This is a genomic window from Novosphingobium panipatense, assembly GCF_900182875.1.
GTDB lineage: Bacteria > Pseudomonadota > Alphaproteobacteria > Sphingomonadales > Sphingomonadaceae > Novosphingobium > Novosphingobium panipatense.
Genome location: NZ_FXUI01000011.1, coordinates 1 through 101,796, shown reverse-complemented (window position 1 = coordinate 101,796; position 101,796 = coordinate 1). Strand labels below are relative to the sequence as shown.

The 101,796-nt window shown below is 63.7% G+C and carries 83 protein-coding genes, 1 pseudogene and 1 riboswitch; of the genes and pseudogenes, 48 read left to right on the top strand and 36 right to left on the bottom strand.

The genetic code is table 11. The features are described 5' to 3' along the window. The first annotated feature begins 205 nt into the window (after window positions 1-205). From QOL62_RS15015 to QOL62_RS14985, 7 genes are all read left to right on the top strand, one after another. On the top strand, window positions 206-640 hold the full coding sequence (locus tag QOL62_RS15015) for a DUF983 domain-containing protein (RefSeq protein WP_103728818.1): 435 nt from the start codon (window positions 206-208) through the stop codon (window positions 638-640). 30 nt (window positions 641-670) lie between these two features. After that, window positions 671-796, top strand: a complete 126-nt coding sequence (locus tag QOL62_RS15010; protein WP_283406860.1) for a hypothetical protein — start codon at window positions 671-673, stop codon at window positions 794-796. A gap of 31 nt (window positions 797-827) precedes the next feature. Further along, entirely contained in the window at window positions 828-1,661 is an 834-nt protein-coding gene (locus QOL62_RS15005) for a ferredoxin--NADP reductase (protein ID WP_103728810.1), read from the top strand. Between the two features lie 179 nt (window positions 1,662-1,840). Continuing rightward, complete coding sequence (glgX, locus tag QOL62_RS15000; protein WP_283406859.1) at window positions 1,841-3,943, top strand: glycogen debranching protein GlgX; 2,103 nt, start codon at window positions 1,841-1,843, stop codon at window positions 3,941-3,943. Beyond that, entirely contained in the window at window positions 3,943-5,667 is a 1,725-nt protein-coding gene (treZ, locus tag QOL62_RS14995) for a malto-oligosyltrehalose trehalohydrolase (protein WP_283406858.1), read from the top strand. Before glgX (QOL62_RS15000) ends, treZ begins: the two co-directional genes overlap by 1 nt. 5 nt (window positions 5,668-5,672) lie before the next feature. After that, window positions 5,673-7,883: a malto-oligosyltrehalose synthase gene (treY, locus tag QOL62_RS14990; RefSeq protein WP_283406857.1), complete on the top strand. Its 2,211-nt coding sequence runs from the start codon at window positions 5,673-5,675 to the stop codon at window positions 7,881-7,883. A 64-nt stretch (window positions 7,884-7,947) separates the two neighbouring features. Further along, complete coding sequence (locus QOL62_RS14985; protein ID WP_283406856.1) at window positions 7,948-9,810, top strand: sensor domain-containing diguanylate cyclase; 1,863 nt, start codon at window positions 7,948-7,950, stop codon at window positions 9,808-9,810. A gap of 30 nt (window positions 9,811-9,840) precedes the next feature. On the opposite strand, the gene fghA is transcribed toward QOL62_RS14985, so the two are convergent. From fghA to QOL62_RS14965, 4 genes are all read right to left on the bottom strand, one after another. Beyond that, entirely contained in the window at window positions 9,841-10,680 is an 840-nt protein-coding gene (fghA, locus tag QOL62_RS14980; protein WP_283406855.1) for an S-formylglutathione hydrolase, read from the bottom strand. A 2-nt stretch (window positions 10,681-10,682) separates the two neighbouring features. Next, window positions 10,683-11,063, bottom strand: coding sequence for a VOC family protein (locus tag QOL62_RS14975; protein WP_103728805.1), 381 nt, complete (start codon window positions 11,061-11,063; stop codon window positions 10,683-10,685). Between the two features lie 11 nt (window positions 11,064-11,074). Beyond that, window positions 11,075-12,187 carry an S-(hydroxymethyl)glutathione dehydrogenase/class III alcohol dehydrogenase gene (locus tag QOL62_RS14970; protein WP_283406854.1) on the bottom strand — a complete coding sequence of 371 codons (1,113 nt, stop codon included), beginning with the start codon at window positions 12,185-12,187 and terminating at the stop codon, window positions 11,075-11,077. 176 nt (window positions 12,188-12,363) lie between these two features. After that, complete coding sequence (locus QOL62_RS14965; RefSeq protein WP_283406853.1) at window positions 12,364-14,739, bottom strand: TonB-dependent receptor; 2,376 nt, start codon at window positions 14,737-14,739, stop codon at window positions 12,364-12,366. A 551-nt stretch (window positions 14,740-15,290) separates the two neighbouring features. Between QOL62_RS14965 and QOL62_RS14960 the strand changes: the two genes are divergently transcribed. Then, window positions 15,291-15,884 (top strand): hypothetical protein, encoded by a 594-nt coding sequence (locus QOL62_RS14960; protein WP_369825700.1) that lies wholly within the window; start codon window positions 15,291-15,293, stop codon window positions 15,882-15,884. A 72-nt stretch (window positions 15,885-15,956) separates the two neighbouring features. On the opposite strand, the gene QOL62_RS14955 is transcribed toward QOL62_RS14960, so the two are convergent. After that, entirely contained in the window at window positions 15,957-17,255 is a 1,299-nt protein-coding gene (locus tag QOL62_RS14955; protein WP_103728802.1) for a replication protein RepA, read from the bottom strand. 556 nt (window positions 17,256-17,811) lie between these two features. On the opposite strand from QOL62_RS14955, the gene QOL62_RS14950 reads away from it, so the two are divergent. Both QOL62_RS14950 and QOL62_RS14945 read left to right on the top strand, forming a co-directional pair. Next, window positions 17,812-19,029, top strand: coding sequence for an AAA family ATPase (locus QOL62_RS14950; protein ID WP_103728801.1), 1,218 nt, complete (start codon window positions 17,812-17,814; stop codon window positions 19,027-19,029). A gap of 134 nt (window positions 19,030-19,163) precedes the next feature. Beyond that, entirely contained in the window at window positions 19,164-20,141 is a 978-nt protein-coding gene (locus QOL62_RS14945) for a ParB/RepB/Spo0J family partition protein (protein WP_283406852.1), read from the top strand. Between the two features lie 206 nt (window positions 20,142-20,347). On the opposite strand, the gene QOL62_RS14940 is transcribed toward QOL62_RS14945, so the two are convergent. Further along, window positions 20,348-21,478, bottom strand: a complete 1,131-nt coding sequence (locus tag QOL62_RS14940; protein ID WP_283406851.1) for a hypothetical protein — start codon at window positions 21,476-21,478, stop codon at window positions 20,348-20,350. A gap of 341 nt (window positions 21,479-21,819) precedes the next feature. Here QOL62_RS14940 and QOL62_RS14935 point away from each other — a divergent pair, with 341 nt between their 5' ends. Next, complete coding sequence (locus QOL62_RS14935) at window positions 21,820-22,998, top strand: mechanosensitive ion channel family protein (RefSeq protein ID WP_283406850.1); 1,179 nt, start codon at window positions 21,820-21,822, stop codon at window positions 22,996-22,998. Between the two features lie 90 nt (window positions 22,999-23,088). Beyond that, the gene (locus QOL62_RS14930) at window positions 23,089-25,143 is read left to right on the top strand and encodes a transglycosylase domain-containing protein (RefSeq protein WP_283406849.1); all 2,055 of its coding nucleotides are present in this window, start codon (window positions 23,089-23,091) and stop codon (window positions 25,141-25,143) included. 34 nt (window positions 25,144-25,177) lie between these two features. Here the strand turns inward: QOL62_RS14930 and treF are convergent, their stop codons facing one another. From treF to QOL62_RS14910, 4 genes are all read right to left on the bottom strand, one after another. Then, window positions 25,178-26,770, bottom strand: a complete 1,593-nt coding sequence (gene treF, locus QOL62_RS14925) for an alpha,alpha-trehalase TreF (RefSeq protein WP_283406861.1) — start codon at window positions 26,768-26,770, stop codon at window positions 25,178-25,180. A gap of 207 nt (window positions 26,771-26,977) precedes the next feature. After that, window positions 26,978-28,078, bottom strand: coding sequence for a calcium:cation antiporter (locus QOL62_RS14920; protein ID WP_283406848.1), 1,101 nt, complete (start codon window positions 28,076-28,078; stop codon window positions 26,978-26,980). A gap of 129 nt (window positions 28,079-28,207) precedes the next feature. Then, entirely contained in the window at window positions 28,208-29,422 is a 1,215-nt protein-coding gene (metC, locus tag QOL62_RS14915) for a cystathionine beta-lyase (protein ID WP_283406847.1), read from the bottom strand. 69 nt (window positions 29,423-29,491) lie between these two features. Continuing rightward, window positions 29,492-30,712, bottom strand: coding sequence for a hypothetical protein (locus QOL62_RS14910; RefSeq protein ID WP_283406846.1), 1,221 nt, complete (start codon window positions 30,710-30,712; stop codon window positions 29,492-29,494). Window positions 30,713-30,881: 169 nt separating this feature from the next. On the opposite strand from QOL62_RS14910, the gene queF reads away from it, so the two are divergent. Continuing rightward, complete coding sequence (gene queF / locus QOL62_RS14905) at window positions 30,882-31,349, top strand: preQ(1) synthase (RefSeq protein WP_283406845.1); 468 nt, start codon at window positions 30,882-30,884, stop codon at window positions 31,347-31,349. 2 nt (window positions 31,350-31,351) lie between these two features. Here the strand turns inward: queF and QOL62_RS14900 are convergent, their stop codons facing one another. Then, on the bottom strand, window positions 31,352-31,624 hold the full coding sequence (locus QOL62_RS14900; RefSeq protein ID WP_103728794.1) for a hypothetical protein: 273 nt from the start codon (window positions 31,622-31,624) through the stop codon (window positions 31,352-31,354). Window positions 31,625-31,764: 140 nt separating this feature from the next. Here QOL62_RS14900 and QOL62_RS14895 point away from each other — a divergent pair, with 140 nt between their 5' ends. From QOL62_RS14895 to QOL62_RS14885, 3 genes are all read left to right on the top strand, one after another. Next, the gene (locus QOL62_RS14895; RefSeq protein WP_103728812.1) at window positions 31,765-33,324 is read left to right on the top strand and encodes a carbon-nitrogen hydrolase family protein; all 1,560 of its coding nucleotides are present in this window, start codon (window positions 31,765-31,767) and stop codon (window positions 33,322-33,324) included. Window positions 33,325-33,391: 67 nt separating this feature from the next. Continuing rightward, window positions 33,392-34,099: a GntR family transcriptional regulator gene (locus QOL62_RS14890; protein ID WP_283406844.1), complete on the top strand. Its 708-nt coding sequence runs from the start codon at window positions 33,392-33,394 to the stop codon at window positions 34,097-34,099. An 85-nt stretch (window positions 34,100-34,184) separates the two neighbouring features. Continuing rightward, window positions 34,185-34,604, top strand: coding sequence for a GlcG/HbpS family heme-binding protein (locus QOL62_RS14885; RefSeq protein WP_283406843.1), 420 nt, complete (start codon window positions 34,185-34,187; stop codon window positions 34,602-34,604). 28 nt (window positions 34,605-34,632) lie between these two features. On the opposite strand, the gene QOL62_RS14880 is transcribed toward QOL62_RS14885, so the two are convergent. Both QOL62_RS14880 and QOL62_RS14875 read right to left on the bottom strand, forming a co-directional pair. Next, window positions 34,633-35,751, bottom strand: a complete 1,119-nt coding sequence (locus QOL62_RS14880) for a hypothetical protein (protein WP_283406842.1) — start codon at window positions 35,749-35,751, stop codon at window positions 34,633-34,635. Window positions 35,752-35,885: 134 nt separating this feature from the next. Further along, window positions 35,886-36,809, bottom strand: coding sequence for an SMP-30/gluconolactonase/LRE family protein (locus tag QOL62_RS14875; RefSeq protein ID WP_283406841.1), 924 nt, complete (start codon window positions 36,807-36,809; stop codon window positions 35,886-35,888). Between the two features lie 176 nt (window positions 36,810-36,985). Between QOL62_RS14875 and QOL62_RS14870 the strand changes: the two genes are divergently transcribed. From QOL62_RS14870 to glgX (QOL62_RS14840), 7 genes are all read left to right on the top strand, one after another. After that, the gene (locus QOL62_RS14870; RefSeq protein ID WP_283406840.1) at window positions 36,986-37,912 is read left to right on the top strand and encodes a hydroxyacid dehydrogenase; all 927 of its coding nucleotides are present in this window, start codon (window positions 36,986-36,988) and stop codon (window positions 37,910-37,912) included. Next, window positions 37,909-38,637, top strand: coding sequence for an RraA family protein (locus tag QOL62_RS14865; protein WP_283406839.1), 729 nt, complete (start codon window positions 37,909-37,911; stop codon window positions 38,635-38,637). Before QOL62_RS14870 ends, QOL62_RS14865 begins: the two co-directional genes overlap by 4 nt. 194 nt (window positions 38,638-38,831) lie before the next feature. Next, window positions 38,832-41,261: a glycogen/starch/alpha-glucan phosphorylase gene (locus tag QOL62_RS14860; RefSeq protein ID WP_283406838.1), complete on the top strand. Its 2,430-nt coding sequence runs from the start codon at window positions 38,832-38,834 to the stop codon at window positions 41,259-41,261. Then, entirely contained in the window at window positions 41,258-43,432 is a 2,175-nt protein-coding gene (gene glgB, locus QOL62_RS14855; RefSeq protein WP_283406837.1) for a 1,4-alpha-glucan branching protein GlgB, read from the top strand. The genes QOL62_RS14860 and glgB overlap by 4 nt, the downstream gene beginning before the upstream one ends. Before the next feature lie 105 nt (window positions 43,433-43,537). Then, window positions 43,538-44,800, top strand: coding sequence for a glucose-1-phosphate adenylyltransferase (gene glgC, locus QOL62_RS14850; protein ID WP_283406836.1), 1,263 nt, complete (start codon window positions 43,538-43,540; stop codon window positions 44,798-44,800). Between the two features lie 7 nt (window positions 44,801-44,807). Next, window positions 44,808-46,271 carry a glycogen synthase GlgA gene (gene glgA / locus QOL62_RS14845; RefSeq protein WP_283406835.1) on the top strand — a complete coding sequence of 488 codons (1,464 nt, stop codon included), beginning with the start codon at window positions 44,808-44,810 and terminating at the stop codon, window positions 46,269-46,271. Further along, window positions 46,271-48,067 carry a glycogen debranching protein GlgX gene (gene glgX, locus QOL62_RS14840; protein WP_283406834.1) on the top strand — a complete coding sequence of 599 codons (1,797 nt, stop codon included), beginning with the start codon at window positions 46,271-46,273 and terminating at the stop codon, window positions 48,065-48,067. The genes glgA and glgX (QOL62_RS14840) overlap by 1 nt, the downstream gene beginning before the upstream one ends. Window positions 48,068-48,100: 33 nt before the next feature. Here the strand turns inward: glgX (QOL62_RS14840) and QOL62_RS14835 are convergent, their stop codons facing one another. The 8 genes from QOL62_RS14835 to QOL62_RS14800 form a co-directional block, all read right to left on the bottom strand. After that, window positions 48,101-48,703, bottom strand: coding sequence for a sugar transferase (locus QOL62_RS14835; protein WP_283406833.1), 603 nt, complete (start codon window positions 48,701-48,703; stop codon window positions 48,101-48,103). Between the two features lie 539 nt (window positions 48,704-49,242). Next, window positions 49,243-50,595, bottom strand: coding sequence for an HlyD family type I secretion periplasmic adaptor subunit (locus QOL62_RS14830; protein WP_283406832.1), 1,353 nt, complete (start codon window positions 50,593-50,595; stop codon window positions 49,243-49,245). Window positions 50,596-50,600: 5 nt separating this feature from the next. Further along, entirely contained in the window at window positions 50,601-52,331 is a 1,731-nt protein-coding gene (locus tag QOL62_RS14825) for a type I secretion system permease/ATPase (protein ID WP_283406831.1), read from the bottom strand. A gap of 77 nt (window positions 52,332-52,408) precedes the next feature. Continuing rightward, complete coding sequence (locus QOL62_RS14820) at window positions 52,409-53,836, bottom strand: TolC family outer membrane protein (RefSeq protein ID WP_283406830.1); 1,428 nt, start codon at window positions 53,834-53,836, stop codon at window positions 52,409-52,411. Window positions 53,837-54,006: 170 nt separating this feature from the next. Next, window positions 54,007-55,266, bottom strand: coding sequence for a cell wall hydrolase (locus QOL62_RS14815; RefSeq protein WP_283406829.1), 1,260 nt, complete (start codon window positions 55,264-55,266; stop codon window positions 54,007-54,009). After that, a complete protein-coding gene (locus QOL62_RS14810) occupies window positions 55,263-56,438 on the bottom strand; it encodes an outer membrane beta-barrel protein (RefSeq protein WP_283406828.1) in 1,176 nt (391 codons plus the stop codon). Before QOL62_RS14810 ends, QOL62_RS14815 begins: the two co-directional genes overlap by 4 nt. Before the next feature lie 147 nt (window positions 56,439-56,585). Then, complete coding sequence (locus QOL62_RS14805; RefSeq protein ID WP_283406827.1) at window positions 56,586-57,167, bottom strand: polysaccharide biosynthesis/export family protein; 582 nt, start codon at window positions 57,165-57,167, stop codon at window positions 56,586-56,588. Between the two features lie 235 nt (window positions 57,168-57,402). Continuing rightward, window positions 57,403-57,843, bottom strand: coding sequence for a hypothetical protein (locus QOL62_RS14800; RefSeq protein ID WP_103730179.1), 441 nt, complete (start codon window positions 57,841-57,843; stop codon window positions 57,403-57,405). A 15-nt stretch (window positions 57,844-57,858) separates the two neighbouring features. On the opposite strand from QOL62_RS14800, the gene QOL62_RS14795 reads away from it, so the two are divergent. The 3 genes from QOL62_RS14795 (at window position 57,859) to QOL62_RS14785 (ending at window position 60,746) form a co-directional block, all read left to right on the top strand. Then, on the top strand, window positions 57,859-58,320 hold the full coding sequence (locus QOL62_RS14795) for a hypothetical protein (RefSeq protein ID WP_283406826.1): 462 nt from the start codon (window positions 57,859-57,861) through the stop codon (window positions 58,318-58,320). A 209-nt stretch (window positions 58,321-58,529) separates the two neighbouring features. After that, complete coding sequence (locus QOL62_RS14790; protein WP_283406825.1) at window positions 58,530-59,324, top strand: glycosyltransferase family protein; 795 nt, start codon at window positions 58,530-58,532, stop codon at window positions 59,322-59,324. Window positions 59,325-59,657: 333 nt separating this feature from the next. Then, window positions 59,658-60,746, top strand: a complete 1,089-nt coding sequence (locus QOL62_RS14785; protein ID WP_283406824.1) for an acyltransferase family protein — start codon at window positions 59,658-59,660, stop codon at window positions 60,744-60,746. 18 nt (window positions 60,747-60,764) lie between these two features. Here QOL62_RS14785 and QOL62_RS14780 read toward each other — a convergent pair whose 3' ends face one another. After that, entirely contained in the window at window positions 60,765-62,051 is a 1,287-nt protein-coding gene (locus QOL62_RS14780) for an alginate export family protein (RefSeq protein WP_283406823.1), read from the bottom strand. Between the two features lie 259 nt (window positions 62,052-62,310). Continuing rightward, window positions 62,311-62,646, bottom strand: a complete 336-nt coding sequence (locus tag QOL62_RS14775; protein ID WP_283406822.1) for a hypothetical protein — start codon at window positions 62,644-62,646, stop codon at window positions 62,311-62,313. A 147-nt stretch (window positions 62,647-62,793) separates the two neighbouring features. Here QOL62_RS14775 and QOL62_RS14770 point away from each other — a divergent pair, with 147 nt between their 5' ends. Next, window positions 62,794-64,272, top strand: a complete 1,479-nt coding sequence (locus QOL62_RS14770) for a protein adenylyltransferase SelO (protein ID WP_283406821.1) — start codon at window positions 62,794-62,796, stop codon at window positions 64,270-64,272. Further along, window positions 64,273-64,944, top strand: coding sequence for an alpha/beta hydrolase (locus QOL62_RS14765; RefSeq protein WP_283406820.1), 672 nt, complete (start codon window positions 64,273-64,275; stop codon window positions 64,942-64,944). It begins immediately after the preceding gene. 12 nt (window positions 64,945-64,956) lie between these two features. On the opposite strand, the gene QOL62_RS14760 is transcribed toward QOL62_RS14765, so the two are convergent. Both QOL62_RS14760 and QOL62_RS14755 read right to left on the bottom strand, forming a co-directional pair. Then, the gene (locus QOL62_RS14760; RefSeq protein ID WP_283406819.1) at window positions 64,957-65,487 is read right to left on the bottom strand and encodes a YceD family protein; all 531 of its coding nucleotides are present in this window, start codon (window positions 65,485-65,487) and stop codon (window positions 64,957-64,959) included. Then, the gene (locus tag QOL62_RS14755; protein WP_283406818.1) at window positions 65,484-66,011 is read right to left on the bottom strand and encodes a ubiquinol-cytochrome C chaperone family protein; all 528 of its coding nucleotides are present in this window, start codon (window positions 66,009-66,011) and stop codon (window positions 65,484-65,486) included. Before QOL62_RS14755 ends, QOL62_RS14760 begins: the two co-directional genes overlap by 4 nt. Before the next feature lie 157 nt (window positions 66,012-66,168). Here QOL62_RS14755 and QOL62_RS14750 point away from each other — a divergent pair, with 157 nt between their 5' ends. The 5 genes from QOL62_RS14750 (at window position 66,169) to QOL62_RS14730 (ending at window position 69,379) form a co-directional block, all read left to right on the top strand. Continuing rightward, window positions 66,169-66,657 (top strand): outer membrane protein assembly factor BamE, encoded by a 489-nt coding sequence (locus QOL62_RS14750; RefSeq protein ID WP_103729364.1) that lies wholly within the window; start codon window positions 66,169-66,171, stop codon window positions 66,655-66,657. Between the two features lie 68 nt (window positions 66,658-66,725). Then, complete coding sequence (gene hslV / locus QOL62_RS14745; RefSeq protein ID WP_103729363.1) at window positions 66,726-67,298, top strand: ATP-dependent protease subunit HslV; 573 nt, start codon at window positions 66,726-66,728, stop codon at window positions 67,296-67,298. A gap of 11 nt (window positions 67,299-67,309) precedes the next feature. After that, window positions 67,310-68,608 carry an ATP-dependent protease ATPase subunit HslU gene (gene hslU / locus QOL62_RS14740; protein WP_283406817.1) on the top strand — a complete coding sequence of 433 codons (1,299 nt, stop codon included), beginning with the start codon at window positions 67,310-67,312 and terminating at the stop codon, window positions 68,606-68,608. 112 nt (window positions 68,609-68,720) lie between these two features. Further along, on the top strand, window positions 68,721-69,119 hold the full coding sequence (locus tag QOL62_RS14735; protein WP_103729361.1) for a GFA family protein: 399 nt from the start codon (window positions 68,721-68,723) through the stop codon (window positions 69,117-69,119). Window positions 69,120-69,178: 59 nt separating this feature from the next. Continuing rightward, window positions 69,179-69,379: a DUF1737 domain-containing protein gene (locus QOL62_RS14730; protein WP_283406816.1), complete on the top strand. Its 201-nt coding sequence runs from the start codon at window positions 69,179-69,181 to the stop codon at window positions 69,377-69,379. Here the strand turns inward: QOL62_RS14730 and QOL62_RS14725 are convergent. Continuing rightward, window positions 69,372-69,566, bottom strand: a complete 195-nt coding sequence (locus QOL62_RS14725; RefSeq protein WP_283406815.1) for a hypothetical protein — start codon at window positions 69,564-69,566, stop codon at window positions 69,372-69,374. The genes QOL62_RS14730 and QOL62_RS14725 overlap by 8 nt on opposite strands. A gap of 248 nt (window positions 69,567-69,814) precedes the next feature. On the opposite strand from QOL62_RS14725, the gene QOL62_RS14720 reads away from it, so the two are divergent. Continuing rightward, window positions 69,815-70,123 carry a hypothetical protein gene (locus QOL62_RS14720; protein ID WP_103729358.1) on the top strand — a complete coding sequence of 103 codons (309 nt, stop codon included), beginning with the start codon at window positions 69,815-69,817 and terminating at the stop codon, window positions 70,121-70,123. A gap of 140 nt (window positions 70,124-70,263) precedes the next feature. Here the strand turns inward: QOL62_RS14720 and cobU are convergent, their stop codons facing one another. The 10 genes from cobU to corA form a co-directional block, all read right to left on the bottom strand. Then, the gene (cobU, locus tag QOL62_RS14715; protein ID WP_283406814.1) at window positions 70,264-70,773 is read right to left on the bottom strand and encodes a bifunctional adenosylcobinamide kinase/adenosylcobinamide-phosphate guanylyltransferase; all 510 of its coding nucleotides are present in this window, start codon (window positions 70,771-70,773) and stop codon (window positions 70,264-70,266) included. Further along, window positions 70,770-72,227, bottom strand: coding sequence for a cobyric acid synthase (locus tag QOL62_RS14710; RefSeq protein ID WP_283406813.1), 1,458 nt, complete (start codon window positions 72,225-72,227; stop codon window positions 70,770-70,772). Before QOL62_RS14710 ends, cobU begins: the two co-directional genes overlap by 4 nt. Beyond that, on the bottom strand, window positions 72,215-73,150 hold the full coding sequence (gene cbiB / locus QOL62_RS14705; RefSeq protein WP_283406812.1) for an adenosylcobinamide-phosphate synthase CbiB: 936 nt from the start codon (window positions 73,148-73,150) through the stop codon (window positions 72,215-72,217). Before cbiB ends, QOL62_RS14710 begins: the two co-directional genes overlap by 13 nt. Next, the gene (locus tag QOL62_RS14700; RefSeq protein WP_283406811.1) at window positions 73,143-74,087 is read right to left on the bottom strand and encodes an aminotransferase class I/II-fold pyridoxal phosphate-dependent enzyme; all 945 of its coding nucleotides are present in this window, start codon (window positions 74,085-74,087) and stop codon (window positions 73,143-73,145) included. The genes cbiB and QOL62_RS14700 overlap by 8 nt, the downstream gene beginning before the upstream one ends. A 29-nt stretch (window positions 74,088-74,116) precedes the next feature. Next, window positions 74,117-74,827, bottom strand: coding sequence for an adenosylcobinamide-GDP ribazoletransferase (locus QOL62_RS14695; protein ID WP_283406810.1), 711 nt, complete (start codon window positions 74,825-74,827; stop codon window positions 74,117-74,119). Then, window positions 74,824-75,393, bottom strand: a complete 570-nt coding sequence (locus QOL62_RS14690; RefSeq protein WP_283406809.1) for a histidine phosphatase family protein — start codon at window positions 75,391-75,393, stop codon at window positions 74,824-74,826. Before QOL62_RS14690 ends, QOL62_RS14695 begins: the two co-directional genes overlap by 4 nt. Beyond that, a complete protein-coding gene (gene cobT, locus QOL62_RS14685) occupies window positions 75,393-76,406 on the bottom strand; it encodes a nicotinate-nucleotide--dimethylbenzimidazole phosphoribosyltransferase (protein ID WP_283406808.1) in 1,014 nt (337 codons plus the stop codon). The genes QOL62_RS14690 and cobT overlap by 1 nt, the downstream gene beginning before the upstream one ends. Then, a complete protein-coding gene (locus QOL62_RS14680) occupies window positions 76,403-76,810 on the bottom strand; it encodes a DUF1636 domain-containing protein (RefSeq protein WP_283406807.1) in 408 nt (135 codons plus the stop codon). Before QOL62_RS14680 ends, cobT begins: the two co-directional genes overlap by 4 nt. Next, window positions 76,810-78,735: a TonB-dependent receptor plug domain-containing protein gene (locus QOL62_RS14675; protein WP_283406806.1), complete on the bottom strand. Its 1,926-nt coding sequence runs from the start codon at window positions 78,733-78,735 to the stop codon at window positions 76,810-76,812. The genes QOL62_RS14680 and QOL62_RS14675 overlap by 1 nt, the downstream gene beginning before the upstream one ends. Window positions 78,736-78,935: 200 nt before the next feature. Further along, window positions 78,936-79,126: riboswitch (cobalamin riboswitch) on the bottom strand. A 113-nt stretch (window positions 79,127-79,239) separates the two neighbouring features. Next, the gene (gene corA, locus QOL62_RS14670) at window positions 79,240-80,208 is read right to left on the bottom strand and encodes a magnesium/cobalt transporter CorA (RefSeq protein WP_103729350.1); all 969 of its coding nucleotides are present in this window, start codon (window positions 80,206-80,208) and stop codon (window positions 79,240-79,242) included. Between the two features lie 420 nt (window positions 80,209-80,628). On the opposite strand from corA, the gene QOL62_RS14665 reads away from it, so the two are divergent. The 14 genes and pseudogenes from QOL62_RS14665 to QOL62_RS14605 all read left to right on the top strand — a co-directional run bounded on the left by QOL62_RS14665 (window position 80,629) and on the right by QOL62_RS14605 (window position 101,623). Next, window positions 80,629-80,718 carry a potassium-transporting ATPase subunit F gene (locus QOL62_RS14665; protein WP_008829858.1) on the top strand — a complete coding sequence of 30 codons (90 nt, stop codon included), beginning with the start codon at window positions 80,629-80,631 and terminating at the stop codon, window positions 80,716-80,718. Between the two features lie 11 nt (window positions 80,719-80,729). Beyond that, complete coding sequence (kdpA, locus tag QOL62_RS14660) at window positions 80,730-82,433, top strand: potassium-transporting ATPase subunit KdpA (protein WP_283406805.1); 1,704 nt, start codon at window positions 80,730-80,732, stop codon at window positions 82,431-82,433. 10 nt (window positions 82,434-82,443) lie between these two features. Further along, window positions 82,444-84,480 (top strand): potassium-transporting ATPase subunit KdpB, encoded by a 2,037-nt coding sequence (gene kdpB / locus QOL62_RS14655; RefSeq protein ID WP_283406804.1) that lies wholly within the window; start codon window positions 82,444-82,446, stop codon window positions 84,478-84,480. Window positions 84,481-84,494: 14 nt separating this feature from the next. Next, window positions 84,495-85,085, top strand: coding sequence for a potassium-transporting ATPase subunit KdpC (gene kdpC, locus QOL62_RS14650; protein ID WP_283406803.1), 591 nt, complete (start codon window positions 84,495-84,497; stop codon window positions 85,083-85,085). Window positions 85,086-85,116: 31 nt separating this feature from the next. After that, window positions 85,117-87,795, top strand: a complete 2,679-nt coding sequence (locus QOL62_RS14645; protein WP_283406802.1) for a sensor histidine kinase — start codon at window positions 85,117-85,119, stop codon at window positions 87,793-87,795. Beyond that, a complete protein-coding gene (locus QOL62_RS14640; protein WP_103729345.1) occupies window positions 87,792-88,505 on the top strand; it encodes a response regulator in 714 nt (237 codons plus the stop codon). Before QOL62_RS14645 ends, QOL62_RS14640 begins: the two co-directional genes overlap by 4 nt. A 108-nt stretch (window positions 88,506-88,613) precedes the next feature. Next, window positions 88,614-90,464: a DUF885 domain-containing protein gene (locus tag QOL62_RS14635; RefSeq protein WP_283406801.1), complete on the top strand. Its 1,851-nt coding sequence runs from the start codon at window positions 88,614-88,616 to the stop codon at window positions 90,462-90,464. Between the two features lie 355 nt (window positions 90,465-90,819). Next, a complete protein-coding gene (locus QOL62_RS14630) occupies window positions 90,820-91,701 on the top strand; it encodes an OmpA family protein (protein ID WP_103729343.1) in 882 nt (293 codons plus the stop codon). Between the two features lie 189 nt (window positions 91,702-91,890). Continuing rightward, a complete protein-coding gene (locus tag QOL62_RS14625; protein ID WP_283406800.1) occupies window positions 91,891-92,745 on the top strand; it encodes a glucose 1-dehydrogenase in 855 nt (284 codons plus the stop codon). Window positions 92,746-92,809: 64 nt separating this feature from the next. Further along, entirely contained in the window at window positions 92,810-93,892 is a 1,083-nt protein-coding gene (locus QOL62_RS14620) for a patatin-like phospholipase family protein (protein WP_283406799.1), read from the top strand. A 363-nt stretch (window positions 93,893-94,255) separates the two neighbouring features. Next, window positions 94,256-94,564, top strand: a pseudogene (locus tag QOL62_RS19910) (BapA/Bap/LapF family prefix-like domain-containing protein); the annotation flags it as partial. Between the two features lie 115 nt (window positions 94,565-94,679). After that, the gene (locus tag QOL62_RS14615; RefSeq protein WP_283406798.1) at window positions 94,680-95,096 is read left to right on the top strand and encodes a hypothetical protein; all 417 of its coding nucleotides are present in this window, start codon (window positions 94,680-94,682) and stop codon (window positions 95,094-95,096) included. Window positions 95,097-95,245: 149 nt separating this feature from the next. Next, the gene (locus QOL62_RS14610; RefSeq protein ID WP_283406797.1) at window positions 95,246-100,201 is read left to right on the top strand and encodes a beta strand repeat-containing protein; all 4,956 of its coding nucleotides are present in this window, start codon (window positions 95,246-95,248) and stop codon (window positions 100,199-100,201) included. A 231-nt stretch (window positions 100,202-100,432) separates the two neighbouring features. After that, window positions 100,433-101,623: a TolC family protein gene (locus QOL62_RS14605; RefSeq protein ID WP_283406796.1), complete on the top strand. Its 1,191-nt coding sequence runs from the start codon at window positions 100,433-100,435 to the stop codon at window positions 101,621-101,623. Window positions 101,624-101,796: the final 173 nt, after the last annotated feature.

Genomic DNA, 101,796 nt, shown 5'->3' with positions numbered 1-101,796 from the left:
CTTGGCGACCGCTGCAAAACCGTGTGGTCCGCTGCGGTGAAGCGCCCTCTAAGGTGACCCCGCGATTCGGTCAAACACTAATTTCAAAAATGTTTTCAACAGAACCCGGTGGATGTTCCATCGTCCTCAAACCATCGAAGCGGTGGCACTGCCGGTTCTGCTCCCCATATACGAAATGCAGCCGACAATCGCCTCTGGAGAATGCATGGCCGACATAGACCCCAAACAGGCATCGAAGGGCCGCTGGATTTTTCAGTGTGGCCTCAAGGGCCTCTGCCCCCGCTGCGGCAAGGGGCCGATGTTCCGCAGATGGCTCAAACTGCAGGATCACTGCCCCAGTTGTGGGCTGGACTACGGGTTCGCCGCGCCTGATGATGGCCCGGCTTTCTTTTCTCTGTGCATAGTGGCGTTCCCGCTCACCTTCTTCGCAGTCTGGCTGCAGGTTCGGTTCGAGCCGCCGCTATGGGTCCACCTTGTGACGTCCTTCCCCTTGCTGGGTCTGGGGTGCGTTCTTCCCCTTCACTACATAAAGGGATGGCTGGTCGCTTCCCAATATGTGAACAAGGCGCAGGAAGCAGGGACCGAAAAGCTCTGGGCGGACCTGAACTCCAGACATTCAGGAGACGCGGAAAAGCCCTGAAGGCCGCCTTGCGGCGCGAACCCGCAGGGCTTGCGCCTTGCACTTTTGAGCGATGCGCGTATAGGGCGTCGCGAAAACGTGCGCGCGATTCCCGCGCATGTCGTGGTCTGCGCCAGCGACACGATGGCAAACGCCGGTTTCGGCACCGCCCTTTGATGTACCAGTGTTTTATCGAGGATAGAAGTTGATGAGCGATCGCAAGGCAGAGGCCGCCACCTTGGCTCCTTCGGCCGTTCTGGAGCCCACCGGAGCGTTGACGGTGGAAGAAGTGCTGTCCGTACGCCATTGGAACGAGCATCTCTTCAGCTTCAAGATCACGCGACCGGCTTCGTTTCGCTTCCGCTCGGGCGAGTTCGTCATGATCGGCCTGCCTGGCGACAACGGGAAGCCGATCCTTCGCGCCTATTCCATCGCTAGCCCCTCCTGGGCCGAGGAGCTCGAGTTCCTTTCCATCAAGGTTCCGGATGGCCCGCTGACATCCAAGCTTCAGCTGATCCAGCCCGGCGACCACATCTACCTCGGCCGCAAGCCCACCGGGACGCTGGTGACCGATGCGCTCCTGCCCGGCAAGCGGTTGTTCCTGTTCGGATCGGGCACCGGCCTTGCGCCGTTCCTCTCCCTCATCCGTGACCCTGACGTTTACGAGTACTTCGAGCAGGTCGTGGTGGTCCACTCAGTGCGCACTGTGGCGGATCTTGCCTTCCGCGAAGAACTGGAAAGCCAACTGGCGGGTGATCCGCTGGTGGAGGATCAGGCCCTGCTGCAGCTTACCTACGTGCCTACGGTGACGCGCGAGCCGTTCCACACGACGGGGCGCATTAACACGCTGATCGAGAACGGCCGCCTGTTTCAGGGCCTCAAGGGCGAAGCGCGGCTTGATCCCGCGACCGATCGCGTGATGCTATGCGGCTCGATGGCGATGAACAAGGACATCGCCGCAATGCTGGAAGGCATGGGCTTTACCGAAGGCTCGAACAACAAGCCCGCCGATTTCGTCATTGAGCGCGCTTTCGTCGGTTAAGACGAACACAAGCCGCCTGAAGACGGCCTGCCCCTGCCGGGCGGGCCGTTTTTTTGTGCAAGCTGCCGGACGGCTAGGGATCGAAAAGCGGCCAGCACCATCTACCTTCATCTGTCGAGTGATGCGGGAACGCCGTGCGGATCCGCGTGTTAGCGGATGCAGCAACAGGAGGTTCGCACGTGTCGCACGGTTCCGCCGACTTTTCCTTTTCCCGTCCTGATCGGATGATCAACGAGCTTGGCGCGGAGTACACCGGAGAAGGCACGCATTTCGGCGTGTTTTCTGAAAACGCCGAAGCCATTGAACTATGTCTATTCTCCGAGGATGGGGAGGAGGAGACGGCGCGCCTCGAACTGCCCTCCCGCGAAGGGTCGATCTTCTCAGGCTACCTGCCCGGAGTGAGGCCGGGCCAGCTTTACGGTTTCCGGGCGCACGGGCCCTATGATCCGGCGAACGGACACCGCTTCAACCCGAACAAGCTGCTGCTCGACCCCTATGCGCGCGAGGTGTCCGGTTCACTCCACTGGGATGATGCGCTGTGGGGCTATGACCTGCTGACCGGTGACGACACCACGTTCGACACTCGCGATTCAGCCGCGTTCATGGTGAAGGGGGTCGTCCAGGACCCGGACTTCGACTGGGAGGGTGACAAGGCGCTGGCCCGCCCGTGGACAGAGACGATCATCTACGAGGCTCATGTGCGCGGCCTCACGATGCTGCACCCGGACGTTCCCGAAGCTCTGCGCGGAACGTACGAAGGGATGGCCAGCGAACCCATTCTCGATCACCTCAAGAAGCTGGGCGTCAGCGCGATAGAGCTGCTGCCTTCCCAGTTCTTCCTTGATGACAGGATGCTGCTCGACAAGGGACTGTCGAACTACTGGGGCTATCAGACGCTCGGCTTCTTCGCGCCGGAACCGCGCTTCCTGCGCAACGGCGATCTGGCGCCCCGCGCCATCCGTCAGTTCAAGGATATGGTGAAGCGGTTCCACAAGGCCGGGATCGAAGTCATCATGGACGTGGTCTACAACCACACCGCCGAAGGATCCGAAAAAGGCCCGACCCTCAGCTTCCGAGGGCTGGACAATGCCAGCTACTACATGCTCAGCCCGGAAAACCCGCGGTTCAGCTTCGACAACACGGGCACGGGCAACACCCTTTCGGTCGCGCACCCGATGGTCATGCGGATGGTGCTCGACAGCCTGCGCTACTGGGTGCAGGTCATGCACGTGGATGGCTTCCGCTTCGATCTGGCATCGACACTGGGACGTGAAGGCCACGGTTTCGACCGCGAGGGCGGCTTCTTCGATGCCATTCGCCAAGACCCTATCCTTTCCGGCGTAAAGCTGATCGCGGAACCATGGGACATCGGCATGGGCGGTTACCAGGTCGGCGGCTTTCCACACCCGTTTCGGGAGTGGAACGACAAGTTCAGGGACGATGTCCGGGCCTTCTGGCGCGGTGACGAGGGGCTGGTGGGAGACATCGCCCAGCGAGTCATCGGGTCGCCCGTCCAGTTCAACCATTCCGATAGAGCTGCCACCAGCTCGATCAACTTCCTGGCGGCGCACGACGGCTTCACGCTGATGGACACAGTGTCCTTCAACGATCGCCACAATGAGGCGAATGGCGAGGACGGCGCGGATGGTCACGACAACAACATTTCGGACAACATGGGCTGCGAAGGGCCGTCCGAGGACGAAGGCCTCAATGCGGCTCGCGCGCGGCGCCGGCGGGCCATGGTCGCAACGCTGATGATCAGCCAGGGCGTTCCCATGCTGTTGTCGGGCGACGAGATCGGCAACAGCCAGCAGGGCAACAACAACGTCTACTGCCAGGACAACGCCACGGCGTGGATCGACTGGGAAGCGGCGGACGGGGCGTTCCTGGATTTCTGCAGCCGCATGATCGAATTGCGCCACCAGTTCCCCGTGCTGGCGCAGGAGAACTTCCTTCTCGGCAAGACCGGCGATAACGAGCGTGTGGAAGTGGCATGGTTCCAGCCGGACGGGCGCGAAATGGACGAGGAGCTTTGGAGCCAGGCCGGCCTGCGTGTGCTGGGCGTGCTGGTCGACTATTCCACGCGCGAAGTGTTCCTGGACGGCGGCCGTCCGCTCTTTGCAGTGCTCAACGCGGGTGACGGGCTGAACTTTGCCCTGCCGGAAGGCAGCTGGGTCCGAATGCTCGACACCGCGAGAGACGATCCTTTCGCGGAAGAGCCGATCGGCGACGGGATGGCCGCCATCTCTCCGGCAAGCGTCTGCCTGTTTCGCCCTTCCTGATGGCCCGGCAGACCTGGGGCGCTCGCCCGCTCGACGACACGCGCTGGTCCTTCGCTCTGTGGGCGCCGGATGCCAGCAGCGTTGAACTGGAACTTGCTGGCAAAGCCCTGTCCGCGGCACCGGACGGCGACGGAGGGTGGCGCGTGGAGGCCGCCGCCGCGGCGGACCTGCCGTACCGCTGGATGATCGACGGCACGGCCTATCCCGACCCCGCAGCGCGCGCGCAGATGAGCGACGTCCACGGCCCGTCCCGTCTGGTCGATCCGCGAGCCTTCACATGGAGCCGCGAATGGCCGGGGCGCCCCTGGCACGAGGCGGTGATCTACGAATTGCATGTGGGCACGTTTACGCCGGAAGGCACGTTCCGGGCCATGATCGACCATCTGCCTCGCCTTGCCGAGCTCGGCGTTACCGTCATCGAGCTGATGCCCGTCGCCCAGTTCGAAGGCGCGCGGGGCTGGGGTTATGACGGCGTACTGCCTTACGCTCCGCACCCGGCCTATGGCACGCCCGATGATCTGCGTGCGCTTGTCGATGCCGCCCACGGCCTCGGCCTCAGCGTACTGCTCGACGTGGTCTATAATCACTTCGGGCCTTCCGGGAATTACCTCGGCGCGTGGTGCCCGTCCTTCTTCCACCCCGAGCGGGCCTCACCCTGGGGGCAGGGCATTGCGTTCGAGACGCCGGCCGTGCGTGAGTTCTTCATCGACAACGCCCTGCACTGGCTGGACGAGTATCGCTTTGACGGCCTTCGCCTTGATGCCGTTCACGCGATCGAGGATCACTCAAGCCTTCATTTTCTGGACGAACTGGGTCAGCGGATACGCGCGCGGGGTTACGAGCGGCCGATTCATCTGGTGACAGAGGACGAGCGCAATCTTGCCCGTTACTTCGCGCCGGATGCGCCTTATGACGGCACCTGGAACGATGACTGGCATCACGCGGCGCACTGCCTGCTCACCGGCGAGGACGAGAGCTACTATGCTCCGTTTGCAGTGGATCCCGTCGGCGATCTTGCGACGGCACTTGCCGATGGGTACGTCGAGCAGGGGCAGGTTCGCAAGAACGGCGATGCTGAAGGCCGTGGTGAGCCTTCGAGTACCCTGCCGCGCACCGCTTTCGTGAACTTCCTCAGCAATCACGACCAGGTCGGGAACCGCGCGCGGGGCGAACGGCTGCACCACTTGACGGATGATGCGCACGCGTATCGCGTCGTAACCGCCCTCACCCTCCTTGCCCCCTTCCCGCCCATGCTGTTCATGGGAGAGGAGTTCCTCACCGAAGCTCCCTTCCAGTTCTTCGTCGATTTCGAAGGCGATCTGGCCGAGGCCGTCCGCAAGGGCCGCGCACAAGAGTTCGCAAGATTCAGCAGCTTCGGGGGAGAGGTTCCGGATCCTGTTTCCCGATCCACCTTCGAGACCTCGAAGATCGGGAGTCCCAGCCGCTCGGAGCAGCAGGAACACCAAAACTTCATCCGTAAGCTTCTGGAGTTGCGGCGAAAGCATGTCATTCCGCTGCTGGGCAAAGACCCGCATCCGGTCTCCAAGGTGCGGCGAAGTGAGTCTGACATATCCGCCCGCTGGAATTTCGGCGGCGGCGCGCTGCAGATCGACGTTCGCCTGGGAAGTAGCGCTAATCCCTTCCAGCCGGGTTCCGAACCCTTCCTGCTCCTCACCGATGAGGCATCTCCCTTCGCCTTCTCGGCGAGCGTCACCGCGGAATGATAGCAATGCCGTTTTCCACTCCCGTCGCCACCTACCGTCTCCAGCTGCGCAACGGCGTCGATCTCGATCGCGCGATCGGCCTTCTCCCGTGGCTCCGCCATCTGGGTGTGAGCCACCTGTACCTTTCTCCGCCCTTTCAAGCGGCCCAGGGATCGACTCACGGCTACGATGTGATCGATCCGACCCGGATCGACCCTGTCCTGGGAGGTGATGACGCCTTCCTCCGCCTGGCCAACGCGGCCAGGGACGTGGATCTTGGCATCATCGTCGATATCGTACCGAACCACATGGCCTTCGTCCCGGACAACCCCTGGCTTGCCGACGTCCTGCGGAACGGCCGAGACAGCGAACATGCCAGGATTTTCGACATAGACTGGGACCGCGGGCGCCTGCATTTTCCCGTGCTCGACGGAACCCCCGCAGACCTGCTCGCGAACGGCGATATCGGCATGGAAGGCCCGTCCGACGATCCCCGCCTGAGGATCTACGACCGTTTTTATCCCCTCCGCCTGAGCCCTCTATCCGAAAAGCTAGCCGGGGACCCTGCCTTGCTGGACGACGCGACGATGGCCCGCCTGCTGGACGAACAGCACTGGTCGGTCGGCCACTGGCGCGCGAGTGCTGCGGACATCATCCACCGGCGGTTCTTCAACATCACCGAATTGATCGGTGTGCGCCAGGAGGACCCCGACGTCTTCGCGTTGACGCACCGCTGGATTATAGACCAGGTCGGCGCGGGCCGCATTCAGGGTCTGCGCGTGGATCACATCGACGGCCTGGCTCGCCCCGGAGCCTATCTGCACCACCTGCGTCAGGCGGTGGGCGACACCCCGATCTGGATCGAGAAGATCGTAAAGGCAGGCGAGGATCTTCCGGCCTGGCCGATCGAAGGCATGAGCGGCTACGAGTTCATGACTCCCGTCACCCGGCTTCTCACCCATGGCGAGGGCCTCGATACCATTCGCGAAGCATCCGACGGTGCCGTTCCGGCCGACTATGCGCAGGAAGTGCGCAAGGTCCGCCGGGAGTTGCTGGACGATGTCTTTCTTCCCGAGCGGCGCCGCGTCGTTACAGCAGCCATGGCCGCCCTGGCCGCTGCGGACGATCTTCGGGCTGACCTCGACGAGGCGATAGCTACGCTAGCCTCACTGTGGCCGGTCTATCGCTCATACGCGGCCGATCTCGTGCCATTGTCCAAACTGATCACCGATGCCGTGGCCACACCGGAGGCGGCGCGCTGCAAGGCGCTGCTCGACCTGTTGCGGGCACCGGACGATCCCCTCGCCCGCGCCTTCGCCGCCCGCTTCGAGCAGCTGACGGGCGCGCTCACTGCGAAATCGGAGGAGGACACCGTCTTTTTCCGCAGCGTAGCCTATCTGCCGCTGTGCGAAGTCGGATCGGAACCGGACCTTGGCAGCCTCGACACTGAGGCGTTCGCCACGCAGATGAGGGAACGCGCGGACCGAACTCCCCTCGCCCTGAACGCCCTCTCGACTCACGACACCAAACGTTCCGCTGATGCGCGGGCCGTGCTCGTGGCGCTCAGTCACTTTCCTGCCCTCGCGCGCCGCCTCTACGACAAAGCGCGGCGGCAGGCCCGCGAGGCGAACCTTCCCGAGGGCTGGGGTCTCTACGCCCTGCAAACAGCGCTCATGCTGGCCGGCGAACCCGAAGCGCACGAGCGCATCGCCGACCATATCGCCAAAGCCATGCGAGAGGCCAAGGATCTCTCCCGTCATGAACTGCCCGATGAGGCTGCGGAGGATGCGGTGATCCAGCTCTGCCGCAACCTCCATCACGAATACGCTGCAGGTGGCCTCCTTCACCCAGCGGAGCGGGACGCGCTGAGGGCGGCGATAGAAACGCTCGTGCTCGCCCAGGCTGCGCTGCAGCTTACCGCCCCCGGCATTCCGGATATTTATCAGGGAACGGAAGGGGTCGCGATCGGACTGACGGATCCTGACAACCGGCGCGCGGTCGACTGGGCTGCTCTGGAAACTGGCAACGCCACGACCCTTGCGTCTCGCAAAACAGAACTGACCCGCGCGTTGCTGGCGCGGCGGCGCTCGCAGCCGGATCTGTTCGCCCGAGGCTCCTACACCCTACGGACGGAAGACGACGCATGGGTCGTGGAGCGCCGCCTGGAGGAGGAAAGCTTCACCCTGCGGATCCCCTGCCCCTCGTCACAGCACGGCTCCTCAACCCGCAAGTCGTAAATTTCATTGCGATAACGCAGTATTTGCTCAAGGCTTCTGGCGGCCCTTTTTACTGGAGAATGCCTTGACCGGCTCCTTGTCGCGCCGCATCGTTGTGCTCTGCGCGACGATATGCCTCTTCCTCGCCATCCTAGCGGGACTGCTTCTTGAAGGTGCCGCCCAAACGCGGAGCAGCCTTGCGTGGGTGACGCATTCCACGCAGGTGATGCGCACTGCCAACCAGGCGCTCCTGCATCTCCAGCAGGCCGAATCCGGGGAGCGCGGATTCCTCCTGACCCGCCAGCCTGACTTCGGTGAGACCGTCCAGGACGAGGTGGCCGCCTCCCGCAAGGCGGCCGCCGACCTTGTGACACTGACCAGCGACAATCCGGCCCAAAGCCTGCGCGCCAAGCAGATCCGCCTCCTGATCCATCAACGCGCCACCTTGCTTGAAGAGATAGCCCAGCAGGCGTCAAACGGCGATTTCACGACAGCGCTGAACGCGGTCGCCTCGAGGCGTGGTCGAAATCTCATGCAGCACGTCAACGCGCGGGTGGGTGATCTCCTTGCAGCCGAGCGGCACCTGTCTACATCACGTACGGCAGCCGTGAAACGCCGACTCGACTTCATTACGTGGGTCGTGCTGATCGGTGTGCCGCTCGGCATTGCGGCGGTGACGTTGCTTGCCGCCCTGCTCGTGCGCCGCATACGCCGTCCCATGGAAGCCATGATGACGGTCATGAGCCAGCTCGCCGCCGGGGATCGATCGGCACGCATCCAGACGGCCATGGAGTCCAGCGAGTTCGAACGCCTCGCGCGCGAGTACAACGCCATGGCCGATCAGCTGCAGGCGGCCGTTGCGCATCAGGAGGAGAGCCAGGACCGCCTTCACGCCGCCAACGCGGAACTGAGCCGCAACACTGAAATCCTGCAGGAACGCGGCGAAGTCATCGAGCTGCTGGGCGGCATGGCACACCGTATGCAGGCGGCGCGCACGGATGAGGAACTCGCCGCCATCATCCGCGTCTTCGCGCCTCGGGTGCTGCCGGATCTTCCGGGGGCGCTCTACACCCACAACAATTCGCGCAACCTGCTGGCGCCTCTGGCGTGCTGGGGCGGTCTGGAGGTTCCCGCGTCCGGCTTTGCGCCGGAGCAGTGCTGGGCTCTACGGCGCGGGCGCAGCCATCACGTGGCCGGTCCGCAGTCGGACGTCGTCTGCGCCCATGTCGACCGGCAGGTCGATTGCTACCATTGCGAACCCCTGCTCGCCGGCGGCGAAGTCATCGGCGTCCTGTATCTCGCCGGGGAGGTGGAAGCCGAGACGCGCTTCCGACTGACGGTTCTTGCGGAGAACATCGCATCCGCGCTCGTCAATCACCGCCTGCAGCGGGGCCTTCGCGAACAGACGATCCGCGATCCGCTCACCGGCCTTTTCAATCGCCGCTACATGGAAGAAGCGCTGCCGCTGGAGATCGCCCGCGCTTCCCGTTCGCGCGATCCGGTGAGCCTCGTGATGTGCGACGTGGATCACTTCAAGCGCTTCAATGACGAGTTCGGCCACGACGCTGGGGATGCGGTGCTGCAAGCGGCGGCGGCGGAGATGCGCAAGCGTTTTCGCGAAGGGGATGTCGTATGCCGTTTCGGCGGCGAGGAGTTTACGATCATCGCGCCGGGAACCTCGGCCACAGCGCTGTCAGGTCGCGTCGATGTGGTGCGCGAGGCGATCAGCCAACAGGTGGTGCAGGAGGGCGGCCGCACCCTCGGCTCGATGACCATGTCCTTCGGCATCGCGACCTGGGAAGAAGGCATGGAGCGCGATGGATCAACGCTCATAAAGGCCGCGGATGCGGCGCTTTACCGCGCGAAGCGGGAAGGCCGCAACCGCGTGGTCGTGGACGAGCGCTCGGCCGCCATCATCGACGGCGGAGGAGGTGCGAAGGCCGGGTAGGCCGACCTTCCGCAACGGCCGCATGGAGTCCTACGCCCGCAGTCTCGCGGCGTGCCATCCCACGTGCTCGGCCATGAAGGTGGAGATGAAGTAGTAGGAATGGTCGTAGCCTTCCTGCATCCGCACGGTTGCCGGCTGGCCCGCCTTCTCACACGCATCGACCAGAAGGTGCGTCTTCAGCTGTTCCTCAAGGAACCCGTCAGCCGTCCCCTGGTCCACGAGGATATCGGCCACGCGGCAGCCGTCCTCGATGAGGGCACATGCGTCGTACTGGCGCCACCCAGCGCGATCCTCACCGAGGTAACGGGTCAGCGCCTTGACACCCCATGCGCATTCCAGCGGGGAGACGATAGGAGAGAACGCGCTGACCGACCGGAAGCGGTCGGCGTTGCGCAGCGCCAGCGTGAGAGCGCCGTGACCGCCCATCGAATGCCCGGTTATGCCTTGCCGCGCCATGTCGGCCGGGAAGTGGTGCGCCACCACTTCCGGCAGTTCGCGTTCGATATAGGAGCGCATGCGGTAATGCCGCGCCCAGGGCTCCTGCGTTGCGTCGACGTAAAAGCCGGCGCCTTTTCCGAAGTCGTAGGCCTCATCATCAGGAACATCGTCCCCGCGCGGCGAGGTGTCCGGGGCAACGAAGATGATGCCATGTCGTGCGCAAGCTTCCCGAAACTCCCCCTTCTCGGTCACATTCGCATGGGTGCAGGTAAGGCCTGAAAGATACCACAGGACCGGCAGCCGCACGCCTTCCTTATGATCGGGCACGAAGACGGAAAACGTCATGGGCGTTCCGGTCTCCAGGCTGGCATGGCGGTATACGCCCTGTTTGCCGCCATGGCTCCGGTTGGTTGAGACAGTCTCCAGTTCCATGATCACACCTGCGCTGTGTGCCACAGGCAGATCTTGTTGCCCGTGGCATCGCGCAGGTAAGCGCCATAGGCACCCGGGAACATCTCCCTCGGTCCCGGCTCACCCTCGCATGTGCCGCCGTTGGCAAGCCCTGCGGAATGTGCGGCAGTCACCGCCTCGGGAGTGGCGGCCGCAAAGCCGATAGTGCCGCCGTTGGCGAAGCTGGCGGCATTCCCGTCCCGGGGGATCACTGCCGCGAAGAAACCCGTGCCGTTGCTGTAGCCGACGCCGCGCCCTTCGTTGAGCAGGGTGCCCTCCCCGTATCCGAGAGCACCCAGGACCGCGTCATAGAAGCCCTTGGCAGCCTGAACGTCGTCTGTGCCGATCATGATGTGCGTGAACATCCCTTTGCCCCTCAGTAGACCACGACGGAGCGGATGGATTCACCCGAATGCATGAGGTCGAAGCCCTTGTTGATCTCTTCAAGCGTCAGGACATGAGTGATCATGGGATCGATCTCGATCTTGCCGTTCATGTACCAGTCGACGATCTTGGGCACGTCGGTCCGGCCCTTGGCTCCGCCAAACGCCGTGCCGCGCCAATTCCGCCCGGTGACGAGCTGGAAGGGACGGGTCGAGATTTCCTTGCCCGCCTCGGCCACGCCGATGACGATCGAGGTACCCCAGCCGCGATGGCAGGCTTCGAGCGCAGTGCGCATGACTTCCGTGTTGCCGGTGCAGTCGAAAGTGTAGTCCGCCCCCCCGTCGGTCAGCGCCAGGACCTCGGCTATGATCTGGTCACGGCTTTTGCCCTTCGCATCGATGAAGGCATTCATGCCGAAACGGCGCCCCCATTCCTCCCGATCCGGATTGAGGTCAACGCCCACGATCAGACCGGCGCCTGCAAGCCTGGCGCCCTGGATCACGTTAAGGCCAATGCCGCCCAGGCCGAAGACGACCACGTTGTCACCGACCTCGACCTTGGCGGTATTCACCACGGCACCCACCCCGGTTGTCACGCCGCACCCGACATAACAGCTGGTCTTGAACGGAGCATCCGTCCGGATCTTGGCGACGGCGATCTCCGGGAGCACGGTGAAGTTCGAGAATGTCGAGCACCCCATGTAATGGAAGATCGGCTGCCCTTTGTAGCTGAAGCGCGTGGTGCCGTCCGGCATCAGGCCCTGTCCCTGCGTGGCGCGAATGGCGGTGCAAAGGTTCGTCTTGCCGGAGAGGCAGGATTTGCACTGCCGGCATTCCGGCGTGTAAAGCGGTATCACGTGATCGTCGGGCTGCACGCTCGTCACACCCGGTCCGACCTCCCGCACAATGCCGGCGCCCTCATGGCCCAGAATGGAAGGGAAGATTCCCTCGCTGTCGAAACCATCAAGCGTGTAGGCATCGGTATGGCAGATGCCCGTCGCCATGATTTCCACCAGCACTTCGCCTTGCTTCGGCCCCTCGAGATCGACTTCCACGATTTCAAGCGGCTTTTTCGCTTCGAAGGCTACGGCGGCGCGGGTCTTCATACGGTATCTCCTTGTCTGGAGCCGTTCTAGCGACCTGCCATCGCATCGTTAATAGGGTTCCTCGAAAAAGGGCGGCCTTGTGCAGAGCGCGAATTCAGGCGGCGGGCATCGGCCTGGCCGACACCCCCTCCCCGACTCCTTTCGGCGCGGACAATCGCACCATGCGCCGCCAGGCGTCAGCGGCTGCCGAAGGCGTAGCGCACGTTGATGCCAAACTCGCGAGGAGCGGTCGTCGTCACGCCTGTGTAAGTGCTGTTGAACGTCGTGGCTGCACCGCCCGCCTGAATGTTGCGATAAGACGTGAACAGCGGATCGGTCCGGGTCAGCGTCTTGGTGGTGTTCAGGATGTTTTTGGCGAACAGCGACACCTCCCAGGCACCCTTCGGGTCGCGGATGCCGGTGTAGAGGTTGAGCAGTCCGTAGGAGCCGACGTCATCGAACACGTTGACCGGATCGGATTGCGATCGGCCAAAGACGTTCAACAGGCCGCGTAGATACCCGTCCATGTTGTCGTTCAGGGCGAAGGTATATTCGCTCGTCAGGGTCGCGCTGAACGGTGCCTGGAAGCCGGAACGCTGATTCACGCGGCACGCGGAAAGATTGTCATCGCCGACTACCGCTCGCAGGTCGTCCAGTGAAGGTGCCGCAGTCACCGCATCCGGCACGCCATCCCCGTTCAGGTCGTTGCACGGCACCAAGCCACCCTTGATCTTGCCGACCGAGTAGCTGGCGATCAGGCCGACATTCCAGCCGTCCATCACGTCGAACCCGATATCGCCTTCGATGCCGTTCACCTCCACGGGGACGGCGCCGACGAAGTTGAACTGCGTCACGACCGGGTTCGCCACATTGGTATAGTCGATGTAGTAAACTCCACGTCCGCCGGTACGGTAGGGATAGTTCTTGAACGTCTGGTGATAGGCGGTTGCATTGAGCCGCAAGCGACCACCCATCAGCGTACTTTTGAAACCCAGTTCGTACGACTTGGACGTTTCGGCGGGTAGGTTGACGAAGCTCTCTTCAAGTTCAGACTGTCGCTGGCTGAAGTCACCGACCACGTTGATCCCGGGGCGCCAGGAACTTCCCGTGCTTGCATAGACCATGAAGTCGGGCGAAAAATTGTGCTTGATCGACGCGGAGTAGATCCACTTCTTCGCGTCCTGGCCGACGGTCTTCACCAGTGCGTGGTTGATGATCAGCCCGTTCTCCGATTTATAGGAAATGTGCCGGAGACCACCGGAGATCTCGGTGCCCTGTCCGAGATGAGCCGTGATGTTTCCAAAGAACGACTGCTCGTGGCTTTCGGAGGTGCGCTCAATGGCGGTGTCGATCGTGGCGTAGACGATGCCCGTGGATGCTCCCGGTGCAGTGGGGAAGCCTAGAATGGTGGGTCGGGTCAGAACGGTCGGATTGTCGTTCCTGTAGTCGAAGTAGCCGACGACATAATCGAAAATGTCGGCAATCCGTGCATCGTTCTGCAGGCGGATCTCGTGCGAAGTCGCTTTCGGTGTCGAATAGGTGTCCTGATTGATCGCGCCGGGAAAGAAATTCGCCTCGTCCTGCACTTCCACACCCCGGATCTTCTGAGTGTAGTGCTGTCCTTGATAAATTAGGACCTGCCCCATCCCGGACGCTTCCGCACGCCAGTTGTAGATGTCGTACACCTGGTGAATCGGACGCGGCGCTTCCATGATCGACCGTCGATCGGAGCTGTCGATATAGATCGGGCTCGCGGGGGCGTCCGGATTGACTTCGCTGAAGGAGGCAACCTGGTCATACAGATACGCCCGGCGGTCGAGCTTCTGGTACATGCCCTCCAGCCTCAGCCATTCCAGAGGCTGGACAAGCGCGGAGATGCGGCCACTCTTGGTGCGGGAGAACGGATCGCGCGACGGCGTGATCGGACGGACGCGGTCCGCTTCGTTTTCATCCCAGACGCCGGCGACGCGGATCGCAGCGATGCCTTCGATCACGGGTACGTTGACGCCGCCCTTGAAGTTCAACGTGCCGATATCGTTCGCCGTCATGTCGGCAAAGCCACCGAAGGTATACAGGTCAGGCTTCTTCGCGCCGATCGTGATCGAGCCGGACGGCGCCGCGCGGCCGCGCAAGGTGCCCTGGGGGCCGCGCTGCACCTCGATCTGCCCGATGTCGTAGATCTGCTGGAGGACGACGCCGGCCGTGATCGGAGCGTCGTTGAAGTAGAATTCCACGGTGGGGTTCGTGCCGCTGGCCGACACGTCGAAGTTCACGCCGCGAAGGCGGCCGCCCCCGCCGACGCCGTTCGCCTCGGTGGTGAGTTGAAGGCCGGGCACAACCGTCGAGACTTCCCTGAAGTCACGCAGGTTCAGCTTGGCGAGATCGTCAGCCGTAACCGTGTCGATGACGGCAGGAACATCCTGCACGGCCTCGTCGCGGCGTCGTGCCTGGACAATGATGACGTTACCCGGCGCGGCTTCATCGACGGCCGCGTCCGTGCTCTGCGCAAAGGCCGGAGTGGAAAGGCCCGCCAGGCTGGCGGAGCACAGGAGCACAGACGAAAGCAGCCTCATCACATCATCCTCGTTATTGGTCTTATCCCTCTGGCTGTTCGCCGCGATCCCTTGAGATCTCCGGAGGCAACCAGCAGCCACCCCGGCCGAGCCCGGGCAACTGTGTGATCAATCCTGCGAGAGGATCGGTCGGTCCAATCAGGCTTTCTGCAGTCCCTGGCTGGTCCTGCCAGCATACGTAGAGGTCTGCAGCGAATGAAGCGGCTGGAATGAACATCTTCCCTGCGATCATAGGATGTTCGATCTTCGCCCACGCGATGTATGGCGCACATCGACGAAGCTCCGACTTCTTCGTAATGTCGTGGAAGTCATCGATATTTCAGAGGCTTACGTGTGGGGCTCCTGGGCGGGGAAAGCGCGAAGAAATTGGTAATGCCAGTCCTTCTTCGAGGGCACAGCGGTGGACAGGTCGGCTACTGGTCTGATGAGCGATCTGCGATTCGAGCATCCCGATCATCGCGCAGGGTGGAGTGTCATGAATGACAAAGCGCAGGCCCGGTCCTGATAGGGGATTCTCGGGATTCCATTTCTGTGCTCTATTTCGACCTGCTATGTTCCATCATGCCCTCACCCAGCCGAATGGCGGCCAGATCAGCGAGATGGCGGCCCTGCTTGATCATGTGGCGCAGGCCAGCACCCGGCCGCGCTATGCATTCATGGTCCTGAACCTGATCGCCGAAGTTGCACGCCCCGATGGCAGTGCCGGCCCCTTCGTGTTTCGCGAGGGATCTTCCACTCTCCTGCGAGATTGGCTGTGCGATGCCTTGGCCCCCATGGGCGCGCGCGATCCGAAACGGTTGATGCTGGTCGAAAAGGTCCGGACCGAACTGCAGGCCACCGGATCGGCGCCTGAAGATCCTGCCGTAGAAGAAGCGGCGCTGGCGGCTGCAATGCATGAACGGATTCGAAAGTCCGGCAAGACCAACCTCAGCCGGGCCGTCTCCGAACTCGTCCGGGCCGGACTGATCCGTCGCCACTATCAGGGTTTTCGGGTGGATCACCACAACCGCGGCGCAGGTCGGCACGCCGTCTACACTCTCCTTGGACGTGCCCGTTGTCTGATGGGCCGGTCAGGCCCCTGCCCTCCCCCTTCCGAAACCAGGATCGACCCGAAGCCCCGCCAGGGCGAGTTGCGCTTCAACTGAGGCGGGAACATTGTTCAGGGGCTTCCTGAGAACTTCGCTGCCCTCCGGGGCGAACGGCACCGAGATCATCGGTCACTCCTCGTCGGAATTGCTCCGCCGTTTGGCGTAGCTGATCACGAAGGACTCCCAGACACGCAGCCATTCGGTTTCCGTGCGTCGCTTGGCGATACCCGGAAAGCCTGCGCGGAAGGCATCCGCCATCTGATCGACCGACCACGGATGCCCCTTCTCCAGCCCGACGCGCCTGAACGCCCCTTCCCGCTCGCCGAAGCTCAGACTTCCGCTTGGAAACGCCAGCAAGACCGGCTTCGTATCAGGGGCCGCAACGGTCGCCGTGTCGGGCACCGATGATCTCGGTGCCTTTTCCGCAGCCGACGCCCCCAGTAGTCGCAGGTGAGCGCCTACGAGCTTGCGTTCGAGCGGCGCGGGCGAAGGATGCAATACGACCTTTCGACCAGATAGATCGACATTGGCGTTGGGGTAGACCGCCGAAACCAATTGCATGGTCTCCCGTACGGTCTGACGAAACCGTTTGCTGTCCGCATCGTTGCCGAGGTGGCGGGCAAGCTGGTCCCACGAGATCGTCTGCCCCTTGTCACTTGCAATGCGCGGCAGACGATAGGCAAGGTAGGTATAGAGATCGAGCGCCGTCGGCGTGCCCTTAAGTTCACGGATGGCGACTTCATTGAGCGGCACGGCATGATCGATAAGGTGAGCGTAGAATCCTTCCGACATCCGGATCTCGCGGGCGAAGGCACCGTTCTTCTCAAGCGACCCGGCATATTCGTTGGAGATCTTGACGTCGCGTACGGCAAAGGCGTTGTCCTCTGCTTCGGTGCCGTCCCACCGGATCTGCCACTCACAGGCAAGCAGGCGATCGACCTGCTCCCGCATGCGATTGGCCGTCCCGCGTGGCCCATAGGAGACGGTCTGATATCCAAGGCGCCGCATCCACTCCGTGAAGTTGCGGCCGAGATAGACGTCGCGCGAACGCTTGGTGACGGCTTGGGACAGGAGGTAGATCAATGCCACGCGAGGATAGGCACCGTAAGGCACGCCCAGGCTCTTGAGGACGGGCTTGCCGTCTACATTCTGAAGAACCGGCCGCGGGTTGATCGCCAGGGCATACTTCCCGTCCTCCCGAAGGATGGGCTGCGTTTCATCTTTGGGTCGTTTAGTCGGCAGCGACATGGCACAGAGGGCGGAGTGAAGAAACGCCGGTACGGGTTCTTCATCCCGAACGCGAAGAAACGCGTCCATGGTGATCTGCGTGCCAGCAGCGCGGGCGACCGAACGCACCTGCTCCTCTCCACCGTCGAGCATGGCGAGAGCGTACTGGTGTCCAATCGGTTTGGTACTGTCCCCGTTCATGCACGCCCTGCCTTGCTCCGACTCAGGAGCGTTTCCACTGCCGTTTAGACAACAGGTTTCACGCAGGATAGCAAGTGTCTTGGCAGTTCCGGCTCGATCGGGCGGTTGAAACTTACAAATTGACCGATGATCTCGGTGCGTCCTGCAACGAAGGCAGATTCTACTCCTCAAAAGCCGATTTCCGGAATCGGAATTGATTAGGGATTCTTATAATAGGTTAGGGCTCCGAGATCATCGGTCTCAGACGCTCTGAGATCATCGGCGTTTCGCACCGCAATCATCGCTGCGCACCGAGATCATCGGTCACTCGAGGATCTGAGGTTTTGGCGGTTGCTTTCGCTCCCTCCCCGGCCCCTGCGGTCCTCAACACAGCTCAAAAGCGCACGGAGATCATCGGTCTGATCGGCGGCCCAGCATCGATCGGCGACTCGCAAGAGGGTTATAGAGCGGCAAAAGGCTCGGAGATCATCGGCATTGTTGTAAGGTCGATGGACGATCGTTGCTCGAAACTTACAACGCGGGTAGGGTGTGGTTTCAAACCTTCAAAATGGTAGATATGGCCACTCATCCCGCTAACGAAGCTCCCGCAGACGTTCACGGTGACGAACTGCTCGACGACACGCTCGGTTTGCTCCACCGCAAGGCGTTGACCATCCTCAAGCGCATTCGTGACGGGGCGCTGGACCCGGAGACGGGCCACAAGGTCGGCCCCTCCTACCCTATATCCAAAGCGGCGTCGCTGGTCGGCCGAACGGCTTCGGCCATTCGCGAAGCCGAACGGGACGGGCGGCTCCCTCCTCGCGATCGAACCGCTTCGGGGCATCGCGTGCAGTACACGCTGGAAGAACTCGATCATATGCGGGCTGTCTTTGGAACACGGCCGTGGCGAGCGCCCGGCGATGTTCCGGCCATTATTTCGGTCTCCAACTTCAAGGGCGGCGTGGGCAAGTCCACCCTGGCGCTTCACCTGGCGCAGCACTTCGCAGTCCGCGGCTACCGCGTCCTCTTTATCGACTGCGACAGCCAGGCGAGTTCGACGATGATGTTCGGTTACCGGCCGGACGTCGATCTGGGGGAGGACGACACGCTCTATGGACACTTCCATAACCCCGAGCTTCTGGGTGTCCGGTCCATCATTCGCAAGACGCACTTCTATGGTCTCGATCTCATCCCGGCCAATCTGAAGCTGTACAACCTTGAATACGAGATCGCCGGTTACCTTGCGCAGAACCAGAGCTTTGACATCATCGACCTGATCGCGCAGGCCATCGACACCGTAGTGGACGATTACGACGTCGTAGTGATGGACCCGCCACCTGCGTTGGGGATGGTGTCGATGGCGGTCTTGCAGGCGGCGAACGCCATGGTGATCCCTGCCCCGCCGAGCGTGATCGACTTCGCCTCGACGGTATCCTTCATCGACATGGCGCGCACGACCATGCGTCAGCTGGAGCAGCTGGGCGGGCGTGTGAAGCCGGCTTACAACTTCATCCGGCTCGTTGGCAGCCGCGTGGATGAGAGCAAGTCGATGCATCGCGAGATCCTGTCGATGATGCGACAGGTCTTCGGAGGCTCCATGATCAGCTCCGTTCTGAAAGTTAGTGCCGAGATCGACAACGCGAGTTCCCGCATGAAGACGGTGTATGAGCTCGAGCGGCCGGTCACGTCCCATGAGGTCCACAACCGCTGCGTCCGCTTCCTGAACGACGTTTGCCATGACATTGAAATGGATGTTCTGCGCACGTGGGAAAGCCGTGCGCACAAGATCGACTGAGCCGTTGCCACGTGGCAACTTCCGGCCGGAGCAGTCCGCGCCGGGCGTTGCGGCAAAGCCGATCGCCGAAATGACAGCCGTTGCCACGTGGCAACAAAAGTGGGGCGCGGAAAAGCCCGAAGGAAGATGAGTGTATGAGCAAGGGTAATCGCGGCTTTGGCAGCAACCTCATGGCCGGCCTGGATGATGCGGAACTCGACTCGGCAGCGCCGTCCGAAAGCATCATGGCGAGCCGAAGCCAGACACTTGCCCGGCTCGCCTCAGGCAAGGTGGTGACGGATCGCACGGAGTGGGTCGACCCCGCTCGGTGCCGACCGTGGCGTTTGCACAACCGTGACCTCGACCACCTCAGCGAGGAGAGCTGCCGCGATCTCATCGATGCGTTCCTGTCAGCCAAGAAGCAGCGCATCCCCGCCATCGTTCGCCGCTTGCACAATGACCCGGATCATGACTACGAGATCATCGCCGGTGTGCGCCGCTGGTGGACCGTCAAATGGCTCCGCGCTCATCACCACCCGGATTTCGAGTACCTCGTCACTATTCAGCATGTGTCCGATGAGGAAGCCTTCCGGGTTTCCGACATCGAGAACCGGTCGCGCAAGGACATCTCGGACTGGGAGCGTGCGAACGAGTACATGCGGGCGCTGGACGAGTTCTACGACGGTTCGCAAAGCGAGATGGCGGAGCACCTCAAGATCTCTCGCTCATGGCTGAGCCGTCTGCTCGACGTAGCGCGCCTCCCGGCGGAGCTCGTGGAGGTCTTCGCCGACACGCATGACATCACGGTGCGAGTGGCGCGCGACATCAAACCTCTCTCCAACGATCCAAGAGCCCTCGCACTCATGCTTGAGGAAGGAAAATCCATTCGGACGGAGCGTGACGACCTTGGTGTCCGCCTCAGCGGACCCGAAGTCGCAAAGCGGCTTCTGCGGGCCACTATCGCCAAGACGCGAAGCGGGTCAGGCGAAGTGACGATCGCTGCTTCGAGCGGTGCACCTATGCTTCGCTATTCGCGCTCCCCACGAAATGGCCTCAACTTGCGCATTCTGCCCAAGTCGGGCGCCCCGGTTGACGAGGTGCTGTCAGCCATCCGGCAGTTGATTGAGGGATGAGGGGACGAGCTCAAAAGACCGGTAATTCCCGCCGCCGGGCAGGCATTTGGCGATTTCTGGCCTGGAAGGCCGCGTGAGAGGCTATGCGTAGAAAATGACCCGCAGGCCGACTGCTCCGCCTCTTGGGCCTCTAAGCCCCGTTTCCGGGAAGATCTTTTTCGCAGAAGCCGTGCTTTTCGAGGCCTGAACATTTCGTCAAAGGGGTGTCAGTCTTTCTCGTCCGGAAGAAGCCGGTCGAGGGCAGCGAGAGATGCTTCGAATTCATCCAGCGCGGCGGGTGAAAAGGCCGCTTCGGAGATGACCGCGACTGATGAACTTCGCTCCAGATGCGACCGCGCCTCGAACAGGTGAGAGCCTGCGATGCGGCGCCGGTCGATCAGATGTGCTTCTTCAAGAGCGCTCGTCATGCTGCGGATGCCGAGCCGAGAGGCCGAGAGCATCGTTTCCAGCTGGCTTGAGCGAAGCGGCCCAAAGCCGGCGATCAATGCGAAGAGATCGGGTGCGCGGGACGAACTCCTGAATTGGGGAGGGCGGGGCTCTATAAATTGTGCCTGCTTGCTGGCCTCTGCAAGGAGGTCAAGCAGGGTGCTGATGGCCTCAAGAAGGTTAGTCGCCTCCGGGATCGAAGGCCGGGCATCCCAGCCATCCGGCCGTGCGCGAACAAGGCCGGGGCAGGGGAGGGCGGGAAGCCATCCTCCCGAGGAGCCAAGCCATTGTCCGACGAACAGATCCAACGCCCAAAGTGGCGGTGACAGTCCACACTCGGCGTTCAGGTCAAGTGGCCGCTTCAGATCCGGTTCCGGCTTGCGCGGAGCGAACTGGAGACTTTCCTTCATTTCCTTTTGGAGGCGCCGCAGCACGACGACCGGAGAAGGGTTTCCGAGGGAGAGTTGCGATACGAGCCGCGCGGTGAGCGCGCCCGCTTCGCGGACAACCTGGAAAGCTTCCTGATGCGCTTCGGGGCTGGCGAAATCCTGGGGTGCCAGAAACGCTTCCCTCAAGGAAAGAGCCAGCCCGGAGAGGGGCTCCCACGGGCTATGGCCAAGTTCCGTGAGGATCGCGAGGCACACGGCGCGAGGAGGGCGGCCGTTTCGCGGCGCCGCGTCGGACAAGGTGGCGAGACCGGCGAACCAGGCATGAAAGCGCGTGTGGGTGAACGCATGACCTTCCTGCCGCAAAGCGATCATCAGGCAGGCTTTCAAAAGTTTACCGGCGAAAATGCGCCTTGCCGCTGACGACAGGTGCCGAAGCGATCCCTCCAACTGGCCAAGCGCGTACATGGCTCTTCCGGACCATTCAACGGCTTCCATGCCCAAGGATTCATCGATGTAAGACATTAGAACTGCTTGATGAAATTCATCATGTAAAGCTATAGCCAATTAGCTATACACCATGGCAGATGCCCCTGGAAGTGGTCTTGTCTTCCCACCTCTAAGGCCGGACTCCAACCGAATTGTCGGCTCGCAACATGCCCGTCCGGCCATTCCGCGAGGTTGCATAATCAGGCCTGATTGGGGCCGAGCGACCTTGACCCGCCGGTAGGCGCCGGGAACAAGACGGTCGGCAAGCCATTGACGGCATTGCCGACGACTTTGCACATTCGGACGTGGCCCCGCCAGAGGGAGCCTCGGTAGCCTTGCTGCCCGCCAGCACCTAGACGCAGGATCATGAGCACGCGATGAGCGTAAGCAAAAGCCCCCTCACTTCACCGGCTCCTCAGAAGTCTCCACTCCCCGACGTGACCGCCCAGCTACCGGATCTGTGGCATTCGACGGTGGCCTGGTTCCAGACCTATTGGCTACAGATCATCATCTCGATCGGGATCGCACTGCTCATTGTCACGGCTCTCTATGCGCTCCGGCGGCTCGGTGCGCGATTGTGCCGCGAGGAGCGTGGGCGCGGGGACTGGCTGACGATCCTGGGGCGGGTGGTCAATAAGACGATGAACTTCTTCATCATAATGGTCGCCGTCCGGGCGGTCGATGGATACGCCAAGACGCCGCCGGCGCTGGACAGGGCGGTGGCGTTCTTCTTCACACTCGCAGCCGTCATCCAGGCTGCGATCTGGGCGCGCGAATTCATACTGGGCGCCATCGAGCACAAGACCTCCGCCGAACACTTCAAGGGCGAGGCGATCATCAATGCGATGGGCCTGATCCGCCTGCTGGTAAGCGTAGCGGTCTTCGCGGTGGCGGCGATCGTCCTGCTCGACAACATCGGCGTCAACGTAACCGGCCTCGTGGCCGGCCTCGGCGTGGGCGGCATCGCGATCGGCCTTGCGGCACAGGGCATTTTCGCCGACCTGTTTGCCGCGCTCGCCATCATCTTCGACCGGCCCTTCTCCAAGGGAGACCAGATCAGCTTCGACACCAGTTCGGGAACGATCGAGGCGATCGGGCTCAAGTCCACAAGGATCCGCGCGTATACGGGTGAACTGCGGATCATCGCCAACAAGGTCCTGCTCGACAAGGAAATCCTGAATGTGAGCGGGCGCGACCACATCCGCCTGCCGTTCACGATCGGCGTGGCCTACGAGACCCCGCCCGAGACGCTGGCTCGCATCCCGGACATGCTCAAGGAGATCGTCGAGGCCGAAGGGGGCAAGCCTTCGCGCGCGGGCTTCGAAAGCTTCGGTGCAAGTTCGCTGGACTTCACGCTGCTGGTCGATGTTCCAGGCAACGACTGGGCCGTCGCGCATCCCTTGCGCGACCGCCTTGTGGTGGCGATCATGACGCGGTTTGCGAAGGAGGGTATCTCGATACCCTACCCGACGCAGACGACTTATACAGCGGCTCCCGATGGAACGCTGATCATGCCCTATCCGGACAAGCTCCTGTCAGAGGCGCTGAAAGGCTGACGATCACAGGACGTTCCCCGACGATCAGGGAACGCGTTCGTCGAAACCGCTGATGCGCCGCGCACGAGAATCGGCTACTCGTGCGCGGCAATGGAGCTGTCACGCCATATCTCTGCCGATGCGGGCAGACCGGAACTTGATAACGTTCTGATCGAGACGTTGGAACCGCCCAGGCCGCCGCGGCGCAAGAGGTCCTGGCGCAAGCGAATTGTGCGCGGGCTGGCGGTGCTTCTGCTCGTGCTGATAGTCCTCATCGGCTATCTGGCGGTCACCGCTCCCCTTTCTAAGTCGCTGCAGCCGGTCGCGCCGCCAGAGATCACCTTGCTGGCGGCAGACGGCACTCCGATCGCGCGCAATGGTGCCGTCATCGCTGAGCCGGTCAAGATCGCGCAGTTGCCACCACACGTCGTTCATGCCTTTCTCGCGATCGAGGATCGGCGCTTCTACACGCATTGGGGTCTCGATCCGCGCGGCATCGCGCGTGCGGCGCTAAGTAACCTGACCGGGGGCAGCACCCAGGGAGGGTCGACGATTACCCAGCAGCTTGCGAAATTCACTTTCCTCACCGCCGAGCGGAGCCTGACCCGCAAGGCGCGGGAGATGTTGATCGCCTTCTGGCTGGAGGCCTGGCTCACCAAGGACGAGATCCTGGAGCGATACCTGTCGAACGCGTACTTCGGTGACAACACCTACGGCATCCGGGCGGCGTCCCTGCATTACTTCCACCGGCGGCCGGAACGGCTGACCATCGGGCAGGCGGCACTCCTCGCAGGTCTGATGAAGGCACCCTCGCGTCTGGCACCCACCAACAACCTGGACCTGTCCCGGAAGCGCATGCGGGTGGTGCTGAAGTCCATGGCAGACGCCGGCTACCTGACGCCTGCGGAGGCGCGGTCCGTTTCCGCGCCCAGGCTCGATGTACGCAGCCGCGCGGAACTGCCGACCGGCACGTACTTCGCGGATTGGGCCCTGCCGCAGGCGCGACAGATAGAAGCGGCCGGCTATGCTGGCCCGACGTACCGCACCACGCTCGATTCCCGCCTTCAGGCTGCGGCGCATCGGGCCATCCGGCAGGCGGGTGCAGGCACACAGGTCGCGCTTGTCGCTATGCGCAGGAACGGCGAGGTCGTCGCGATGGTCGGCGGCCGGGACTATTCCAAAAGCGCTTTCAACCGCGTGACACAGGCGCGGCGGCAGCCAGGCTCCACCTTCAAGCTGTTCGTCTATCTCGCTGCGCTGAAAGCCGGTATGGAGCCGCAGGATACCATTTCCAACGCCCCTATCGAGAGCGGTTCCTACAAACCACAGAATGCCGGAGGGGCATACTCCACCACCATCACTCTTGAGGACGCCTTCGCACGGTCCAGCAATGTCGCGGCGGTGCGACTGTTCAACCGGGTTGGCGACGAAGCCGTCATCGATATCGCGCGGCGGCTGGGTGTCACATCGCCGTTGCCCAAGGGTGATCCCAGTCTGGCGCTCGGCACGGCCACGATGACGCTGCTGGAGCTGACGGCCGCCTATGCGGGCGTTGCCGCCAACAGCTTCCCGGTCGTGCCCCGGGCCTTTCCGCTACCGGAAGCAGGGTGGTTCGACTGGCTGCTCGACGGGAAGCGCTCGCTGTCCTCGCATGATCACAAGGCTATCGAAAGCATGCTGCGAGCGGCGGTCAACCGGGGCACGGGACGTGCGGCGATGCTGCAGGCGCCCAATTTCGGCAAGACCGGCACCAGCCAGGAAAATCGTGACGCGCTTTTCGTCGGCTACTCCGGCGACTTCGTCGTCGGTGTATGGGTGGGCCGCGATGACAACACGCCCCTTGCCGGAGTTTCCGGTGGCACCGTACCCGCGCGGATATGGCGTGATTTCATGCGGGTTGCTCTAGGTGAGCGGTCCGCCCCACCTCCGCGGCCTGCGGCCGATCCGCAGGGGCCAGTCCAACCCCTCGACGTGCCGGACCTCGAAGACATTCCCGTGGGAGGCGAAAGCCGCATTCGGATAGAGGATGGGCAGGCCGTGCTCAGTACCGCCATCGATGGAGTGCCGCTCGACGTTCGGCTGGACAGCGAGGGGCTGCGGGTGGAACCCGCGCCCGCCCCTCCAACGGCACCGAGATCATCGGTCCCGTCGCCACCCGGCCCCTGAACGCGCTCTGCCCCGCGGCAAGCGACCCTGACCCTCACGGGCGTGGTGTCGTTCCCGAACGATCGGCCGGTGAGCAGCCCTGAAAGGTCGCAGCCGGCCCGAGCGTGGGGTAGCGATCGAGCAGCGCGGCCGTGACGCCGTTGGTCCAGCCGAAGCCGTCTTGCAGCGGATATTCTCCGCCTCCTCCCGGGAGGCGTTCTTCGACATCGTACTTCTCGAGCATCTTGCCCGTTTCCAGGTACGTGCAGTTGACGGTGCCGATCCAGCGGGCGGCGATGTCCTGAGCGAGGGCATTGTGCCCATAGCGCCGCAGCCCTTCGACCGCGACCCACTGCAAGGGTGCCCAGCCATTGGGTGCATCCCATTGCTGTCCCGTGCGAACAGTGGTGGTGCGCAGCCCTCCATCGGCCACAAGAGTGCTGCGCGTGGCCTTTGCCATCGCGCCGGCCTGGGCCGGGGTTGCCATGCCGACGAAGAGGGGGAACAGGCTCGCGCTCGAAACAACCTTGCTCGGTCGGGAGGACGGCGCGATCCAGTCGGCGAAGCGGTTCTGCTTCGCGTGCCAGAGAAAGCGCTGCACGGCGGCCTTACGGGCGGTGGCACGCTGGCCGAACTCACGGGTGCAGGGCTGGTCTCCTGCCTGACGGCACCCTTTTTCGATGCGCTTCTCCATCGCCCAAATGAGGGCGTTGAGATCAACGGGTACGACGTCAGTGGCGTGAATGGTCGAAAGATCGTGAGGATCGGACAGCCAGCGGGAGCTGAAATCCCAGCCGCTCTCCGCACCGGCCCGCAGGTTGCGGAACACCTCGCCAGTTGGACGAGTAGAGGCTTTTGCCGCCGTCGCCTGATCCTCGGCAAAGGATTCGTCGCGAGGGGTATCCCTGTCGTCCCAGTAGCGATTGAGGACGCTGCCATCCGGCATTCGCACGACGCGCTTGCAGGCTTCGGCGGTCGTTGCGCAGACTTCGCCCGCCATCCAGTAGTTGTGCTCCTTGCGCAGCGCGGCCAGGCGGCGGGCACGGATGGTTCCGTCCGTCGCCCTCGACAAATCGAGCATCAACGCGAAGAAGGGCGGCTGCGAGCGGCTGAGGTAATAGGTGCGGGTGCCGTTCGGAATGTGGCCGAAGCGTTCGATCAAGCTGGAGAAGTCTTCGAGCATTCCTTCCACCAGATCGTCCCGTCCGTCTGCGACGAGCCCAAGCATGGTGAAGTACGAATCCCAATAGTAGATCTCCCGAAAACGACCGCCGGGCACGACATAGGGAGCGGGCAGAGTGATCGCCGAGCTTCCGGGCGGCACGTTCGGCGTCCTGCGCTCCAGCTGCGGCCACAGGGCCCTGATGTGCTCGCGCAGCGGCGGCAACGGCCGATCGTTGACGCCGGGCACCACGAAGTTGTCCAGCACGAAGGCCCGCAGCGCGGCGCTACTTCCCGGAGCCGCCCGTTCGTAATCTGCCATGATGGCGTCGGGCGCCCGCTTTGGTACCGCGTCGGCGAACGTCTTTCCGTCCGCGAAAACATGCTCCTTCTGGACCGCGGCGAACAGGTCGCCGAACTGGTCGGCGGGAGAGGGCGGGGCATTGGCGCACAGCAACGCCGCGAGGACGGGTGCGCAGAGGAACATGGGAAGCTTGAGACGCTTGCGGGCCGAAGCCTCTATGTTCCCCAGATCAGGCTTCCGAACCACGCTTGCCTCCTCGCCGTTTCGCACGAGGCAGCAACGAGTTGGACTGCGCGGGGTTTCCGCCTTCACGTTCAAGGCCCGGCAAGGGACAGATGATCTCCGAGCCGTTTTCCGCGAGGACGGGCTATTCGCCGCCCCCGAAAGTCATCAGGGGCTGAATACGAGCACCAGGAACACCGCGAAAAGCGAAAGGTGCACGGCCCCTTCGAGCATGGTGGTCCGGCCTCCCGAGAACGTGATGCTGTTGAGGACCAGCGTCGCCGTCAGGAGAACCATGTTGGCCGCCGACAGGCCCAAAACGACGGGCTGATCGCTGACGAGGCCGATCAGGAGCACGGCGGGAACGGTCAGCCCAAGGGTCGAGGTGGCCGCACCGAGGCACAGGTTTATCGCGCGTGTCAGCTGGTTTGCGGCAACGGCGCGAAGGGCGGATATACCCTCGGGCGTGAACACCATCATTGCGATGATTATGCCGCCAAGAGCCGTTGGCGCGCGAACGGCCTCGACGCCTGCATCCAGCAGCTTGGCAAGGCTCTTGGAAAGGATGACGATGGGCAGGATATTGGCGAGAAGCAGTATCACATGCCGCCCGATGCTCCTCCGTTGCCCGGCGTGGGGCAGGGGACTTGCATCCTCCACCTCGATCGCGGCCCCCAGCGGCTGGAAGAAGCCCCGGTGCCGCCCGGTCTGGAGCCAGAGGAAGAGAGTATAGAGCAGGATGGTCAGCAGCGAGAACAGGACCGACTGCGAAGGCGAGAGCGTCCCCCCGTTGCTCGAAACCGTGAAGTTCGGAAGCACCAGCGCGATCACGGCAAGAGGTATGATCACCGCAAGATAGGCGCTGGCGCCCTGAAGGTTGAAGCCTTGCTGATGGTGCCGCAGCCCTCCGATCAGAAGACCCAGGCCCACCACGCCGTTGAGCACGATCATAAGGACGGCGAACATGGTGTCACGTCCAAGTGTCGGCACCGCCTTTGCGCCCAGCATGACGGCGGAAATCAGCGTGACTTCGATGATGACGATGGAAAGGGTGAGGACGAGAGTGCCGAATGGCTCGCCCAGCATCTCGGCGAGTTCCTCTGCCTCGTGGACGACGCCGAACGCGGACCACAGGACCACTCCCAGCATCCAGGCGAAGAGCAGCCCGGCGAGGATCGGTGACATCGCGGCGGGCACTATCGGGGGCGCCACAAGGATGGCTCCGACCGTCAGCCACGCCAGGGGAAGCCGAAAAGTGGAAAGAGGCATGCCGTCAACCCTACACGAAGCGCTCGGACGTGTCGCGGGTGGAGGCGTCCTTCTCCTAGCGTGCCGTTCTGCCTGGCCGCAGGATGCCCGCAGACCCCATGGCGTGATCGGTGCGCCGGATGGGCGGGGTCATTCCCGCCGCCACTCCCCGAGCGCCTGTTCCAGGTCCGCGATGAGATCGACCGGATCTTCCAGCCCGATGGCGAGTCGCACGCCGTGTCGATCCTCCGGACGCAAGGCCGAAGGAGGCCAGGGCATGACGCTGCGATGGCGGGAGGGTTCGATTGGGATGGCCAGGCTTTCGAACCCACCCCACGAGTACCCGATACCGAACAGCTTTAGTGCATCGATGAAGCGATTGCGCGCAGCGGCGTCGCCGCCCCGGAAGACGAAGCTGAAGAGGCCGCAACCCCCGGTGAAATCGCGTTTCCAGATATCATGGCCGGGCGCGCCTGGCAGCATCGGGCACAGCACCTGCGCGACTTCGGGACGAGTGCTGAGCCAGCGGGCCACAGCAAGGGCGCTCTGCGTTTCCTGTGCCAGGCGAAGGTGAAGCGTGCGCAGGCCCCGCAGTGCCAGCGCGGCATCGTCCGGAGAGACGATGTTGCCGAGCTGCTGCGCCCGTTCCCGCAGCTTCGCGTGGAGTTCCGGTCCGGCGCTGGCGCTGCCCATCATGAGGTCCGAGTGCCCGCCGACATGCTTGGTGAGAGCCATCAGCACAATATCCACCCCGCGCTGCAGGCCGGCAAAGCCAAGCGGGCTCGCCCAGGTGTTGTCGAGGACCGAAATCGCTCCCTTTTCCCGCGCGATGCGGGCGAGAGCAGGAACGTCGGCCACTTCCATCGACAGGCTTCCGGGCGCCTCGATCAAGACGGCCCGGGTCCGCTCACAGAAAGCGGCTGCATAGCCATCGAGGTCGAGCGGGTCGAAGAAGCGTGTCTCGACCCCGAAGTCGGTCAGCAGGCCAGTGCCCATGCTGCGGCTGGGATCGTAGGCATTATCGGTGATGAGCAGGACATCACCCGGCCGCAGGAGCGTGAGCATGACCCCGGTTATGGCCGCAACTCCGGAAGGATAGAGGACTGTTCCTGCGGCGCCCGGCTCAAGCGTGGTCAGGGCATCGGCCAAAGCCCATTGCGTCGGGGCGCCGCGCCGGCCGTAAAAGAACCGCCCGTCTTCGTTGACACGCGGTCCTTGAGCGAGGGCGGCGGTGTTCTCGTACAGATGCGTACTCGCCCGCCACACCGGCGGGTTCACCACCGGGCCGGTCCACTCTGCCCGGCGGCCTGCGCCCACGATGACCGTCGCCTCCTGAAGAGGCGCGGAGGCGTTTTTCGTGCTCAAGGTCGTCTCCGTCAAAGGGAAAGACTGCTCCTTAAGCGATTTAGCGCTGGTAGGAAAACTTTGGCTCGTTCAAACTCCGGCCGGTTGGGGCTGGAGCCACGAGAGCGGATAGGCACGCGCGGCCTCGACTTCGCGAACGAGGAGACCGCGATGTTCCATCGGTCCCTTGTCCAGCCGGAGCGGTGCCAGCGCGTGGTCCCCCGGCAGACCTACGGTGAAGACCCGACGCACCGGCGCAACCTCGGCACTGTCGAAGACCAGACAGAGACGTAGCAGGGGCACGAACAGGGAGGCGTTGCCGCGCTGCAGGGGTCTGATCGCGCTGAGTGGCAACTGCACCTCGCCCTGGATCGTGGCGCTTTCCCCGGGCTGGAGGGTCTGGAACGCGCCAAGCTGCTGCTGTGCCTCGACCGGAGGCGCCAGTTGTTCCTCGGCGGTCATAGAGGCGTGCGCACCAATCATGTCACCAAGGAGAGCGCCCCCGGCCGTCGGAGCCGAAGCGGTCAGCGTCACGCGGTACTGCAGGGTCGCAAAGACGAGGGAGAGCCGCAGTCCGCGCACCTCGACCGCCACTTCCACGATCTCGCCGGTCGCTGTGTTCGCCGGAGGAGAAGCGGCCGGAGAGCTTCGCGGCGCAGGAGGCGTGCTGGCGGCAGGAGCGGGCACAGGCACAGGCGCAGACGCAGGGGGCGCGGCCGTTTGGGGCTCAGGCTGAGGGGCGGGGCGGGAACGCCTGCGAAGCATGAAAAACGCAAGTCCCACGATCGCCAGAGCCGCGAGGGAAACGATCCAGATCCAGGGCAGCTTACCATCCCCGGGATCGGCCGGCGCGGCTTCCACAGGTGAAACCTCCGGCGCCCCGGTCGGCGTGGCCGGCACAGGCGTCTGGACGGCCGGAGCAGGAGGTGAAATTGCTGCCGGAGAAGGGGGGGAAGCGGCCGGTGTCGGTTCGGGAGAGACTTCGGGTGCCTTTTCCTCTGCCGGGAGCGAGCCGGAAGGAGACGGCGCAGGTTGCGGGCGCCGGGTTGGCGTGGCGCTCGGCGCGGAGGTGGCGGCCGCTGTGGGACGCGGCGCGGTTGCCGAGGGGCGCGGCGCGGGCGGCGGTACGATCGTCGGGACGGGCGAGGGGACCGGCGTGCCGGTGGAACGGGGCCGGACGACGGGGTTCTGCGCATCGACCGGCCCCTGGGCACGGGGTGTGGGCGTGCCGGTCGGCTCGGGAAGGCTCCACGTTTCGCCGGATTGCGCCAATGCGCCCGCGCTCGGCACGGCAAGGAGCGCGCCAGCCATGGCCACGCAAACGGTTCTGGAAATGGTACCCCTCATGATCATCCTGGACTTCGCCGATTCCGGTGTGAATGGAGGGTTAATGCACTCTGCGGCTGCGGCAAGACGTGGGATGCATTCGTCCACCGCCGATGCTCTTGCGCTGCCTGCGCCTTGGCGGCATGGCAAAGGGATGACTGACGACTCCAAGACCACCCTTCCGCTTCACCTCGGGCATCAGAGCGGCCTTCCGGCCGCCCCCGAAGAGGCGGTGCTGGACTATGTTCCTAATCCTCGTGCGGGTACGCTTTACCTGGTGCGGTTTGCTGCACCCGAATTCACGTCACTGTGCCCGGTGACCGGACAGCCCGACTTTGCTCACTTGGTGATCGACTATGCTCCGGGCGAGACGATCGTCGAATCCAAGAGCCTGAAGCTCTTCCTAGGTTCGTTCCGCAACCATGGCGCGTTCCACGAGGACGTGACGGTCGGGATCGGGCAGCGTCTTTTCGACGAAATGAAGCCGCGCTGGCTGCGTATCGGCGGCTACTGGTATCCGCGTGGAGGAATCCCGATTGACGTGTTCTGGCAGTCGGGCCCGGTGCCTGAGGGCCTCTGGGCTCCGGATCAGGGAGTAGCGGGATATCGGGGCAGGGGCTGAGATCAGTATCCGGCGGAAGCGAACTGCACCCCGTTCAGCCGGGTAAGATCGATCGTTCCATCGCCGATTGATGCCAGTTGCCGGCTGGTCAGGCACTGCGCATAGACAGTCGGAGCCTCGGCTTTGCGTGCGGCCTCGCTATCCAGCGCCTGATCCAGTACGGCGTCGCAACGGCTCATGCTCTCATAGGTCTGGACCGGAGCGTCGAGGCGCTGACAGGCCGTCCCATCGTCTGAGCAGGCGAACAGGGCGAGTGCGAAAAGGCTGGCGCTCATGTGATGTCTCCTTCCGTATCAGGAACGGCCGGGGCGCCGGAAATATCCCGAAAAGATGAGAAAACCTGACTTCGGCCAAAGTCCGGATGGTGCCGCAAATGGCCGGAACTCGCGGCCCTCCGGTGCGTTTCACGCGCCTCATGGACCAGATTAAAGCCAAGCTCATCATCCGCCAGGCCACCGTGGGGGATGCGCCCGCCATCGCGCGTCTTTCCGCGAAAGTCTACGGCAAGCCAGACGCTTTCACCCGTGCCGAGATCCGGGGCCAGGTGATAAATTTCCCGGAAGGCCAGTTCGTCGCCGAGTACGAAGGCAAGATCGTCGGTCATTGCGCGACGATGGTCGTTACCGCGGACCTGGCGTTCAAGCCGCATACCTGGGAAGAGATCAGCAACGGCGGCTACGGCCGCCCTCCGGCGCCGGACGGCGATGTCCTCTACGGCTTTGAGGTCTGCGTGGACCCCGACTACCGCCGCCTGCGCATCGGCCAGCGCCTTTACCGCAAGCGGCGGGAGGTGTGCCAGAACCTGGAGCTCAAGGGCATTGCGTTCGCAGGTCGGATGCCGGGCTACGCTCGCCGCCGGCGCCAGTTCCCAAACCCGGCCGACTACGTGCAGGCCGTGGTCGAGAAGAAGGTGCGCGATCAGGTCATCAACTTCCAGATCAACGAAGGCTATGAGCCGCGCAGCATACTGCCGGACTACATACCGGCGGACCGTGAAAGCGGTGGCAATGCTGTTCTCATGTATTGGACGAACCCGCTGGCCCCCCAGGACACGGGCAAGGCCATCCAGGGGCTGAAGGAGCGGGTGCCCTCAAGCGTCCGTGTGGCCACGGTCCAGTTCATGATGCGCAAGATCGAGACGATTGACGAGTTCGAGGCGCAGGTGGAGTACTGGATCGACGTCGCGTCCGACTACGAGAGCGACTTCGTTGTCTTTCCCGAGTTGTTCACGCTCGAACTGCTGTCGATCGAGGAGCGCAAGCTCGAGCCCGTCGAGGCGATTGAGAAGATTGCGGAGTACACTGAGCGCTTCGTGACCTTCATGCAGCGCATGGCGGTGAGCTATAACATCAACATCGTCGGGGGTTCGCACCCGACCCGCATCGCGCTTGCATCCGGCGGCAGCGAGATCCGCAACGTAGCCTACACTTTCCTGCGCGACGGAGCGGTGCACGAAACGCAGAAGCTGCACCCGACACCTTCCGAACGGCGCTGGTGGAACATCAAGGGTGGCTATGGGGCGAACGTCATCCCGACCGACTGCGGGCCGATCGGCGTCATGATCTGCTACGACAGCGAATTCCCCGAACTTGCGCGCCACCTCGTCAACCAGGGCGCGCTGATGCTGTTCGTACCGTTCTGCACGGACGAGCGGCGCGGATACCTGCGCGTGCGGTACTGTTCACAGGCGCGGGCGGTCGAAAACCAGTGCTACGTCGTCACGTCGGGCGTGGTAGGCAACCTGCCGAACGTCGAAAACATGGACGTGCACTATGCCGAAAGCGCGATTCTGACGCCTTCCGACTTCCCCTTCGCGCGCGACGGGGTGGCGGCCGACACGGCCGCCAACACCGAGACGATCGCGATTTCAGATCTCAGCCTGGATGCCCTGCTGACCGCGCGGCAGGCCGGCGCGGTGCAGAACCTCAAGGACCGCCGGTTCGATCTGTACCGGGTGGAGTGGGCGCAGCACTGACCTCGGCTAGTGGCGCGACCGCGTCTTTGCCTCTATGCGCCGATCGTATCCAAAGGTACGTACAGGCATGATCAAAGACCCGCCCCCCGCCATTCCGCAAGGTGTCGCCAGCCAGCGCGTCGCCGACATTCTCGCCGAACGCATTCTCTCGGGCGATCTTGCCCCGGGCGCGCGCATCAAGCAGGACGAACTGGCCGAGGAACTCGCCACCAGCCGCATTCCCGTCCGTGATGCGCTGCGCATCCTGGAAGCGCGGGGGCTCGTCACGATGCGGGCCAATGCAGGCGCCCGCGTGACGAGCCTGACGCGGCGCGATCTCGAAGTCTCTTATGAAATCCGCGAAAGGATCGAGCCGCTGCTCCTGGCGGACAGCGTGCCGCACCTGACGGACGCGGATGTGGCGGATCTGCGCGATGTCATGGAGCGAAACGCACGCACGACCGACGTGGACGAAGCAATCGCCCTGGGACGCGAATTCCACTGGATCACCTACCGGCGACACTCGGTCCCCCTGCTGGCGCAGATCGTAGAGCGGGTCTGGGATACGACGCAGAGCTATCGGCGCGCGTACATGAAGCTGGCGATGGCGGCACCGCATTCCGAGGCCGGGCGGACGCACGACGTGGAGCACCAGCTCCTCTACGAAGCCGTCGCGAAGGGAGAGGTGGAGACGGCGCAGGCCGCGCTTGTCATGCATATTCGCCGTACGCGCTCTGGCTTGCTGCGGTATGGCCACCTTCTCAGCGACGGGGCGATGCCGATACCGCTCACGTGATTGGATACATGCGGAGTTGCGCGGGCCCTTGGGCCAAGGCTAGGAACGTCCCCTCTCCTGGCTGCGGGGTGGAGGCTCCTGTCGCATGATAACTCTCAACCAATCGCGTTCGATCGTCGCCGCTGCCCGCGCAGAGGGGCGTGAATTGCAGTTGAACCCGCTGACCGTGGCGGTGCTGGACGCCGGCGGCCATCTCGTCGCGCTGGAGCGGGAGGATGGAGCCGCCTTCGGCCGGCCGGAGATTGCCGCCGGGAAGGCGGCGGGGGCTCTTGCGATGGGGCTGCCCAGTCGCCGGTTGGGTGACATGGCGGCCGAGCGGCCCCAGTTTATGGCGGCGCTTTCGGCGGCATGGCAGGGCAGGCTGATCCCTGCGGCAGGCGGCGTGCTGATCCGTGACGCGGACGGCACCTTGCTGGGGGCCGTAGGCGTCAGCGGCGATCTTTCCGACAAGGATGAGGAGGTGGCCATGGCCGGCATCGCAGCGGCAGGTCTTGTGCCCGGCTGACGCCGTAACGTGCCTTGCTCCGGGGCGGTCAGAGGCGGTCGAGCACAGCCAGAAGGGCCGCCGCCCCGCGGCCTGTGGACCCCTCATAATTCCCGAAGGCGAAGGCCACCGCCTCGGCCTGGCGTGGGATGAGCGCGTCGTGGCTGGCAATGGCCTGATCGATGGTCGCCAAAACATCGTCGGCACCTGTGGCCACACCGCCGAGGTGCCATCCGGCATAGCGCGGGTCTGCGGCCCAGTGGACAGCATGCGCATTGAGGAAGACTGCGGGGCGAGGGCGGGACAGGAACTCGTACAACTGGCTCGACATGTCGCCAAGGTAGACGTCGGCCGTGTTCACGTAGGTCATGTCGAAGAGGCGCGGAGAGTCAATGTCGATGATGATGCGTCCCGGTATGGCCAGCGCGTTCCATGCTTCGCGGCCCGCCGCCCCGAGGTTCTCGAAGGCCCTTACATGCGGGGCAAAGACGAGGTTGTAGCGATCCTGTTCGCGGAACCGGGCAATGACATCGCGGGCGAGCGCAATGGAGGAGATCGAGGCGTCGAAGTGCGGGTTGTAGAACACGACCTTTCGATCGTTATCGAAAAGGCTGCCGTGCGCGGTGAGATGGCGGAGGTAGTCGAGCTTGATGTAACCCACCGCTGTCAACCGTTCCCGCTCCACACCCTGCCTGACGGCGCGCTCGATATCCTTCGCTCCCGGCACGAAGATGGCGTCGAACGCTTTCAGGCGGGATTCCGAAGCGGGGGTCCGGTCCCCGGCACCGTGGCGAAAATGGATTAGCGGACGCCGCCATCCGAACCAGCGCAGGTGCGCGGACGTCCGTTCGGGCGCGATGATCGCTCGGGCTTTTCTGGCGCGGCAGCGGATGGAGGCCAGCAGCGGCACTTTGGCCGCCGACCTGGCCCCCGCAAGCCGGGTAGCCAGGCGGCTGAGGCGGGTTGGACGCGTGATCTTTAGCCCTGGCGCGTCCAGCAACCTGCGCACTTCCTTGATCGCGGCAGTGGTGCTTTCGTCCGCGCAGATGCAGTGGACGGGGATTTGAGGGTAATGACGGCTTATTTCGGCGGCAACAGGTGCCAGGTGCAGGACCTGGTGTTCACCCCCGATGAACACAAAGACAAGTTCGTTTGCCGCCTGCGTCACCATGAACCGTTTGCGTCCGAGCGGATGCAGCGCTTACGCGCCAAGGTCGCTTGCAACCTGTCACGACCGCGCAGGCTTGGCAAGCGCGCGATCCGGAGCACGCCGGACGCGAGCAGACGGCATCTGCGTACCGGTCAGAGCGCTGCCATGTAGAGCTGGCGCCCGGGGACGGGCATCTCCGCCTTGTAGATCGTCCCCGAACTCGACTCCGTGAAGAACAGCCACCGGTTGTCGGGCCCGCCGTACGCCGCATTCGTGGTGTAGCGCCCTTCGGGCACGTCAATCCGCAGCATCGGCTCGCCGCGGTCCGAGAAGAGCCAGACGGCGCCGAAGCCGACATGGCAGACCACCAGGTTGTCGTCCACGTCGATTGCCAGCCCGTCCGGACCGGACCCTCCAGACATCTGGATATAGGTTCCAACTTTGGAGATAACCTCGCCTCCGTTCACGAGCGGGCAGCGCCAGATCGCGTTGGCTCGGGTCACTGCGAGATACAGGGCCGTTTCCGACGCATTCAGTACCAATCCGTTGGGGCTGGGAATGTTGTCCAGCATGAGCTCGAGGCGATCTGTTCCCGCGCGAACGCGAAACAGGCGGCCGTTGGGATTGTGCCAGCCGGACTGGCCCTGATCCGTGAACCAGATGTCCCCGTTGCTGGCGACTGTCACGTCGTTGCAGCCGAGGAAGGGTTCAAGCAGGTATCGCTCCATCCAGGGGTGGCTGGTTCCCGTGGCGGGATCGCAGACGACCATGCCCTTGTGATGGTCTGCGACGAGTAGTCGCCCGTCGGCCAGGAACTTCATCCCATTTGGCTGGCCGTCGTATTCGAAGCCGACCTCACAGACTCCATCGGGGCTGATCCTGAACAGCCGTCCCCAGGGAATGTCGGTGACCCAAAGGTTGCCTGCCGCATCGAAGACCGGTCCTTCGAGAAAGACCGGCGCGGCGGCCCCGTGAAGCTGCACCTGCGCCCACTGCGTGCTTTCTCCAAAGCGGCGGAACCTGTCGGGGATGCGGCAGAACACTTCGGCAGAGACAACTGGTGGGGCGGCGAACATCGTCCTCTCCTTTTATTGATCGCCCGGACGGCAAACCGCCGATCGGATACATGTTGTACGCCGAACCTGCTTATTACGCCTTGACCCGTGGGCATAGAGCTTTCACCAGAGGGACGGCGAAATCGCCTCTATGGTATACATGCGGGAAGGGGTGTGCGGTGGCCGTGCGGGAGCTTGTGTGTATCATCGATCCGATCCACCCGCATGGTGCGGAACGCATCGCCTCCATGCACGAGGTCATCGGTCCTGAGGATCCACAGGCTTCGGAGGCGAGTGTGATCGTCATCCGAACCAGCCCCCTGGGGCCGGAAAGGTTCGGGCGGATGACCCGTTTGAAAGCCATCGTCAAGCATGGTGCTGGTGTCGACAACATCGCCATTCCCGCCGCTACCGCGCAGGGCGTCATGGTCGCCAACACCCCGGGGGGCAACAACTCCACCGCAGTTGCTGAAGGTGCGGTGTCATTGATGCTCGGACTGCTGCGACGGACGCGCGACATGGACGCGCTCGTTCGCGAAAACCGATGGGATGAGCGCTGGGCCATCCGGCTGGGCGATCTCACGGGGGCGCGGGTAGGGCTGATCGGATACGGGCGCATCGCAAGAGCGGTCGCCACTATCTGCGGCAAGGGCTTCGGGTGTGACGTCACTGCATACGACCCGCTGGTCTCTCCCGCTGCCATGCGGGCGGAAGGTGTCGAGCCCGGGGGCCTCGCCGCGGTGCTCGCCTCGGACATCGTATCCATCCACGTGCCGCTGACAGAGACCACGCGCAATCTCATAGACACGGTCGAACTCGGTATGATGAAGCCTCACGCCGTGCTGGTGAACTGCTCGCGCGGGGGGATCGTGAATGAGGCTGCACTGGCGGAAGCGCTGCGGTCCGGCCAGATTGCGGCAGCCGGCATCGACGTCTTCGCGCAGGAACCGCCGGGACCGGACAACCCTCTCTACAGTCTGCCCAACTGCCTGCTCTCGCCGCACGTCGCAGGTGTGACGGAGGCTGGCATGAAAGGCATGGCGCTGCATGTGGCCGCCGTCATCGACACGATCAGTCGCGGGGAGATCCCCGACACTCTGCTCAATCCGGAGGTTCTGCCGTGACCCTGCCTGTCAAATCCGTGATCTACGCGAAGGTGAACCGCCCGGACCCGACACTTCTGGCGCGTGCAGCAAAGTTCGGCGTCGCGGATCTTCATGAGGGGCTGGGTGAGATCGCAGGCCGCATGTGTCTGATGAGCCCGGCTATGATGCCCATCGCACCGGGGCAGAAGATGTGCGGACCAGCGATCACCGCATGGAACTTCCCGGGCGACAATCTGGGCATCCATGCCGCGCTGTACACGGCGGAGGCTGGCGATGTGCTGGTGTTGACTAATGGCGGAGGGCATCAGGGGGCCTTATGGGGCGATGTGGCCTGCACCTTCGCGCAGAAAAGGGGGCTTTCCGGCACGGTCGTCCATGGTGCTACGCGCGACGTCGATGCCATCCGCGATCTGGGCTATCCCGTCTGGTCCACGGCAATCTCTCCCGAGCATCCCAAGAAGCGCGGTCCTGCCGCTGCGAACGTGCCGGTGGTGGTTGACGGCGTGCTGGTGGAGCCGGGCGACGTCATCGTAGGCGACTCCGATGGCGTTCTGGTCATCCCACAAGGGCTGCTGGACCTTGCCGTCACCCGGGCTGAGGTGCGAGCCGCCGCCGAAGTGGAATTCCGCCGCAGGATCGGGGACGGAGAGGTGCTTTTCGATATCCTCGGAATGCGCTCTCTCGTCGCCGACCTTGGCATCGAGATAAAGGACTGCACCTGGACGGACGACCGGCAAGTCTAGCCACACAGGTCATCCCTCAGACCCCGGGCGGTGCCGTGCGGAAATGCAATGTCGCGCTGCACAATCGCTATTGCTGCAGAGCAGTGCTGTGCTAGCCATGGCGTGAAGGGCGTTCCTGCAGACGGGAACGCTTCAACAACCGGCCCGCGCGTCGAGCCAGCGGCACTGCGGGGCCCGCGCGAAGGAGTGCTCCCGTGGCCAGCGATCCCGTGTCTCAAACCAGAAATGACGCTGCGGCACAACTGGGCAAGGACATACTCCGGGTCCTGCGTCGCCGGATCGGAAAGGACCAGAAGGCGGCCAAGCAGCACGACTGGTATGCGTCCGCCATCCTCGCCCTGCGCGACAAGATCATCGACGTGTGGATCGAATCCACCCAGCGGACGTACGAAAACGGCGGCAAGCGGGTCTACTATCTCTCGATGGAGTTCCTCATCGGGCGTCTGCTGCGCGATGCGCTGTCCAATCTCGGTGTGTCCGACGACATGGAGGCGGCGCTTGCGGCCTACGGCGTCGATCTTGCGGAACTGGAAGAGCTTGAGCCCGATGCCGCCCTCGGCAACGGGGGGCTGGGACGGCTTGCCGCGTGTTTCATGGAAAGCCTGGCGACGCTGGACATACCGGCTTACGGCTACGGCATCCGCTACGTGAATGGCATGTTCCGCCAGCGCATCGACGACGGCTGGCAGGTGGAGCTGCCGGAAACCTGGCTTGCGCACGGTAACCCTTGGGAGTTCGAACGCCTCGAAAGCACTTATCGCATCGGCTTCGGCGGCGAAGTCGTAATCGAGGGCGACGGCGTGATGTGGAATGCGGCCGAACAGGTGGACGCGACCGCGGTCGATACCCCGGTGGTGGGCTGGCGGGGCAAGCGCGTGAACACGCTTCGTCTCTGGACGGCAAATCCCATCGACCCGATCAGGCTGGACGCCTTCAACGCGGGCGATCACTTCGGGGCGTTGGCGGGCACCGTACGTGCGGAAAGTCTCGTTCGCGTGCTGTATCCCGCCGATTCCAGTCCGGCGGGGCAGGAACTGCGCCTGCGTCAGGAGTACTTCTTCACTGCCGCGTCCATACAGGACATCGTGCGCCGGCATGTCCAATATGAAGGGGATGTGCGGACTCTGCCGGAGAAGGCCGCAATCCAACTCAACGATACGCACCCGTCGGTTGCCGTGGCGGAACTGATGCGGGTTCTGGTCGATGTCGAGGGGCTCGAGTTCGATGAGGCGTGGGAGATCTGCAAGCAGACGATCTCCTACACCAACCACACGCTCCTGCCCGAAGCGCTGGAGACCTGGCCGCTGCCGCTGTTCGAACGCATGCTGCCGCGTCACATGCAGATCATCTACGCGATCAACAGCCGGGTCCTGCGCGAAGCACGGCGAGCCGGCTGCTCCGATGCCCAGATCGCCGCCATTTCTCTCATCGACGAAAGCGGCGAGCGGCGGGTGAGGATGGCGAACCTCGCCTTCGTGGGCGCGCACTCGGTGAACGGCGTGGCCGCGCTTCATACGGACCTCATGAAGGAGACGGTCTTTGCCGACCTCCACGCCCTGTACCCCCAGCGCATCAACAACAAGACCAATGGCGTCACCCCGCGGCGGTGGCTTCAGCAATGCAATCCGGGGCTGACCAAGGTCATAGTGGATGCGATCGGTCCAGCGTTCCTTGACGACGCGGAAGCTCTCTGCGCCCTGAACGCGTTGGCCGATGATCCCCTGCTCGGCGACCGCATCGCTGAGGTGAAGCGCTCCAACAAGGTGGCCCTGGCTGAACACATCCGCAAGACGATGGGCATACGGCTAAATCCCGATGCAATGTTCGACGTCCAGATCAAGCGTATTCACGAGTACAAGCGCCAGCTTTTGAACCTGATCGAAACCGTGGCCCTTTACGACCAGATCCGTAGCCATCCGGAACGGGACTGGGTCCCCCGGGTCAAGATTTTCGGAGGCAAGGCGGCCTCGAGTTACCACAACGCGAAACTCATCATCAAACTGGCGAACGACATCGCCCGCAGGGTCAACGCTGATCCGGCCGTCGGTGGGCTGCTCAAGGTGGTCTACGTGCCGAACTACAATGTGAGCCTGGCGGAGCGGATCATCCCGGCTGCAGACCTGTCCGAACAGATCTCCACCGCCGGGATGGAAGCGTCCGGCACGGGCAACATGAAGTTCGCTCTGAACGGAGCACTCACCATCGGCACCCTTGACGGTGCCAATGTCGAGATCAGGGACCGGGTGGGAGAGGACAACATCGTCATCTTCGGTCTCACGGCCGAGGAAGTGGCGGAGCGCCGGGCACAGGGCTACGATCCGCGCGCGGTCATCGAAGGCTCGCGCGAACTGGGCCAGGCGCTGTCCGCGATCGCCTCTGGCGTCTTCTCGCCGGACGATCCCCGTCGCTACGAAGGGCTGATCAGCGGCATCTACGACCACGACTGGTTCATGTGTGCCGCTGATTTCGACGCCTATGCCGCGGCCCAGCGCGATGTCGACGGCCGATGGGAAGATAAAGCAGGTTGGCGGGCCTCGGCGATACGGAACATTGCGAATGTCGGATGGTTTTCGTCCGACCGCACAATCTCCGAATACGCCAAGGAAATCTGGAAGGTCCTGTGAAGCCACCTGAAAGCGCACTCGAGTCCCTGCTTGAAGGTACCCATGCGGACCCTTTCTCGCTTCTTGGAACGCATCCGGGCCCTAAGGGTACTCTCGTCAGGGCGATCGTGCCGGGGGCGGAGGAGGTGGAGGCGTTCAGCCTCGATGGAGAGCGCCTGGGCGCGCTGACGAAGGTCGATGACCGCTTTCTGTTCGAAGCCTTCCTGCCAATCCCCTCGCAGCCCATCCGTTATCGGTGTACGGCGCGGGGCCACGACTGGCTGGTGACGGATCCCTACAGCTTCGGTCCGGTGCTTGGCCCGCTGGACGACTTGCTGATCGCCGAGGGCACGCACTACCGCCTTTACGACAAACTCGGGGCGCACCTGATCGAGCACGAAGGGGCGCAGGGCGTCCACTTCGCCGTCTGGGCTCCGAATGCCCGACTGGTGAGCGTCGTCGGCGATTTCAACGACTGGGACCCCCGGCGTCATGTGATGCGCCGGCGGGTGGACAACGGCATCTGGGAAATCTTCATCCCGGACATCGCCGACTATCGCGCCTACAAGTACCGGATCGTCGGTGATGACGGGTCCGTGCAGCCTCTGAAGGCAGACCCTTTCGCCTTCCGGGCGGAGATCCGGCCTGACACCGCCTCCGTCACTTCGGTCCCGGCCAAACTCGACTGGGGGGATGCGGCGCATCGGGAGCACTGGGCATCGGTTGATGCGCGCAAGGTTCCGGTCTCCATCTACGAAGTCCACGCGGGCTCCTGGAAACGGGATCGCTGGAACTGGTTTCTTGACTGGGATGCCCTTGCTGACGAACTGATCCCCTACGTCGTGGAGATGGGCTTCACGCACATAGAGTTCCTGCCGATCAGCGAGCACCCGTACGACCCGTCCTGGGGCTATCAGACGACCGGTCTCTATGCGCCCTCGGCACGGTTCGGTGAGCCGGCGGGCTTTGCACGCTTTGTGGACGGGGCTCACCGCGCGGGCATCGGCATCATCCTGGATTGGGTGCCTGCTCATTTCCCGACCGACCAGCATGGCCTTGTCCGCTTCGACGGCACCGCCCTTTACGAGCATGAGGACCCGCGGCTTGGCTTCCATCCCGACTGGAACACCCTGATCTACAATTTCGGGCGGCGGGAAGTGCAGAGTTTTCTCGTCAACAATGCGCTGTTCTGGGCCGAGCGGTACCACGTTGATGGGCTGCGCGTGGATGCCGTCGCATCGATGCTCTACCGGGATTACTCGCGCAAGGCGGGCGAGTGGATCCCCAACCAGGAGGGGGGGCGCGAGAACTGGGAAGCGGTGGAGTTCCTGCGGCAGACCAACCGCGCGCTCTACGGTCAGCACCCCGGTTTCATGACCATCGCCGAGGAATCGACCGCCTGGCCCGGCGTTACACAACCCGCTTACGAAGGCGACGGGAAGGGGCGTGAGACGGCGCTCGGCTTCGGCTTCAAGTGGAACATGGGTTTCATGCACGACACGCTGCGCTACATGGCGCGCGATTCCGTGCACCGGCGCTATCATCACGAAGACCTCACCTTCGGCCTGATGTATGCCTTCTCGGAAAACTACGTGCTGGCGCTCAGCCACGATGAGGTGGTCCACGGCAAGGGCTCGCTGATCAACAAGATGAGCGGGGACGAGTGGCAGAAATTCGCCAACCTGCGGGCCTACTATGCCTTCATGTGGGGCTATCCCGGCAAGAAGCTGCTGTTCATGGGGCAGGAGTTCGCACAGCTGCGGGAATGGAGCGAGGACCGGGCGCTCGACTGGGACCTGCTCTCGGTGCCGGCGCATGAAGGAATGCGCAATCTGGTGAAGGACCTGAACCGGGTCTACCGCACCCGGCCTGCGCTGCACGCTGGCGATTGCGACCCGCAGGGGTTCGAGTGGCTGGTGGTCGACGACAAATCCAACTCGGTTCTCGCATGGCTGCGCAAGGCGCCGGGCGAGAAGCCCGTGGCGGTGATCGCCAACATGACGCCCTCCATGCACGCCGGCTACGATGTTCCCCTGCCGCTCGATGGAAGGTGGAACGAGATACTGAACAGCGACTCAATCCATTATGGCGGCACAGGCAAGGGCAACCTTGGACGGGTAGAGGCGTTAGACGGCCGCGCGACCGTCACACTGCCGCCGCTTGCTACGATAATGCTGGAATACGCGGGATGACGCTAATCGTTGAAAGGCTTCCTCTTTCCCGTCGTTCCTGCTTTGATGAACAAGCGAGGGCACGCAGCGGCATCGAGCAGTTTAGAAACAACGGAGAGACATGAAATGAGACCAGCTTCCGGCTCGCCGCTCGCGCGCGATGCCATGGCCTATGTACTGGCCGGCGGTAGAGGCAGCCGCCTGAGGGAGCTGACCGACAATAGGGCCAAACCGGCGGTCTATTTCGGAGGCAAGGCCCGTATCATCGATTTCGCGCTTTCCAACGCGATCAACTCGGGCATTCGCCGCATCGGCGTGGCCACGCAGTACAAGGCCCATAGCCTGATCCGCCACATGCAGCGGGCCTGGAACTTCATGCGCCCCGAACGCAACGAGAGCTTCGATATCCTCCCGGCCAGCCAGCGCATTTCGGAATTGCTCTGGTACGAGGGCACGGCCGACGCGGTGTACCAGAACATCGACATCATCGAGGCTCACGCGCCCAAGTACATGGTCATCCTGGCCGGCGACCACGTCTACAAGATGGACTACGAGTTGATGCTCCAGCAGCACGTCAACTCGGGCGCCGACGTTACCGTCGGCTGCCTGGTCGTGCCGCGGATGGAAGCTGTGGCCTTCGGGGTCATGCATGTCGATGAGCAGGACCGCATCACCGCCTTCGTGGAGAAGCCGGCGGATCCTCCCGGCATTCCGGGGCAGGAGCACCTGGCACTGGCCTCCATGGGCATCTACGTGTTCAACACCGACTTCCTTTTCGAGCAGCTGCGCCGGGACGCCGCCGATCCCGACAGCAAGCGCGACTTCGGGGGGGACATCATCCCCTACATCGTGAAGCACGGGAAGGCGCAGGCGCACCGTTTCACCGACAGCTGCATCCGCGCGGCCGAGGAGATCGGCGAGTACTGGCGTGACGCAGGTACGCTGGATGCCTACTTCGAAGCCAACCTCGACCTGACCGACACCGTGCCGCAGCTCGACATGTACGATCGGGATTGGCCCATCTGGTCCGATGCCGTGGTGGCGGCCCCTGCCAAGTTTGTCCACGATGAGGAAGGACGTCGTGGTCATGCGATCTCCTCCCTCATCTCGAACGACTGCATCGTATCGGGAGCTCTGGCCCGCCGCTCATTGTTGATGACAGGCGTGAAGATGGGAAGCTTCTCCAGCGCGGAGGAGGCCGTCATACTGCCTTATTGCAACATTGGCCGGGGCGCACGTCTGAAGCGGGTCATCATCGACTCCGGCGTTCGCATTCCGGAGGGCCTCGTCGTCGGCGACGATCCGGAACTGGACGCCCGGCGCTTTCGTCGCACCGAAAATGGGGTGTGCCTGATCACCAAGCCCATGATCGACCGGCTGGAGCTGTGACGGTCGCATGCCGTTGAAGGTCCTGTCGGTGGCTTCCGAGGTGGTGCCGCTCGTGAAAACGGGCGGTCTGGCCGATGTGGTGGGGGCGCTCCCCGCCGCCCTCGCAGGCCATGGCGTGGAGACCACGACCCTGGTGCCTGGGTATCCTGCTGTGCTGGCGACTCTTGGCAGGCGGGCAAAGGCTGTTCACGCCTGGGATTCCCTCCTCGGCACGCCGGCGCGGTTGCTCACCGGCGAACTGGAAGGGGGGCATCCCCTGCTGGTGCTCGATGCTCCCGCCCTCTACGCGCGTGAAGGTGCGCCTTACACCGATGCGGCAGGGCGGGACTGGGGTGACAACTGGCAGCGCTTTGCCGCTCTCAGCCGTGCTGCGGCGGATCTGGCGGGAGGAGCCATGTCCAGGCGCGGCAAGCCTCTGGGCTATGACCTTTTGCACGCGCATGACTGGCAGGCTGCACTGGCTCCGGCGTATCTGCGCTATGCCCCTTTCAGCGGCCGGGCTGTCCCTTCCGTCATTACGGTCCACAACATCGCCTTTCAGGGCTGGTTCGGCGCTGAGGTGTTTCCGCAACTCGGCCTGCCGGGGGGGGCCTGGGCGCTGGACGGCGTGGAGTACCATGGCGGCGTCGGGATGTTGAAGGCGGGCCTTGCAAGCGCCGACGCGGTCACGACGGTAAGCCCGACCTACGCCCGGGAAATACGATCCGCCGCGTTCGGGATGGGACTTGAGGGGCTGGTGGTCTCGCGCGGGGCGGACGTCCATGGCATTCTGAATGGCATTGACGAGCAGGTTTGGAACCCGAGCACGGACAGGACGCTTGCCGCCCGCTACTCCCATCGCACCCTTGACAGGCGCCGCAGCAACAAGCGTGCACTGGAGGCGGAGTTCGGCCTTGAGGAAAGCGACGGGCCTCTCTTCATCGCGGTGACCCGACTCACCTGGCAGAAGGGGATGGACGTTCTGGAGGAGGTCCTGGATCACCTCGTCGGTATCGGCGGTCGCCTTGCCTTGCTCGGCTCCGGGGACATAGCGCTCGAGCGCAGCCTGATAGAGGCGGCGGGCCGGCACCCCGGCAGGATCGGCGTTCGGATCGGCTATGACGAGGCGCTGTCGCACAGGATGCAGGGCGGCGGAGACGCCATTCTCATTCCCTCGCGCTTTGAACCCTGCGGCCTGACGCAGCTTTACGGCCTGGCTTACGGTTGCCTTCCCATCGTCGCCCGCACCGGTGGGCTCGCGGATACGGTTATAGACGCCAATCCGGCGGCTCTCGCGGCAGGTTGCGCTACCGGGGTGCAGTTCGACAGCGTGACCTATGATGCCGTAGCGGCAGCCCTGACCCGCGCCGTTCAACTCTACGCCCAGCCGGCGCTTTGGCAAAAGCTTCAGCGCAACGCCATGAAGTGCGACTTCGCCTGGCGAGCGAGCGGGCAGGCCTACGCGGAACTGTACAAGGGGTTGCTCGCCTGATGGCCTTGGGCGCAAGGGTGGAGGGGGGAAATACTCACTTCGCCGTTCGCTCACCGCATGCGGATATGATCTGGTTGTGCCTGTTTGGCAGCAAGGGCGAGACGCGTCACCCGATGGTGCGGGATGGTGCCGAATGGAGCCTGACCTTGGCTGGCGATCTTTCCGGCGAGCGTTACGGCTATCGCGCAGCGGGAGAGTGGGCGCCGGAGCGCGGGCGCTGGTTTGATCCATCCAAGCTTCTTGTGGACCCGTATGCGGTGCAACTGGACCGGCGGTTTCAGCAAAATCCCGGCCTTTCCGGGTTCGGGCAGGACACCGCCCCGATAGTCCCCCGCGCGGTGGTGCAAGCGCCGATGCCCTGCTCTGCCGTTGCGCCGCCGCACTTCACTCACGGCGGCCTGATCTACGAGATCAATGTACGCAGCTTCACCATGCTGCATCCGGATGTTCCAGAACAGATGGGTGGGACCATTGGCGCGCTGGCTCACCCGTCCATATTGGCGCACCTGCGCAAGCTGAAGATCATGGCGGTTGAACTGATGCCGATCGTCGCCTGGATCGATGAGCGGCATCTCCCGGCGCTCGGGCTCGTGAATTCCTGGGGTTACAACCCCGTCGCGATGATGGCACTTGATCCGGGTCTCTGCCCTGGAGGTGTCGCGGAACTGCGCGACACGGTCGCCACCCTTCACGCCCACGGCATAGGCGTCCTGCTGGACTTGGTGTTCAACCATTCCGGCGAAAGCGACAGCCTTGGCGGTGTCCTGTCGCTGCGGGGGCTCGATGACGCGATGTACGCCCATGCAGCCGATGGAGGGCTCATCAACGACACGGGCTGCGGGAATACGCTTGATTTCGGTAATGGCGCGGTTCGGCGGCTGGTGCTCAATACACTTCGGCATTTCGTGAAGCACTGCGGCGTCGACGGGTTCCGGTTCGATCTGGCACCCGTGCTGGCCCGTGGGCCTGACTTCGACCCCGCCGCCCCGATCTTTGCGGAAATCGCGCAGGACAGTCTCCTTGCTGACCGCATCATGATCGCAGAGCCATGGGACGTCGGGCCGGGCGGGTATCAACTTGGCCGTTTTCCCCCCAACTGGCTGGAATGGAATGACCGTTTCAGGGACGACGTGCGGCGGTTCTGGAGAGGGGACGGGGGCGTGGGCACGCTCGCCACCCGCCTGGCCGGCTCCAGCGACATCTTTGGCTCACAGGCCGTGGGCAGCCCTTGCCGCTCCGTCAACTTCCTTGCTGCCCATGACGGGTTCACCCTTGCGGACACGGTGTCGTACCAGCAACGCCACAACTGGGCCAACGGCGAAGCCAACCGTGACGGTCACAGCGAAAATTTCAGCTGGAACAACGGTGCCGAGGGAGAAACCCAGGATCTCGCCGTGCTTCGCGCGCGCCGGGCTGATGTGAAGGCTTTGCTTGGCACGTTGTTCGCCTCGGTGGGAACCATCATGTTGACCGCCGGCGACGAATTTGGCCGAACGCAACACGGCAACAACAACGCCTATTGCCAGGACAACCCCCTCACTTGGCTGGACTGGCGTGATCGCGACCAGGAGCTGGAAGATTTTGTTGCGGCCTTATCGGCGCATCGCTCAGAGCGCCTGGGAAGCTACGCCCGCTTGCCGGAACCCGTCGTGTGGCTACGACAGGATGGGAACGAGATGTCCTACGAAGATTGGGAGCACCCTGGCGCAGGATGGCTTCACTGCAGGAGCCTCGCACAGGATGCCTGTTACGACGTCTCCATTGATCGTTTTACGCGGAAGGTCACATTCAGCTGACAGCAGTTTGCTCAAGCCGGAGCGAGCCATCGGTCAGTAGACGCCTCTGGAGCCGATGACGGCAGGAACGGTCCGCAGGCAGATGCCGAGATCGTACAGTGTCGATTTACGCCGGGCGTAGAACGCATCAAGCCGCACGCGTGCTTCGTAGGAAACTTCGTTGCGGCCGCTTACCTGCCACAGGCCGGTGAGGCCCGGCCGGACCGAGCAGTATGCACCGAAGCGGCTGCCGTAGCGCTCAATCTCCCCCTCGATGATAGGGCGAGGCCCCACGATGCTCATGTGGCCCATCACGATGTTGAAGAGCTGCGGCAGTTCATCCAGACTGCTTTTCCGCAGGATCGTGCCGATTTGTGTGATGCGCGGATCACGACGCAGCTTCTGGTCGCGGTCCCATTCCGCTTGGGCCTCTGGGCAGGTCGCCAGCAGCTCATGCAAGGCGTCCTGTGCGTTGACGACCATTGTCCGAAATTTCAGGCAGGGGAATAGCCGACCATCCCGGCCGACACGCTGCTGCACGAAAAGCACCGGGCCGGGTGCCGACACTTTGATGACCAGCGCCATTAGGATGAGCAAGGGTAGAAAGACAAGGATAGCGACCAGCGCCACCGTCACGTCGAAGGGACGTCCTAGCAAAGGCTGAACTCGCCTCGTGGCATCCAGCCCGGCTTGAAGGTTCGCTGCGCCGTCACGGTTCGCAATCACTGACAGATGATGCGGCTTACGCTTCAGGGGAGAGCGACGAGGAGTGACAGATGCCTTCGCCTCTGCGTTCTCGAAATGCCGCGACACAGCTTCCATTGATCCACCCGCAAGAACGATACCGGATATTCGTTGAGCCTCCGGTCTTGGTTGATGACATGGTAATGAGTGTTAAGAGGTCGTCAATAAGGGTATGTTTCGATGCGGTGTGACTATTTGATCCGATTGCAACCAGTTAATCGGAAATTGAGGTGGATGTTTGAAACGACAGAGGTTGATTGGCCGCGGTTTCGCTACATTCATTATTTCGTCCGGTCGACGGCTGCCAAAATTTAATCCTTCACGGTGGACCAAAAAGGCTTCCCCGCACCTCGCGATCGGAGCACCCTTCAGAGGTGCACAGTACAGGCGCAGTCCGAATCGCGATCTCAAGACGTCGTCTGCCGGAAGCGACAAGGCAAGGCGCAAGCCCATCAGCCTTCCCGGAACGAACGGGCAAGCTGATCAGTGAGCGGCTTGAGGATATAGTCAAGCATCGTGCGGCTATTCGTCTGAATGAAGGTCTCGACCGGCATGCCGGGCCGCAGCTTCAATTCGCCCAGCTTCTCCCGCTCACCCGCGTTCAGTTTCACCCGGACGCGATAGTAGGCGCTGCGCGTCGCTTCGTCCTCTACCCGATCGGCAGAAACATGTATCACAGTGCCGGCGAGTTCGGGCGTGGTCCGGGACGAAAAAGCACTGAAGCGGAGCCTCGCGTTGAGTCCTTCACGAACCTGATCGATGTCGGCGGGAGAAACGGTGGCTTCCACAACCATGGCGTCATTGTCCGGCACAAGCTCCAGGATTGTCTGTCCCGGAGGAACTATGCCGCCGACCGTCCGGACGGCGAGCTTGTCGATGGTGCCTGACTCAGGCGCACGAATAATGGATCGCTCATAGCTGTCGTCCGCCGCAACCTGCGCGCGGCGAAGTTCGCTGATGCGGGTCAGTACATCCATCAGTTCCGCAGCGGCGGAGCTTCGTGCATCGGCTTCCAACGAGGACATCTGCAAACGGAGCTCGCGAATGCGGGCTCGACCGGAAAGAACGGCTTCCTGCGCGCTGCGAACCTCGGACGTCAGGCCTGAAGCGGACCGTTCAAGGGCATTGAGGCGGTCCAGCGTGGTGTACCGCTTCTCGTAGAGCTTGCGCGTTGCCGCGAGTTCCTCATTGATGAAATTGGCTTGGCTGGCGTAGCTCGTCGCCTTGCTTCGCGCGCTGGCGACGTCCGCGTCCGTCTGGCCGATCCGCTGGGTGAGCTGTGCAGCCATGGAGCGCCGGGCATCGATTCGAAGATGGAAAACCCTGCGCTCCTGTTCCATGAGCGATGCAACGTTTCTATCGGCTTGCTGACGTAACAGGTCGGCTGGAAAGGTGATCGTTGTGGCCCCGTCCCGTTCGGCCGTGAGCCGTGCCGCGCGGGCGAGCAGCTGAAGCACATTTTCGCCTGTGTAATTGGCGTTCGCGCTGCTTACCTTGGAGTCCAGCCGGATCAGTGGTTGACCCTTGCGCACATGATCGCCGTCGCGAGCCATTATTTCCGCCACGACGCCGCCCGATGGATGACCAATTTGCTTCACGTAACTAGCGACGGTGACCTCGCCAGGCCCCATTACGGCGCCGGTAATCGGCAGAAGAGCAGCCAGGCCACCAAGACCAAGCACCAGGGCTCCACACAGCCAAAGGCCAAGGCGCACATCGCGCCGCAGACTGCGCTCCGGATCGTAGCGGACGGAGGCAGGCGAGAGCGCAGAAAAGGCGGGCTGCATGATGATCTCGTCAGGCACAGCGCCTACTCGCCAAGATGTTCCGGGGCGCGTTGCGGCGGAGGTGCGAAGTTGATGCGCTTCAGCATTTCCGCGCGCTCTCCCATCTGCAGCATGTGTCCGTCAGCCATGATCAGGATGTGATCGGCCTGCGCAAAGACGGCAGGGCGATGGCCCACGATCACCACGATCGCGCCCCGCTCCTTCGCGGCAGCAATTGCCGCAAGAAGGGCATTTTCCCCCGCAGCGTCCAAGTTGGAGTTCGGTTCGTCCAGCACGATCAGGAAGGGATCGTCGTAGAGCGCGCGAGCAAGAGCGATGCGCTGCTTCTGGCCCCCCGACAGGCCTCCGCCGTTCGCGCCGCCCAGGACGAAGCCGTAGCCTTCTGCGAGGGACACGATAATATCATGCACATCGGCAGCTTTCGCAGCGGCGATCACCTTTTCCGACGTCGCTTCAGGATCAAAGCGGGCGATGTTATCGGCGATGGTGCCTTCAAACAGCTCTATAGCCTGGGGAACATAGCCTATGTCACGGCCTAGATGTTCGGGATCCCACTGCTCCAACGAAGCGCCGTCGAGGCGCACCGCCCCTCGCAGCAGGGGCCATGCCCCCGTTATGGCTCGTATGAGAGAGGATTTGCCCGAACCACTGTGACCGATAACGGCCAGGGCTTGGCCGGCGGACAAGCGAAAGGACACACCGGTCGCAGTGATCTTCTGGCGCCCCGGTGGCCCGCAAACCACCTCTTGCACCTCGAGGGACCGGCTGGGGCGAGGCAGAGGCATCGGCGGTTCTGCAGGTTTTATCTTGCCCAGCAGGCTCATCAGGCGTCGCCATGCCTGCCCGGCTTCTATCATCGGCTTCCATTGCGCGATCGCTTGTTCGACCGGCATCAGCGCACGGGCGCTGAGAATGGAGCCGGCAATTATCACACCGCCAGTTGCGTCGTTGTCTATGACCAGGAAGGCGCCGATGGCCAGCACGAACGATTGCAGGAAGAGGCGAAAGGCCTTGCCGACAACCTGTGTACGGCCTGACACGTCGGCGAGTTCATCGTGAGCCGCAATCAGGTTGAGGCTGACTGCTGCCCAACTGGCGCGCCATCGGCCACTCATGCCCAGCACGCGCAGCACTTCGCTGTTCCGGCGAACATCCTCAGCTATCGTGAAACGCGATCCCGCGATGGCGGCCGCTCGCAGGGCGGGCTGACGGGTGCGTCGATCACCGACCAGCATCAGGGTTACGATTACGAGCACCCCTGCGAGCGTGGCTACTCCGAGAGCCCAGTGGAACAGCATAAGGATCGCCAGGAACAGAACGACATAGGGAAGGTCCAGCAAGGCCAGAGGCCCGGTGCCGATGATGTACGAGCGAACAAGGTCAAGATCACGGACCGGTGCTGATCCAGACGGCAGCGGACCGACTTCCCGCTCGTAGCGACTGATGATGTCATAGAGCCGACTGCAAAGCCTCTGATCCGCCTTGGCACCGGCATGAAGCAGCACTCGGGAGCGGATAAGATCGATAGAACCCTGGAACAGGTAAGCGACGGTCACCATCAGCAGCAGCCCTGCCAGCGTCGCACCGCTCCGGCTGGCGAGAACGTCATCGTAGACCAGCAGCATGAAGAACGATCCGGACAGCAGCAACACGTTGAACACCGCGCTGAAGATCATGACAGGCCAAAGCACAGGCAGCGCGATCGACAGCATGCCGCTGATCTCCGGGGAGAGCTTGTCCTGACTGAAAAGCATTCAGCATATCCCGATGAGAGTGGAGGAAGCGGTGCTGCGAGGAGCCAGCGCAATCGGAAGAAGGTTCGCACTGCTCCTCATGGCCGCTCGAACTCGGAAGGCATTTCGTGTCCCTCCTCCGGGGATTGCTCGACGGTGACGGGTGTCGGGTTGAAGCTGTCGCTGTATGTGATTGCATCCAGCACTTCGATGGCCGGTCCAGTCGGGAACCCCATCCAGCCTGGAGTGGTGTAAGCTTTGGGGCGAAATTCCGCAGCTTCTCCGGCGAACGTCTCGATGCGGAGTTGGCCCATGGTGCCTAACAGCATGGCGTGCTGGATGTACAATTGCGCTTCGGCCTGAGCCTGCGCTTGTTGCGAGTTCAGCAGATCACGTGCCGTATCCAGAAGGTCGAGCGAGGTTATCTGCCCATCAAGCTGCTGCTGCTGTGCGCCTTGGAAGGCTAGATCCGCAGAAGACACGGCCCGGGCATAGGCTGGAAGCGCGCGGCGAGTAGCGGCTAGCTGATCCCAGTAGGTTGCGATATCCTCCCGCACATCGCGGATCGCCTGCTGAAGCTGCTGGTTTGCGCTGTCCGCAATCTGTGCAGCCTCCCGAACGCGGGAGGACAAAAGGCCGGAAGAGTAAAATGGAATCGTAAGCCCAGCCTGAACCTGAAGCGTGACTTCACTGGGATCTCCATGCTCAATCGTCAGAGGCGTGCGGGCGAGGCTTCCCTGAAAACTGACATAGGGACGCGTGTTGCTGCGGGCCTGTCCCAGTCGAGCCTGAGCGGCGACTAGATCATAGCGCGCCGACTGTAATAAGGGACTGGATTGGACGCCCTGAGTTTGAGCCTCTTCGAGCGTGCGGGGAAGCGGCGGCAGTTGCGGAAGCGGGGCCAGATTCTCGGGATAACGGCCCACGACATTGCGGAAGCGATTGCGGCTGGACAGCAAGGCTCCTTGCGCAAGATCGAGTTGGGCCTGTCCGCTGAAAATGCGTGTCCGCGTTTGCTGGAGATCCGTTTCGGTTGCATAGCGCGCTGCGTAGCGGGCATCGATCTGATCAAGTTGCGCGGTCAACTGGCCGAGATTGGAGCGCGCGATTGCGACGAGTTTCTCGTCCCTCAACACTGAGGCGTAGGCGATGATGATGTTGGCCATCAGGTCCTGCTCTGCAGCCTGCAGGTCCGCGACCGAGGATCCGTAATCGGCCGCCGCCAGGCGCCGTTGGGCCGTCAGACGGCCGAATGTGAACAGTGGTTGATCGAGCGTCAGGGACAGCACCGGCGTGAAGCCGTCCTGTCGCAGAACGGTCGCACCATTCTGTCGCACGCGCCGCGCTGCATAGCCGTAGCTGGCATCGGCATTCAGAGTGGGACCGAACTGCGCATGCGCTTGACCTACCCTTTCCTGGGCAGCGCGACTGGACGCGCGGCTTGCCTCTACCGCCGGGTTTCCGCGGCAGGCCTCTGCAATGACATCCGCCAGCGTTTCGGCTGCTGCCGGCACACTGATGAGCATGAGGGCAGGGCAGAAGCAAAGGATGCGTCGCCCCAGCGGCTGCGCGGAAAGTATGATTGAATTCCACTGCCAATGTCCGCAGACCTGCCTGCTTGGCTTCAACCTCGACAAGCCAGCGAGGCGCGGACGGGCACGCATGGAGACGGCAGACACGGCTGCGTGCTTGTTCATCATGAGGCCCGCGAAAGGTCACCCTGGAAGGTGATCCAGCGGCGGTTCTTGTCAGAAATACATTCGCCGTTCGTGGGTCTGTTAAACCGCAGGCAATCCCAAAGCACCACCTCCACACCGGTGCGGCTGTCGCGCACATAGAGAAACGCCACGGTGCGGATGATGGGTGCTTCGGGGGAGCCGAACGCCCCCGAACGCCGATCCCATCCGACAATCTTGCAGTAGATCTGTCCGGCGCAGGTTTCGAGTCCGGCGAGGGCTAGGCGCCCACCGTCGCCGCCGCCGTCCACGAGGATAAAGTGGTCTCCTTCGCGCGGGGCCAGCGTTTCACCGACGGGCTGGCTTAATCCAACCATTTGCTTCGTCTCTGAAACTGCAGAGGAGATGCCACGCCGATGCGCCGGAGAGAGGGATTGAAGTTTTGGCTCGAAGCTCTCCTGCCCAACGTAAAGTGCCCTGAACGCCGATTGACGGCCCCATCGTCCTTGCCATCGGAAAAACAGGTGAGTGCCGATTTGGGCTATCTTGTCGAGTTTGGTGCTCCAGTAGGGATGAACCCAGTCGGTGTGATAGTGCGTCGCCATGCCGACCGGAGGGTATGTCTCACCCCGGAGAAAGGATGCCGCGGTTTCACGCGCGCGGTGCCATGCACCTGCCGAGGGAATGCGGGCCAGGGCGCCGTCGCACGTGAAGGTAAACTGGCAACCGGAGCTGCGCTCCGCTCCCTGGTAAACGACGCCGCAAACCGAGTGGGGAAAGGCGGGGTGCCGCACCCGATTGAGGACGACCTGCGCAACCGCTGCTTGACCGGTGCGGTCGTCGCCCGCTTCGTAAAGCACTGCGCTGGCGAGGCAATCGAGCGCGCGCGTGTAAGCAGCGTCCTGTCGCTGGATGCGGAACGGTGCGGGGCGATCAATCCCGGTTGGGCTAAAAGGGACGGCTGCGTTTAAGGCGAGCGCCTTCTCTCGATTCAGAGGTGGGGGAGAATCGGAACTTGTCAGCGCAGTCGGGTCGGGCGGGGATAGGGCCAGCGCCGACTTCTGCAATGCCGTATGGCGGAAAGGCGGCACACCCCCCGTCACGAGTTTTGACGATGCGTGTTCAAGGCAGGAGCCGGTCAAAACAATGCTGAGAAAAGCTGCTGTGAACAGCCACACGAAACGGGCGATGGCGAAGCGGGTGGCGATCACCTCATCTTCGCAGTTTCCTTCCTCCCGCTGTGTTTCGCCTTGTAGGGCGGCCGAGGGCAGGCTCCTCATCGCGCCAACGTGAAGGAAAGGAGGCCAGCGACCTGCGAATAGGAGTTGAACGGCGCCGTTCCGACAGCCGTTCGACGAACAACGCCGAGACTAGCGTCAAACGAGAGCCAGCGGTTCACCCGCAAACGCGGTCCGCCTCTCAGCTCCCAGCGGCGGCCTGAGTAGTTTACCTTCGCATAGTCTTCCAGGCTGAAGCTCGCCGATCCGATCCATGACAGACTGCGCCGCATCTCGTATTCGACTTTAAGCTGAGCATTCGTCAGCGTGACGGTTCCCACCAGGTTGTATGGATTGATAGTATTGCTTTGCTCTACGAACCCGCGGAATGCCAAAGTCCGGGTTGGAAAATACCTGAGGTCGGCGGATACCGCGAGTCCCTGTACTGATCCAAGTGCCGGGTTGCGGAAGTCATAGGCGCGATAGCCCAGGCCGACCTGAGCGAGCAGTGCGCGGCTCACTTCGTATCGGATCCCGGCGGTCATGACGTAATTGTCGGCGTCACGGTCTCCCACTCTGGGAGAATGCTCATAATCGAAGTGCTTGTACTCTCCCGAGCCATAAATGGAGGTACGGCTGCTGACTTCGTACGCAAGACGAGCCTGTGCACCGAGCCGGTCTAGATTTCGGAGGCGTTCATTCGGCCCCAGAGCGGGGGCGGTAGCAACATCGTCATACCGCAGGCGCACGCCGCTCACTTCTGCGCTGATTTGAAGTCGGTTGAAGCGAACTTGGCCGATGGTTGATCCATGGGTGACACCGCGCATCAGGGGGGCTCCGCGCAGAAGATCGTTTTCTGCGGTTCCGCGTTGAACAATTTCACGCCGGAAGCCGAACGCGGCCGACAACGAGCCTTTGCTCTCATCCCCGAGTGCTCCTGCTGCCTCCAGCGAGTATTCGGAGGTATTCTGGTCCTGCAGATTGAAGTAGCGGCTGAGGCGTGCACCGCCATCGAGCGAAAGGCGACGGGTGCCATCTTCGTGCTGGATCCGCACGCGTGGTTCTATCACGAACGCGAGGTCGGCCTTTTTGGAGTGTGCACGGGCAAAGACATTGTCATCTGCGCGCAGGCCGAACGTGACGGAAGGCAAAGCATCAAGGCCGGCGAAATTGTAGCCGATCGGATCGTAGTCGGGCAGGGCCCGGCGACCCGGCACGTCGTCAGGCTCATTCATCGGGAGGGCTGTGGTCTGCGCCGTGGCTGCCTGGGGCCAACCTAGGGGCAAAGACCATAGCGCAAGCAGTCGTAAGCGCCTGCTTCGGCAGCCTGCGACTTTGGTCGGTGAGGCCGCAACACGTGAATTGAGCAAGCCGCGCATCGCTTAGAACCGCCGCTCAAGGATGCGAATGGTGTCGCCGGGTTGAACGGGTGTCGTGCCGTCCAGGCGGTATAGGATTTCGGCCTTCCCGTCCTTGTGCAGTATATAAACGCGTCGATCATCTGCGCGATAGGTGAAACCCTGCGCCTTTGCGACCGAACTGAAAACCGTCAGACCTTCGACGAAAGGGTACTCGCCTGGTTTGTTCACTTCTCCCAGAATATAGTAAGGGCGCAAGTTGAGGACATCGATCGACACGCTCGGCTTGTCTATGTAGCCCCTGCTCAAGGCTGTAGTCAGGCGTTCCGCAAGATCGGATGTGCTGAGCCCTTTCGCGGCAACGGCGCCAATCAACGGGAAGGCGATCATTCCGGTTCCGTCGACGAGATAGTCGCCGGTCAGCTTATCTTCACCATAGACGATGATGCGGAGCCTGTCTCCGGCACCGAGTGTATAGCGCGCGTCAGCCGCAGAAAGAGACAACTCCGGAAGTGCGTTCACACTGGTGCATCCCGGCACGCCGCAGATGAACAAAGCGGCAGAGACGATTTTTTTCCAAGATTGCATGCGCTCTTCTTTCGCCATGAGGCCGTTCCTTGATGCCTCACATTGACGCACTGATGCGGATGGTACAAAGAGGGAACAATCGGTTTTGGTGTTAAATTCACATCACCTCAGTCGCTGCGTCAGACCTGATTGGCAGGCTCGCACAAGTATTCGGCGTGGGCCTCCTGATTATTCAACGAATAGGATTGAACGAGAGGAGCAGTGCTCCCCTCGTTCAATGAGGTGATAAATTGCAGTCATATTGATGCTTGTTTTAATTGTAGAAGTTGTAGTCGCCGAGGACGAGTTGGTTGCTATTGATCGATCCAACTGCGATGATGTAGTCCAGCCCCGTATTGGTGGAGTGAATCGAGTAGAAGTGCGCAGTCGTGTCGCCGTCGGGATTTTCCGAGTTCTTGCCGTAGCCGACGAACGTCAGCGTGGAGCCTGATCCGAAGCCGTCGAGATAGAGGAAGTCGTTGTTGCCCGCTTCGTAGACGCCGGCTCCATGGAAGTCCCAGATGACGTCTTGTGCGTTGCTGATCGACCCCGTGGTGCTGGCCAGGTCCGCATTCATATCGGACAGCCGGATGACGAAGGCATCGCTGCCGCCGCCGCCGTACATATAATCAACGTCCTTACCGCCGGCGATCGCATCCTTACCGCTGGTGCCGCCAAGAAAATCGATCGCATCTGTGCCAATGCTGAATGCCATAGCTTCCTCCTACTGGTGCGAATATCTGCCGCCACTGACCACGCTGGTTTCAGCAACCTGATCCGGAAGTGTGCAGACCACCTCCTGGCCACGAATAAGGTCATCCGCGGCATCAGGTGTGTACAGGTAAAATCTTCGTCCAATCAATTTAGGAGAAATACGTCCTTTACGGCGGGATCAACTTTATTTGGCTGGAAACGGATTGATCATAGTCTTTATCGGCAGGATTTGGTGCGCCATGCCAAAGTTGAAGAACGGCTATTCAACGATATTGTCAGGAATTCAGGCGCAATGAGACGTGACGTGAAAAACACGACCAAAATGGGTCTTTCGTATCGCGGCCGGGTCTTAGGGAAATACCCGGCGGGCAGCCCTCTCGATCCGCGCATCACCCTGCGCCAGATTTTTACCGATGACTCCGAAGACGCTTGTTTCGGCTACGACGCCAAAGAACCGGGCTTTGGTGGCGGGCGATGAAACTGCTGCATCATCGGCCAAAGGTTCCAAACTTTGGTGACGATCTGAACGCGATCTTGTGGCCTGCGCTGGTCCCTTCCCTGTTGGGGGCCCTTAGCCAGGAGGCGGGTGATGATTCGGCATTCGTTGGGATCGGTACGATCGTCGGGATCGATCCCGGAGACGCGCAGTGCTTGCATGTATTTTCAAGCGGAGTTGGTTACACGTCGGTGGACGCATGGATTGGTCGTAGCGTGGAATATCACTGCGTCCGGGGACCGTTCAGCGCCAGAGTTCTTGGCCTCCCCGACAGCGCATCGCTTACGGATGGCGCCATTCTGACGCCCTTGATGTCGGAGTTTCACTTATCGGCCAGTACCGCTCGCGCCGGTACCATCGTCATCCCTCATTTCGAGACCGTCGCCTTTCCAGGCTGGCCGGCGGCAGCCAAAATGGCTGGGTTCGACCTTGTGGATCCTCGCCAAGCCCCGGCAGTGGTGATCTCCAGGATCGCTCAAGCAAAGCTGGTTCTCACCGAATCGCTCTATGGCGCCATTCTGGCGGACGCCTTTGGCGTTCCCTGGCGGCCGTTTGCAGTCTCACGCAATTTCTCCAAGGCTAAGTGGGCGGACTGGGCCGGGTCTCTGAACCTGCGGGTTGCGGTCGCTGTCGTTCCTCCGCCTGATGCCGTGACGCTTCTGCGTTACGGTAAGCCGCCTGAGCCGTTCGGCACGTTCTTCCCTCTCGATCTGGAAACCGCCTGCCGGGAGTTTCACTCACGCATTGCTCCGCCTCGGTCGCAGGGCTGGATGAAGACAGCGGGAAAGGGCGTCCTTGGACGGCTACCGGCCGCGCGCAAACTGATCGGCTTCAGCGCTGCGCGAACGGCGGAAGCCTTGACCAAACTGGCTGAGGGCGCCCCCCTTCTGAGCGATCCCGCAAAGCGGGAGGATTTGCGCAGTGCGATGCTCGCCAGGCTGGATGCGCTGGCGAAACGGCATGGCGCGTCGCTTGCCGTAGCCTGAACTCCGGCCACCGCAGGACGCCATGATCGCAAGATCGATCGCTCCACAGTGTTTTGTACCTAGGTTTGCCGGTATGCCGTACGCTGCGCACTCGCTCGCCACATTCGCTTCTTGCTCGATCGGGGCATCCGCAGTCCTTTGAAGGGGATGGCTCCTTGGCGCCGTGGTGAGTGGCGGCTTGCGGGCGGCAGCAAGCGTTCTGGTCACACGCCTCATGTGAGGGCCTTGCGAATCCGGATACATGGATATCGGATGCAACTGATGTTGAAGGTGTAGCGTGAAGCCTCCTAGCTTTCGGCCGGAATTGCCGGTCGGCGGCAAGGGGGGATGGCCTTGAACAAGAATGTGTCGATCTTCCTGGAGGCGCTTCGGCTTTTCGCAGCGCTGCTGGTTTTCGTGGGCCATGCGGGATCGGTTTTCCAGATAGAGCTACCCTCTCTTGTCGGCCACAGCGCGAAAGAGGGCGTGGCGATCTTCTTCGTTCTGTCGGGGTTTGTCATCGCTTTCGTAACTCAGGAAAAGGAGCCGAATTGGAGAGCCTTTGCGAAGGCGCGGGCGCTTCGAATGTACTCGGTGGTGCCTCTTGCCGCAGCGGTGCTGATTGGCTGCTTTGTTTTGGGATCGACTGTAAACCCGGCTCTTTACGCGGCTGGAGCGGGCGGCGGTGTTGCGGGAGATCCGCCGAGCGGCTGGCTCTTGCTGCGATACGTCACGTTCACCAATGAGCTGTGGTTCGATAGGGGGATGATACAGACGGGAGCGCCCTTCTGGTCGCTTGCTTTCGAAGTGGCCTATTACATCGGGTTTGCAATCTGGTTCTATGGCCACGGCCGATGGCGCTGGGCAGGAATTGTCCTGTGGTTCCTTGTCTTCGGCCCGCGCGTCGCGCTTGCCTTTCCATTGTGGCTGATCGGCGCGGTGGCGTGGAAGGCTCTCGGGCGTCGTTGGCGTCTGAGCCCGATGTCCGGCGGAGTGGCTCTCGTTGCACTCGGCTTTGGAGGATTGGTCTGGCGGCGGTCGTACGCGACCGTTGCCATGCCGCTGTTTGAATGGTCCAGTATGCAGAAGCTCGCATTCAGTATGGGGTACTACGTCGTGCTATGCGGGCTTATCGCGGCAGCGATCGTGGTTTTTGCGGCGAGCGTGCCTGATCGAGATCTCTGGCCGAACTGGAGCAAGCGGGTCATCAGGTTCTGGGCCGGCGCCAGCTTCACCCTTTACATCGCGCACCTGCCCGTCATGGTGCTGCTAACGGCGCTCTGGCCAGAATGCGTCGGTTCTGCCCCGCGCGCCAGCGCCGCATCGGCAATCACGATCGTCGCGATGCTGTTCCTTGCGGAGTTGGGTGAACGAAGAAAGGGAGCTTACCAGAGAATATCTTTGGCCCTGCGGCCGGGCCTCAGAATGTCGCGCCAGCTCTAATGGCGGCCATGACGTGGCTCAAAATCTCGCAGTCAGATTGAAAGATCCATATCGGGTCCACCTGCCCTCCGTGGCGTTGGGGGCGTCTTGAAGGAAACGGCCTTTCGCGAGCAAAAGGCCATCCAGTTCCACCATGAGGCGTTTCGGCGCAAGCCAATAGCGGAGTCGCGCCTCCATCTGATGACCTGCAAACCGACCCGACTGACCGAGCGGATCCCGAACGCCTGTTGTGGAGAAGCTGTCTTCGCGGCTGGAGAGCCAGAGCGGACGATAGGCCGCAAACCCGTCCAAGCGTTTGTCTGGCGTGGCTTCGAGCCGCACACCGACGCTTTCCAGATTTGTCCGACCTACGGCGTTGTAAAGGCCCGACGGAGCAAGGTCCGCGCGACGCATTCCGAAGAGAGTGTCGAACCGGCCGTATTTGGCCTCTTTTCCATCTCCACTGGCGCGGTCGTATTCAATGGAAAGGCGCGGTTTCCACGTCGTGTCCCAAGTATAACCAAGGGCTGCGTGGACAAAGCTCGCGGCAACTTTCTGGCGCACCGCCGTCGAGGCCGTGGAGGTGCTGACGGAGCCGGTCTGATATAGCGCTTCGACCTCATAGTCGATTTTCCCAGTCCGAGCGTCGGCGAACAGACGACCGCCGAAGGTGTCCAGCGATCGGTCTCGCGTGGGATAGCCGGGTGCATCCTTCTCCCGCAGGTGGAAGTACGTGATCTCTGACATGGCAGAACCAAGCGTGCGCGCCTTGCTGATCTGCCCGCCCCAGAGCACCAGATCAAAGCTCTCCCTGTCGAGCCTGACCTTCGCGGACCTTAGATCCTCGAAAGTATCCGGCAATCGCGTCTGCGGTAAGGTATAGATCAGCGTCGCTTGCCAGCCTTGCCTTGTGGAAAGGTCAGCGCGCAAGCCAGTGTAGCTGCTGGTTGTGTTGCGGTAATCGTCCGCCGCGACGAGCCGTCGGGACCCGAGATTCAGCATCATCCGGCCCGCTGTCACTTTCAGGCGTGAACCATGGCCGACCGGGTTGTCGATTGTTCCGGCCAAGTACGCTTGAACGGGTTCGAACGCGTTTACTTCGCTGGTCGAAAGGGGGGTGCCGGTGCGCTCGCCCCAGACACGGCTGTCGTAGATTTCCACGGCGGCTTCAAGCCTGCCGCCGTGATAGCGGGCCGCCACGGTCGTCCGGGCGTTGAGTAGATCGTCCGTGGCGTTGAACCCGGCGCGCGCCTGGCCTCCAATGGCCTCGTACCTCAGTCGCATGGTTCCGGAGATCGAGAAGCCTTCAACGACCTCGTCAGCCAAGACAGGCGTGGCTCCAAGGATGCCCAAGACCGAGGTCGCCAAAAGGATGGGGCGGGACCACCTCACCGGATGTAACCAATCATAGGAACTCGCATGACGGTACTACAGTACCATGGTGGTAAGAAAGCCGTCCGCATGGACGCGGCTGCCCGGGAGGGAAGGGCGTATGTATGCCGCGCTCCCTATGCCGGGCGCAGTGCCTGCAATCAAGAATGCCGTCGCTCCTGCCCTGAAGAGCGAATCCGGTCAGCAATTCTGCCTATGCAGGAGGCAATTGCTTCGCCAGCTTTGCAATCAGTTCGCTGGAGCATGACGCATGTTTCGCCCCATCCAGGACGAGCGGATGCTCCGGCGTCAAAGTAGCCGCGCGGCGCCGTTCAGGGTCAAGCTCCAGCCAGGCCCGCACGGCGCCTTCAAGGCTAGTGACTTCCGGCAGGTCGTCGCTGCCCCGGAGCACATTTTCCAGCGCGGCGCTCATTCGCCAGTCGATCGCGGGGGCGGGCGTGGCCCCATTGCCGGCCGGCTGGGTCATCGCGGTGTCTTCCTCTTCTGCGTTTGAGCCGCCCGGCTCGATCGGAGCGAGGCAGCGGTGCATCAATTTCCATTCCGTAACGCAAGGCACAGGATTTGGTCGCCAGCGTCTGAGATATCTTTAAGGCTTCCCGAGGCGCCTCCAGGGTGACCATAGAGGCGCTCCGGAACTGTCTTACGTCCCCGGTGTTGCAGAGAAAAGGGGATTGCAGTGCCGCCAGGTCCGATATTCGACAACAGTTACGCGCGTCTTCCCGAACGGTTCTTCGCACGAGTGTCGCCCGCGCCTTTTACCGCTCCCCGGCTGATCAAGCTGAACGCGCCGCTGGCAAACATGCTGCACCTTGACGCCGACTGGCTGTCCGGCCCTGAAGGGCTGGCGTTCCTGTCGGGTCAGACAATAGCATCAGGTTCCGACCCGATTGCCACCGCCTATGCGGGGCACCAATTCGGCAACTTCGTTCCGCAGTTGGGCGATGGTCGCGCGATCCTGCTGGGTGAGGCGCTCGATCACGGGGGGCGCCGTTTCGACATTCAACTGAAAGGCGGCGGCCGTACTCCCTTCTCACGCGGAGGCGATGGCCGGGCGGCGCTGGGGCCGGTGCTGCGTGAATACATCGTGAGCGAATTCATGGCCGCGGTCGGCATTCCGACCACCCGGGCTCTGGCTGCCGTTGCAACGGGAGAGCCGGTCTACCGTGAAGCCATGCTGCCGGGCGCCGTTCTGGTGCGGGTTGCCTCAAGCCACATTCGTGTAGGAACGTTCCAGTTCTTCGCCGCCCGACAGGATACCCAAGGTGTAAAGGCTCTGGCGGACCACGTGATCAGCCGCCACTATCCGGAAGCGGCGGACGCAGAGGAACCCTACCGCGCCCTTCTGGATGCGGTGATCGCGGCGCAGGCGGGGCTCATAGCGCGCTGGTTGCTCGTGGGCTTCATCCACGGCGTCATGAACACGGACAACATGTCCGTCGCGGGTGAAACGATCGATTACGGCCCCTGCGCCTTCATGGACACGTATGACCCGGGCACCGTCTATAGCTCGATCGACCAGTTCGGTCGCTATGCCTACGGCAACCAGCCCAACATCGCGCTGTGGAACCTGACGCGCCTGGCCGAGACGCTGCTTCCGCTCCTTCACGATGATGAGGAGCGGGCGATATCCGCTGCCCAGGACGCACTTGGCGCTTTCGAGCCCCAGTTCACCGGCAGCTACCACGCCGGACTGATGAACAAGTTCGGCGCCCAGACCCTGCAGGAGGGCGATGCCGCATTCGTGAGCGCGGCCTTCACTGAACTTGCTCGGCACCAGGTCGATTTCACCCTGTTCTTCCGCGGGCTGTCATCGGCAGTGGAGCCGGGCGACGGTGATGAAAAAGTCCGCGAACTCTTCGTCGATCCGACGGCAGCGGACGCCGTTCTCGCGCAGTGGCGCGCCCGCCTTGCGCTGGAGCCGGAGGACGCTTCCTCACGAGGAAGGCGCATGGACGGCACCAATCCCGCCTTCATACCGCGTAATCATCGCATCGAGGCGGTCATCACGGCCGCCACCGACCGCGGTGACTTCGCGCCTTTCGAGGAACTCATGGCCGTCCTGTCGCGGCCCTTCGAGGACCAGCCCCAATTTGCCTCCTATGCGAACCCACCGCTGGAGCACGAACGTGTGCGCGCCACCTTCTGCGGGACTTGAATGAAGAAGATCGAAAACGGCGTCAGCCTGCAACCTTTGGCGGGCGGTCGCCCCCGGCAAATCATCCTGCTCCTGCACGGGTTCGGGTCGAACGGAAGCGACATGATCGCACTGGCGCCGTCGCTGCAGCAGAAGTTGCCGCACGCGCTCTTTCTGGCACCCCATGCGCCGGACCGCTGCGGAGGGGGAGGTTACCAGTGGTGGGCGCTGTCGAGCATAGCCCCTCGCGATCTGGCCGCCGGAGCGTTGATGGCCGCCCCCGCCGTCGACGCCTTCATAGATCGCAAGCTGAAGCAGTATGATCTCACCGAAGCCGATCTCGCGCTGATCGGCTTCAGTCAGGGCACGATGATGGCTCTGCAGGTCGGTTTGCGCCGCCCCCGGCCCGTCGCCTGTATCGTAGGGTATGCAGGCCTGCTGACAAGCACGGCGGACCTGCCTCACAATGACTGCCCCAGACCGCCGGTTCTGCTGGTCCATGGCTCGGCCGATCCGGTGGTTCCGGTGGCCGCAATGCATGCGGCCGAAAGCGAACTGCGCCGGCTCGGCGTCGACGTCACCACCCATGTGTCGCACGGGATCGGACATACTGTGGATCCGACGGGGCTGCGCCTAGGCGTGGAGTTCGTCAGCGCGGCCCTTGGTGCGTCGTCCCAGCCCGAGCGCGGCTGAACCGTCTGGATTCTAGGTGTCGTCGCCGAGGTTGAGGCCCTTCAGTGCAGCGAACGGACCCTGATCCTCGGGCGCACCGATGCCGGCCGCCTTCCGGGCCGCTTCGGCGTCCGGTCCGGTGAGGAACGGGTCGATGGCAAGGGCCAGGCTTTGCGCCACCGCTTCCCCTATGTCGAGGTGCGTGCCGTCGTACTCGATCTCGTCCAGTTCCTCAGCGGTCAGCTCGATCTCCTCATCGGGCGTGTAATCCGTCGCCTGGGGTACGAAGCGGAAGAACAGCGGTTCGTCGATCGAGACGGGAAGATCCTCGGCCGACACGGCGCAGGGCTGCACGATTTTCGCCTTGAGAGTTCCGCTGGCCTCCACCTGGAAGCCGCTCGCCCGGTCCTTGGTGGAGAGGTCGAGATCAGCAGTGAGGCTGTCTATGCGCACAAGGCCAAAGCGTTGGGCCAGCGCCGCGCGCTCAGCTTCGGTCGGAGCGAGGGAGACATGCTTCCCCTCGACCTGCCGCACATCGATAAGGCGGGAGAATTCAGGTGTCATCGTGCAATCCTTGCGGCAAGAAGGTCATCGTCGGAGAGCGCATCAATCTGCGCATGCAGCACACGGATTCGCCGGGCGAGGCCCGTGGTGTCAGCCCGGTCGTTCAAGGTGACGTTCCGCTGTATGGCATCGACCAAGACGTCGTCGCCCCGAGGCAAAGCCTCGCGAAGCGCGCCAAGGCGGCCGCCCAGCACGCTCATCAGCTTGCCCATGCGCTTTCCGACTACCAGATCGCCGACGCCGGACTGGCGAAGCTGGCCGTCCATGTCGTCCACGAACAGTTCGGCCAGTCGCGCAGCCGGGTTGATCAGCGTGTCGTCAGATCCCTTGTCCCGTTCCATGCGAAGCAGAATGAGGGAGAGGACCAGCGTCACCGCGTCGAAACGGCCGGCCACCGTGTCCGCGATGCCGCACTCGGCATACCAGGGCTTCTCGCGGGCAATTTCGACGACGCGGTGCCACAAGGGGCGCATGGCATCACGCGCCGCGGTGTCTTTGCCGAGGAGGCGGGTTATCAGAGACACGTCGGCAAAGGCCTTTTCGTTAAGGAGCAATTCAAGCGACCGGCCCCAACGCCCATTGCACGGGCGCTTGCGTGGGCTTAAGGCCTTAGGCGATATATGGGTATGGATGCGGCTGGCAATGGTCCTGCGGTCCGTACCTGCGGTTTGGAGTGTTGAAATGCGCAAGGTGGGTCTCAAGGTGGCGGCTGCAGGCTTCGCGCTGGCTGTAGCAACGCTGGCGAGCGGGTGCTCGTCGATCCGCGATCATCGTGGATACCTGGTTGACCAGACGCTGCTCGATTCGGTTCAGCCCGGCATCGACAACCGCGTGTCGGTGGAAAAGACCCTGGGGCGCCCGACATTCGAGAGCCAGTTCGGTTCCAAGGACTGGTATTACATCTCTCAGCAGGTGAAGACGCCGCCTTTCCGCAAACCGCGCACTGACAGCCAGGTGGTGCTTCGCGTCCGCTTCGACGCGGCGGACAACGTCGTCGGCATTGACAAGCGCGGCGTCGAACAGGTGGCGCGGATTGATCCTGACGGCCGGGAGACGCCGACGCTGGGCCGCAAGCGCAGCCTGATCGAGGATCTGTTCGGCAACATCGGCGCTGTGGGCGCGGGCGGCATGGGCCAGGCTCCGGTCGGGCCGGGGCCGAACGGCAGTTGATACCTCGCGCGGCGGTCGTTTTGAACGTCTGACTTGAACGAACCGGGGCGCGGCATATATCCCCGGCCATGAACAATGACGGGGCGAGCCACGGCCTCATCCAGTGGCACGGAACGACCATCATCGGCGTAAGGAAAGGCGGGAAGACCGTCATCGCCGGTGATGGGCAGGTCTCCATGGGCAACACGGTCATGAAGCCGAATGCCCGCAAGGTGCGGCGGATCGGGGAAGGCGGCAAGGTCATCGGCGGCTTCGCGGGCGCCACGGCCGATGCCTTCACTCTCTTCGAACGGCTGGAGCGCAAGCTGGAGCAATACCGCGGGCAGCTGATGCGCGCAGCGGTCGAACTCGCCAAGGACTGGCGCACCGACAAGTACCTGCGCAATCTCGAAGCGCTGATGATCGTGGCGGATGCCGAGACCCTGCTGGTGCTGACCGGCAATGGCGACGTGCTGGAGCCCGAAGGCGGGACGGACAGCCAGATCACCGCGATCGGATCGGGCGGCAACTATGCCCTGGCAGCGGCTCGCGCCATCGACGGCTACGAAGAGGATGCGGAGCAGATTGCCCGCAAGGCCATGCGCGTCGCCGCCGACATCTGCGTTTTCACCAACGACCGTGTCACGGTCGAGACTGTCTGAGCGAAATCCCCATGAACGAATCCCTGACGCCCAAGGCGATCGTCGCCGCGCTCGACGCGCATATCATCGGCCAGGCCGAGGCCAAGAAGGCCGTTGCGGTCGCCCTGCGCAACCGGTGGCGGCGCCAGCGCCTCTCCGCCGATCTGCGCGACGAGGTCACGCCTAAGAATATCCTTATGATCGGCCCGACGGGCTGCGGCAAGACCGAGATCAGCCGCCGCCTGGCGAAGCTGGCCGACGCGCCTTTCGTGAAGGTGGAGGCCACGAAGTTCACCGAAGTGGGCTACGTCGGCCGCGACGTGGAGCAGATCGCCCGCGACCTCGTCGAGGAAGCGATCCGGCTCGAGAAGGAGCGGCGGCGCGAATCCGTTCGTGAGGCAGCCAGCAAGGCAGCCATGGACCGCCTGCTCAACGCGCTGGTCGGCGAAGGCGCATCGGAGGCGACGCGGGCCTCGTTCCACCAGCGGATCACCGAAAACGCGATGAACGAGACCGAGGTGGAGATCGAAGTGGAGGACAGCCCCGCTGCCCCCATGGAGATCCCTGGCATGGGTGGCTCGGTCGGCATGATCAACCTGGGCGACATCATGGGCAAGCTTGGCGGCCAGCGCATGAAGCGCCGCAAGATGAAGGTGCCCGACGCCTGGGACAAGCTGGTCGACGAGGAATCGGAAAAGCGCATGGACCAGGACGACGTCGCGCGCGTCGCACTCACCAACGCCGAAACCAATGGCATCGTCTTCCTGGATGAGATCGACAAGATCGCCGTTTCCGACGTGCGGGGCGGTTCAGTGAGCCGGGAGGGCGTCCAGCGCGATCTCCTTCCGCTCATCGAGGGCACCACGGTGGCCACCAAGTACGGGCCGATGAAGACGGATCACGTGCTCTTCATCGCCAGCGGCGCGTTCCACGTGGCGAAACCCAGTGATATGCTGCCCGAGCTTCAGGGCCGCCTGCCGATCCGGGTGGAGCTGAAGGCCCTCACGGAGGAGGACTTCGTGCGAATCCTTTCTGAAACGCGGGCGAACCTGATCGCGCAGTACAAGGCTCTCCTTGGCACGGAACAGGTGACAGTCGAGGTCACCTCCGATGCCATCGGCGAGGTCGCGCGGATCGCCGCACAGGTAAACGAAAGCGTCGAGAATATCGGTGCCCGGCGCCTCCAGACCGTGATGGAAAAGCTGCTGGAGGAGCTGAGCTTCGAGGCGGAAGACCGCAAGGGCGAAGTGGTAACGATCGACCAGGGCTATGTTCGCGAGAAGCTGGCTGGCCTTGCCGGCAACGCGGACCTCTCGAAGTACATCCTCTGAACAGACGCTTGTCCGCCGTTCAGGCGGGGGCGCGGGCCGTGCGCTCGCGCCCTATTTTGTTCCTTGAATGTTCCTGTAAGTCCTGTAGCATCGAACAGGAAGGAGAGTCGGGATGGAACTGCAGGGTGGATGTCAGTGCGGCGCGGTGCGATACAGGATCGACGGCGAAATCCGGCATGTTTCGCTCTGCCACTGCGCGGATTGCCGCAAGTCCGCCGGGGCGCCGATGGTGGCATGGGCGGCCTGCGATGCGGGCGACTTCCAGGTCACCGCAGGCGTGGCCACCATGTACAGCTCCAATGGTTCTTCCATCCGCTATTTCTGCGCGACATGCGGATCGGGCCTGTACTACGTCAACGAGGAGGCGCTTCCGGGTCTGGTGGACATCCAGGTCGCCACTCTCGACGATCCGGATGCTTTGCCTCCGCAGGCTCAGATTCAGGTGGCTGAACGTATCCGTTGGATGCCGGATGTGATGACCCTGCCGGAGTTTGCGCGTTTCCCGGGTTGAGGCGCTTTGCCCGCATGGCATTGCACGCTATCAGCACCTACCGCCAGTGAAGAGGGCCCATGTTCGATACTCCCGAAAATCGTCCTGTATACCGTCTCTTGACCGGCAAGGACGATCGCGCGTTCTGTGAACGGGTGTCGGAAGCTCTGGCGCAGGGATGGCGGCTCCATGGTTCGCCGACGCTGGCGTGGGACACGGCTGAAAACTGCATGAAGGCGGCGCAGGCCGTCGTCTGGCACGAAGCCGACGTCCTCAGGTAGCGTGGATCAGGGCAGGGGCGGCTTGGGTGTCGCTGCTTCCGGAGTTCCACACGTTCTGGTCAGGCTTGGTGGGCTGGTTCTCCAGCCCTTCTGCGTAGGCGGTTCCCGTAGGCACGACCAGCGGGATTGCCGCCAGCGGTGCCGCTGCAAGTGCGAGAAATCCCACCGCTGCGAAACTCGGCCTCATCGACGTGTAAGCTCCCCTGACTTCGACGCTTTGACGAACCGTCGAACAGGCAAGCGGTTCCCGTGATCCGCTGACACGCGCGCGACCCCGCAGCCCGGTCGCGCGGTCCCGCCGGAATGCCGAGTTCTCGAAGGTCCGACAGGCCCCCTCCATCCTTGCAGATCGCGCCGCATCCGAACAACATCTTGTTTCGAGAGACCAAAGCGCCGCTCATGCGTTCCGTAAGAATAGAACGAGAGGAGGACAGAATGACCAGCCGGATGGAACGCTCGGCAATGCACTACGACCTGAAGAACGTGGGCCTGCGCGCGCACGCGACCGCTGCGGGTTTGGTGCAATTGTGCAAGGAGCTCAACGCGGCGGGCGTGCTGGAGGATGATGCCGTATCGAGGATCAAGGATGCCATAGCGGACGAGATCGCCCTGACCGCGCCGCGGCCGATAAGACGGGCCGAGTTTCGTCAGGATATCTGCGAACGTCTAAATTCGATCTTCTCGGGCGAGGCAAAGCTTGGCCCGGCCGAAAATCTCGCTTTCGCGACCGATCATACCGACTGAACCACAAGGAGAAGGCCTGCGCCGCGTGTCTCGCAGCCCTTCACCGGATGCGGTTGTAGCAACCGTGATCTGTGTACGGCTTGGCGACAGCGAGGGGCAGGCCGCGGAACGGATGCGCCCGTGGGCGTATTGCCGACCCGCTATTTCAACGTGAGCGGAAGGCCCGCTGCCACCAGTACCACTTCGTCCACCATTTGCGCCAGCCGCTGATTGAGCAGCCCCGCTTCATCGCGGAACCGCCGCCCGAGTTCGGACATCGGCACGATGCCGCTGCCGACCTCGTTCGAAACCAGCGCAATCGGCACCCGGCAAGCGTCTATCGCGTCCATGAGCGCGGCTGCGGCCGCTTCAAGATCGTGCTCGCGCAGCATGAGGTTGGACAGCCAGAGCGTCACACAGTCGACGAGGATGGCGGCGGCACCCGCTTCGGCCGTGCGGATCGTGGCGGGAAGATCGATCGGGGCCTCGAAGGCGGTCCAGCGGGCACCCCGATCGGCGCGGTGCCGCGCGATGCGGTCGCGCATTTCGGCGTCGCCCGGCGCGGCCGTGGCTATGAAGGCAAGAGCCCCGTCGACACCCTCGACCCACGTCTGCGCGTAGCGGCTCTTTCCCGATCGGGCTCCGCCGATCACCAGCAGGGACCTGGTCATGTGTTTTCCCGGGCGACGGTCAGAAGGCCGTCTATGTCCATGAACCGTTCGAGGTCGGTGCTCAGTTCTTCAAGCGCGGTTTCCACCACATGACGGTGATCCGTGCCACTGCCCCGCGCCCCGATCCGGCGCAGAAGTGCCTGACGTAACGGACCCGAGGCGAGCAGGCCGTGGCAGTACGTGCCCATCACCTTCCCGTCGGCGGATATCATGCCGTCGCACCGACCGTTCTCCAGCACGGCAAAGGGCCGCGCGCCTTCCGCGCGGCGGCTGGTGCCCATGTGCATCTCGTAGCCCTGAAAGGGCTGGTCGAGCGCCGTGCCCGACACAGTCCCCAGCACCTTGTGCTCACTCAGCACGGTCTCCGCGTCGAGAAGTCCGAGGCCGTCTGCAAGGCTCGAGAGGCCCTCAATTCCAAGAGGGTCATGAATTGTGCGGCCGAGCATCTGATAGCCGCCGCAGATGCCCAGGATCATGCCGCCCCGACGATGATGGGCGAGAATGTCTATGTCCCACCCCTGCGCCCGCATGAAAGCCATGTCGGCGATGGTCGCCTTGGAGCCGGGAATGACGATCAGTCCCGCCTCCGCCGGCAGTGGCGTCCCCGGCGCGATCATCGCCAGTTCGACCTCGGGTTCGGCTTTCAGGGGATCGAGATCGTCGAAGTTGGCGATGCGGGGCAGCATCGGGCAGGCAACGAGGACCCGGCCACGATCGCGGGCGCGGTGCTGCTCCAGCACCACCGCATCCTCGCTCGGGAGACGTGCGACCGCCGGGAGCCATGGTATCAGCCCGAAACCGCGCCATCCCGTCCGCTCCTCGATCGCCGCGTACCCGTCGGCGAAGAGGGCGGGATCTCCGCGGAATTTGTTGACGATGAAGCCGCGCACCATTGCCGCGTCTTCCGGCGAGATCACCGCTCGCGTGCCGACGAGGGAAGCGATCACGCCGCCGCGGTCGATATCCCCCACCAGCGCCACGGGCACGCCGGCGGCCCGGGCGAACCCCATGTTCGCGATGTCGCCCTCGCGCAGGTTGATCTCGGCCGGGGACCCGGCTCCTTCGACCACCACGATATCGCAGCGCCCCCGCAATCGCTTCCAGCTTTGCAGCACGTCGGGAAGGAGGCGCCGCCGCTGTTCGCGAAAGTTGGAGGAGCCCAGCGTCCCCCGCACGCGGCCATGTACCACGAGTTGGGACGTGCGGTCCGCCTGCGGCTTGAGCAGCACCGGGTTCATATCGGTATGCGGCTCGGCGCGTGCTGCAAGCGCCTGCAGTGCCTGCGCGCGGCCAATTTCACCACCGTCGACCGTCACAGCGGCGTTGTTCGACATGTTCTGCGGCTTGAACGGAAGCACGCGCAAGCCACGGTTGGCAAGAGCGCGGCAGAGCCCCGCGACCAGCACCGACTTGCCGACATCCGAGCCGGTTCCCTGTAGCATCACAGCAGCCATTCCACGCCTCCCGCACCCAGCCATGCCAGTAAACAGGCGCGCAGGAAAATCGCCCGCGCCCTCCACATGTCCTCAAGCCGAGGCGCACCGCCCTGGCCGATCCACGGCTTTGCGGCCGTCATCCCATCGTAGCGGACCGGCCCGGCGAGCCGCACCCCGAGAGCACCGGCCATGGCGGCTTCCGGCCACCCGGAATTGGGAGAGGTATGCTTGCCATGATCCTGCCGGAGTACGCGCCAGCCGCCTGCACCGGCAAGGCAGATCAGCACTGCGGATAGCCGCGCGGGGGCAAGATTTGCGAGGTCGTCGCAACGGGCGCTTGCCCAGCCGAAGGCGCGCAGCGGCTCTTCCGGGTGGCCAATGAGGCTGTCGGCAGTGTTGATGGCCTTGTACGCCCAGGCGCCCGGCAGACCGCAGACGAGCAGCCAGAAAAGCGGTGCGATGACGCCGTCGCAAAAGCTTTCCGAAAGGCTCTCGATGGCGGCCCGCGCAATGCCGCCTTCGTCGAGTTCGGCGGTGTCGCGGCCGACGATCCGGCTGACCGCGCTCCGCGCTTCCGGCAGATCAGCGCGGGATAGCGCCGCGGCGACGGGTTGATAATGGTCGAGCAGACTGCGCTGGGCGAGGGCAGGCCACGCCGCGACCGCGACGAAGGGCCAGGCCCATGGCCCCGCCAGTGCTTGGATCGCACCTTCGAGCAGCAGGGCGGCTCCTCCGCTCAGGGCGACGAGCAGGGCGAGGGTGACAGCCCCAAGCAGGCGCCGACGAGCGAAGGACCTGTTGCTCCGGTTCCACTGACGCTCGCAGGTGCGGATCACGCGCGCGAAGAGGCCGACCGGGTGGCCAACGACACGGTAGAGGCGCTCGGGCCAGCCAAAAACAGCGTCCAGCGCAAGGGCAGCCAGGGCTATCGGTTCAGCCATCGATACCTGCACGGGCCAGGGCTGCGTCAAAGCGTTGGAGCGCGGTATCGTCCGCCGGGAGCCCGAACCGCAAAAGCCGGGGATGTTTCGCGAACGGCCGCGTGAGGATGTGCTGCCGTGCCAGCGCTTCGAACAGGGACTGCGCATTGTTGGAGGCGACGAGGCGGAACAGCGGGCAGGCACCTTGCGGACGCAGCCCGTGGCGCTGCAGGACTGTGTCGAGTTGCCTCGCGCGTGTCGGCAACTCGGCTCGGGTCGCGGCGATCCAGGCGGCATCACCATAGGCTGCGGCGCCGAAGGCCAGCGCCGCCGAGCAGACCGGCCATTCACCATGCATCCGCCCGAGCTGTCGCAGCAGATAGGGCGGGGCCAGCACGAAGCCCAGGCGGACACCGGCAAGGCCGAAGAACTTGCCGAAGGATCGCGTCACGATCAGGCGACGGTCTTCGGCGACCTGATCGGCGATGCTCCACTGCGGGGAGCAGTCGGCAAAGGCCTCGTCCACAAGCAGCCAGCCGCCCAAGGCTTCCTGACGGTCCAAAGCGTCGAGCAGAGCCTCGCGCGCGGTGATGGCGCCGTCAGGGTTGTTCGGGTTGCCCACGATCCGGACGGAGGCCTCCGACGCCCCGGGGCTGCTCGGGAAGGCTTCGGCGTGCGTGCCATAGCACAGCGGCTGGTGAACGCCGGGTAGCCCCAAAACGCTGCTGAGTGCGCGCAGACCCGCCTCGCTTCCGGGAACCGCCATGCACAACCGAGGATCCACATCGAAGGCGGCGGCGGCAATGTGTTCGAGGTGAGCAAGGCCTGCGGGATCCGGGAGGGCATGCCAGTCGATCGCCATGGCTTCCGGCGGTGTCCAGGGTCGTGGGTTGATGCCCGTCGAAAGGTCGAGCCAGTCGGCTCGCTCTCCGCCGAAGCGGGCGCAGGCGTCGCTCATCCGCCCACCGTGATGCGTATGCGACCCGGTCACTGGCTGAACACCAGGGCTGCGAGCAGTGCCGTTTCCACCACCTCAATCCCGGCGCCGTGCCCATCGCCCGACAGGCCGCCGATGCGCTGGCGCAGCCACAGGCCCCAGAAAGCAAAGGCGGGCAAAGCAAAGAGCAAGGCGGGCTGAAGAACACAGGATGCGATACAGAGCACGACCGCCCATGCCGCCGCCGCGCTGGTGTTGGCGCCCCGGCCGAAGGTGGTGCCGATGCCCTGGTGCAGGGGCGGCAGGCAGATCGCCCAGAGCAGTGGTCCCACCCGCGCTATCACGGGTATCGCCGCGAGGATCGTCAGAGGCGCCTCGACGGCGAAGCGCAGCAGCACGAGCTTGCTGATGAGCTGGAGCGCGATCGCGGCCACGCCGAAGCTGCCGATATGCGGATCGGCGAGCACCGCTGAAAGGCGGCCGGGGTCCGCGTGACCCGCACCTGCGGCGTCGGCGATGTCACCGAGACCGTCAAGATGAAGCGCCCCAGTCATCCAGACCCAGGCAAGAAGAGCGAGAAGCGCAGCGATCCAGGGATCGCGTTGCAGCCCCAGCCAGGCCGCTGCCGCTATCGCCGCCGACACCACGAGCCCGGCGACGGGGAACCAGCGAATGGCGGCTGCCACGTGCCGTGCTTCTGCCCGCACTTTTGGAAGCGGGAGGCGGGTCATGAACTGAATGGCGAGAACCAGGGACTTCACGGATATCCTCCGGAGAGCCCGGTTACCTGCCCGCTATGGTCGGGCCATATCCTCAGGCTCAACAGGGCGCCGTAGGGAAGGTCGAAAGCCCAGACGCCACGGTGATCAAGGCCCGTCAAGGTGGCGACCGCCGCCCGCATAGCGCCTGCATGCGTGACGACGAGGCTTTCTGGCTCAAGCGCGGACAGTGCCCGGCGTACCCGCTGGCACAGCCGCGACCAGCGTTCGCCGCCCGGCGGCGCGTTTTCCTCCGGATCGTCCCAGAAGCGAGCGAGAGCGCTGCGATCCACGTCATTCGGCGCTTTCCCCTCCCAATCCCCGAAGTCCAGCTCCCGCCAGTCGGCAGAGAGCGTCAGCGGCAGGTCGAGGTGGCAAGCCAGGCAGGCGGCCTGATCCGCCGCGCGGCGGAGGTCGGACGAGACGATGGCTCTCAGCGGCAGCTTACGGGCCTGCGCCAGCGCCCGGGGGCAATCGGGAGTGAGCGCAGGTGCATCGGTGTGGCCGAGCAGCAATCCCGGGCGTACCGGCGGGCTATGCCTGAGGAGGTGGACGACCCGGTCGGTCATCAGCTTCTTGCCACCTTCGCTTCGGCGAACGTGGCCATGGCGCCGTGGGTTGCGATCGCCGCGCGTATGATGGGCACTGCCAGCGCGGCGCCGCTACCTTCTCCCAGCCGCAACCCGAGGCGCAACAGCGGCTGCAGGCCGAGCCGCTCCAGCAGGATCTGGTGCGCGGCCTCGGCCGAACAGTGCGCGGCGATGCAATGGTCTGCGAAGCGCGGCTGCCGTGCCGTGAACGGGGCGATGGCGGCGCTGGCGATGAAGCCGTCGAGCAATACGGGTATCCGGTGCAGTCTCGCGGCGAGAATGGCCCCTGCCATGGCGGCTATTTCCCGGCCGCCGAGCCGACGAAGCGTTTCGAACGGGTCGGTGCAGTGTTCATGGTGTAGCGCGAGCGCCCGGTCGACGGCCTTGATCTTGCGGGCGAGCCCATCGGGGCCGACGCCGGTGCCGTATCCGCACCACTGGTTGCCGTCGCCGCCGAACGCTGCGGCGGCCAACGCTGCCGCCGGTGTGGTGTTGCCGATGCCCATCTCGCCCACGAACAGGAGTTGGGTTTCGGGAGTGAGCACGGCCGCGCCGGCGTTAAGCGCTTTGAGGCATTCCGCGTCAGACATGGCCGGCTCCTGCGCGATATCGCCGGTCGGCCGATCGAGGTCGAGCGGAACGATGGACAGTTGCGCCTCGCAGCAGCGTGCCAGCACGTTGATCGCTGCGCCGCCCGCCATGAAGTTGTCGACCATCTGCCGCGTGACTTCTGGCGGAAAGGCGCTGACGCCTTGCTGCGCGATGCCGTGGTTGCCCGCGAAAACCGCGCCGCGCACATGATGGAGGCGGGGTACGGCCGTGCCCTGCCAGCCGGCCATGAATACGGCGATATCCTCAAGCCTGCCCAGCGATCCTGGCGGCTTGGTCAATTCGGCCTGCCGGGCCCTTGCGGCTCCGGTGGAGACCGCGCAGGGGGCCGGAAGGTTATCGAGGGCGGCCAGGAGCGAGGCGCGGTCGGCGAAGCGGATCATGTGCAGACATGGCCTTCAGGCGGTGTGCGGACGATGAAGTGGCCTTTCACTCCGTCCGGCCAATCGGCATACCGCACGACGCCTTCCTCGCTGCGGGCATAGCGCGACGCATAAGTGAGGATGGCCCGCGCCGCCTCGCGATCCGGCGTGAAATCGCCCAGGACATAGCCGATCTTGCCGGCCTCGCGTATTTGCACGGTGCAATGGCGCGAGCAGGCGAAGAGGCAGGGCATTTCCTGCACGGCCACCTCGCGCAAGGCAGGCTCCTCCTCCTGCACCGCGCGCAGGGTGTCGGCAAGCAGTGCGCCGCCGCGCCTTCCGTTCGCATCCTCCCGCGCCTCGGCAGAGACGCGGCAGGTGGAGCAGACGACTACTGCAGGCCCGCTTGCCACGGGACGCAGCATCAGAAGCGGCTCCGCAGGCCGACATAGACCGTCCGGCCCAGCGACGAATAACCGCTGACCGTCTGATAGTCCTTGTCGCCGACGTTCTCGACGCGTGCCTGAAGGGTCAACGCTTCCGCCACATGCCATTGGGCGCGAAGGTCCACGAGCCAATAATCCTCAAGAACCTCGGTGCTGCTGGCGCTGTTGAAGCTGCGTCCCGAGTAGCGCGCCGCCACGCTTGCCCGGAGGCCGGAAGGCAGATCGATGCCGCCTTCCACGTTGGCGAGGTGGCGCGGCACGCGGGCGAGCTGGCGGCCCTGGAAGGCAGCATCGTCGCTGCGGTCTTCGGCCTTGATCCAGCTGTAGTTGCCGTCGAGGAACAGCACGCGCCAGCGTGCGGACCCGGTGAGTTCGAGCCCTCGGGCGCGGCTTTCCTTTACATTGGCGTAGTACCCGAAACGGGTCACCGTCGTGCCGGGGATGAAGCAGACGTCGGGCTGCGCGCCGCTCGTGGGGCAATAGGCGAAGTCGATGAGATTGTCGGTGTCGCGCTGGAACCACGCGGCAGAGGCGTGAAAGATGTTGCCGAAGCTATGCTCGGCCGCGATCTCCCAGCCCTTCGCTTTTTCCGGCCCGAGATCCGCTACGCCGTAGTCGCTGAACAGCTGATAAAGAGAGGGCGCCTTGTAGCCCTCGTCATAACTGGCGCGCAGGATGGTCGCGCCCTCGTTCGGGGTGAATGCGGCGCCGGCACTGAACACGGTGTCTCCGCCAAAGCGCGATTGATGATCGTAGCGCCCACCGGCGTTGAGGGTAAGGCCGGTCAGGGGCATGAAGCGCACCTGTCCGTAGACGCTGTTGGTATCCGCCTTCTGCGGGACCAGAGCATAGGGTGTTGTGTTGTTGCCGGGGGAGGCGGTGGTCATCCGCTGCTCTTCGCGTTCAGCCCCGAATACGACCGCGAGCTGGTCCGCTGCATGGTACGTCCCTTGATATTCCCACCGGCGGACGCGGCCGTGAGCGTCGAAGGTGAGCTGGCGAATGGAACGGGCGGGGTCATAGTTCCGCCGGTCGGTTTCAGTCTGGAGCACGGCGACCCGGTTCGAGAGCTTGCCGTCGAACAGCGCGAAGTTAAGCCCGGCATAGCCGGACCACTCCTGCGTCGTGCCAAAGGCGGCGGAATCGCCGTTGAAGGCATCGAAATCGTTGCTTGCGTCCGACCAGTACCCGCGCAGGTCGAGCGCTACGCCGGGCGCCAGCCTGATGGTGGCCGTGCCGCTGGCGGCCTGCCGGGAGTAGCCATCGTCCTCGGTTCCGTTGGCTCGCGCTGAAATGCCGTTCGTTGTGAAGGTGGAGCCGGCGAGGCGCCAGTCGATGGCTTCACTGGTGCCGCCGACTCCCGCCCGGGCAGAGACGGTCTCGTGCGTTCCGGTTTCAAAGGCGGCGCTGCCTTCCAGCGCTTTCTGTGGTCTGCGCGTGGTGACGTTGACCACGCCGCCGATGGCATCGCTGCCCCACAGGATGGATTGCGGGCCGCGCAGGATCTCGATGCGGTCGATATCGTCCAGGAAGAGGTTGGTGAAGCCATACCCGCCGCTTGTGGCCGATGGATCGGCAAGGCGCATCCCGTCGATGACCATCACGGTCTGTCCGGCATCGGCACCGCGAACCCGGAGAGACGTCGCCGTGCCGTAGCCGCCGTTGCGGGACAGGCTCACGCCGGGTGTGCGCAACAGGATGTCGGTCACGGCGATGGGCTGTGCCTGTATGATGGCCGCCTCGTCCAGGACGGTGACGCTGGAAGCGTTCTGCTCCTGTGCAACAGGCGTGCGGAAGGCTGTGACGATGATGTTCCCGTCCGCAGCATCCTCCTCCGCCCGGGCGGGCGCAGCGTGGAGAGCGGAGAAGGCGAGCAGGGTCGCCAGTGTTCGTGTATGGCGCAAGATGAAGTCCCTTCTTGCAAACGGCGTCGAACCCGCCGGGCGGCCGTCACAAGGGAGCGTGCGCGAAGAGTCCCGCGAAGCAGGCACGGCGTGACGCTCCCCTGCACGGACAAACCGGCAAGGCAGTTGCTGTCGTTGCGCGAGGGATGACCCTCACCGGAAGGGAGGGCCCTCGAACACCCGGTGCACCCTGCCCGGATGAAGAACGACTGCGTCAGGCAGGTCTCCTGGCTTGCGGGTCAGCGCCGTTCCGGCCGCCTTCTCAGGACCGATGATCCCAATGGCAAATGGCTGGATGGCTCGCCGCTTACAGTTGCAGGGGCAGCCCCGGGGTTTTCACCCGGGTTCCCTTTTGATCCTCTCTCGAGGAACCTGTCGCGGCGCGGCTACTACTTCACGCCCGCGGTGTGCGCAAGTGGTCGTGCCGCCAGGCAACGGCGATATCGCCGGGCCAGCTTCCGAGCCCTGTCGCAGCGAGGGACACGGCTCCCTGCATCGGTCGGGTCAGAGCCATTTCAGCGTGCGAAAGCGCCAGAACAGAAGGACGCAGATGACCACGATGACAATCAGCACCAGAGGATATCCATAGCGCCACGAAAGCTCGGGCATGTAGCGAAAGTTCATGCCGTAGATGCCGGCGATGGCGGTCGGCACCGCAAGGATCGCCGCCCAGGCGGCAAGCTGGCGGGTAATGGCGCCGGTCCGTTGCTGCTCCAGAAGGTTGCTGAATTCAAATACGGAATTGATCACTTCCCTGAGCGCTTCCGCCATGGCCTGCACCCGCCGAACATGATCGTTCACGTCGCTGAAGTAGGGGCGGGCATCCGGATCGATGCAGGGCAGCTCGCTGCGGACGAACTTGGCGGCGACCTCGCCCATGGGGATGAGCACCCGCTGAAAACGGATGAGTTCACGGCGCAGGCTGAAAATGCGGATGATCTCGTCACGGCCCAGGAAGTTGTCGACCGTGCGCCGCTCCATCGCGAGGGTATCTTCCTCGATCGTCTCGATGATTGGAAGATAGCCGTCGACGATATAGTCGAGAATGGCGTGCAGCACGTAACCCACGCCGTTCTGCAGCATGCTGGGCTTCTGCTCCAGCTCGCCGCGCAGCTTTGAGAACTCCCGTTCGTGACCGTGGCGCACGGTTATGATGTGGCTGTGCCCCACAAAGATCAGGATCTCACCGTAGTGTATCTTGTCTTCCACGAGTTCGGCAGTGCGGGCGGTGACGAACAACTGGTCGCGGTAGACATCGACCTTGGGTATCTGCTTGCCGTTGATCGCATCCTCCACCGCCAGCGGGTGAAGGCCATACTGATCCTGAAGCAGCCGCAGGTCCTGCGGGGTGGGATCAAGCAGGCCGATCCAGACAAACTCCGAATGATCGTCAGGGCAATGGACCTTCTCAGTCACGTCGATATCCCGGACGCGTTTGCCGTCTCTGTAAAGAACCGCTGCGACTACGCTCATGTCATGCTCCGAGCCCGATATCCTGGGCACGGTGAAAAGCGCCTGATCTCGTCTTTTGCTCCTGAATGATCTTCAAAACAGCCTTTCCGCTTGCAAGAGCCGCTGCATGCAGGCGTCTCCTCCCTCGGTGAGACAGGGTGGCGGGGACGGGGCCTTCTGCCGCCGTGAAAGCCATGATGATCAGCCAATCGGCCAAAATCCTATGCAATCACTATGCGATCGGTGGCTCGCTCGTCTCGAATTCCTACGGTGCACTGGCCTAGTGGGAGGGCTGCATTCGACTCATCCCGCCTGTTGCGGCGTGAGCTTGCAGGAGCATCATCATGCAGGACCTCCTTTGGGCAGGCCTTCTCCTCGTCTTGCTGGTCGCGAGCCTCGGCTATGCGGCCCTGTGCAACCGTGCGTGAGGGGCCGCCAGCCATGACCATCGATCTCTGGCTTGCCGGCTTCACCGCGCTTGGCCTTCTCGTCTATCTCGTTGCCGTGCTCGCGCGGCCCGAACGCTTCTGAGGGGCGCACCGATGACCGTTCAGGGATGGCTGCTTATCGCAGTCTTCGTCGGCATCCTGCTGGCGCTCGCCAAGCCCGTAGGGCTTTGGCTTTTCGCTCTCTACGAAGGCCGCCGCACTCCGCTTCATGCCATACTTGGTCCGGTGGAGCGGAGCTTCTACCGGCTTTCCGGCATCAACCCGGAAGAGGACCAGACCTGGCGGCGCTACGCCGTCCATATGCTGGTCTTCAACGCGCTGCTGATTCTCATGACCTACGGGCTGCTGCGTGCGCAGGCGCTTCTGCCGCTCAATCCGCAAGGCCATGCTGCTCTCGGCGAGCATCTCGCCTTCAACACCGCGATCAGCTTCGGGTCCAACACCAATTGGCAGAGCTATGGCGGGGAATCGACGATGTCGAACCTGTCGCAGATGCTGGCGCTGACCATTCACAACTTCCTTTCGGCCGCGACAGGCATCGCCCTGGCCTTTGCGCTGTTTCGGGGGTTTGCCCGGCGAAGTGCAGCAGGGATCGGCAACTTCTGGGCCGACGTCACGCGGATCACGCTGTACCTGCTGCTGCCCCTGTGTATTGTCCTGACCGTGTTCTACATTGCCAGCGGCGTACCGCAGACCCTGGCAGGCACCGTTGACGTGAGCACGCTGGAAGGAGCCCGCCAGACGCTCGCCATCGGACCCGTGGCTTCGCAGGAAGCGATCAAACTTCTGGGCACGAACGGCGGCGGCTTCTTCAACGCCAACTCCGCGCATCCGTTCGAGAACCCGACCGCGCTGACCAACCTGGTGCAGATGCTATCGATCTTCGCGATCGGCGTCGGGTTGACCTACACGTTCGGCAAGGCCGTCGGGAACGCGCGGCAGGGCTGGGCGATCCTTGCCGCTATGATGGCCCTGTTCCTTGCCGGCACGACCGTCGCGTACTGGCAGGAGGCCGCGGGCAATCCCGTCCTCCACCAGCTGAATGCGGCAGGCGGTAACATGGAAGGCAAGGAAGTGCGGTTCGGCATTGCCGCGAGCGCGCTCTTTTCAGTCGTCACGACCGCCGCATCGTGCGGCGCGGTGAACGCCATGCACGACAGCTTCACGGCACTTGGCGGCATGATCCCGTTGTTCAACATGCAATTGGGCGAAGTGGTTATCGGCGGCGTGGGCGCAGGCATCTACGGCTTCCTGCTGTTCGCGATACTCGCGGTCTTCGTGGCTGGTCTCATGGTCGGCCGTACACCGGAATACGTGGGCAAGAAGATCGAGAGCCGTGAAGTCAAGCTGGCGGTGCTGGCGATCGCGGTCCTGCCGCTGACCATCCTGGGCATGAGCGCCGTCGCATCGGTGCTTCCTGCAGGATTGGCCGGGCCGCTCAACAAGGGACCGCACGGCTTCTCCGAAATTCTCTACGCCTTCACCAGCGCCGTGGCCAACAATGGCTCCGCGTTCGCCGGGCTCAGTGCGAACACGCCGTTCTACAACGGCCTGCTCGGCGTCGGGATGTGGATCGGACGGTTCTTCATCATTATTCCGATGTTGGCCGTGGCCGGAAGCCTTGCCGCCAAGAAGTACACCCCCGCGACCGCAGGCAGCTTCCCCACCACCGGACCCCTGTGGACTGGCCTGCTGATCGGCATCGTGCTGATCGTCGGCGGCCTGACCTTCCTCCCCAGCCTCGCTCTAGGTCCCATTGCCGATCATATCGCAATGATCCGTGGCCAGCTTTTCTAAGGATCACCCCATGGCTCGGTCCGATACCAAATCCCTCTTTACCGCCGACCTGATCGTTCCTGCGATCCGCGACGCATTCCGCAAGCTTGACCCGCGGGAGCTGATCCGCAACCCGGTGATGTTCACAACGGCAGTCGTCGCAATCCTGCTGACGGTGCTGCTCGTCGTCGGCAACGACGGTCTCGACGCGGGCTTCAAGGTCCAGCTCGTGCTGTGGCTCTGGTTGACCGTCCTCTTCGGCACGTTCGCCGAGGCCCTTGCCGAAGGGCGCGGGAAGGCACAGGCCGCCTCGCTGCGGGCCACCAAGGCCGAACTTACCGCTAGGCGCCTGAAGGGTGACGGCACGCGCTATGACAGCGTACCGGCGAGCCAGCTAAAGAAGGGCGATGTCGTTCTTGTCCAGACCGGCGACCTGATCCCGGCCGACGGCGAAGTGGTGGCGGGCGTCGCGTCGGTCAACGAGGCCGCGATCACGGGCGAGAGCGCGCCTGTGATCCGCGAAGCGGGGGGCGATCGTTCCGCCGTTACCGCCGGCACCCGCGTCATCTCGGACGAAATACGGGTGCGTGTCTCGGTGAACCCGGGGCAGGGCTTCCTCGATCGCATGATCGCTCTGGTTGAAGGGGCGGAGCGGCAGAAGACCCCGAACGAGATCGCCCTGACGTTGCTGCTCGTTGGGCTGACGATCATCTTCCTGATCGCGGTCGCCACCATCCCCGGCTTTGCCGCCTACGCGGGCGGATCGGTGCCTGTCTCCATTCTGGCCGCCCTGCTCATAACCCTGATCCCGACGACGATTGCGGCGCTGCTGTCGGCCATCGGCATCGCCGGCATGGACCGCCTGGTGCGCTTCAACGTCCTGGCAAAGTCCGGCCGCGCGGTCGAGGCGGCCGGCGACATCGACGTTCTGCTGCTGGACAAGACGGGCACCATCACGGTGGGTGATCGTCAGGCGACGGAGTTCCGGCCCGTCAGCGGCACCGGTGTGGCCGAGCTGGCGGAGGCGGCGCTGCTGGCCAGCCTTGCGGACGAGACGCCGGAGGGTCGCTCGATCGTGGTTCTCGCGCGTGAGAAGGTCGGTTCCGTGATGGCGAGCCTCCCGGAGGGGACGCAGGTGATCCCCTTCACGGCTCAGACCCGCATATCCGGTGTCGATACCGGTGGCAGGGTGATCCAGAAGGGGGCTGTGCAGGCGATCCTCAGGGCAAATCCCGGCGCGGGCGAAACGGCCGCGGCAACCGAGTTGCGCCGCATCACCGACGATATCGCCCGGGTGGGCGGCACACCGCTGGCGGTTGCCGTCGACGGCCGGCTGCTGGGGGCGATCTTCCTCAAGGATATCGTAAAGGCGGGTATTCGCGAGCGTTTCGGCGAACTGCGGGCGATGGGTATCCGCACCGTGATGATTACGGGCGACAACCCGCTCACCGCCGCCTCGATCGCGGCGGAGTCCGGCGTCGATGACTTCCTCGCCGAAGCGACACCCGAGGACAAGCTGCGGCTGATCCGTGAGGAACAGCAGGGCGGACGGCTTGTGGCGATGTGCGGCGACGGCACGAACGATGCGCCTGCACTGGCACAGGCGGATGTCGGCGTCGCCATGAACACCGGCACCCAGGCCGCGCGCGAGGCCGGAAACATGGTCGATCTCGACAGCGACCCGACCAAGCTGATCAAAGTCGTCGGCCTCGGCAAGCAACTGCTCATGACGCGCGGGGCGCTGACGACCTTCTCGGTCGCGAATGACGTGGCCAAGTACTTCGCCATCATCCCGGCCATGTTCGTGGCGCTCTACCCGGGGCTTGGCGTACTCAACGTCATGGGACTCGCGAGCCCGGAAAGCGCGATCCTCTCCGCGATCATCTTCAACGCACTGATTATCCCCTGCTTGGTGCCGCTGGCGCTCAGAGGCGTAGCGTACAGGCCGATGGGCGCAGGGCCGCTTCTGGCGCGCAACCTCGCGATCTACGGCCTCGGCGGCCTCGTCGCTCCGTTCATCGGCATCAAGCTCATCGATCTGGCCGTCGGCGGCCTGGGTCTCGCCTGAGGAGGCGGCAAAAAATGAACAACGACATAGTTTCGTCCCTGCGTCCGGCACTGGTCATGACGCTTCTCTTCGGCCTGCTGCTCGGCCTGCTTTACCCAATGGCGATGACCGGGCTCGGGCAGGCGCTCTTCCCGGCTCAGGCGAACGGCAGCCTGATAGTCGAGAACGGCAAGGTCATCGGGTCCAGCGTTGTCGGTCAGGCATTCACGTCGGAGCGCTATTTCAATACGCGGCCGTCGGCGGCGGGCAGCGGCTACGATGGCCTTGCTTCCTCCGGTTCCAACCTCGGCCCGACATCGCAGGTTCTGAGCGATCGCGTGAAAGAGCAGGCAGGAGCCATGGCGGCCGCCCAGCCCGGTCGGCCCGTTCCCGCCGATCTCGTCACCACATCCGGCTCCGGGCTCGACCCGCACATAACGCCCGAGGCCGCGTTCTACCAGGTCGAACGCATCGCTCGTCTCCGTGGGTTGGAGGTGGAGGCCGTCCGGCGCCTTGTCGGGCGAACCATCGAACAGCCGCTGCTCGGCTTTCTTGGAGAACCCCGTGTAAATGTCCTTGATCTCAATCGACGTCTCGATGCTTTGAGCGCAAGGTCGGCTCCATAACCCTGAACGCTACCGAGCGAGCCAAGAACGCATGACCGAACGTGGTCGCCCTGTTCCCGATGCCCTCCTGCGCGCGGCTGCGCAGGAGGGTCGAGGGCGCCTGAAGATCTTCCTCGGTGCCGCGCCGGGCGTGGGCAAGACCTGGGAGATGCTCTCCGAGGGACGCCAGCGTCGCGACGCGGGCGTCGACCTCGTCGTGGGCGTGGTGGAGACACACGGCCGGCGCGAGACCGAAGCGCTGGTCCAAGGGCACGAGGTCGTGCCGCGCCGGCAGGTGGAGCACATGGGCCACAGCCTGGGCGAGATGGACATGGATGCCATCCTTGCCCGCGCGCCCCAACTCGCACTGGTGGACGAACTGGCGCACACCAACGCGCCGGGCAGCCGCCACCCCAAGCGCTACCAGGACGTGGAGGAGCTGCTCGACGCCGGCATCGACGTCTACTCGACGCTGAACATCCAGCACGTGGAAAGCCTGAACGATGTCGTCGCCTCGTTTACGCGAGTCCGGGTGCGCGAGACCGTGCCGGACTCGATCCTCGAACGTGCCGAGATCGAGGTGGTGGACATACCGCCAGACGAACTGATCGAGCGGTTGAAGGATGGCAAGGTCTACGTCCCGCACGAGGCGACGCGAGCGCTGAGCCACTTCTTCTCCAAGTCAAATCTGACTGCCCTGCGGGAACTGGCGCTGCGCCATGCCGCGCAGGCCGTCGATGCGCAGATGGTGGAGCACGTCCGCGCTAACGCGCTCGCCGGCAATTTCGCGGTGGGCGAACGCGTCGTCGTGTGCGTGAGCGAGCAGCCGCACGCGGCGGGGCTGGTCCGCTCCGGGAAGCGGCTGGCCGACGCGCTGAGGGCGCCATGGTCCGTCGTTCATATCGAGACGCAGAGGAATCAGCAGTTCACCGACATTGACCGGCGCCAGCTGGCGGACACCCTGGCCCTGGCGTCCCGTCTCGGCGCGTCGACGGCCAGCATACCGGCGATGGGAGTGGTGGACGGCGTCCGCGAATATTGCCGCGAAGCCCGCGCCACGCAAATCGTCGTCGGGAAATCTCCCCGCTCGTGGTGGTTCGAGCTTCGCCACGGCTCGGTTGTCGACCATCTTGTCCGGACCATCGGCGAGGTGGCGGTCCATGTCATGCCGGCGAGCGACGAGCCGGCCAGAGGCCGCCGACGGTCGCGTGCTCCGGGCGTATGGGGCCGGCCCTCTCACTATCTCTGGACTCTGGCGGTGGTGGCGGGGCTGACGGCGCTGGGCCGCGGGCTGGTGCGGGCCATAGACCTCGGCAACATCGCGCTGCTTTACCTCATCCCGGTGATGTTCGCCGCCGCGACATTTGGCCTGCGGGCCGGGCTGTTCGCAGGGCTCGCATCGAGCCTCGCCTATAACTTCTTCTTCCTGCCCCCCACAGGCACGCTGACGGTCAACAACCCGGAGAACGTCATCTCCATCCTCGTGCTGCTGGGGGTGGCGATCGTAACCAGTCAGTTCGCGGCGCGGGTGCGGGCGCAGGCGGACCTTGCGGGATCGAGCTCGCGGCAGAACGCGGCGCTTGCCAGCTTTTCACGGCAACTCACGGCGTCCGTTACACAGGCGGAACTCATGCAGGCGATTTGCGCCGATATCGCGCGCCTCCTGGATGTTCGCACGGCCCTGCTGCTCCCGTCGGCGCAGGGCCCGGACCTGCAGGCTGCCTACCCACCGGAAGACAGGCTGGACCAGATCGAACTGGCTGCCGCACAATGGGCCATCGACAACGAGCAGCCTGCGGGGCGGGGATCGAGTACCCTCACCGCCTCCGACTGGCTCTTTCATCCCCTGCGCACCAGCCGGGGGGTGCTCGGCGTCCTAGGCATCGCACGCGACGACGCGGGCGAACCGCTGCGGTCGGACCAGGTGCCGCTGCTCATGAGTCTCCTTGACCAAGCCTCGATCGCTTTCGACAGAATGACGCTGGAGGAGGAAAGCCTGAAAGCCCGGCAGGTCGGCGAACGCGACAAACTTCGTTCGGCACTGCTCTCCTCCGTGAGCCACGATCTGCGGACACCTTTGACGACGATCTTGTCGGCGGCGCAGGAGTTAAGGAAGCACTCCTCGAACGACCTTGTCCTGGCGATCGACACTGAGGCGCAGCGCCTCAACCGCTTCGTCGCCAATCTGCTCGACATGGCCCGGGTTGAAGCCGGCGCCCTGCCGATGAAGGTCGAGGCGACCGATCTTTTCGACGCCGTCGCGGGCGCCGTGCACGATACGCGGGCATCGCTTCAGGAGCGTGCCGTGCAGGTCGATATCGTGCCGGATATCCCGCTCGTCCGCGTCGATCCGGTGCTGCTGCATCATTGCCTCATCAATCTGCTCGATAATGCCGGCCGTTATGGGGACCCGGGCACACCCATCGTGATCCGCTGCCGCCGCCTGCCGGATGCCCTTGAACTTTCCGTCATCGACCGAGGTCCCGGTCTGCCGGCCGGAGAGGAGCAGCGCGTCTTCGAAACTTTCACACGGCTTGCAGGTTCGGACCGCGTGCGCCATGGGACGGGCCTGGGGCTTGCCATCGTCAAGGGTTTCGCCGAAGCCATGGGCCTGACCGTGGAAGCTGCGAACGACGTCGATCCGGACGGCGGAACCACGGGAGCCCGCTTCACCATCCGCATTCCCGATCGGCTCATCATCGCGCATCTCGACAGCGAGGACGTTCCATGAATATCCGCCACAAGGTTCTCGTCATCGACGATGAGCTTCATATTCGCCGACTGATAAACGCGGCGCTCGCACGTGCCGACTACTCGACACTGGAGGCCGAGAACGCGGGCGAGGCCTTGAACAAAGTCCGGCAGGAACGGCCGGACGTGGTGCTGCTCGACCTCGGCCTTCCAGACCGTGACGGACTAGAACTCGTGCCGCTCGTCAAGCAGATGCTGCCTGACACAACGCTGATCATCGTCTCGGCCCGCGAGGCAACCGCCGAAAAGGTGGCGGCGCTCGATCTGGGGGCAGACGATTATCTCACCAAGCCCTTCGACACGGACGAGTTGCTGGCGCGGGTGCGGGTGGCCCTGCGCAACCGTATGACCCGCGGCGGCGGGGCTCCGGCCCTGAAGATCGGGGATCTGGAAATCAATCTGCTGGACCGGACAATCACAAAGGCGGGCGCCAACCTTCATTTGACGCGCAAGGAATTCGCGGTCCTCTCACAGCTTGCAAGGTTCCCGGGAAAGGTCATCACGCACGAACAGATGCTGGCCCATGTCTGGCCCAACGAGGTCGAGCGCCACATCGAGTATCTGCGGGTGCTGGTGCGCACTCTGCGCCAGAAGCTTGAGGTTGATCCTCAGCGCCCGCAAATCATCAGCAACGAGGTGGGAATAGGCTATCGCCTGCGCGTGCCGGCCGATGCACTGGATGCCGGTTAGCAGGCTGAAACGCTGCAGGGCATGACCCGGGAGAGGCAATCACCTTAGCGCGTGCCATGTCGATTCGAGTAGTGCTAGGCTGGCCCCATAAGCATGAGGGAGTCTTCCATGATCGAACGTCGCCGTCTTCTAACGTCTGCCACGGCAGGCGCCGCGCTCCTTGCAGGAGGCCGGGTCTTCGCGCAGATGGCAGCGCAGGGCGAAACCGCCGAGGGCGCGACAAACCCGGCCCTGAAAGCCTTCATGGACGGCTATTTCAACGCCGAAGTCGATGCTTCGCCCGAGACGGCAACCGGTCTTGGTCTTGATGAGGGGCCCCGCGCCGCACTGAAGGCCCGGCTGACAATTCCCACACGCGACTACCAGGCGAAGGAGCAGGCACGCTTGCGTGCCGCCCGCACCGAACTTGCGAAGCTGGATCGGTCCGCGATGACGGCGCAGGACGCGATCTACTACGACACGATCGAGGCCAACTTCGACAGTGTCATCAGGACCTATTCCATTCCCTACGGACAGGGTGGATGGCCGCAGGTCTACCGTGTCAGCCAGGCGAATGGTGCGTATCTCAACACGGCTGACTTCCTGGATACGCAGCATACCATAAAAAACTCGGCGGATGCGGAGGCTTACGTATCGCGCGTGAATCAGTTCGCGGCCGTGCTGGATGCCGAGACCGATCGAGTGCGGGAAGACTTCGCGCTGGGCGTCATTCCGCCTGACTTCATCCTCGACAAGACCATCGCGCTCCAGGCGGGGATGCTCGCCACACCCGCCAGAGAATCCACGCTGGTGCAGTCGATCGTGCGGCGAACGGGAGAGAGCGCAATCCCGGGTGCGTGGGGAGCGCGCGTCGAGAAGATCGTCGCCGAGCGGGTCTATCCCGCGCTGCAACGGCAGCATGATGTGTTGAAGGCCACGCTGCCGAAGGCTGGCCATGATGCATCCGTGTCCCGCCTGCCCCAGGGACAGCAATATTACGCCAACAGCCTCAACTTCATCACCACGACCCGGCTCACGGCGGAAGAGATCCACCGTGTCGGCCTTGAGCAGGTGGCGGAACTGACGTCGCTGTCGGATGGCTTGCTGAAGGCGCAGGGCATGACGCAGGGCACCGTCGGCGAACGCATCGCCGCCCTGCGGGCCGATCCCGCGAACATCTACGCCAACACCGATGAGGCGAAAGCCCAGCTTGTGGCTGACCTCAACACGCAGATGGCGGCGATGGAGGCGCTGCTGCCGCGCGCCTTCAGCCGCCTGCCCCGCGCGGGCGTCGAAATCAAGCGGGTGCCGCCGGAAATCCAGGAAGGGGCGTCGCTGGGATACTACAACCCGCCCAGCCTGGATGGCACCCGTCCGGGGATCTACTGGATCAACCTGACGGACACGGCCACCTGGCCCCGATTTTCGCTGCCCACCCTTACCTATCATGAGGCCATGCCGGGCCACCACCTGCAGATCGCTTTGCAGCAGGAGAGCGCTGCCGCGCCCAAGCTGATGAACCTGCTGTTCTTCTCCAGCTACGCGGAAGGGTGGGGACTTTATGCCGAGCAACTGGCCGACGAACTTGGCGCTTACGCGAACGACCCGCTGGGTCGCGTGGGGTTCTACCAGAGCCTGCTGTTCCGCGCGGTCAGGCTCGTCGTCGATACCGGTATCCACGCCAAGGGCTGGAGCCGGGAAAAGGCGATCCGCTACCTGATCGACAACACCGGTCAGGCGGAGGGCGGCGCCACCTCCGAAATTGACCGGTATTGCGTCTGGCCCGGGCAGGCCTGCGCCTACAAGGTAGGCCATAACGAGTGGGTTCGCCTGCGCGAGAAGGCCAGGGCAGCCCTGGGCGACCGTTTCGACATCCGCAGCTTCCACGAGAGGACGCTTGGTGGCGGAGGCATGCCTCTCACGGTACTGGAACGCGTCGTGGACAGGTGGATCACAGAGCAGCCATCGCCCGCGCGGTGAGCGTCTGCGGTACAAACGGGGCGTCCTGCCGACGCTCCGTGACGGCCGCATCGATTGTCGCAGGCGGGCTCTCAGGGGGCTGTTTGGCAGCTTCGGCGTGCCCCCTGCAGCCCCTGCCTGCGTCGGTTTGTCGCACGGCACGCTCCTATCAGCGGCACGAGCAGGGGCGACGTTTGCAACGTTCATCTACCCGTAATGTTGTCCTGAACACCCCTAAAGTCCGAAGTGCAGGCGCCCGTGCGGGGGCCTAGTACAACAGGGTGGAGGGGTTCTGCCGACCGGTGTCCGCATAATTGCGGACCGACGCGAAGCGGTGATTGCCAGCCTGACGGTTGAGTTTCCAAGGAGTACCGCAATGAGTGTCATTTCCAAAAGCCCCAAAGTTCTCCTGCTGGCTGCCATGCTGGCGGTGCCCGCGACGGGCACTTTCGCAGCCGATCAGCAGGAGCAGCAGGAGGGTGAACTCACGACGACGGTGACGGATACGTCGCCACCGTCGGCCGCCGAGATGACGAAGGGGCCTAAAATCGAAGGCATCATCTCCGCACGCAGCGGCGACCGCATGCAGGTCACGGCGGAGAACGGCAGCAAGTCCGTCATCACGATCACCGATGCCACGAAGATCACCGCGAGCGGTGGCTTCCTGAGCCTCAATCGCAGCCGGCTCGCCGCAGCATCGCTGCTCAACGGCCTCCCGGTCGAGGTCAAGACCATGCAGGCGGGCAATGTACTGGTGGCCAGCGAGATCGACATCAAGAACAAGGATCTCAAGACGGCGGCGATGATTCATAACGGCACCGACCAGCGCTTTGCGGAGCAGACCGCCGCGACGGACGCGCTGCGCAGCCGCATGGGCGACATCGACAAGTACAACGTCAAGAGCACCACCGACGTGAACTTCGACACCGGCAAGTCCGTGCTGTCCGAACAGGCCAAGGCTGATCTGTGCGCCGCGGCGAAGACCGCCGAAGGCATGGACAACGCCCTGCTTCTGGTCGTTGGCTACACGGACTCGACCGGCAGCGAGGAGTTCAACCAGGAGCTGAGTGAGAAGCGCGCCGCCCGCGTCGTGAACTATCTCCAGCAGGCCTGCCGCTGGAAGCCCTACCGCATGCTAACGCCCACTGGCATGGCCGAGGCGGACCCGGCTGCAAGCAACGACACCGAAGAAGGCAAGGCACGCAACCGCCGCGTGACCGTCAACGTCCTCGTCAGCAAGGGCCTGGACGGCCTCTGAGCCTTGTGATCGGGGACGTTGCTCCAGCGTCCCCGATCCTCGGGAAAAGGCGCAACGCTGCAGGCTGCATTTAACAGGATAAGCAGTGGGAACCGGACCTGCTCCGAAGGCTATTTGAAGCCGCATGGTCGCGATGCCGTTCGTCGCGGCCGATTGGTTTCAAGCAGCTCTCGAGGAGGATTTCCGCCCATGGCCAGTCTGCAGCCGCCGCTCCCGGAACAGCAGCAGCAACCGCCTGGCACCACCGCCGCGATGGACCCGCGACCTGACCATGGCGAGGACAGCTATGAGGGCCATGGACGTCTTGCGGGCAAGAAGGTCGTGATCACAGGGGGCGACAGCGGCATCGGCCGCGCCGTCGCCATCGCTTTCGCGCGCGAAGGTGCCGACGTCCTGATCTCCTACCTGAACGAGGATGAGGACGCGCAAGAGACCGTGCATCTGGTGGAGCAGGCCGGTCGCAAGGCCGTGTCGGTCCCGGGCGACATCGGCGATCCGGCACACTGCCGTTGGATTATCGAGCAGGCGGTGGAGGCGTTCGGCGGGATCGACGTGCTGGTGAACAACGCCGCGCACCAGATGACGTTCGAGGACATTGCCGACATCTCGGATGAGGAATGGGACAAGACCTTCCGCACTAACATCCACGCCATGTTCTACCTGGCGAAGGCAGCGGTGAAGCACATGAAGCCGGGGGCGGCGATCATCAACACGACCTCGGTTAATGCCGACATGCCGAAGCAAACGCTTCTGCCCTACGCCACGACCAAGGGCGCCATCCAGAACTTTACAGCGGGGCTTGCGCAGATGCTGATGCCCAAGGGCATCCGCGTGAACTGCGTCGCGCCCGGCCCCGTCTGGACTCCGCTGATACCAGCCACGATGCCGCCGGAAGAGGTCGCGCAGTTCGGCGCTAGCTACCCCATCGGCCGCCCCGCGCAGCCGAAGGAACTCGCTCCCGCCTACGTCATGCTCGCGAGCGACGAGGCCAGCTACGTGTCCGGCGCCACCATAGCGGTGACGGGCGGCAAGCCGTTCCTCTGAGCCGCGAGCACGGGACCGCCTCGACCCGATGCTCGGGGTGAGCCATCCGCAAGGGAAATCCCCGGTGACGGCCGGAGCGGTGGAGTTTGCTCTCGTTCTGAGCGGGGGTAACGCGCTCGGAGCATACCAGGCAGGTGCTTATGAGGCGCTGCATGAGCGTGGCTTTCTGCCAGACCGGGTGGCGGGTGCCTCCGTCGGCGCGATAAACGGGGCGATCATTTGCGGGAACGCGCCCCTCGATCGCCTGAAGAAGCTGCGGGCCTTGTGGACACCGGCAGCGAAAGGTTCGCCAGCGATGGAAGCGGGCGGGATTCTGGAAGACATCCGGCGATCCTTCGCAGCCATGATGACCCTCGCTGCGGGCCGTCCGGGCGTTTTCGTGCCTCGCTACTTCTCCTGGCTGACGCCCGGCCTCAGCCTGTCCGAACAGGTCAGCCTTCACGATACGCTTCCGTTACGCGCGGAACTCGAACGTCTGCTGGATTTCGACTTGTTGAATGCGCCCTCGGCACCCGCCTTCCTAGCAACGGCGATTGACATCGAGACGGGCGAGGACGTTGCCTTCGACAGCCGCAGGCAGCCTGTACACGCCGACCATCTTCGTGCGAGCGCCGCCCTGCTGCCCGCCTTCGCCCCTGTGGAAATAGACGGGCGGCTCTTCGGCGACCCGGGCATGTCGGCCAACCTGCCGCTCGATTGCGCACTGCACGAACCGGGCGACGGCCCGTTGCTGTGCTTCGCTCTCGACCTTCTCCCGCTGCACGGCCGTCGGCCGGGCCGCCTCTCGGAATCGGTGCTGCGCATGCAGGACCTTTTGTTCGCTACGCAGAGCCGTCGCACCATCGCTGCCTGGCAGACCATCTTTGACGAACGCGCAAAGCAAGGCGAAGGACGGCCGATCACCCTTGTCCACCTCGCTTACCGCGACCAGGACCCGGAAGTGAGCGGCAAAGCCTTTGACTTCTCCGGTCGGTCCGCCGCGCATCGGTGGCAGGCGGGCTTCACCGACACGATGCAGGCGCTTGATGACCTTGCCGCCGGCACCGTGGAACTGAGGAGACGTGCCGGGATGTCAGTCTATGCACGTCCGGCACCATGCGCGGGCTTGCAGCTCACCGGCCACTCTCTGGTTCCTTCTGGTGCCTGAGCCGGTGCCATTCCAATCTTGGTCGATCGCGATGTGCCGGCGAAAAGCGGCGTATAGCCGTTTGTGAAGCTGAAGAGGTCTATTGCTACCGCGATCACAGTGGCTAAATCTCTCCTTATTTCCAACTTTAGTTATATAACTAAATAAAGTCCTCTCGTGTATCAGGTGCGTACACTCGGTTGTTTTGCTTAAATTAAGCCCGATAGCGGAATGATCATCGCGCAGCGGAGGCATGCGGCATTATCCCTTAGTCCAACAGGTTCGGCAAAAGGTGCATTAGGCGGGTTCATCGTTTCTCTCGATGAAGTCACCTCTTGATCTACCCTGCCGGGCTACGGCCTGAACAATGATGTAGGGATTGGCATGGCAGTCGAGATTTTCGACAAGGCAACTCGTGCGACACGCACGGTTTCCGAAGATTCCGTCGTGATAGATGGCGCGAGCGTCATCAAGGTATACGCCAACCGAGCGGATCTGTCGGCTCTCGAACGGCAAGGTAACGATCTTCTTATCCGCCTGCGATCGGGTGAGGAGATCCGCGTCGTCAACTTCTACGGTGACAGCACCGCCGGCAATGTCAGCGAAGTGGTGCTTCAGGACACGGACGGCGAGCTTTGGGCCGTCCGGCAGGGCGACACTCTCGAGTTCATCAGCATCGAGGAACTGGAAGAGCTGGTCGAACCCGCTGCTTCCATCGCTGCAGCAGGTGAGGGTGTCGGCATTCTTCCGGCCCTTGGCCTTCTGGGAACCGCCGGCCTGATCGCCGCCGCCGCCGGCACGGGCGGGGATGACGATACCGATGCGGATGCGGATGCGGATGCTGATGCTGATGCTGATGCGGATGCTGATGCTGATGCGGATGCTGATGCGGATGCTGACGCTGATGCGGATGCTGACGCTGACGCTGACGCGGATGCAGATGCAGATGCTGATGCTGATGCTGATGCTGATGCTGATGCTGATGCTGATGCAGATGCAGATGCTGATGCAGATGCGGATGCAGATGCTGATGCGGATGCTGATGCTGATGCTGATGCGGATGCAGATGCTGACGCTGACGCTGACGCTGATGCTGATGCTGATGCGGATGCTGACGCGGATGCGGATGCTGACGCGGATGCTGATGCTGACGCGGATGCGGATGCCGATGCCGATATCGACCCTCCCGCTACTCCAACGGCCACATTTGCGGACACCGGCGTAGCTGGCGACAGTATCACCAACGACAGCAGAATTACTGTCGGCAATCTTGAAACTGGTGCTCGCTGGGAGTTCAGCTCTGACTCAGGGGCAAGCTGGACCACCGGCAGCGGCAGCAGCTTCCTGCTTGCTGAAGGAAGCTACGAAGCCGGCGTGGTGCAGGTTCGTCAGATCGACGCGGCAGGTAACGTCAGCGACACGTTCGAACTACCCAGCCTCACCATCGACATCAGCGTCCTGCCGCCTTCGGGGGCACTCGCCAGCGACACAGGCGTATCGACTACCGACGGCATCACGAACGACGCGACCGTCGCGGTCGGCGGCCTCGAGCCGGGCGCCAGCTGGCAGTACAGCACCAACGGCGGAACGACATGGCAGGCAGGCACCGGTACCAGCTTCGAGCTGGCCCCGGGCACTTACCCCGCCGGCGCGGTGCAGGTGCGCCAGACGGACATCGCCGGCAATATCAGCCGCACGGGTACCCTGCCGGCGGTGACCATCGACACGGGCGTTCCGGTCCCCACGCCTGCTCTTGCAAGCGACACCGGCGTGGCGGGCGACGGCGTGACGAACGATGCGACGGTGACGGTCGGCGGTCTTGAGCCGGGCGCCAGCTGGCAGTACAGCACCGATGGCGGAGGGACGTGGCAGGCAGGCGCCGGCACCAGCTTCGAACTTGCTCCCGGCACTTATGCTGCCGGCACCGTGCTGGTGCGCCAGACGGATCTTGCGGGCAATGCCAGCGGCACGGGTGCGCTGCCGGCGGTGACCGTCGATACGGGCGTTTCGGTGCCCACGCTTGCTCTTGCAAGCGACACCGGGGTGTCGGGCACGGACCGGGTGACGGGCGATGCGACGGTGACGGTCGGCGGCCTCGAGCCGGGCGCTACCTGGCAGTACAGCACGGACGGCGGAGCGACCTGGCAGGCAGGCACCGGCACCAGCTTCGAACTGGCTGCGGGCACGTATGGCACCGGGGCGGTGCAAGTGCTCCAGATCGATGATGCCGGGAACATCAGCGGCCCGGTCGCGCTTGCAGGGGTGACGATCGATACGGCTGCGCCAGCGGCCCCTGCGGCCACCATTCCCGATACCGGCGTGGCGGGCGATGGCGTTACCAACGTCGGGACGGTGAGCGTGAGCGGTCTGGAGCCGAGCGCGACCTGGCAGTACCGGATCAACGGCGGCGCCTGGACGACGGGCACGGGCACCAGCTTCGTGCTGGCGGACGGGACCTATGGGGCTGACGCGGTGCAGGTGCGTCAGATCGACGTCGCGGGCAATGCGAGCGGCGCGTTCTCGCTGCCGCCGGTGACGGTGGACACGAGCACGGGCCCCCTGACGGCCGAGCTGGTGAGCGACACGGGGCTTCCCGATGACGGGGTGACCAGTGACGGCACGGTGGCGATCGGCAATCTGGAGCCGGGGGCGAGCTGGCAGTACAGCACGGACGGCGGAGCGACCTGGCAGGCAGGCACCGGCACCAGCTTCGAACTTGCCCAAGGCACCTATGCGGATGTGCAGGTGCGGCAGGTCAATGCGGTAGGCGTGATCAGCGATCCCACATACCTGGGTCCGGTGACGGTGGATGCGACAGGTCCGGCGGTTCCTGTCGCCACGTTCGTCGACAGCGGCACGCAGGGCGATGGCATCACGAACAACGGCACGGTGAGCGTCGGCGGCCTGGAGCCGGGTGTGACCTGGCAGTACAGCACCGATGGCGGTGCGACCTGGCAGACGGGCACGGGCACCAGCTTCGAGCTGGGGTCGGGCACGTACCCGGCCGGGACCGTGCAGGTGCGGCAGGTGGACCTTGCCGGTAACGCGGGAGGTTCGTTCACCCTTCCGGCGCTGACGGTGGACACCGCCGCGCCTGCGGCGCTCACGGCGACGATCGCGGACACAGGCGTTCCGGGCGATGCGATCACCAGCGACAGCACGGTGACGGTCAGCGGTCTGGAGCCGGGCGCCACGTGGCAGTACAGCACGGACAGCGGCGCAACATGGCAGACGGGTACCGGCGCCAGCTTCGAACTGGCCCCGGGCAGCTATGGCGCGGGCGAAGTGCGGGTGCGGCAGGTGGATGCGGCCGGAACGCCGGGCGCGGTGTTCCCGTTGCCGGCGGTGACGGTGGACACGACCATCGCTGCGCCCACTGCGGCTCTTGCGACGGACACCGGAGCCTCTGCCGGCGACGGGCTCACTGCGGATGCGACCGTCCTCGTCGGCGGCCTGGAGCCGGGCGCGACCTGGCAGTACAGCACCAATGGCGGAGCGAGCTGGCAGGCAGGCACCGGCACCAGCTTCGAACTGGCGCCGGGCACGTATGGCGCCGGCGTGGTGCAGGTGCGCCAGACGGACATCGCCGGCAACCAGAGCGCAGGGGCGCTGCTGGGCGCGGTGACGGTGGACACCGCCGTGGCAAGCCCGACGGTGGTGCTTGCCGCCGACACCGGGCTGTCCGCCAGCGACAGGGTGACCAATGACGCGACAGTGACGGTCGGCGGTATCGAGCCGGGCGCCAGCTGGCAGTACAGCACCGACGGCGGAGCGACATGGCAGACAGGCACCGGCACCAGCTTCGAACTGGCCCCGGGCACGTATGGCACCGGCGTGGTGCAAGTGCGCCAGACGGACCTTGCAGGCAACGTCAGCGCCCCCGCCGCACTGGCGCCTGTGACCATCGACCTCACCGCAGCACCGCCCAGCCTCGCCCTCGCAACGGACACCGGCACCTCGCCAGACGACGGCGTGACCAGCGACGCGACCGTCGCGGTCGGCGGTCTGGAGCCGGGCGCCACCTGGCAGTACAGCACCAACGGCGGAGCGACATGGCAGGCAGGCACCGGTACCAGCTTCGAGCTGGCCCCGGGCACCTACCCCGCCGGCGCGGTGCAGGTGCGCCAGACGGACATCGCCGGCAATATCAGCCGCACGGGTACCCTGCCGGCGGTGACCATCGACCTGCCGCTGGCGGTGGATGACAATGCGGCCCTTGATTTGGGTGCCGTGACGAGCGTGACCTACCCGACCGTCGCGGATACCGATGTGGAAGTCCTCGGGCTGCTGGAATCGGACGTGGGCGTGGACAACGCCCTTGCCATCACTGTGGCGGATGACAGGACAGCATCGGTCCGGATCGAAATCAGCCAGACCGCTCTGGTGGCCGTGGCGGACGCGTTCCGGGTGGACCTGATCGATGCGGCCGGGAATGTCGTGTATTCGGCGGTCACACCCAACTCCCCACTCGGTGACGTCGCCGGTCTGGAAGTGCTTGGCCTGACAGGGGACAACACGCTCGTCGCGATTGTAGAAGGGCTTCCGCCCGGCGATTACCGCGTGGTCGTCCGCAACGATGAGGGCGCGCTCGAGCAGTTGCTGGACCCGGACGGGAATGGGGTGTCTCTGGAAGAATTGGGCGCGGCCGGTGTCGTGCTTGGACCAGAGAACGAGGAGCTCGTTCTCGACGCGGTGGCAGGTGCCCTGGGCCCGCTGGGCGGCGTGGCGCGCGGATTGCTGGAGCCAGTTCTCGACTCGACCACCGGCGCCGGTGTGGGTGGACTGGTGGGTGTGCTCACCACCCTGCTAAACAATCCGCTGATCAATTTGCCGGGCCTGCTCGACACCGTGCTTGGCGCGGTCGCGGATACCTTGTTGAGCAACACGCTTACGCTGCTGCAGGGAACCAGCGTCGCCGCGACCGTCACGGAGTACGAGTTCGCAAACGAGGCGGTCAGCGGCAACGTCCTGACCGGCAACGCGCAGGGCGGGGCGGACGATCTTGCAGGGGGTGCCGTGATCGTCAGCATCTCGGACGGTGATGGCACCACCATCGCTGTGCCGACGAGCGGAGTGGCGACGATCGTCGGCGATTTCGGTGTTCTGCAGATCGCTGCCGATGGCACCTACACCTACTCCACTATTGGCAATCCCGGCGCGGTGGGTGAGACCGATCGGTTCACATATACGCTTTCGGACGGTGTCTCATCCAGCTCCGCAACCTTGGCAGTCGCGCTTGACGGTGCCCCCGTGCAGGTAGGAAACGATCTCGGCACAGCCACCGTGCAGTGGGCCAATGTGCAGGATCCGAACTTCTTCAATGCATCGGGCACGACGGTCTCGCTCCTCGGCACAGGAGGGTACACCAGCGGTTCCTTCGTGATCGGATCCAATACGGCGGTGAGCGGCACGGTCAGCCTTGACGTCACCGCCTCCGCGCTTGGAAACGGCACGCTCTTCGTGGAAAGGCAAAGCGGCACTGGATGGACACCGGTCGCGCAGCAGAGCTTTTCAACCCTGCTGACCGTTCTGGGCAACGACGCGACCATCGATCTTGGAACTCTGGGTCTCGGTGCCGGCACGTACCGGGTCCGGGCGAGCCTGAATTCGGCGCTGGCAGTTGCCACGGTCACCAGTGATGTCGATGTGACGTACCTGAACCGCTTCGTTGCCGTGGGATCCACCCCCGCCACCGGGAACATCCTTGCCAATGACGAACCCGGGTCACTGCTGACCGAAGTGCAGGTTTATAATCCGGATCGCAGCGGGTTTGCCGATGTCGAGGACGGGCCACCTCTCCAGATCGACGGAATTTATGGAACTCTGAGCCTCTCTGCAAACGGCAGCTATACCTATACGCTGGATCCGGACCTGACCTATTCGAACGTGGCCCGGATCGAGACGTTCACCTATCGCCTCGTCCACCCCACCGAGGAGGTGGCGCAAGGAACGCTGCAGATCACGGTGCAGCCCTCGGGAGCCGGGGGCGCAGCGGCGGCCCCGACGTCAATGGCGGCGTTCAGCCTTGGCGCGGAGACCGTGCCACTCGACGATCTTCAGGCGTTCAGCGCTTCCGGAGAACCTGAGGGTGCCGCTCCCGCCCGGTACTTCGAATACGAGATCTTCGAAGGGCAGGGTTCCGTCGAAGAGGTGCTCGAGGGCTATCTCGCCCGTGCCGAGCCGGATGTCGCTGCTGCCGTTGATCCCGCCACAACGGCCGCAGCGGCGGCCGACGTCCGGACGGCGTCCGTGGATGATCCGCTTGGCTATCTGCAAATGTCCCCATCCACTAATCTGGATGAGCAATGGAGCAATCATAGCTTGATCTAGTCATCACATAGTATGAGAACCGGGTGGAGGTGAGGTGAACTCACCCGGTTCAAGAGGGAAGTGAAAATATCACTCCGTGAGGGTGCCAGGGGGATCATGAAAAGACGAAGCTCTACAAGTGGCAGAGCAATTCCTTTAGTTCGTTCATTAGTGATCATTGCCTTTGGCTGTGCCTGCAGTTCGGTGGGCGCGCAAACGGACGATAGCCGTTTGCTGACGCTTGAAGATGCAGTGAGGCAGGTTGTCGAATGGCATCCCGCCGTGACGGAAGCGGTCGGCCGGCTCAATGCACGGGAGCAGCAGATCGCAGTGGCTGAAGCCGGATACCTTCCGCAGATCGAAGGAGGGATCGGGACCGGCTACAACAACATCGGGGGAGCCCGCTGGCGACCCCGAGCCAACCTTTCCGCATCGCAGATGATCTTTGATTTTGGCAAGGTGTCCAGCACCGTTGCCCTGGCCGAGGCCGGGACGAAAGTCGGCAGGGCGCAACTTCTCTATGCAGTGGATAGCCTGGTTCGCGACACCAGCTACGCTATCATCGAGATACAGCGCAGCCGGGCGCTTCAATCCGTGGTCTTCGAACAGCTGGAGCGGATCCGCAGCATCAGCGGCCTGGTCGACCAGCGCTTCCAGAAAGGTGCGGCGACGCGGTCGGACGCCTTGCAGGCGCAGGCCCGCATCCAGGCGGGCGAAGCAATCCTGCAGCAGATCGAAGCGGAGCAGCGCCGCTGGGTCAGCAATCTCGTTCACCTGCTCGGAGTTGAAGTGGCGCCCGCCGTCTCCACCGAGGTGCCGCCCTGGCTCGAACGCTCATGCGAGCGAGGCGAGCCGGATTGGGCGCGCGTGCCTGCCCTCATGCAGGTGCAGGCGCAGCGGGACGAAGCGGAGGCGGAACTTGATCGGAATCGAGCGAACGCCCTGCCGACGGTTTCGCTGGGTGCGGGGACATCCACCGACATTAATGACCCGTTCTCCCGCCGCGCGGAGTACAACTTCGGCATAAATGTCTCCAGTTCGCTCTACAGTGGCGGGGCCAACAGTGCGCGGATCCGGGGCGCGAACTATGCGCTTGAAGCTGCGGATGCCGCCGAAGCGAACATCCGGAACGAAGTGAGCCGCCTGCTGTCGGAAGCGCAGCGGCAGATCGGAAGCTTCAACGATCTGGTGGTCACGCTGACCGGCCGCGAACGCAGCATGAGCCAGACGGGCGAACTGTACCGCCTCCAGTACTTCGAAATGGGTACGCGCACCCTGGTCGACCTGCTCAACGCCGAGCAGGAACTGCAGCAGGTCCGGCTGGATCTGGTGAACACGCGGCATGACCTGCGACGGCTCAACGTGGACTGCCTGTTCAATGCCGGGGAGGAGCGGGAAGCGTTCAGGTTGACGGGGCTGGTCGTCGAGGGGGTAAGGCTGTGAGCGATCAGGCAGAACAGGACACACGCCCATTCAGGGGCGAGGCATGGACAGAAGCGTTCCTTTACGTTGCCCGCCATTACAGATGGGGTGATTGGGGCTCCACGACGAGTCGGTGGAGTGGCTGCTCCTCGCAAATGGTAGAACGTGGTCCGTGTGATCGGCCACAACCATGA

Bases quoted from the DNA above. Each gene is read 5' to 3' on its own strand.
- QOL62_RS15015 (WP_103728818.1), top strand. From the start codon at position 206: ATGGCCGACATAGACCCCAAACAGGCATCGAAGGGCCGCTGGATTTTT.
- QOL62_RS15005 (WP_103728810.1), top strand. From the start codon at position 828: ATGAGCGATCGCAAGGCAGAGGCCGCCACCTTGGCTCCTTCGGCCGTT.
- treZ (WP_283406858.1), top strand. From the start codon at position 3,943: ATGGCCCGGCAGACCTGGGGCGCTCGCCCGCTCGACGACACGCGCTGG.
- treY (WP_283406857.1), top strand. From the start codon at position 5,673: ATGCCGTTTTCCACTCCCGTCGCCACCTACCGTCTCCAGCTGCGCAAC.
- fghA (WP_283406855.1), bottom strand. From the start codon at position 10,680: ATGGAACTGGAGACTGTCTCAACCAACCGGAGCCATGGCGGCAAACAG.
- QOL62_RS14975 (WP_103728805.1), bottom strand. From the start codon at position 11,063: ATGTTCACGCACATCATGATCGGCACAGACGACGTTCAGGCTGCCAAG.
- QOL62_RS14970 (WP_283406854.1), bottom strand. From the start codon at position 12,187: ATGAAGACCCGCGCCGCCGTAGCCTTCGAAGCGAAAAAGCCGCTTGAA.
- QOL62_RS14965 (WP_283406853.1), bottom strand. From the start codon at position 14,739: ATGAGGCTGCTTTCGTCTGTGCTCCTGTGCTCCGCCAGCCTGGCGGGC.
- QOL62_RS14960 (WP_369825700.1), top strand. From the start codon at position 15,291: ATGTTCCATCATGCCCTCACCCAGCCGAATGGCGGCCAGATCAGCGAG.
- QOL62_RS14955 (WP_103728802.1), bottom strand. From the start codon at position 17,255: ATGAACGGGGACAGTACCAAACCGATTGGACACCAGTACGCTCTCGCC.
- QOL62_RS14950 (WP_103728801.1), top strand. From the start codon at position 17,812: ATGGCCACTCATCCCGCTAACGAAGCTCCCGCAGACGTTCACGGTGAC.
- QOL62_RS14945 (WP_283406852.1), top strand. From the start codon at position 19,164: ATGAGCAAGGGTAATCGCGGCTTTGGCAGCAACCTCATGGCCGGCCTG.
- QOL62_RS14940 (WP_283406851.1), bottom strand. From the start codon at position 21,478: ATGTCTTACATCGATGAATCCTTGGGCATGGAAGCCGTTGAATGGTCC.
- QOL62_RS14935 (WP_283406850.1), top strand. From the start codon at position 21,820: ATGAGCGTAAGCAAAAGCCCCCTCACTTCACCGGCTCCTCAGAAGTCT.
- QOL62_RS14930 (WP_283406849.1), top strand. From the start codon at position 23,089: ATGGAGCTGTCACGCCATATCTCTGCCGATGCGGGCAGACCGGAACTT.
- treF (WP_283406861.1), bottom strand. From the start codon at position 26,770: ATGTTCCTCTGCGCACCCGTCCTCGCGGCGTTGCTGTGCGCCAATGCC.
- QOL62_RS14920 (WP_283406848.1), bottom strand. From the start codon at position 28,078: ATGCCTCTTTCCACTTTTCGGCTTCCCCTGGCGTGGCTGACGGTCGGA.
- QOL62_RS14910 (WP_283406846.1), bottom strand. From the start codon at position 30,712: ATGGCTGGCGCGCTCCTTGCCGTGCCGAGCGCGGGCGCATTGGCGCAA.
- queF (WP_283406845.1), top strand. From the start codon at position 30,882: ATGACTGACGACTCCAAGACCACCCTTCCGCTTCACCTCGGGCATCAG.
- QOL62_RS14900 (WP_103728794.1), bottom strand. From the start codon at position 31,624: ATGAGCGCCAGCCTTTTCGCACTCGCCCTGTTCGCCTGCTCAGACGAT.
- QOL62_RS14895 (WP_103728812.1), top strand. From the start codon at position 31,765: ATGGACCAGATTAAAGCCAAGCTCATCATCCGCCAGGCCACCGTGGGG.
- QOL62_RS14890 (WP_283406844.1), top strand. From the start codon at position 33,392: ATGATCAAAGACCCGCCCCCCGCCATTCCGCAAGGTGTCGCCAGCCAG.
- QOL62_RS14885 (WP_283406843.1), top strand. From the start codon at position 34,185: ATGATAACTCTCAACCAATCGCGTTCGATCGTCGCCGCTGCCCGCGCA.
- QOL62_RS14875 (WP_283406841.1), bottom strand. From the start codon at position 36,809: ATGTTCGCCGCCCCACCAGTTGTCTCTGCCGAAGTGTTCTGCCGCATC.
- glgC (WP_283406836.1), top strand. From the start codon at position 43,538: ATGAGACCAGCTTCCGGCTCGCCGCTCGCGCGCGATGCCATGGCCTAT.
- glgA (WP_283406835.1), top strand. From the start codon at position 44,808: ATGCCGTTGAAGGTCCTGTCGGTGGCTTCCGAGGTGGTGCCGCTCGTG.
- glgX (WP_283406834.1), top strand. From the start codon at position 46,271: ATGGCCTTGGGCGCAAGGGTGGAGGGGGGAAATACTCACTTCGCCGTT.
- QOL62_RS14825 (WP_283406831.1), bottom strand. From the start codon at position 52,331: ATGCTTTTCAGTCAGGACAAGCTCTCCCCGGAGATCAGCGGCATGCTG.
- QOL62_RS14820 (WP_283406830.1), bottom strand. From the start codon at position 53,836: ATGCTCATCAGTGTGCCGGCAGCAGCCGAAACGCTGGCGGATGTCATT.
- QOL62_RS14815 (WP_283406829.1), bottom strand. From the start codon at position 55,266: ATGAGGAGCCTGCCCTCGGCCGCCCTACAAGGCGAAACACAGCGGGAG.
- QOL62_RS14810 (WP_283406828.1), bottom strand. From the start codon at position 56,438: ATGAATGAGCCTGACGACGTGCCGGGTCGCCGGGCCCTGCCCGACTAC.
- QOL62_RS14805 (WP_283406827.1), bottom strand. From the start codon at position 57,167: ATGGCGAAAGAAGAGCGCATGCAATCTTGGAAAAAAATCGTCTCTGCC.
- QOL62_RS14800 (WP_103730179.1), bottom strand. From the start codon at position 57,843: ATGGCATTCAGCATTGGCACAGATGCGATCGATTTTCTTGGCGGCACC.
- QOL62_RS14775 (WP_283406822.1), bottom strand. From the start codon at position 62,646: ATGCACCGCTGCCTCGCTCCGATCGAGCCGGGCGGCTCAAACGCAGAA.
- QOL62_RS14765 (WP_283406820.1), top strand. From the start codon at position 64,273: ATGAAGAAGATCGAAAACGGCGTCAGCCTGCAACCTTTGGCGGGCGGT.
- QOL62_RS14760 (WP_283406819.1), bottom strand. From the start codon at position 65,487: ATGACACCTGAATTCTCCCGCCTTATCGATGTGCGGCAGGTCGAGGGG.
- QOL62_RS14750 (WP_103729364.1), top strand. From the start codon at position 66,169: ATGCGCAAGGTGGGTCTCAAGGTGGCGGCTGCAGGCTTCGCGCTGGCT.
- hslV (WP_103729363.1), top strand. From the start codon at position 66,726: ATGAACAATGACGGGGCGAGCCACGGCCTCATCCAGTGGCACGGAACG.
- hslU (WP_283406817.1), top strand. From the start codon at position 67,310: ATGAACGAATCCCTGACGCCCAAGGCGATCGTCGCCGCGCTCGACGCG.
- QOL62_RS14735 (WP_103729361.1), top strand. From the start codon at position 68,721: ATGGAACTGCAGGGTGGATGTCAGTGCGGCGCGGTGCGATACAGGATC.
- QOL62_RS14730 (WP_283406816.1), top strand. From the start codon at position 69,179: ATGTTCGATACTCCCGAAAATCGTCCTGTATACCGTCTCTTGACCGGC.
- QOL62_RS14725 (WP_283406815.1), bottom strand. From the start codon at position 69,566: ATGAGGCCGAGTTTCGCAGCGGTGGGATTTCTCGCACTTGCAGCGGCA.
- QOL62_RS14720 (WP_103729358.1), top strand. From the start codon at position 69,815: ATGACCAGCCGGATGGAACGCTCGGCAATGCACTACGACCTGAAGAAC.
- cobU (WP_283406814.1), bottom strand. From the start codon at position 70,773: ATGACCAGGTCCCTGCTGGTGATCGGCGGAGCCCGATCGGGAAAGAGC.
- QOL62_RS14710 (WP_283406813.1), bottom strand. From the start codon at position 72,227: ATGGCTGCTGTGATGCTACAGGGAACCGGCTCGGATGTCGGCAAGTCG.
- cbiB (WP_283406812.1), bottom strand. From the start codon at position 73,150: ATGGCTGAACCGATAGCCCTGGCTGCCCTTGCGCTGGACGCTGTTTTT.
- QOL62_RS14700 (WP_283406811.1), bottom strand. From the start codon at position 74,087: ATGAGCGACGCCTGCGCCCGCTTCGGCGGAGAGCGAGCCGACTGGCTC.
- QOL62_RS14690 (WP_283406809.1), bottom strand. From the start codon at position 75,393: ATGACCGACCGGGTCGTCCACCTCCTCAGGCATAGCCCGCCGGTACGC.
- cobT (WP_283406808.1), bottom strand. From the start codon at position 76,406: ATGATCCGCTTCGCCGACCGCGCCTCGCTCCTGGCCGCCCTCGATAAC.
- QOL62_RS14680 (WP_283406807.1), bottom strand. From the start codon at position 76,810: ATGCTGCGTCCCGTGGCAAGCGGGCCTGCAGTAGTCGTCTGCTCCACC.
- corA (WP_103729350.1), bottom strand. From the start codon at position 80,208: ATGAGCGTAGTCGCAGCGGTTCTTTACAGAGACGGCAAACGCGTCCGG.
- QOL62_RS14665 (WP_008829858.1), top strand. From the start codon at position 80,629: ATGACCATCGATCTCTGGCTTGCCGGCTTCACCGCGCTTGGCCTTCTC.
- kdpA (WP_283406805.1), top strand. From the start codon at position 80,730: ATGACCGTTCAGGGATGGCTGCTTATCGCAGTCTTCGTCGGCATCCTG.
- kdpB (WP_283406804.1), top strand. From the start codon at position 82,444: ATGGCTCGGTCCGATACCAAATCCCTCTTTACCGCCGACCTGATCGTT.
- kdpC (WP_283406803.1), top strand. From the start codon at position 84,495: ATGAACAACGACATAGTTTCGTCCCTGCGTCCGGCACTGGTCATGACG.
- QOL62_RS14645 (WP_283406802.1), top strand. From the start codon at position 85,117: ATGACCGAACGTGGTCGCCCTGTTCCCGATGCCCTCCTGCGCGCGGCT.
- QOL62_RS14640 (WP_103729345.1), top strand. From the start codon at position 87,792: ATGAATATCCGCCACAAGGTTCTCGTCATCGACGATGAGCTTCATATT.
- QOL62_RS14635 (WP_283406801.1), top strand. From the start codon at position 88,614: ATGATCGAACGTCGCCGTCTTCTAACGTCTGCCACGGCAGGCGCCGCG.
- QOL62_RS14630 (WP_103729343.1), top strand. From the start codon at position 90,820: ATGAGTGTCATTTCCAAAAGCCCCAAAGTTCTCCTGCTGGCTGCCATG.
- QOL62_RS14625 (WP_283406800.1), top strand. From the start codon at position 91,891: ATGGCCAGTCTGCAGCCGCCGCTCCCGGAACAGCAGCAGCAACCGCCT.
- QOL62_RS14615 (WP_283406798.1), top strand. From the start codon at position 94,680: ATGACGATACCGATGCGGATGCGGATGCGGATGCTGATGCTGATGCTG.